101 protein-coding genes, 1 tRNA gene and 1 pseudogene are annotated in these 101,767 nt (G+C 64.2%); 66 read left to right on the top strand and 37 right to left on the bottom strand.

Annotation, left to right across the window (positions count from 1 at the left end):
* From YUA_RS49615 to YUA_RS0141700, 20 genes are all read left to right on the top strand, one after another.
* On the top strand, positions 1–117 hold a 117-nt coding region (locus tag YUA_RS49615; RefSeq protein WP_256375434.1), incomplete at its 5' end, for a flagellin.
* Between the two features lie 305 nt (positions 118–422).
* A complete protein-coding gene (gene fliF / locus YUA_RS0141790; protein ID WP_027535967.1) occupies positions 423–2,048 on the top strand; it encodes a flagellar basal-body MS-ring/collar protein FliF in 1,626 nt (541 codons plus the stop codon).
* Positions 2,045–2,731: a hypothetical protein gene (locus YUA_RS0141785; RefSeq protein WP_027535966.1), complete on the top strand. Its 687-nt coding sequence runs from the start codon at positions 2,045–2,047 to the stop codon at positions 2,729–2,731. The genes fliF and YUA_RS0141785 overlap by 4 nt, the downstream gene beginning before the upstream one ends.
* A gap of 7 nt (positions 2,732–2,738) precedes the next feature.
* Positions 2,739–4,058 carry a MotB family protein gene (locus tag YUA_RS0141780; protein WP_027535965.1) on the top strand — a complete coding sequence of 440 codons (1,320 nt, stop codon included), beginning with the start codon at positions 2,739–2,741 and terminating at the stop codon, positions 4,056–4,058.
* A complete protein-coding gene (locus tag YUA_RS0141775; RefSeq protein WP_027535964.1) occupies positions 4,055–5,239 on the top strand; it encodes a chemotaxis protein in 1,185 nt (394 codons plus the stop codon). Before YUA_RS0141780 ends, YUA_RS0141775 begins: the two co-directional genes overlap by 4 nt.
* Positions 5,236–6,576, top strand: coding sequence for a flagellar hook-length control protein FliK (locus YUA_RS0141770; protein WP_027535963.1), 1,341 nt, complete (start codon positions 5,236–5,238; stop codon positions 6,574–6,576). The genes YUA_RS0141775 and YUA_RS0141770 overlap by 4 nt, the downstream gene beginning before the upstream one ends.
* Positions 6,527–7,111 carry a transglycosylase SLT domain-containing protein gene (locus tag YUA_RS0141765; protein WP_027535962.1) on the top strand — a complete coding sequence of 195 codons (585 nt, stop codon included), beginning with the start codon at positions 6,527–6,529 and terminating at the stop codon, positions 7,109–7,111. The genes YUA_RS0141770 and YUA_RS0141765 overlap by 50 nt, the downstream gene beginning before the upstream one ends.
* Before the next feature lie 115 nt (positions 7,112–7,226).
* Positions 7,227–8,468 (top strand): flagellar hook protein FlgE, encoded by a 1,242-nt coding sequence (locus tag YUA_RS0141760; protein WP_027535961.1) that lies wholly within the window; start codon positions 7,227–7,229, stop codon positions 8,466–8,468.
* Between the two features lie 57 nt (positions 8,469–8,525).
* Positions 8,526–10,001, top strand: coding sequence for a flagellar hook-associated protein FlgK (gene flgK, locus YUA_RS0141755; RefSeq protein WP_027535960.1), 1,476 nt, complete (start codon positions 8,526–8,528; stop codon positions 9,999–10,001).
* 2 nt (positions 10,002–10,003) lie between these two features.
* A complete protein-coding gene (locus YUA_RS0141750) occupies positions 10,004–11,062 on the top strand; it encodes a flagellar hook-associated family protein (protein WP_027535959.1) in 1,059 nt (352 codons plus the stop codon).
* Positions 11,063–11,122: 60 nt separating this feature from the next.
* Positions 11,123–11,467, top strand: a complete 345-nt coding sequence (gene flaF, locus YUA_RS0141745; protein ID WP_027535958.1) for a flagellar biosynthesis regulator FlaF — start codon at positions 11,123–11,125, stop codon at positions 11,465–11,467.
* Positions 11,467–11,877, top strand: a complete 411-nt coding sequence (gene flbT, locus YUA_RS0141740; protein WP_027535957.1) for a flagellar biosynthesis repressor FlbT — start codon at positions 11,467–11,469, stop codon at positions 11,875–11,877. Before flaF ends, flbT begins: the two co-directional genes overlap by 1 nt.
* Before the next feature lie 14 nt (positions 11,878–11,891).
* Entirely contained in the window at positions 11,892–12,302 is a 411-nt protein-coding gene (gene flgD / locus YUA_RS0141735; RefSeq protein WP_027535956.1) for a flagellar hook assembly protein FlgD, read from the top strand.
* Between the two features lie 2 nt (positions 12,303–12,304).
* A complete protein-coding gene (fliQ, locus tag YUA_RS0141730; protein ID WP_027535955.1) occupies positions 12,305–12,571 on the top strand; it encodes a flagellar biosynthesis protein FliQ in 267 nt (88 codons plus the stop codon).
* A 79-nt stretch (positions 12,572–12,650) separates the two neighbouring features.
* Positions 12,651–14,732 (top strand): flagellar biosynthesis protein FlhA, encoded by a 2,082-nt coding sequence (gene flhA, locus YUA_RS0141725; protein WP_027535954.1) that lies wholly within the window; start codon positions 12,651–12,653, stop codon positions 14,730–14,732.
* Positions 14,729–15,481 carry a flagellar biosynthesis protein FliR gene (fliR, locus tag YUA_RS0141720; RefSeq protein WP_027535953.1) on the top strand — a complete coding sequence of 251 codons (753 nt, stop codon included), beginning with the start codon at positions 14,729–14,731 and terminating at the stop codon, positions 15,479–15,481. Before flhA ends, fliR begins: the two co-directional genes overlap by 4 nt.
* A gap of 6 nt (positions 15,482–15,487) precedes the next feature.
* The gene (locus YUA_RS0141715; protein WP_027535952.1) at positions 15,488–15,907 is read left to right on the top strand and encodes a hypothetical protein; all 420 of its coding nucleotides are present in this window, start codon (positions 15,488–15,490) and stop codon (positions 15,905–15,907) included.
* Positions 15,904–16,383, top strand: coding sequence for a rod-binding protein (locus YUA_RS0141710; protein ID WP_027535951.1), 480 nt, complete (start codon positions 15,904–15,906; stop codon positions 16,381–16,383). The genes YUA_RS0141715 and YUA_RS0141710 overlap by 4 nt, the downstream gene beginning before the upstream one ends.
* A 44-nt stretch (positions 16,384–16,427) precedes the next feature.
* Positions 16,428–16,952, top strand: coding sequence for a hypothetical protein (locus YUA_RS0141705; RefSeq protein ID WP_027535950.1), 525 nt, complete (start codon positions 16,428–16,430; stop codon positions 16,950–16,952).
* Positions 16,949–17,407, top strand: a complete 459-nt coding sequence (locus YUA_RS0141700; RefSeq protein WP_027535949.1) for a hypothetical protein — start codon at positions 16,949–16,951, stop codon at positions 17,405–17,407. The genes YUA_RS0141705 and YUA_RS0141700 overlap by 4 nt, the downstream gene beginning before the upstream one ends.
* 118 nt (positions 17,408–17,525) lie before the next feature.
* Here the strand turns inward: YUA_RS0141700 and YUA_RS0141695 are convergent, their stop codons facing one another.
* Positions 17,526–18,296: a response regulator transcription factor gene (locus YUA_RS0141695; RefSeq protein ID WP_027535948.1), complete on the bottom strand. Its 771-nt coding sequence runs from the start codon at positions 18,294–18,296 to the stop codon at positions 17,526–17,528.
* An 819-nt stretch (positions 18,297–19,115) separates the two neighbouring features.
* On the opposite strand from YUA_RS0141695, the gene YUA_RS0141690 reads away from it, so the two are divergent.
* Positions 19,116–20,048, top strand: coding sequence for a hypothetical protein (locus tag YUA_RS0141690; protein WP_027535947.1), 933 nt, complete (start codon positions 19,116–19,118; stop codon positions 20,046–20,048).
* A gap of 13 nt (positions 20,049–20,061) precedes the next feature.
* Here the strand turns inward: YUA_RS0141690 and YUA_RS0141685 are convergent, their stop codons facing one another.
* Entirely contained in the window at positions 20,062–20,640 is a 579-nt protein-coding gene (locus YUA_RS0141685; protein ID WP_027535946.1) for a MarR family winged helix-turn-helix transcriptional regulator, read from the bottom strand.
* A gap of 637 nt (positions 20,641–21,277) precedes the next feature.
* On the opposite strand from YUA_RS0141685, the gene YUA_RS0141680 reads away from it, so the two are divergent.
* Positions 21,278–22,165, top strand: a complete 888-nt coding sequence (locus tag YUA_RS0141680; protein WP_027535945.1) for a dienelactone hydrolase family protein — start codon at positions 21,278–21,280, stop codon at positions 22,163–22,165.
* Between the two features lie 102 nt (positions 22,166–22,267).
* Here the strand turns inward: YUA_RS0141680 and YUA_RS0141675 are convergent, their stop codons facing one another.
* Positions 22,268–23,116 carry an SDR family oxidoreductase gene (locus tag YUA_RS0141675; RefSeq protein WP_027535944.1) on the bottom strand — a complete coding sequence of 283 codons (849 nt, stop codon included), beginning with the start codon at positions 23,114–23,116 and terminating at the stop codon, positions 22,268–22,270.
* A 146-nt stretch (positions 23,117–23,262) separates the two neighbouring features.
* Here YUA_RS0141675 and YUA_RS0141670 point away from each other — a divergent pair, with 146 nt between their 5' ends.
* Positions 23,263–23,994 (top strand): HAD family hydrolase, encoded by a 732-nt coding sequence (locus YUA_RS0141670; protein ID WP_027535943.1) that lies wholly within the window; start codon positions 23,263–23,265, stop codon positions 23,992–23,994.
* 35 nt (positions 23,995–24,029) lie between these two features.
* On the opposite strand, the gene YUA_RS0141665 is transcribed toward YUA_RS0141670, so the two are convergent.
* Both YUA_RS0141665 and YUA_RS0141660 read right to left on the bottom strand, forming a co-directional pair.
* Complete coding sequence (locus YUA_RS0141665; protein ID WP_027535942.1) at positions 24,030–24,437, bottom strand: nuclear transport factor 2 family protein; 408 nt, start codon at positions 24,435–24,437, stop codon at positions 24,030–24,032.
* A gap of 86 nt (positions 24,438–24,523) precedes the next feature.
* Positions 24,524–25,993 (bottom strand): mannitol dehydrogenase family protein, encoded by a 1,470-nt coding sequence (locus tag YUA_RS0141660; RefSeq protein ID WP_027535941.1) that lies wholly within the window; start codon positions 25,991–25,993, stop codon positions 24,524–24,526.
* Between the two features lie 137 nt (positions 25,994–26,130).
* Between YUA_RS0141660 and YUA_RS0141655 the strand changes: the two genes are divergently transcribed.
* The 7 genes from YUA_RS0141655 to YUA_RS0141625 all read left to right on the top strand — a co-directional run bounded on the left by YUA_RS0141655 (position 26,131) and on the right by YUA_RS0141625 (position 33,758).
* Entirely contained in the window at positions 26,131–26,940 is an 810-nt protein-coding gene (locus tag YUA_RS0141655) for a FadR/GntR family transcriptional regulator (RefSeq protein ID WP_027535940.1), read from the top strand.
* A gap of 87 nt (positions 26,941–27,027) precedes the next feature.
* Complete coding sequence (locus tag YUA_RS0141650) at positions 27,028–27,987, top strand: sialic acid TRAP transporter substrate-binding protein SiaP (protein WP_027535939.1); 960 nt, start codon at positions 27,028–27,030, stop codon at positions 27,985–27,987.
* 346 nt (positions 27,988–28,333) lie between these two features.
* Positions 28,334–28,912, top strand: a complete 579-nt coding sequence (locus tag YUA_RS0141645) for a TRAP transporter small permease (RefSeq protein ID WP_027535938.1) — start codon at positions 28,334–28,336, stop codon at positions 28,910–28,912.
* 4 nt (positions 28,913–28,916) lie between these two features.
* A complete protein-coding gene (locus YUA_RS0141640; protein ID WP_027535937.1) occupies positions 28,917–30,323 on the top strand; it encodes a TRAP transporter large permease in 1,407 nt (468 codons plus the stop codon).
* The gene (locus YUA_RS0141635) at positions 30,320–31,369 is read left to right on the top strand and encodes an L-idonate 5-dehydrogenase (RefSeq protein WP_027535936.1); all 1,050 of its coding nucleotides are present in this window, start codon (positions 30,320–30,322) and stop codon (positions 31,367–31,369) included. The genes YUA_RS0141640 and YUA_RS0141635 overlap by 4 nt, the downstream gene beginning before the upstream one ends.
* 12 nt (positions 31,370–31,381) lie before the next feature.
* Positions 31,382–32,572 (top strand): mannonate dehydratase, encoded by a 1,191-nt coding sequence (gene uxuA / locus YUA_RS0141630; RefSeq protein WP_084293230.1) that lies wholly within the window; start codon positions 31,382–31,384, stop codon positions 32,570–32,572.
* Positions 32,573–32,606: 34 nt separating this feature from the next.
* A complete protein-coding gene (locus tag YUA_RS0141625) occupies positions 32,607–33,758 on the top strand; it encodes an alpha-hydroxy acid oxidase (protein ID WP_027535934.1) in 1,152 nt (383 codons plus the stop codon).
* A 289-nt stretch (positions 33,759–34,047) separates the two neighbouring features.
* Here YUA_RS0141625 and YUA_RS0141620 read toward each other — a convergent pair whose 3' ends face one another.
* Positions 34,048–34,698: a TetR/AcrR family transcriptional regulator gene (locus YUA_RS0141620; RefSeq protein ID WP_027535933.1), complete on the bottom strand. Its 651-nt coding sequence runs from the start codon at positions 34,696–34,698 to the stop codon at positions 34,048–34,050.
* 214 nt (positions 34,699–34,912) lie between these two features.
* Here YUA_RS0141620 and YUA_RS0141615 point away from each other — a divergent pair, with 214 nt between their 5' ends.
* From YUA_RS0141615 to YUA_RS0141605, 3 genes are read left to right on the top strand one after another with little or no spacing between them, the layout of a single operon-like run.
* On the top strand, positions 34,913–36,250 hold the full coding sequence (locus YUA_RS0141615; RefSeq protein ID WP_084293229.1) for an MFS transporter: 1,338 nt from the start codon (positions 34,913–34,915) through the stop codon (positions 36,248–36,250).
* Between the two features lie 23 nt (positions 36,251–36,273).
* Complete coding sequence (locus YUA_RS0141610) at positions 36,274–37,782, top strand: carboxylesterase/lipase family protein (protein ID WP_027535931.1); 1,509 nt, start codon at positions 36,274–36,276, stop codon at positions 37,780–37,782.
* A 16-nt stretch (positions 37,783–37,798) separates the two neighbouring features.
* Positions 37,799–38,122: a carboxylesterase family protein gene (locus YUA_RS0141605; RefSeq protein ID WP_027535930.1), complete on the top strand. Its 324-nt coding sequence runs from the start codon at positions 37,799–37,801 to the stop codon at positions 38,120–38,122.
* 57 nt (positions 38,123–38,179) lie between these two features.
* Here YUA_RS0141605 and YUA_RS0141600 read toward each other — a convergent pair whose 3' ends face one another.
* From YUA_RS0141600 to YUA_RS0141585, 4 genes are all read right to left on the bottom strand, one after another.
* On the bottom strand, positions 38,180–39,496 hold the full coding sequence (locus YUA_RS0141600; protein ID WP_035973127.1) for an MFS transporter: 1,317 nt from the start codon (positions 39,494–39,496) through the stop codon (positions 38,180–38,182).
* A 165-nt stretch (positions 39,497–39,661) separates the two neighbouring features.
* Positions 39,662–40,420, bottom strand: coding sequence for an amino acid ABC transporter ATP-binding protein (locus YUA_RS0141595; RefSeq protein ID WP_027535928.1), 759 nt, complete (start codon positions 40,418–40,420; stop codon positions 39,662–39,664).
* Positions 40,417–41,079, bottom strand: a complete 663-nt coding sequence (locus YUA_RS0141590) for an amino acid ABC transporter permease (RefSeq protein ID WP_035973098.1) — start codon at positions 41,077–41,079, stop codon at positions 40,417–40,419. Before YUA_RS0141590 ends, YUA_RS0141595 begins: the two co-directional genes overlap by 4 nt.
* A 6-nt stretch (positions 41,080–41,085) precedes the next feature.
* Positions 41,086–41,922 carry a transporter substrate-binding domain-containing protein gene (locus YUA_RS0141585; RefSeq protein ID WP_027535926.1) on the bottom strand — a complete coding sequence of 279 codons (837 nt, stop codon included), beginning with the start codon at positions 41,920–41,922 and terminating at the stop codon, positions 41,086–41,088.
* Positions 41,923–42,159: 237 nt separating this feature from the next.
* Here YUA_RS0141585 and YUA_RS0141580 point away from each other — a divergent pair, with 237 nt between their 5' ends.
* From YUA_RS0141580 to YUA_RS0141535, 10 genes are all read left to right on the top strand, one after another.
* Entirely contained in the window at positions 42,160–43,077 is a 918-nt protein-coding gene (locus YUA_RS0141580; RefSeq protein ID WP_027535925.1) for an NAD(P)-dependent oxidoreductase, read from the top strand.
* A gap of 17 nt (positions 43,078–43,094) precedes the next feature.
* A complete protein-coding gene (locus tag YUA_RS0141575; RefSeq protein ID WP_027535924.1) occupies positions 43,095–43,448 on the top strand; it encodes a RidA family protein in 354 nt (117 codons plus the stop codon).
* A gap of 10 nt (positions 43,449–43,458) precedes the next feature.
* The gene (locus YUA_RS0141570; protein ID WP_027535923.1) at positions 43,459–44,685 is read left to right on the top strand and encodes a pyridoxal phosphate-dependent aminotransferase; all 1,227 of its coding nucleotides are present in this window, start codon (positions 43,459–43,461) and stop codon (positions 44,683–44,685) included.
* Positions 44,682–46,343, top strand: coding sequence for a thiamine pyrophosphate-binding protein (locus YUA_RS0141565; protein ID WP_027535922.1), 1,662 nt, complete (start codon positions 44,682–44,684; stop codon positions 46,341–46,343). The genes YUA_RS0141570 and YUA_RS0141565 overlap by 4 nt, the downstream gene beginning before the upstream one ends.
* Positions 46,344–46,346: 3 nt before the next feature.
* Entirely contained in the window at positions 46,347–47,612 is a 1,266-nt protein-coding gene (locus tag YUA_RS0141560) for an FAD-binding oxidoreductase (RefSeq protein ID WP_027535921.1), read from the top strand.
* A gap of 9 nt (positions 47,613–47,621) precedes the next feature.
* Positions 47,622–48,365 carry an aspartate/glutamate racemase family protein gene (locus tag YUA_RS0141555; protein WP_027535920.1) on the top strand — a complete coding sequence of 248 codons (744 nt, stop codon included), beginning with the start codon at positions 47,622–47,624 and terminating at the stop codon, positions 48,363–48,365.
* Positions 48,366–48,466: 101 nt separating this feature from the next.
* Positions 48,467–49,171, top strand: a complete 705-nt coding sequence (locus tag YUA_RS0141550; RefSeq protein ID WP_245285397.1) for a GntR family transcriptional regulator — start codon at positions 48,467–48,469, stop codon at positions 49,169–49,171.
* A gap of 326 nt (positions 49,172–49,497) precedes the next feature.
* Complete coding sequence (locus YUA_RS0141545) at positions 49,498–50,040, top strand: thiamine pyrophosphate-binding protein (protein WP_027535918.1); 543 nt, start codon at positions 49,498–49,500, stop codon at positions 50,038–50,040.
* Positions 50,041–50,045: 5 nt separating this feature from the next.
* Entirely contained in the window at positions 50,046–50,636 is a 591-nt protein-coding gene (locus YUA_RS0141540; protein ID WP_027535917.1) for a thiamine pyrophosphate-dependent enzyme, read from the top strand.
* Between the two features lie 57 nt (positions 50,637–50,693).
* Positions 50,694–51,476 carry an SDR family NAD(P)-dependent oxidoreductase gene (locus YUA_RS0141535; RefSeq protein WP_027535916.1) on the top strand — a complete coding sequence of 261 codons (783 nt, stop codon included), beginning with the start codon at positions 50,694–50,696 and terminating at the stop codon, positions 51,474–51,476.
* Between the two features lie 3 nt (positions 51,477–51,479).
* Here YUA_RS0141535 and YUA_RS0141530 read toward each other — a convergent pair whose 3' ends face one another.
* Genes YUA_RS0141530 through YUA_RS0141520 form a run of 3 tightly spaced genes read right to left on the bottom strand, consistent with a single transcriptional unit; the run spans position 51,480 to position 55,249 of the window.
* Positions 51,480–52,274: an IclR family transcriptional regulator gene (locus YUA_RS0141530; RefSeq protein WP_027535915.1), complete on the bottom strand. Its 795-nt coding sequence runs from the start codon at positions 52,272–52,274 to the stop codon at positions 51,480–51,482.
* Between the two features lie 19 nt (positions 52,275–52,293).
* Positions 52,294–54,027 carry an FAD-dependent oxidoreductase gene (locus tag YUA_RS0141525; RefSeq protein ID WP_027535914.1) on the bottom strand — a complete coding sequence of 578 codons (1,734 nt, stop codon included), beginning with the start codon at positions 54,025–54,027 and terminating at the stop codon, positions 52,294–52,296.
* 7 nt (positions 54,028–54,034) lie between these two features.
* Positions 54,035–55,249 carry an ABC transporter substrate-binding protein gene (locus YUA_RS0141520; RefSeq protein WP_027535913.1) on the bottom strand — a complete coding sequence of 405 codons (1,215 nt, stop codon included), beginning with the start codon at positions 55,247–55,249 and terminating at the stop codon, positions 54,035–54,037.
* Positions 55,250–55,464: 215 nt separating this feature from the next.
* On the opposite strand from YUA_RS0141520, the gene YUA_RS0141515 reads away from it, so the two are divergent.
* A complete protein-coding gene (locus YUA_RS0141515; RefSeq protein WP_027535912.1) occupies positions 55,465–56,766 on the top strand; it encodes an MFS transporter in 1,302 nt (433 codons plus the stop codon).
* 6 nt (positions 56,767–56,772) lie between these two features.
* Here the strand turns inward: YUA_RS0141515 and YUA_RS0141510 are convergent, their stop codons facing one another.
* Positions 56,773–58,377 (bottom strand): hypothetical protein, encoded by a 1,605-nt coding sequence (locus YUA_RS0141510; protein WP_245285396.1) that lies wholly within the window; start codon positions 58,375–58,377, stop codon positions 56,773–56,775.
* Positions 58,378–58,422: 45 nt separating this feature from the next.
* On the opposite strand from YUA_RS0141510, the gene YUA_RS0141505 reads away from it, so the two are divergent.
* Together YUA_RS0141505 and YUA_RS0141500 are read left to right on the top strand one after the other, a co-directional pair.
* Positions 58,423–59,223, top strand: a complete 801-nt coding sequence (locus YUA_RS0141505) for a fumarylacetoacetate hydrolase family protein (protein WP_027535910.1) — start codon at positions 58,423–58,425, stop codon at positions 59,221–59,223.
* 364 nt (positions 59,224–59,587) lie between these two features.
* Positions 59,588–59,995, top strand: coding sequence for a hypothetical protein (locus YUA_RS0141500; protein ID WP_027535909.1), 408 nt, complete (start codon positions 59,588–59,590; stop codon positions 59,993–59,995).
* Positions 59,996–60,171: 176 nt separating this feature from the next.
* Here the strand turns inward: YUA_RS0141500 and YUA_RS0141495 are convergent, their stop codons facing one another.
* From YUA_RS0141495 to YUA_RS52455, 3 genes are all read right to left on the bottom strand, one after another.
* A complete protein-coding gene (locus YUA_RS0141495; RefSeq protein ID WP_027535908.1) occupies positions 60,172–60,417 on the bottom strand; it encodes a PilZ domain-containing protein in 246 nt (81 codons plus the stop codon).
* Between the two features lie 397 nt (positions 60,418–60,814).
* A complete protein-coding gene (locus YUA_RS0141490; RefSeq protein ID WP_027535907.1) occupies positions 60,815–62,149 on the bottom strand; it encodes a DUF2235 domain-containing protein in 1,335 nt (444 codons plus the stop codon).
* A 269-nt stretch (positions 62,150–62,418) separates the two neighbouring features.
* Positions 62,419–62,553: a hypothetical protein gene (locus YUA_RS52455; RefSeq protein ID WP_256375430.1), complete on the bottom strand. Its 135-nt coding sequence runs from the start codon at positions 62,551–62,553 to the stop codon at positions 62,419–62,421.
* A 215-nt stretch (positions 62,554–62,768) separates the two neighbouring features.
* Between YUA_RS52455 and YUA_RS0141480 the strand changes: the two genes are divergently transcribed.
* The 3 genes from YUA_RS0141480 (at position 62,769) to YUA_RS0141470 (ending at position 63,865) form a co-directional block, all read left to right on the top strand.
* Positions 62,769–63,035: a hypothetical protein gene (locus tag YUA_RS0141480; protein ID WP_027535906.1), complete on the top strand. Its 267-nt coding sequence runs from the start codon at positions 62,769–62,771 to the stop codon at positions 63,033–63,035.
* Positions 63,028–63,333: a hypothetical protein gene (locus tag YUA_RS0141475; RefSeq protein WP_027535905.1), complete on the top strand. Its 306-nt coding sequence runs from the start codon at positions 63,028–63,030 to the stop codon at positions 63,331–63,333. The genes YUA_RS0141480 and YUA_RS0141475 overlap by 8 nt, the downstream gene beginning before the upstream one ends.
* Before the next feature lie 253 nt (positions 63,334–63,586).
* Positions 63,587–63,865, top strand: coding sequence for a DUF1488 domain-containing protein (locus tag YUA_RS0141470; protein WP_027535904.1), 279 nt, complete (start codon positions 63,587–63,589; stop codon positions 63,863–63,865).
* Between the two features lie 55 nt (positions 63,866–63,920).
* Here YUA_RS0141470 and YUA_RS0141465 read toward each other — a convergent pair whose 3' ends face one another.
* The 3 genes from YUA_RS0141465 to rpmB all read right to left on the bottom strand — a co-directional run bounded on the left by YUA_RS0141465 (position 63,921) and on the right by rpmB (position 67,059).
* A complete protein-coding gene (locus YUA_RS0141465; RefSeq protein WP_027535903.1) occupies positions 63,921–65,384 on the bottom strand; it encodes an ATP-dependent endonuclease in 1,464 nt (487 codons plus the stop codon).
* The gene (locus YUA_RS46700) at positions 65,381–66,508 is read right to left on the bottom strand and encodes a DUF262 domain-containing protein (RefSeq protein ID WP_027535902.1); all 1,128 of its coding nucleotides are present in this window, start codon (positions 66,506–66,508) and stop codon (positions 65,381–65,383) included. Before YUA_RS46700 ends, YUA_RS0141465 begins: the two co-directional genes overlap by 4 nt.
* Positions 66,509–66,747: 239 nt before the next feature.
* A complete protein-coding gene (gene rpmB / locus YUA_RS0141455; protein WP_027535901.1) occupies positions 66,748–67,059 on the bottom strand; it encodes a 50S ribosomal protein L28 in 312 nt (103 codons plus the stop codon).
* A gap of 521 nt (positions 67,060–67,580) precedes the next feature.
* Between rpmB and YUA_RS0141450 the strand changes: the two genes are divergently transcribed.
* The 5 genes and pseudogenes from YUA_RS0141450 (at position 67,581) to YUA_RS49600 (ending at position 74,426) form a co-directional block, all read left to right on the top strand.
* Positions 67,581–68,390, top strand: a complete 810-nt coding sequence (locus tag YUA_RS0141450) for a DUF3108 domain-containing protein (RefSeq protein WP_027535900.1) — start codon at positions 67,581–67,583, stop codon at positions 68,388–68,390.
* Positions 68,391–69,114: 724 nt separating this feature from the next.
* Positions 69,115–72,528: a helicase-related protein gene (locus tag YUA_RS0141445; RefSeq protein WP_027535899.1), complete on the top strand. Its 3,414-nt coding sequence runs from the start codon at positions 69,115–69,117 to the stop codon at positions 72,526–72,528.
* A 10-nt stretch (positions 72,529–72,538) separates the two neighbouring features.
* Positions 72,539–72,808, top strand: a pseudogene (locus tag YUA_RS0141440) (RNA-binding S4 domain-containing protein); the annotation flags it as partial.
* Positions 72,809–72,940: 132 nt separating this feature from the next.
* On the top strand, positions 72,941–73,279 hold the full coding sequence (gene fdxA, locus YUA_RS0141435; RefSeq protein ID WP_027535897.1) for a ferredoxin FdxA: 339 nt from the start codon (positions 72,941–72,943) through the stop codon (positions 73,277–73,279).
* 349 nt (positions 73,280–73,628) lie between these two features.
* The gene (locus YUA_RS49600) at positions 73,629–74,426 is read left to right on the top strand and encodes a CarD family transcriptional regulator (RefSeq protein ID WP_198029599.1); all 798 of its coding nucleotides are present in this window, start codon (positions 73,629–73,631) and stop codon (positions 74,424–74,426) included.
* Positions 74,427–74,581: 155 nt separating this feature from the next.
* Here YUA_RS49600 and YUA_RS0141425 read toward each other — a convergent pair whose 3' ends face one another.
* Genes YUA_RS0141425 through cyoA form a run of 7 tightly spaced genes read right to left on the bottom strand, consistent with a single transcriptional unit; the run spans position 74,582 to position 81,511 of the window.
* Entirely contained in the window at positions 74,582–75,115 is a 534-nt protein-coding gene (locus tag YUA_RS0141425) for a response regulator transcription factor (RefSeq protein ID WP_027535895.1), read from the bottom strand.
* Positions 75,105–76,490 (bottom strand): ATP-binding protein, encoded by a 1,386-nt coding sequence (locus YUA_RS0141420; protein ID WP_027535894.1) that lies wholly within the window; start codon positions 76,488–76,490, stop codon positions 75,105–75,107. Before YUA_RS0141420 ends, YUA_RS0141425 begins: the two co-directional genes overlap by 11 nt.
* On the bottom strand, positions 76,462–77,277 hold the full coding sequence (locus tag YUA_RS0141415; protein ID WP_027535893.1) for an SURF1 family protein: 816 nt from the start codon (positions 77,275–77,277) through the stop codon (positions 76,462–76,464). The genes YUA_RS0141420 and YUA_RS0141415 overlap by 29 nt, the downstream gene beginning before the upstream one ends.
* A 29-nt stretch (positions 77,278–77,306) precedes the next feature.
* A complete protein-coding gene (cyoD, locus tag YUA_RS0141410; protein WP_027535892.1) occupies positions 77,307–77,687 on the bottom strand; it encodes a cytochrome o ubiquinol oxidase subunit IV in 381 nt (126 codons plus the stop codon).
* Complete coding sequence (gene cyoC / locus YUA_RS0141405) at positions 77,684–78,313, bottom strand: cytochrome o ubiquinol oxidase subunit III (RefSeq protein WP_027535891.1); 630 nt, start codon at positions 78,311–78,313, stop codon at positions 77,684–77,686. The genes cyoD and cyoC overlap by 4 nt, the downstream gene beginning before the upstream one ends.
* Positions 78,314–80,311 carry a cytochrome o ubiquinol oxidase subunit I gene (gene cyoB / locus YUA_RS0141400; RefSeq protein WP_027535890.1) on the bottom strand — a complete coding sequence of 666 codons (1,998 nt, stop codon included), beginning with the start codon at positions 80,309–80,311 and terminating at the stop codon, positions 78,314–78,316.
* A gap of 39 nt (positions 80,312–80,350) precedes the next feature.
* Complete coding sequence (cyoA, locus tag YUA_RS0141395; RefSeq protein WP_027535889.1) at positions 80,351–81,511, bottom strand: ubiquinol oxidase subunit II; 1,161 nt, start codon at positions 81,509–81,511, stop codon at positions 80,351–80,353.
* A 181-nt stretch (positions 81,512–81,692) separates the two neighbouring features.
* Between cyoA and YUA_RS0141390 the strand changes: the two genes are divergently transcribed.
* Positions 81,693–83,021 carry an MFS transporter gene (locus YUA_RS0141390; RefSeq protein ID WP_027535888.1) on the top strand — a complete coding sequence of 443 codons (1,329 nt, stop codon included), beginning with the start codon at positions 81,693–81,695 and terminating at the stop codon, positions 83,019–83,021.
* Positions 83,022–83,194: 173 nt separating this feature from the next.
* Here the strand turns inward: YUA_RS0141390 and YUA_RS0141385 are convergent, their stop codons facing one another.
* From YUA_RS0141385 to YUA_RS50785, 3 genes are all read right to left on the bottom strand, one after another.
* Positions 83,195–84,586, bottom strand: a complete 1,392-nt coding sequence (locus YUA_RS0141385) for a M48 family metalloprotease (RefSeq protein ID WP_027535887.1) — start codon at positions 84,584–84,586, stop codon at positions 83,195–83,197.
* A gap of 131 nt (positions 84,587–84,717) precedes the next feature.
* On the bottom strand, positions 84,718–85,569 hold the full coding sequence (locus YUA_RS0141380; RefSeq protein WP_027535886.1) for a thermonuclease family protein: 852 nt from the start codon (positions 85,567–85,569) through the stop codon (positions 84,718–84,720).
* Between the two features lie 24 nt (positions 85,570–85,593).
* Positions 85,594–85,779 (bottom strand): hypothetical protein, encoded by a 186-nt coding sequence (locus YUA_RS50785; protein ID WP_156947621.1) that lies wholly within the window; start codon positions 85,777–85,779, stop codon positions 85,594–85,596.
* On the opposite strand from YUA_RS50785, the gene YUA_RS0141370 reads away from it, so the two are divergent.
* From YUA_RS0141370 to YUA_RS0141360, 3 genes are all read left to right on the top strand, one after another.
* Positions 85,757–86,965, top strand: coding sequence for an ABC transporter substrate-binding protein (locus YUA_RS0141370; RefSeq protein WP_027535885.1), 1,209 nt, complete (start codon positions 85,757–85,759; stop codon positions 86,963–86,965). The two genes, YUA_RS50785 and YUA_RS0141370, sit on opposite strands and share 23 nt — an antisense overlap.
* 163 nt (positions 86,966–87,128) lie before the next feature.
* Positions 87,129–87,917 (top strand): enoyl-CoA hydratase, encoded by a 789-nt coding sequence (locus YUA_RS0141365; RefSeq protein WP_027535884.1) that lies wholly within the window; start codon positions 87,129–87,131, stop codon positions 87,915–87,917.
* A gap of 2 nt (positions 87,918–87,919) precedes the next feature.
* Complete coding sequence (locus YUA_RS0141360) at positions 87,920–88,669, top strand: hypothetical protein (RefSeq protein WP_027535883.1); 750 nt, start codon at positions 87,920–87,922, stop codon at positions 88,667–88,669.
* A 188-nt stretch (positions 88,670–88,857) separates the two neighbouring features.
* On the opposite strand, the gene YUA_RS0141355 is transcribed toward YUA_RS0141360, so the two are convergent.
* From YUA_RS0141355 to YUA_RS0141345, 3 genes are read right to left on the bottom strand one after another with little or no spacing between them, the layout of a single operon-like run.
* Complete coding sequence (locus YUA_RS0141355) at positions 88,858–89,676, bottom strand: enoyl-CoA hydratase/isomerase family protein (RefSeq protein WP_027535882.1); 819 nt, start codon at positions 89,674–89,676, stop codon at positions 88,858–88,860.
* 15 nt (positions 89,677–89,691) lie between these two features.
* The gene (locus tag YUA_RS0141350) at positions 89,692–90,852 is read right to left on the bottom strand and encodes an acyl-CoA dehydrogenase family protein (protein ID WP_027535881.1); all 1,161 of its coding nucleotides are present in this window, start codon (positions 90,850–90,852) and stop codon (positions 89,692–89,694) included.
* Between the two features lie 16 nt (positions 90,853–90,868).
* Positions 90,869–91,933 (bottom strand): acyl-CoA dehydrogenase family protein, encoded by a 1,065-nt coding sequence (locus YUA_RS0141345; protein WP_027535880.1) that lies wholly within the window; start codon positions 91,931–91,933, stop codon positions 90,869–90,871.
* Positions 91,934–92,180: 247 nt separating this feature from the next.
* Between YUA_RS0141345 and YUA_RS0141340 the strand changes: the two genes are divergently transcribed.
* Complete coding sequence (locus tag YUA_RS0141340; protein ID WP_027535879.1) at positions 92,181–92,966, top strand: SDR family NAD(P)-dependent oxidoreductase; 786 nt, start codon at positions 92,181–92,183, stop codon at positions 92,964–92,966.
* 191 nt (positions 92,967–93,157) lie between these two features.
* On the opposite strand, the gene YUA_RS0141335 is transcribed toward YUA_RS0141340, so the two are convergent.
* On the bottom strand, positions 93,158–93,430 hold the full coding sequence (locus tag YUA_RS0141335) for a GlsB/YeaQ/YmgE family stress response membrane protein (protein WP_198029598.1): 273 nt from the start codon (positions 93,428–93,430) through the stop codon (positions 93,158–93,160).
* 28 nt (positions 93,431–93,458) lie between these two features.
* Positions 93,459–94,034 (bottom strand): YidB family protein, encoded by a 576-nt coding sequence (locus YUA_RS0141330; protein WP_027535877.1) that lies wholly within the window; start codon positions 94,032–94,034, stop codon positions 93,459–93,461.
* 139 nt (positions 94,035–94,173) lie between these two features.
* Here YUA_RS0141330 and YUA_RS0141325 point away from each other — a divergent pair, with 139 nt between their 5' ends.
* Together YUA_RS0141325 and YUA_RS0141320 are read left to right on the top strand one after the other, a co-directional pair.
* Entirely contained in the window at positions 94,174–95,181 is a 1,008-nt protein-coding gene (locus YUA_RS0141325) for a 2-dehydropantoate 2-reductase (RefSeq protein WP_027535876.1), read from the top strand.
* A gap of 17 nt (positions 95,182–95,198) precedes the next feature.
* Complete coding sequence (locus YUA_RS0141320) at positions 95,199–95,414, top strand: hypothetical protein (RefSeq protein WP_027535875.1); 216 nt, start codon at positions 95,199–95,201, stop codon at positions 95,412–95,414.
* A gap of 191 nt (positions 95,415–95,605) precedes the next feature.
* Here YUA_RS0141320 and YUA_RS51435 read toward each other — a convergent pair whose 3' ends face one another.
* Positions 95,606–96,220 (bottom strand): hypothetical protein, encoded by a 615-nt coding sequence (locus YUA_RS51435; RefSeq protein ID WP_027535874.1) that lies wholly within the window; start codon positions 96,218–96,220, stop codon positions 95,606–95,608.
* Between the two features lie 209 nt (positions 96,221–96,429).
* On the opposite strand from YUA_RS51435, the gene YUA_RS0141310 reads away from it, so the two are divergent.
* The 4 genes from YUA_RS0141310 (at position 96,430) to YUA_RS0141295 (ending at position 99,929) form a co-directional block, all read left to right on the top strand.
* Complete coding sequence (locus YUA_RS0141310) at positions 96,430–97,458, top strand: alpha/beta hydrolase (protein WP_027535873.1); 1,029 nt, start codon at positions 96,430–96,432, stop codon at positions 97,456–97,458.
* A 111-nt stretch (positions 97,459–97,569) separates the two neighbouring features.
* Entirely contained in the window at positions 97,570–99,087 is a 1,518-nt protein-coding gene (locus YUA_RS0141305) for an AMP-binding protein (RefSeq protein ID WP_027535872.1), read from the top strand.
* A 23-nt stretch (positions 99,088–99,110) separates the two neighbouring features.
* The gene (locus tag YUA_RS0141300) at positions 99,111–99,749 is read left to right on the top strand and encodes an RraA family protein (protein WP_027535871.1); all 639 of its coding nucleotides are present in this window, start codon (positions 99,111–99,113) and stop codon (positions 99,747–99,749) included.
* 103 nt (positions 99,750–99,852) lie between these two features.
* Positions 99,853–99,929 (top strand) — tRNA-Arg (locus tag YUA_RS0141295).
* A 13-nt stretch (positions 99,930–99,942) separates the two neighbouring features.
* Here YUA_RS0141295 and YUA_RS0141290 read toward each other — a convergent pair.
* Positions 99,943–100,935, bottom strand: coding sequence for a GlxA family transcriptional regulator (locus tag YUA_RS0141290; protein ID WP_035973121.1), 993 nt, complete (start codon positions 100,933–100,935; stop codon positions 99,943–99,945).
* 104 nt (positions 100,936–101,039) lie between these two features.
* Between YUA_RS0141290 and YUA_RS0141285 the strand changes: the two genes are divergently transcribed.
* Positions 101,040–101,681, top strand: coding sequence for an HD domain-containing protein (locus tag YUA_RS0141285; RefSeq protein ID WP_027535869.1), 642 nt, complete (start codon positions 101,040–101,042; stop codon positions 101,679–101,681).
* The last annotated feature ends 86 nt before the right edge of the window (positions 101,682–101,767 follow it).

Below are 101,767 nucleotides of genomic sequence, written 5' to 3'. Positions count from 1 at the left end.
GACATGAACGCGGAATCGACCCGCCTCCAGGCGCTGCAGACCCAGCAGCAGCTCGGCGTTCAGGCGCTCTCGATCGCCAACCAGAACAGCCAGAGTATCCTCTCGCTCTTCAAGTAAGCTCCCGCTTCGAAAACGACCGTGCTCCCGACGGAGCACGGTCCCCGCCGTGACCGGCGGAAGTGACGGCACATGATGTGCCCGTAATCGGCCTCCCGACGCCAGGCTTATGCAGTACGGCACCAGTCGATCGCGCGGTAACGCATTCGATCGTCGGCCCGTTGCCATCGACTTGCCTGCGTCGCTCAAAGCTCTTCTAAAATTGCAACGCCTCGCCTGCGAAGCGAAACATTCGCGTGTTCGCGCAACCTTCAGACAAGGTTGACAGCGGAATGTCCTCACCGTTCGCATTGGTACGAGGTCATATGTTCAGTCGCGCGCAGCTACAGCAGCTGCTCAACAATCTGCTGGAACTTGGGCCGCGACGTCTGATGGCCCTGGGACTGATCGGCTTCGCCGTCCTCGTCACCGTCGTCGGGGGCGCCTATTATCTGAGCAGGCCGGAATTCGAGACGCTTTATACCGGCCTCAACCGCGAAGACGTGACACGCATCGGCGCCGCGCTGCGCCAGCAGAGCATCACCTTTGACATCAGCGCGGCCGGCGATGCCGTCTCGGTGCGGCCGAGCCAGACTGCGCAGGCCCGGATGCTGCTGGCCGAGAAGGGGTTGCCGACCAGCGCAAATGCCGGCTACGAGCTGTTCGACAAGATCGGATCGCTCGGATTGACCTCCTTCATGCAGGAGGTCACGAAGCTTCGCGCGCTCGAGGGCGAGATCGCGCGTACCGTTCAGCTGATGAAGGGCGTCAAGGCGGCGCGGGTGCACATCGTGATGCCGGTGCGCGGCTCGTTCCGCGCGACGCAGCAGCCGCCCTCTGCATCAGTCGTGCTGCGCACCGACGGTGCGATCGAGGCGCGCACGGCGCAGTCGATCCGCCACCTCGTCGCGGCCGCCATTCCCGGCATGACGCGCGACAAGGTCACCGTGCTCGACGCCGACGGCTCGATGCTGCTGGCCGAAGAGGACGAGGCCAGCGCCGCGCCGACCAAGATGGCGAGCCTCCAGAAGACGGTCGGCGGAATGGTGCAGGAGAACATCCGCAAGGCGCTGACGCCGTATCTGGGCCTGGACAATTTCGAGGTCAGCGTCGCGCCGCAGCTCTCCACCGACAAGCGCCAGACCAACGAGACGGTTTACGATCCGGAGACCCGCGCCGAGCGTTCCGTCCGCAATGTTCGCGAAAACGAGAAGTCATCGAACGCCGACCGTTCGACGCCGACAACCGTCCAGCAGAACCTTCCGGACCAGCAGGTCAACGCCAGCGGCACCAAGAACTCCAGCGAGGACAAGACGCGACGCGAGGACGTTACCAATTTCGAGGTGTCGTCCAAGACCACGACGACGGTCAGCGACGGTTACTCGGTCAAGAAACTCTTCATTGCCGTGCTGGTCAACCGCACGCGGCTCGTCGCCGACCTCGGCGACAAGACCAACCAGGCCATCGTCGACAGCAAGCTCGCCGAGATCAGCCAGCTCGCAGCGACCGCCGGCGGACTGGACAAGGCGCGCGGTGACCAGATCCAGGTGACCGCCGTCGACTTCGTGGAGGGCTCGCGCGAGCTCGCGCCGGTGCCGCCGATCAGCTTCGTCGAGATGATGAACAAGCAGCTCGGCAGCGTCATCAACGCGGTGACGATCCTGGCCGTCGCCTCGATGCTGGTCTGGTTCGGGCTTCGGCCCGCGGTCAACGGCATCCTGACCCATCGCGCCGCGCAGGAGCAGACCGAGGCGGCAGAGGCCGCCGAGCTCGAGGCTGCCTCTGCCCTTGCCTTGGCCGATAGCCAGGACCCCGAGCTCAACCTCGTCGAGGACCTCGAAGGCAAGATGCAGCGTACGCCGCAGAAGCGGCTGGAGCAGATCGTCCGCCTCGATCAGATGCAGGCGGCGGCAATCCTTAAAGACTGGATGCGACGCGAGGAGGCGGCATGAACGCGGCAATCGGAAAACTCCTGACGCAATTCGACGCGAACGGCCGGGTCAAGTCGCCGCCGCCGCCTCCGCCGCCCAAGATCCAGGACGTTCTGACACGGCAGAAGGACGTCCGGCGCGAGCCTCAATCGCAGCGTCAGGCGCAGCCGCAACTTCAGCCGCCTCCGGCGCCCGCGCCGGAAGCCGCGCCGGTCAATTTGCTCGAAGACGCCTATCGACGCGGCCATACCGCAGGCCTTGCGGAAGGCGAAGCCAAGCTCGCCGAAGAACGTGTCCGCAGCGCGATCCGGCTCGGCGAAGAGCGGGCCAAATGGTCCGACCAGCAGGCGGTCGCGATCGTCAACGGTTTTGACGCGGCCTGCCGCGAGATCGAGAGCAACATTGCAAGCTCGGTCGCGCGGATTTTGCTGCCGTTCCTCGCCGACGCGGTCCGCGACAAGGCGATTGAATCCCTGGTCGAGCAGATCTCGGCGCTGACCTCGAATTCCCCGGTGCCGGCGTTCCGCGTCACCGGACCCAGCGAGCTCATCGACCTCGTCAGGACGCAACTCAAATTGGCCGGCCGCACTGGCGTCGAATACCAGTCCGCCGACGCCGTCGAGGTTCGCGTCCTCGCCGATCAGACCACGATCGAGACGCAGATCTCGACCTGGATGGATCGGCTGAAAGAGGCGCGCCGGTAGTTTCACCATGGAGGAGGTCAAGCACGAGCTCGTCATTATCCGTCGGCGGAGCGCTTTCGAAGACGAGAAGGCGCACGGTGGCGTTTGGAAGATCGCCTACGCGGACTTCATGACCGCGATGATGGCGTTCTTCCTGGTGATGTGGCTGCTCAATGCGCTGAACCAGGACCAGAAGCAGGTGGTCGCGAGCTATTTCAACCCGATCAAGCTCGCGGAGAACGCACCTGCGCCGAAGGGACTGAAGGATCTCACCAAGAAGGAGCCGACGACGTTCGAGGGGCAGGATGGCAAGCGCCAGCCGTCCGGGCCGAACGAGGAGCGCCGCGGCGACTCGCCGACGGCCGAGAAGCCGCCGTTCTACGAAGAGAAGGTTCTGTTCCGCGATCCCTACGCAACGCTCGCCGAAATCGCGGCGAGCTCGAACCAGGCCTCGGGCCAGCGGCGTGCCGGTGCGCTGACGTCGGCCGAAGAAGACGGCCTCAAGGGCGGTGACGCCTATCGCGACCCGTTCGATCCCGGCTATTGGAAGCTCGCACCCGAGGCTTCGAAGGAAGCCGATAGAATTATGGATGGCGAGCCGAAGCCGAATGCTTCTGCGCGCGACAATCCGGCCGGCACAAATCAGGGCGAACCGCGCCGCGGCAGGACCGATGATGCCGGCGGCAGCGTGGCTCCCGATGCGCCGGCGTCGTCCACGATCCAGTCGCCGTTGTTGCCGCCGGGACCGGCGCCATCATCGTCTGCGCGCGACGGCAGCGTTCAGCCGAACACGCAGGCCAACCTTCAGGCCAACGCCGCGCCGCAGGCACGTCCCACCGACGCTCCGAAGGAATCCGAGCCGCGTGACGCGGCCCAGACCCAGCAGCCAACCGTGAAGCAGCTTCAGTCCGCGATCGCCGATGCCCTCTCGGATATCAAGGCCGGCGCCGGGCCGGTGGCCGAGGTTCGTCAGGTCGAGGAGGGATTGCTGGTCAGCCTGACCGACGATGCGAGCTTCGGCATGTTCGCAGTCGGCTCGGCCGAGCCGCGGCCAGAACTCGTTCGCGTCATCGACAAGATCGGCCCACTGATCGCGAAGCGCCGCGGCATGATCATCGTCCGCGGTCATACCGACAATCGGCCCTACAAGTCGGATAACTACGACAATTGGCGGCTGTCTACGGCGCGCGCGCAGATGGCTTACTACATGCTGGTCCGCTCCGGCGTCGATGCGCAGCGGATCGAGCATGTCGAAGGCTATGCCGACCGCCGGCCAAAGCTTCAGAACGATCCGGCCGCAGCACAGAATCGACGGATCGAGATCCTGATCCGGGAGAAGCGCCCTTGACCAGGCCGCTGCTCCGCGCCGTGATGCTGATGGTGCTGTCGCTCGTGGCGACACGCGCATCTGCCGAACCGACAGTGCCGTCCGGCGAGCCGTTTGAGCTCGTCCGCGCGCTGCAGTCGGTGCAGGACGGCATCGCCAATGGCGACACCGCGGCGCACGCCAGCCACATCGCGCTGATCCGGCAGATCGGCGAAAAATTTCTCGCCGCCGATGCGAGTGTCTGGAGCAATCCTCAGAACGGTCAGGCGGTCGTGATCTATCTGCTCAGTGGCGGCGCCCCACAGATCGTCCGCAAGCTGCCGCGCGACAAGATCAATGTGGATTCGCGGCTGTTCGACGGCGCGCTCGCTTATGTCGAAGGCCGGCAGGACGAGGCGAGGGATCTGCTCAAGGACGTCAGGCCGCGCACGATCTCGTCCGGCATGGGCGGGCAGGTCGCACTGGTCCAGGGTGCGCTCTTTGCACGTTCCGAGGGATCGCTGGCGATCGAGCGTCTCGACGACGCGCGCCTGCTGCTGCCCGGCACACTGGTCGAAGAAGCGGCGCTACGGCGCGAGATCCTGCTGGTCGGGCAAGCCGAGGATTTCGACAAGTTCGAGTTCCTGACGCTGGCCTATATCCGCCACTACCGCAACTCGGTCTATGCCGGCGATTTCTGGCAACGCTTCTCCACGGGCCTCACGCAATCGAGTCTTGCGCTGGACGATCGCCGCTTTGCGCGGGTCGCGGCGCTGCTGGAACAGGTCGACCGCGCCAGCCGCCTCAAGCTCTATCTGGTGATCGCACGCGGCGCGCTGGTTCGCGGCAAACTCACCGTGACGCGGCTCGCAGGCGAGCGCGCGCTGACGCTCAGCGCCGATGCCACGCCCGATCGCGAGCGTGCCCATTTCTACCGCGGCGCATCCCGCGTTCTCACCGACGAATATGACGGCGGCTTTGCCGAGCTGAAGGCGATCGACCGGGCGAAGCTGGCGGAGCGCGACGTCCTGCTCCTCAATGCAACCCTCCAGCTCGCGCTCGACGTCCGCAAGCCCATTGCAGGCCCCACTGCTGCCATGTCGGCCGACAAACCGCCGCCCACGCCGGCGCGGATCGATCTGGCGTCGTCGAACGCAATGCTCGCGCGCGCCCAGACGCAGCTGGGCGAACTGGAGCTACTCATCAAGGATCGCCGTCCATGACCAAGCTTAGTGGAACTTCCGGACAGCTTTTCGCAGGCCTCGCCGAAACTCTTACGCGCGGGGTGTCCCGCTCAGTGAAGGGCACGGCGACGACGGGAGCGAAAACGGCAGACGACTCCTCGTTTCACGATCTGCTGCACACCGTCTCGAATATGGCCAAGCGGGCGCTGGACGATCAGGGTGGCGACACCACCGCAAAGGCTGCTTCGGTACGCCCGCGCCTGGCTCAGCTGGCCGAGCCCGACACGCCCAAGGACGAGCCGGCGCACGAGCGCACCGAGGAGCCCAAGTCGTCGACCAAGAAAGACCCGGTCGATCAAACGCCGAAGGCTGACGTCCCGAGCAGATTGGCAGTTCCGACGATCGTGGGGCAGGAACTCGCCGCCGCGCAAGTCGTGACGATTCAGACGCCGCAGCCGTCGAACGACAGGAAGGACACCTCGACCCGCGACGAACGGCCCTCCACAGCGAAGCGTGAGGTTCAAGGCATCACCGACGCAAAGGCGGCGACGACAGATGTCGCTCGATCCGCCGCAGCATCATCGACCGTCGCGCGCTCCACGACCGATGCCTCCGGGCCGCGGCCGCAGCCGGCCGCGGCGACCCTGCAGGCGATGCCGGAGGAAAGCGAGGTTCAACCGAAAGCCATGCCCGCCGCCACATCCGGGTTCGAAGCCGTCACGGCGAATGTCGAGCGCGCCGCGAAGTCCGCAGGCCGCGACGCCTTGCCGGAAACGACCAAGGTCACGGTGGTTCAGCAGGAGACGCATCTGCCTCCCGTGCCGCAGTTCAGCGCGACCCAGCAGGTCGCAAACGCCGTGGTGTCGGAGCTGAAGGGTTCACCTGCGCCGGCCGCACCCGCCGCGGCCGATCTCGTGCGCGGCCAGAACAATACACCGGATCAGCCGCTCAGGATCCTCACCGTCAATCTCGAGCCGCCGGCGCTCGGCAGCGTCACCATGCGCCTTCGTCTCGTCGGCAACGAGGTGTCGGTTCAGCTTGCTGCCCAACGCAAGGACACCAGCACGATGCTGGACCAGCAGCGCGACCAGATTCGCGACCTGATGCAATCGGCGGGCTACGTGGCCGATGTCGCACCGGTGCAGCACGGCTCGCTCGACGGATTCCAGCCTGGATCCGGCCAGTCACAGTCACAGCTCGCGGGCCAGCAACAGCAATCATCCCAGTCGCAAGGCGCGTTCAGCGGCGCGGGCACGTCGTCCGGTCAGTCGGACAGCGGAGCCAGGCAAGCCCGGCAGGATCAGCAGCCCAACCAGGAGGCACGCCATGACCAGGACGTGGCGCCGCATACTCGTCGCGGCCCTGTTTATCTTTAGCGCAGGCGCAGCCGAGGCGGCGGCGACCGGCACTACGCGCCCCTGCGAGCGCGAGATGGCGCGTGCCTCGCAGCAGCACGGGATTCCGCTCGGTATTCTCTATGCCGTAGGCCTCACCGAGACCGGCCGGCGCGGCGCGCTCTATCCTTATGCGCTCGGTGCGGAAGGCCAGACCGTGTTCGCCAAGGACATGGATGATGCGATGGCGAATTTCGAAGCGATGCGTAGCAAAGGCATCAAGCTGATCGATCTCGGCTGCATGCAAATCAACCATTATTTTCACGGCGACAAGTTCACGTCGGTGCGGGCGATGTTCGATCCGGCCAAGAACGTCGACTACGCCGCGCGCTTCCTCAAGGAGTTGAAGCAACGCGAGGGAAGCTGGACCATGGCGGTCGCCCGCTACAATGCCGGTCCCAACAATCAACCGGCGCAGAAGCGCTACGTCTGCCACATCGTCGCGCATCTCGTCTCCAGCGGCTTCGGCGCATGGACCGACAAGGCGCGCTCGTTATGCCAACCCAAAACAACATGAATCAACGACGTGAAACGACGATGCACCGCATGAAGTTGTGCATCGTCTCTGACCATCAGCCCCGCGCAAGCAAGACCCCCCATTGTAACGACAATCTGCCAAAGGAGCCCTATTCATGAGCCTGTATGGTGTTATGCGCACCGGCGTTTCCGGTATGAACGCGCAGTCCAACAAGCTGTCGACGGTCTCGGACAACATCGCGAACGTCAACACGGTTGGCTACAAGCGGGCTTCGACGGAGTTCTCCTCGCTGATCCTGAAGAGCGGCTCCGGCAATTACGATTCCGGCGCGGTCGAGACCACGGTCCGCTACGCCATCACCGATCCCGGCAACCTTCAGTTCACGACCTCGACGACGGACCTTGCGGTCCAGGGCAACGGCTTCTTCGTCGTGCAGGACGCCAACGGCAATAACTTCCTCACCCGTGCCGGCTCGTTCGTGCCCGACAGCACTGGCAACCTCGTCAACACGGCCGGCTTCCAGTTGATGGGCTACAACATCCAGAACGGCGCCGCGCCCAATGTCTCCGCCAACGGCTTCGGCGGCTTGCAGGTCATCAACGTCAATCAGATGGCGCTGCAGGCCTCGCCCTCGACCACGGCGACCGTGGCGGCCAATCTGGATCCGAGCGCGGCACTTGTCGGCACACCGGCCGCTGCGGCCGGTCCCGGCAATTACACGTCGAAGACGTCGATGGTGACTTACGACAACATCGGCAACGCCGTGACACTCGACGTCTATGCGGCAAAAACCGGCGCGAATACGTGGGACGTCGAGGTCTACGATCCGTCCGGAGCCGCGCTGACGAGCGGTCCCTCTGCCGCGACAACGTTCACCTTCGACGTCACTGCGGCCGGCAAGGGCGCGCTGGCTGCAGCGAGCACCAAGTCGCTCACGGTCACCATTCCCGGCGGCTCGGCCTTCAACATCGACATGTCGGCCATGACCCAGGTCGCCTCCGCCTTCGACTTCAAGGCGACCGTCGACGGCAATGCGCCGTCCGCCGTCGAGAAGGTCAACATCGACGCCAAGGGCGTCGTCACCGCGGTGCTCAAGAACGGCACCGAGCTGCCGAGCTTCCAGATCGCGCTCGCCACCGTGCCGAGCCCGGACCATCTGACGCCGGAGGTCGGCAACGTCTATTCGCCGAACCTGGACTCCGGAAACGTACAGGTCGGCCTGGCCGGCCAGGGCGGCCTCGGAACCATCCAGTCTGGTGCACTGGAAGACTCCAACGTCGATCTCGCGGACGAATTGACCTCGATGATCGAGGCGCAGCGCGGCTTCACCGCGAACTCGAAATCGTTCCAGACCGGCGCCGATCTGCTCGACGTCGTCGTCAACCTGAAGCGCTGAGTCCCTCAGCGCCGATCCCGGGCAAGAGAACGTTCAAGAGCACGCCAAGAGCACGCCATGTCCCTTACCTCAGCCCTCGACTCCGCCCGCAATTCGCTCATGGCGTCGGGCGTCCAGTCGTCGACCGTCTCGCGCAACATCGCCGGCGCCAGTTCGACCGGCTATTCGCGCAAGATCACGGTGCTGGACAATCTTCCCGGCGCCGGCGTCTATGTGGCAGCGATCCAGCGCGCCGCCTCTTCAGGTCTGTACAGCAACGTCCTGACGGCGACCTCCGCGGCCGCCACGCAGAGCGCGATCTATGACGGTCTCCAGAAGATTGCGTCTGCCACGGTGGACGATCCGGAGCTCGACCAGTCGCCGACGGCGCAGCTCAATGCGCTGAAGCAGGCGCTTCAGCAATACGCCAATGCCCCTGACAACACCACGCTGGCACAGGCCGCAGTCACATCCGCCAAGGACATGGCGACCGCGCTCAACCAGGCTACCCAGACCGTGCAGTCGGTCCGCGAGGGCGCGGATGCCGACATGAACATTTCGGTCCAGAACATCAACCAGCTGCTCTCCCAGTTCCAGACCGTCAATACGTCGATCGTAAAGGGGACGATCGCCGGCGACGACGTGACCGATTATCTCGACCAGCGCGACAGCATCGTCTCGAAGCTGTCGCAGGAGGTCGGCGTCACGATGTCGATCCGCACCAACGGCGATGCAGCGCTCTACACCGACAGCGGCGTGGTGCTGTTCGACAAGACGGCGCGGGCGGTGAGCTTCGCCCCGACCACCTCCTATTCGGCGAGCATCACGGGAAACGCGGTCTTTATCGACGGCGTGCCCGTGACCGGCGCCAATTCGGTGATGCCGATCAAGTCCGGCAAGCTCGCCGGTCTCGCCCAATTGCGCGACAACGACACGGTCACCTATCAGAGCCAGCTCGACGAAATCGCCCGCGGCCTGATCAATAATTTCAAGGAAAGCGATCAATCGGGCGCGTCGCTGCCCGACGTTCCCGGTCTCTTCACCTATCCGGGCGCGCCGGCGATGCCCGCGAGCGCCACCGTCTCGGCGGGCCTCGCCGGCACGATCTCGGTTGCCGCATCGGTCGATCCGGCGCAGGGCGGCAACCCAAACCTGCTGCGCGACGGCGCGATCAGCGGCAGCGTCGCCTACCAGTATAACACCGCCGGCAGCGGCGGCTATTCGACCCGGCTTCAGCAGCTCATCACCAATATGGATGCGTCGCAGCCGTTCGACGCGACCACGCAGGGCAAGCCGAATGGCAGCCTGATCGACTTCGCGGCGTCGTCGACGAGCTGGATCGAAAACCAGCGCAAGACCGCCAACGACAACTCCCAGTACCAGAGCACGTTGCTCGACCGCAGCACGACGGCGTTGTCGAACGTCAACGGCGTCAACATGGACGACGAGATGTCGTTGATGCTCCAGGTCGAACGTACCTATTCGGCCTCGTCGAAGATCATTTCGACCGTTGACCAGATGTTGCAAGCCTTGCTAGCCGCCGTGGGGAATTAGTCATGATGAGCGCCAACTACATTTCCACCCTGATGTTGTCCTCGTCATTGAGGTACTCGATCACGAACAACCAGGCTGCGCTGAGCAAGGCGTCGACGGAGGCGACCACCGGCCGCTTCGCCGATGTCGGCCTCGAGCTCGGTGCCACGACGGGCGGCGACGTCACCTTGCGGGCGGACATGAGCTTCGCCGACCAGCTGGTCGATACCAACGGGCTGGTCGCGGGACGCCTGGACGTGACCCAGGACCGCATCACCCAGCTCAGCACGACCGCAACGGACTTCCTCAAGGACCTGATCGCGGCCCGCAGCACCGACGGCGGCGGGCGGATCATCCTGCCGCCTGCGTCCTCCAACCTCCAGGATCTGATCGGCGCGCTCAACATCTCCTATAACGGCTCGTACCTGTTCTCGGGCATCAACACGCAGAACCAGCCGATCACGGCTTACGCCGCCGGCTCCGCCAGCAAGAACCAGGTCGATGCGGATTTCGCGGCAGCGCCACCGGCGGGCTTCGGCTTCTCGCAATCCTCGCCCAGCGTGAGCAGCATTACCCCTGCTCAGATGCAGACGTTCCTCAACACCACCTTCGATGCCGAGTTCGCGAGCCCGGCCTGGAACACCAACTGGTCATCGGCCACCGACCAGGTCATGCAAAGCCGCATCTCCACGACCGAGATCGCCGATACCTCCGTCAGCGCCAACCAGATCGGCTTCCGCAAGCTTGCCGAGGCCTATACGATGATGGCCGATCTCGGGAATGCGAACCTGAACCAGTCGACGTTCCAGGTCGTCGTGGACAAGGCCATCGGCCTCGTCGGCAGCGCCATCACCGACCTTGCTGCGCTCGGTGGCAGCGTCGGCACGGTCCAGCAGCGGCTCACCACCGCGACCGACAAGCTCAAGACCCAGAAGGACATTCTGAACAATCAGATCGTCGGCATAGAGAAGGTCGATCCGACGGAGGCATCGGTGCGCGTCAATGCGCTACAGACCCAGATCCAGACGGCGCTCGCGCTCACCTCGCGGCTCCAGAAGATCAGCCTCATCAACTATCTCTGAGTCCGAGCGGCGGTCGCGTTCGCTCCTAGTTTTTGCAATTTTCTGCGCAGAGTTGTCCGGATGACTTTTGAAGCCTACGAAACGGTCGTTGAAGACAGCGGCTACGAGGCGCGGGGGCGCGAGCGCCAGGCGCTCAGCCTCGGCATCGACCGGCTGGAGCAGCTCCAGAACGAGCACCATAGCAGGGAGGATCAAGTTCAGAGCCTGCTCTATGTCCGGCGGCTGTGGACGATCTTCATCGAGGATCTCGCGCATCCGGAGAACGGACTGCCCGAACAGCTGCGCGCCGACATCATCTCGATCGGTCTGTGGGTCGTCAAGGAAGCCGATCGCCTTCGCGAAGAACGATCAAACGACGTGATGCAGCTCGTCGAAATCAACCGCATGATCCGAGACGCGCTGTAATGAAGATTTCCTTGCGGGCGGGCGAACGGGTCTACATCAACGGCGCGGTGCTGCGCGTGGACCGCAAGGTCTCGCTCGAGCTCGTCAACGACGTGATGTTCCTGCTTGAAGGGCAGGTCATGCAGGCCTCCGACGCCACCACGGCGATGCGCCAGCTCTATTTCATCGTCCAGCTCATGCTGATGAACCCGACGGATGTCGGCGCCGCCGCTTCGCTCTATGGGCAGCACCACGCGGCCCTTCTCGCTGTGTGCGAGAACCGCGAGATGCTGGACGGGCTCTCCGCGATCGACGAGATGGTCGGCGGGACCCGCTATTTCGAGGCACTCAAGCGGATCCGGGCGCTGTTTCCCCTGGAGCAGGCGATCCTCGCCGGCGCCACCACCGAATCCCCATTCAAGGCTGCCTGACAGCGGAGAGGCACATGAACGTCCCCAGCGCGACCGATACCACAAGCACCAACTCGACCTCGTCCACCACGTCGACGTCGAGCAACACCGTTGACTACAACACGTTCCTCCAGCTCCTCATCGCCGAGATGAAGAACCAGGATCCGACCAATCCGATGGATACGTCGCAATATATGAGCCAGTTCGCCCAGCTGTCGTCGGTCGAGCAGGCGATGCAGACCAATACGAAGCTGGATTCGCTCTTGTCCTCGCAGGCGCTGTCGCAGGCGGACGGGCTGATCGGGAAGAACGTCAGCTTCACCGACTCGACCGGAGCGACCTTCACCGGCAAGGTTGCGTCGATCTCCATCAACAGCAATGGCTCCGTCGCGACCCTCGACGATGGCACCAAGGTCGCGGTCGGCCCCGGCCTCACGATCAGCTAGCCATGAACGAGCGCGACGCCCTCGACATCGTCCAGGCGGCGATCTGGACCATCCTCGTTGCCTGCGGACCCGCGGTCGGCGCGGGGATGCTGGTCGGCATCGTCATCGCGCTGATCCAGGCCCTGACCCAGATCCAGGAGGCGACATTGACCTTCGTTCCGAAGATCGTCGTCATCCTCGTGGTCGTGGCCGTTTCCGGCTCCTTCATCGGTGCGCACATCTCCACCTTCACCGAGATGGTCTATTCGCGGATCGAGCACGGCTTCTGATCCGCGGAAAGATCCGGCCACCACCCTCGCGTAAGCTTTGCGGGGCAAATTGCAGGGCGGACCCTGCTGCCGGTGACCCATGGCCGATACGTTAGCTGCTAGCCTGCCGAACCCGCGACGCCTCGGCGCGGACGCCTTTTTCGCGGGCGGTATCGTGGCCATGCTCACGATCCTGTTCCTGCCGATACCGCCGATCCTGATCGATCTCGGCCTCGCATTCTCGATCGCACTGTCGGCGCTGATCCTGATGGTCGCGCTATGGATCCAGCGGCCGCTTGATTTCTCCGCCTTCCCGACCGTGCTCCTGATCGCGACGATCCTGCGGCTCGCGCTGAACGTCGCCACCACGCGTCTGATTCTTTCGCGGGGCGGAGAGGGCGAACAGGCCGCGGGCCACGTTGTCGCCGGCTTCTCGAAATTCGTCATGGGCGGCGACTTCGTCATCGGCCTGATCATCTTCGCGATCCTGGTCACGGTGAATTTCGTCGTGATCACAAAGGGTGCGACGCGAATCGCCGAGGTCGGGGCCCGCTTTACCCTGGACGCCATTCCCGGCAAGCAGATGGCGATCGATGCCGATCTGTCCGCGGGCCTGATCGACGACAAGGAAGCGCAGCGCCGGCGCCGCGAGCTCGAGGAGGAGAGCGCGTTCTTCGGCGCAATGGACGGTGCCTCGAAATTCGTCCGCGGCGACGCCATCGCCGGCCTGATCATCACGGCGATCAACATTTTCGGCGGCATCATCATCGGCGTCACCCATCACGGGCTGACCCTGTCGCGCGCCGCCGACGTCTACACCAAGCTCTCGGTCGGCGACGGTCTGGTCACGCAGATGCCGGCACTGATCGTGTCGTTGTCGGCGGGCCTTCTGGTCTCCAAGGGCGGGACAAGGGGTTCGGCGGAGCAGGCGGTGCTGCGGCAGCTCGGCGGCTATCCGCGCGCGGTGTCGGCTGCTTCCTTGATGATGTTCGTGCTGGCTCTGATGCCGGGATTGCCGATGGCGCCGTTCGTGCTCCTGGGCGGCGTCATGGCCTTCGTCGGCTACTCGCTGCCGAAACGGCAGGCGGCCGCGAAGCAGAAGGAGGATGCCCGCAAGGCGGAAGAGCGGGCGCAGAACGACGCCAAGGAATCTGTCAAGGAATCGCTCAAGACCGCCGAGATCGAGCTGTCGCTCGGCAGCCATCTGTCGGTTCACCTGCTCGGCTCGCGCAACGAGCTTGCCCACCGCGTCAGCAAGATCCGCAAGAAGTTTGCCAAGCAGTATGGCTTCGTCATCCCCGAGATCAAGCTGTCGGACAATCTGTCGATCGACCCGAAGGGCTACCAGATCCGGATCCACGATACCCGCGTCGCCCATGGCGAGCTCAGGATCGGCGAGGTGATGGTGCTGGTCGACAAGGACGGCAAGCCCGACGTGCCCGGCGACGAGGTGATCGAACCCGCGTTCGGCATGAAGGCGCTGTGGGTGACGGAAGCGTTCACCGATGAGGTCAAGCGGCAGGGCTGCAAACCGGTCGACAATCTGTCGGTGCTGCTCACGCATCTGAGTGAAGTGCTCAGGGCAAATCTCTCCCAGCTTCTGTCCTACAAGGACATGCGCGGACTGCTCGACCGGCTCGAGCCGGAATACAAGCGCCTTGTGGACGATCTCTGCCCGTCGCAGATCTCCTATTCGGGCCTGCTGGCGATCCTGAAGATCCTGCTGGGTGAGCGGGTGTCGATCCGGAATCTTCATCTGATTCTCGAAGCGATCGCCGAGATCGCGCCTCATGTGCGGCGGTCCGAGCAGGTGGCCGAGCACGTGCGGATGCGCCTGGCTCAGCAGATCTGCGGCGATCTCTCCGACAATGGCGTGCTCAACGTCCTCCGCCTCGGCAACCGCTGGGATCTCGCCTTCCACCAGAGCCTGAAGCGCGACGGCAAGGGCGACGTGGTCGAGTTCGACGCCGACCCGCGGCTGATCGAACAGTTCGCGACCGAAGCCAGTGCTGCGATCCGGAAGTTCACCGAGGACGGAACCAGCGTGGTGCTGGCGGTGACCCCGGAAGCGCGCCCCTACGTCCGCATGATCCTGGAACGGGTGTTCCCGACATTGCCGATCCTGTCGCATGTCGAGGTCGCTCGCAGCGCCGAGATCCGGGCGCTCGGAGCCATCTCGTGATCAGCGGCCTTGCCGACAATGTGCTCGCCACGTTCATCGTGTTCTGCCGCATCGGCTCCTGCCTGATGCTGGTGCCCGGCTATTCCAGCACGAACGTTCCGCCGCAGATCCGCCTGTTCGTCGCGCTCGTCACGACGTTCGCGCTGTCGCCGATTCTGGTCTCGGTCCTGAAGCCGCTCGTGGACGATGCGTCGCCGCTGACGCTCGCGCTGCTGATCGGCACCGAAATCCTGGTCGGCAGCGTCATCGGCCTCGGCGGGCGCGTGTTCTTCCTCGCGCTCCAGACCATGTCCACCGTCATGGCGAGCGCGATCGGGCTCAGCAACATCCCGGGCGTGCCGCTCGGCGACAACGATCCGACGCCGGCCTCGGTGCCGCTGATCATGGCCGCGGTCACCACGCTGTTTTTCCTGACCGACCAGCACTGGCAGGTCCTGCGCGGGTTGATGAACTCCTACGACGTCTGGCATCCCGGCGAGAAGCTGAGTGGCGAGATGGCGCTGAACCAGCTCACGAGCCGCCTCACGGACGCGTTCGTGCTGACGCTGCGGATCACCAGTCCCTTCATCGTCTATTCCGTCATCGTCAATTTTTCGGTCGGTCTCATCAACAAGCTGACGCCGTCGATTGCGGTCTATTTCGTCTCGGTGCCGTTCGTCCTGGTTGGCGGTTTGCTGCTGCTCTACCTCACCAGCGACGAGTTGCTGACGCAGTTCATGCTCGGCATGTCGTCATGGCTGGCGGGATGACGGGCCATGACCTCGCGCGCGGACAAGCTCGGTCGGATCGTCTCGCTGGTGAAGCTCCAGCTCCGGCTGTCCGAATGGCAGCTCGCGCAATTGCGGCAGCAGGAGCAGACCATGCAGGATGAGCAGGCGTGGCTGGTCGGGACTCTGAACGAGGGAAAACCGCCGGCCGGATCCTCGAGCGAGTCGATCGCGCGGCGCCTCAACAGGACGACCGTCGGCGCGCGCGCCGTGCAGGAGCGTGCTGCGATGCAGCTCGACAAGGTCCGCTCGGAGAACCGGCGGGTAAAACAGCTCGAGGAAGTCGCCAAGGTGGCGCTGGCCGAAAAGCTTCGCGACGCCGAGAAGCGCTCGCTTGAGGAAACGACGGGGACACATGCCGCCGTGCGCGATTTGACGCCGTGGCCAGCCAGCCGGAACAAGACATGATCGTGACAGCGACACCCGACCTCGTGCTCGACGTCCTCGACGCCGCCGATCCGGTGGCGCAGCGCACCGCGACCGCGAAGCTCGACGCGCTCAAAACGTCGGACGCCGATTTCGCCGCGACGATGGACGCCGAGGCCAGCAGGGCGGCCGCGGCGGCGGCCGATCAATCCGCCGCAAAGGTGACGGAAGCGCAGTCGGGGGTGGTGAACGGGCCGCCGGTCCAGGTGATCAAGAAGCCCGGCCCGGACGAGGTCTATCGCAAGTTCGAGGCGTTCATCCTGCAGACCTTCGTTGAGACGATGCTGCCGAAGGAGTCGGAGGAGGTGTTCGGCAAGGGCACCGCCGGCGGCGTCTGGAAGTCGATGCTGGCCGAGCAGCTTGGCGCCCAACTCGCGAAGGGCAAGGGGATCGGAATTGCCAAGCAGCTCGCGTCCGCACACCCGGCTGGTCCGGATGTGACGGGCAAGTCGGGCTGATGGATCTGGGACATGGGTGACGGAAGTTGAGGGGTAAATTTGCTATGCAGGTAGAACAAGGCGCGACACTTCCGGTGATGGAGCAACCGGTCGTGGACTCCACGGTGATGACGGAGGCCGCGCCGGGCGATGCTCTGTTGCCCGTGCCCCTGCCGATTGTCGGCGGCAACATTCCATCAGACGACGCTGAAGGGGCAAGGTTGGAGGCGACGCGGTCCGAGGAGGTCAGTGGCCTGCTATCCGCAATTCGCCGGCTCGAGAACATCGTCGAGGAAGAAACCGTCGCGCTCGCGACCGGACAGAAGGTCGATTTCGACGATTTCAGCATGCGCAAGAGCCGGAGCATGCTGGAATTCGTCCGCCTGATGCGGGCGCGGATGCATCTCGGCGGCGAAACCGAGATCACCGACGAGATCCAGCGGCTGCGTGAAAAGCTCGAGCGAAACCGCTCTCTCCTCGAAATGCATTACGACGCCGTGCGCGAGGTCGCGACCATCATCGTCAGGGCGATCAAGGATGCCGAGTCGGACGGCACCTACACCGGTCGCGCAGCGCGGGACGGAAAATGATCAAACTGGTGCTGGCCGGGCTCTGGGTATGCATCCTCACCGCGGGCACGAGCTATGGCGTGGCCTATTGGAAGGAAAACGGCACCCTCTTGCCCGCGAAGGACGAATATCTCGACGGGCTGCAATACCAGAAGACCCGGGCACTGAGCATACCCATGGTCGAGAGCGGCGCCGTGCAGGGCTACATCGTCGCGCGCTTCGTCTACACGGTGGAGGCGCGGACCATGCACCAGCTCGCCGTTCCGCCCGAGCCGTTCGTCGTCGACGAAGCCTTTCGCCGGATCTACGCTGACGACAAGCTCGATTTCAGGAAGCTCGCCCGCTACGACCTCTCCGTCCTCACCGCCGCGATCAAGCAGCGCGTCAACGAGCGGATGCAGGCCGACATCGTCCAGGACGTGCTGGTCGAGGACTTCAACTACGTCTCCAAGGAAGAATTCCAGCAGAAGCCCTGACGCGCCGGGCCGCGAAGCTGCACCGTCGTAACGACGTTTCTGCCGCTGAAAACAAACCGGCCTCTGCGGGGTGTCCCCGCAGAGGCCGGTGGTCGTTTGCGAGCGGCGCTGTGGCGCGTTAGTTGCCGGGCTGGTACGCCGCCGGGGCAGCATGTGCCCGGTTCAGAAGGATGCCGACCTCGTCGAGCTCCTGCATCGGCTCGTCGATGGCCTCGCTGGCAGGGATGTTGAGCCGGTATCCGACGTAGCGCCGTGCCACGATCGCGTCGAAACCGAGCCGGTCACGCAGCTTCTTGCGCAGCTTGCTGACATGGCTCTCGATCACGCTCTCGTCGAACGTGGATTCGAAGATGCCGTAGACCGCGTTGAAGATCTGCGTCTTGGTGATCCACTTGCCGTGATTGCTCACCATATACTCGAGAATGCGCAGCTCGCGGCGGGGCAGGGTGAGGGCGTGGCCCGCGATCTCGGGGTCACGTCCGTTGAAGAAGACCTGGATCCTGGTCTCGCAGGGCCTCGGCAACTCGCCCACCCGGCGGCGGGCAATCGCGGCCGTTCGGGCGAGGATCTCACGCAGGTGAATCGGCACATGAACCACGTCGTCCACGCCGGATTCAAAGAGCTCCAGCGTGTTCTTGAGCATCTTCTGGCCGCTCATGGCGATGATCGGAGCCGTGGACCGCTTACGCATCGCTCGTGGCAGGCTTCCACGGGCATCGCAGTCCCCCAGAAGGAAGGCATCGACCGCTGCCAGGTCCGATTCGTTCGCGGATTGCAGCCAGTCCCAGAATTCTCCGGAGGAGAAGCCGATCGACGATACGCCCTCGCGAACGAGTCCTCCTACGTAGCTGTTCGTGACGCTCTCGCGATCATCAACGATAATATACATCAGTCAGTCGCCCCTGTTTCGCACTTGCAGCGGCCGGGAGGTTATTGTGATGCCCCGGCTCGCAGCCATGCTGTTTGACGATATTTCCCTCCCGCGAACCGTTGTTATGGTTTCGATATTCGCGGGCAGCCCTACGCATTCAGTGCCTGCGTGAGCAGGCCTGTTACTTCGACTCGATACTGAACGCTTACTGCGTGAAGCCCGGCGGGTGTCTTACGGATCACCTTGCGGGGCGGATTGAGAAAGCGACCTGGTACAGTTGCGTCACGTTGCTCATCGCGTCCGAACACTACTGAACTCAGTCGTTCTCCTCACCAACGGGCGAGAATCACTTGGATAGGACCGTAACAATTGCCGATTTCCGATCAAGCGTGCGAAGCAAAGCGTTTGCTACGTGTGCTTGATGCTGTTGATTTGTTTCTGGTTGTTTCTTTGTATGAACAGCATCACCAGTTGATTTAGTTCTCAAACTACTTTTGCACCGCGACGGTTATAAAGTACCGCATGCCCATACAAATACAGCTATTTTGAGCGGTGCCGCAGGACCGTCGCAGGGAGGGATTTTCAACCCCGGATTGACTCTCCTGACCGCGCACCCGCCTGCGACAATTCGACTCATGTATGGCGGCGAGACTCCAGCTTGGCGAAATCTTGGCGAGTGTGTGTCTTTCGAGTCGCACTTTTGCCTCTTGCGTGACGCGTTGGACTCATTCGACGTCGCATTGTTTGTGACGAAGAGATTTTTTGATGCGCACGTTTCAGGCAAGCTTCGCCAGCTAGCTTCGTTCAACAGATCGAAAACGAACGGAGCATTTTCAAATGTTGTCCGATGGAAAAGCGCGCCCCGCCGAAACTGCGGATTTAACTGCAGCGGCGAAGCCGGCTCCGGAAGCGCGCGACACCAAGACCAATCATGCACTGCGCGCGGCCAAGCCCGCGACGGCCGCGAAGCCTGCATCGGCGTCGAGCGACGAAGTTGCGGCCAAAGAAGCGCTCGAGGGATTGAAGCGTATTCGTGCCAAGGCGCGCCTCGATAAGATGGCGATACCAAAGCCTGCGCCGATGGTGATCAAGCCGGCGGTGATCGTGGCCAAGCCGCCGCCGCCGCGTCCGACATGGGTCGCTCCGCTCGCGACATTGGCGGTTGCCGCCATCCTGGTGGTCTGCGCCTGCACCGGCGTCATCGCCTATCTGACCACGCAGCCGAGCCAGACCAATGTCGCGGCCAATGCGGAGATCAGGAATCTGCGCGATACGGTCGCGCAGCTGCGCAAGCAATTGTCCGGCGTGTCCGAGAATCTCGACGGCCTGCGCACCGCGGTCGATCAGTCGAGCAAGGCGACCAGCGATCGTTTCGGCCGGTTCGCCGAAAATCTGGATCGTATCGAGCGGGTGAGCTCGTCGTCGACCGCGAAGCTCGACAGGCTCGCCCAGGCCCAGGTCCAGCCGTCGACTCCCGTTGCTGCGCAGCCGTCGCCGGCGATGCCGATGATGGCTTCGGTCGCAGCACCGGAGACCACGGGCTCGGTGTCTCCGGCCGAACGCAGCTCGGCACCGCGCAAGACGGTCAAGGGCTGGTCGGTCCGCCAGGCTTATGAAGGCATCGCGATCCTGCAGAGTCCCAACGGTGTCGTCGAGGCCGTGCTCGGCCAGCAGGTCCCGAACCTCGGCCGGATCGAGGAGATCAGAAACGAGAACGGCCGCCTTGTGGTGGAAACCAGCGGCGGCGTCATCTATTCGCCGCGAAAGTGATCGGCCGACAATTTTATTGGCGGTGGTGCTCGAAGCTGGTGCATAGCAGGTCGATCTCGGCCTCCGCGATCGGCGCGCGAAACAGCCGGCAGGTGAATTCGACCGTCGTCTTGTTCTCGGAGCTGGTGCGATCCTCCCGGAGGAAGATGCATCGCTTGCAGACGTCGGTATGGTGCCGCTGTTCGGCGGCATCCGCCTGATCGAGCACGTGTCGCAAGGTGTCGCGAAAGCGGATATTGCTGTCGTCATCGAGGACGGCGATGGCCTCGACGAGGCCATTGACGGGATCGCGCGCCAGGAACTTCTTGCCCTGCTGCGTCACGCTCAGCATCACCGAGCGCTTGTCCTTGGCGGAGCGCTTCCGCTCCACATAGCCGAGCCGCTCGAGCTCGCCGATGATGAACGAGGCGGTGCCGCGCGTGGTGCCGACATAGCTCGCCAGCGCCGAAGGCGTCCTTGAGAACCGGTTGGCACGGAAGAGAAAGCGCAGCGCCATCCACTCGCGATCGCGCATTCCGTGCTTGGTTCCTTCGAACCACAGGATCCGCGCCACCTGTCCCAATAATTCAATCGCTTCGCGAGCCAAATTCATTTCGATGCCATATCGGATAAAGCTTGATTCAATTGAGTCGTTGGTAGCGCAATCGCTGCGGGTCAGAATGAAGCTGAAACACGTGCCGCGCTTGGAGACGCTTCTCCGTTCTGGAGATGGAACATTCGGGAGTGGAACTAGAGCGTCACAAAGAAAGTTCGAGTAAATAGTAAGGTTCAACTGATCTGAAAATTTCAGTCAAATGGCGTGGGCTCGCACCCAAATATCTGTCGTTGCGGCCACGATCGGGCCGATTGTTGCGGCGAACCGTTTCGAATTGCGCGAACCCGCACACAATCTGCAACACGTGATGATGTAGCGGGAGCCGGAGAACCCCTTCTTTCGGTTAATGGATGTTGCGACGCAATGCGGTCGCGCGGTTAAATCGGGCACACAATCGCCGAGGACTTCCAGAGTGTCGGCGGGAAACGAGCGAGCCAAGCCTTTCAGCGTCAAACCGTGATCGGCTCGCGATTTGTCGCGATGAGCCTGATGCCGGAGACCGCGCCGGTGAAGCAACATCAAGGCAGGTCCTGAGGCGCAGCGCGCTCGCAGGCTGGTGATTTGCGTTTCGCCGGCAATTATTGGCGAATGCGTCGCCTGAAGATCAGGGCTAGGCATCAGGAAGGATCAACCGATGAGCATTGAAACCACCATGACAGCTGACGTCGTCGGGTTGACGAAAGTCGCCCCGGTCTCGCGTCGCGGATTCATGAGCGCCACCGTGGCCGTTGCCGCCGGCTACACGCTTGCGGCAGGTCCCGTCCGCGCCGAGGTGATCAGGACCGACACCAGCGGCCTTCAGGCCGGCGACGCCAAGATCAAGGTCGGTGCCAAGGAGATGCCGGCCTATTTCGCCCGTCCCGCCGGCAACACCAAGGCGCCGGTGATCATCGTCGCGATGGAAATCTTTGGCCTGCACGAATACATCAAGGACGTGACGCGGCGCCTCGCCAAGCTCGGCGCGTTCGCCGTCGCGCCCGACTATTATTTCCGCAAGGGCACTGACCTCACCAAGGTCACCGACATGAAGGATCTGCTGCCGATCGTCAACGCCAAGCCGGACGCCGAACTGATGTCGGATCTCGATGCGACGGTGGCCTGGGCGGGATCGCAGGGCGGCGACACCGCGAAGCTCGGCATCATCGGCTTCTGCCGCGGTGGCCGCACGGTCTGGGAATATGCCGCCCATAGCGGCACGCTCAAGGCCGGCGTCGCCTTCTACGGTCCGCCGGTTGACGCGCCCAATCCGCTCTGGCCGAAGAGCCCGCTGCAGCTTGCGCCCGAGATGAAGGCGCCGGTGCTCGGCCTCTATGGCGGCGCCGACACCGAAATCCCCGTGGCCCAGGTCGAGCAGCTCAAGGCGGCGCTCGAGCAGAACAAGAAGACGGCCGAATTCAAGATCTATCCGGAGGCGCCGCACGGCTTCCATGCCGACTATCGCGGCAGCTACCGCAAGGACGCGGCGGAAGATGCCTGGAAGCAGGCGCAGGCCTGGTTCAAGAAGTATGGCGTGTTGAGCTAGCGCTGGGCGTTGAAAGGCGGCCGGGGCGTCGGCGTGCCGTTGTCTGGATCGAGCATGCCAACGGTCTTGCAATGCACGCGACGCGCCAGAGATGCCGAACCCCTATCGTCCGTCCCCCGCACGCCACAGCGCATCGAGGCCATGCCGATAAGTCGGATAGGTCAGCGTGACGCCGAGATCGCGCTTCAGTCTCGCATTGGAGACGCGGGCGCTGCTGGAATAGAAGCTGCGCGCCATCGCCGACATCTCGGCAGTTGCGAAGGCTTCTTCGGCCGGCGGAGCGACGCCCATCAGCTGCGCGGCGTAGGTGATCACGTCCTGGGGCGGCGTGGGCTCGTCGTCGCAGACATTCCAGATGCCGCCGCCCCGATGGTGGATTGCGGCCATGATCGCGCTCGCGATATCATCGACATGAATGCGGTTGAAGACCTGGCCGGGCTTGATGATGCGGCGCGCTGTACCGCTGCGCAGCGTCACCAGCGCGTTGCGGCCGGGGCCGTAGATGCCGGCAAGCCGCAGGATCGCGACATCGCCGTTTGCCGTCTCCGTCCAGGCCTGCTCCGCTGCGACCCGCATGCGCGCGCGATCGAGGGCGGACTGTGGCGGCGTGCTCTCGTCTACCCATCCGCCGGCGTGATCGCCGTAGACGCCGATGGTCGAGAGATAGACGACCTTGCGGCGGCCTGCCGCGAGCACGTCGCCGAGCACCATGAGTGCGGGATCTCCGGCGCTGCCCGGCGGGATCGATACGAGGACGACATCGGCCTCGCGGATACGGTCGACCGTCGCGTCAGCCGGTCGGCTGCCGGAAAAGCCATGCAGCTCGATGCCGGCGAGGTCGTCCTGCCTGGCGGGATCGCGGACCGTACCGGCGATATGCGAGAAGCTGCCACCGAACCTGCCGACGAAATGCCGGGCGCTATAGCCGAGGCCGAGGATGAAGAGCCGCATGCGTCTCCCGTGCAGGTCGGAGTTCCCGTTCGCGCCAAGCTGCGCGTCCCCGCTCATAAGAGATTTTTGGGTCCGGCAAAAGATATTGCGATTTTACTTGCCCGCCGGTCCAGACGATGGTCGAGCGGCACAGGGAGGCGTGGACCATGCAGGCGGAAGCAGCCACCATTGCGCCATCCAGCGCAGCAGAGCTGATCCGGAACGCCGCCGCGCTGATCTTCGATGTCGACGGGACGCTAGCCGAGACCGAGGAGCTGCATCGGCGGGCCTTCAACCTCGCCTTTGCCGGTCACGGTCTCGACTGGCATTGGGACCGGGCCGCCTACAAGGACCTGCTACGGGTGACCGGCGGCAAGGAACGCATCCGCGCTTTCCACACCAGGCAGTGGATTGCGTCGCCCTTGTCGGATGCTGATATCGCCGAGCTTCACCGCATCAAGACGGCGCATTTTGCCGAACTGGTCGAGACCGGCTGCTGTCCCTTGCGGCCCGGCGTGGCGGACCTGCTCACAGCGGCAAAGGCGCGCGGCCAGCGGCTTGCGATTGCGACCACGACCTCGCACGGCAACATCGATGCGCTGCTGTCGCGGGCGTTGGGGGCGCGCTGGGCCGCGGATTTTGATGCGATCGTTGCCGGCGATGACGTCAGGCACAAGAAGCCTGCGCCGGATGTCTATCTCGATATCCTGGCGCGATTGAAGCTGGCGCCGTCCGACTGCGTCGCGATCGAGGATTCCGCCAACGGGCTGATAGCGGCTTCGCGAGCCAGCATTCCCGTGCTCATCACCCGCAGCATGTACTTCCGGGACGATGATTTCAGCGCGGCGCGGGTGGTGCTGGACGATCTGTCGGAACTCGACGCCAAACAAAAAAACTGAAAAACAACCCCATGCACAGTAGAAGGCCGCCGCGGTCAGTGCACCCGGTGGCTCGCTCTATCGTCCTCAGCCTGCTCGACAATCTGCGCGATGGGGCTCGATTGGTGGTGCACCAGAAGCCAGTCGTCGCCGACGCGCCGAAAATGGTTGGCGGCGGCCAAGGCGGTGCCGTCGACGATCTCGATGCAGAGCACGCGCGCACTGTCGCCATCGACGATGGCCTGCGGCTCGGCGCAAACGATCTGCGGCCGCTCCGGGTTCTGCAGGATGTCGCGCCAGCTTCCGATCACGGTGGCATGGCCGACGATCGCAGGCCAGCCGGGATGAATGCAGGAAATGGCGTCGTCATCCGCCCACATCCGCCTCATCTCGTCAAAATCGCCCGATGAAAAGGCGGCGTAAAAGGCCGCGTTCGCGGCGATGACCTTGTTGTCCTTTGCCATGCCTCTCGGGTGGGCCAATGGCAGGCAAAAATCAAGCGCGACTTCAGTCCGACTTTGAACGCAGTGCAGCATTGCCCGCTTTGTAGTCACGCGGAGACGTGCGTCTCCACCGCGCGCCGCGCACCTTCCTTATAGAGACGGCCCAGTGCCGCGGTCACGGCCTCGCGCAGGCGCGGCTCGGTGCCGAGCGGCCCAAACACTTTTTCCACGCCGAGCAATTCGGGCGCCAGCCGTTCCGCGACGGGACCGGCCTCGCGCGCCAGGTCCGCGAGCTCGGCGGCGAGGGGATCGCGCACGTCGATGGCACGGCCCTGCTCGTCGCACGCGGTGACGTAGCGCATCCAGCCCGCGACCGCGAGCGCGTGCGTCGCGATCGGCAGGTTCTTGGCGAGGCGATCCTGCATCGCGCCGAGCAGGCGCTGCGGCAGCTTTTGCGAGCCGTCCATCGCGATCTGCCAGGTGCGGTGATGCAGCGCCGGATTGGCAAAGCGCCTGAGCAGCGAGGCGCGGTAGGCGGTGAGATCGGTGCCCGCAGGCATGGTCAGCGTCACCGCGGCCTCTTCCATCACCTGCGCGGCGAGGCGCGCAAAATGCGGATCTTGCATGGTATCCGCGATGGTCTGATAGCCGGCGAGATAGCCGAGATAAGCGAGCGCGGAATGGCTGGCGTTGAGCAGCCGTAGCTTCATCAGCTCGAACGGCTTGACGTCGCTGACGAGCTCGACGCCGGCGGCTGCGAGATCGGGCCTCCCCGCGGCAAAGCGATCCTCGACCACCCACTGCGTGAACGGCTCGGTCATCACCGGCCAGGCGTCACGCATCCCGAGTGCGGTGGCGACCGCAGCACGGTCGGCCTCCAGCGTCTCAGGCACGATGCGGTCGACCATGGTGCAGGGGAAGGTGGTGGTATCGGCGATCCACTTGCCGAGATCCTTCGAGCGCAGTGCTGCGAACTGCGCCACGATCCGCTGCACGGTGTGACCGTTGGCGGCGAGATTGTCGCAGCACAGCACGGTGAAGGGCGGAATGCCCAACGCGCGCCGGCGCGCCAGCGCGGCCACGATGAAGCCGGGCGCCGAGCGCGGCGCGTCAAAATTGTTGAGATCGTGCACGACGTCAGGATGGCGCTCGTCGAGATCGCCGGTCTGCGGCGTATGGCAATAGCCCTTCTCTGTAACGGTGAGCGAAACGATGCGAATGGCGGGATCGGCCATCCGCTCGACCAGCGCTGCCGGCTTCTCGCGCGCGACGACGCTGTCGAGCAGCGCGCCGATGACGCGGTGCTCGGTGCCTTCGGCGGCACGCACGGCGACGGTGTAGAGATGATCCTGCGGGGCGAGGGCGTCTCGCGTGTCCGGGCTGCGCAGGCTCGCGCCGACGATGCCCCACGACGTGGCGCCGATGGCCAGGCAATCGTCGATGACGACGGCCTGATGGGCGCGATGAAAGGCGCCGAGGCCGAGATGCACAATGCCGGGCGTAACGCGCGAGCGGTCATAGCCCGGGCGGCGAGTGGCTGGCGGCAGCCGGTCGAGATTGGCGCGGTCAAGCCGCATGGTCGTCTCTCCCTGTGTTTGGCCGCTGCTTGACATGGCGGCCATCCTCGGTCAATGCTCGGGTCAATTGGTCAGACCAATTTTCCAAAAATTGGCGGGCCGCCGGATGAATCGGCGGTGTCTTTAGGGAGGCCAGCGTGCCGCTGGAAGCTGTGGAGGCGAGACGGCTTTACCGCCAGGTCGCCGATCAATTGCGAAGCCTGATCGACAGCGGCGAGTACGCGGTCGGCAGCCGCTTGCCGACCGAGCGCGAGCTCGCTGAGCAGCTCAAGATTTCGCGGCCAACGGTTCGCGAAGCCATGATCGCGCTCGAGGTGGAAGGCCGCGTCCGCATCCGCGTCGGCTCTGGCATCTATGTGACCGACCCTTCGGACGCTACGGCAGCGCCGTCCGCCGTCATCGAGGGGCCTTTCGAGTTGTTGCGCGCCCGCGAATTCCTGGAAAGCGCGATTGCCGAGCAGGCCGCGCGCGTGGCGACGAAGGACGACATCGCACGCATCGACGCCGCTCTGATCGCGATGGAGAACGTCGCACATCCCGGCGAAGCCTCGATGGTCCACGACCGCGCCTTCCATATCGCGATCGCCGGATGCCTCGGCAACGCCGTGCTGGTGCGCGTGGTCGGCGAGCTGTTCGATCAGCGCCTCAACCCCTATTTTGCGCAGCTTGCGCATTATTTCGAGAATCCGGGCACGTGGCGCACGGCGCTCGACGAGCACCGGGCCGTGCGCGATGCGATTGCGGCGCGCCAGCCCAAGGCGGCCCGCGATGCGATGCGCGATCATCTCGCGCATTCGCAGGAGCGCTTTGCGCAGAATTTTGGTGCCGAGACCGCTGCAGGATCGCCGTCAATGCGCAAGCGCGCGGCGCGATCCGGGCATCAGCCGGCGAAATCGAAACGACCATCGAAGAAGCAGGCCAAAAGCGGCAGCGCGCGGCGGCGATGAGATCGGGCGGCTCGCCTCGGTTTGGGGCGGGTGAACAAGAAGCAGACTTAAGTCAGTGGAGGAAAATCAGTGTTGAAGAAAATCACGATGGTGGTGGCGACGTCGGTCGCCGCAATGCTCGCGACGACCCAGGCCGGCCTGGCGCAGACCAAGCTGAAATGGGCCCATGTCTACGAGACCTCGGAGCCGTTCCACAGCGCTTCGGTCTGGGCCGCGCAGGAGATCGGCAAGCGCACCAACGGGCGCTACCAGATCGATGTCTATCCGGCCTCGCAGCTCGGCAAGGAAGCCGACATCAACCAGGGCCTCTCGCTTGGCTCGGTCGATATCATCATCTCCGGCTCGAGCTTTGCGGCCAAGAGCTTTCCGCCGATTGGCGTGACCTATTATCCCTACACCTTCCGCGACGCCGACCATCTGCTCGCCTACACCAAGAGCGACATCTTCAAGGAGCTCGCCAAGGGCTATGAGGACAAGAGCGGCCACCACATCATCGCGGTGACCTATTACGGCGTGCGCCAGACCTCGTCGAACAAGCCGATCAAGACCTGCGCCGATCTCAAGGGCCTGAAGATGCGCGTGCCCGACGTGCCGGCCTACCTCGCGATGCCGCGCGCCTGCGGCGCCAATACCGCGCCGATCGCCTTCGCCGAAGTCTATCTCGCGCTCCAGAACGGCACCGTCGAGGCGCAGGAGAACCCGCTGACCACGATCGAGGCCAAGAAGTTCTACGAGGTGCAGAAGCACATCGTGCTGACCGGCCACATCGTCGATCACCTCAACACGGTGGTGGCCGGCGCGCTCTGGAAGAAGCTCTCGGACGAGGACAAGAAGATCTTCACCGACGTGGCGCAGGAAGCCGCCGCCAAGGCGACCGAGGAGATCAAGCAGAACGAAGCCAAGCTCGTCGCCTTCTTCAAGGAGAAGGGTCTGACCGTGACCGAGGTCGACAAGAACGAATTCCGCGACATCGTGCTGAAGAATGTCCCGTTCGAGACCTTCGGCTATCGCAAGGCCGACTGGGAACGGATCCAGGCGGTGAAGTGACCGCGACGAAGTGTGAAGACTCTCTCCCCCGTCGTCCCGGCGAAGGCCGGGACCCATACCGCGTGATCAATCGAAAGGGGTGCGGTGCTGGTATCGTGGGAGGTTCGGAACGACGAGCAGGTGCTACAACTGCGGCTTGTGGCTATGGGTCCCGGCCTTCGCCGGGACGACTACGGGGCGAGAGCGGCGCACATCGGCCGCAGCCCCTACGGCGCCAGAGACTGCGTTCTGGGGCTCGCGTAGCGAGAACTACGGTGCGCAATTGCGCACCTGAGAATCTCTAGGTTCAGGGTTCGACGCTGACGCGTCGCTCCGGAACGACGTTCAGGTTTTTAGGAGTACTCACATGTCGACCGCCGAAGTGCACCGGCAGATCACCGGGGACGAGATCGCCCACACCTTCGAGGAGGAGGCGACGCCGAAGGTCGATCTCGGCATCTACGCTTTCGAGGACTGGGTGGCGCTGGTGATCTTCTGGGTGATGGCGCTCGCCGTCTTCCTGCAGTTCTTCACCCGCTACGTCCTCAACGACAGCTATGCCTGGACCGAGGAGATCGCGACCTATTGCCTGATCGGCGTGGTCTTCATCGGCGCTTCGATGTGCGTGCGGCTGTCGCGGCACATCCAGGTGGACCTGATCTACCGCTATTTGCCGCACCTCGCGGCGCGAGCGCTGTCCACAGTGATCGACCTGATCCGGATCGCCTTCTTCGGCTACGCCGTCAAGCTGGTCTGGGTTTACATCCAGATCATCGGCGACGAGTCCATGACCACGATCAACTTTCCCAAGAACTACGTCTATTACGCTGTGCTGCTCGGCTTCGTGCTGATGTTCGTGCGCTCGTTGCAGGTCGCGCTGCAGCATCTGCGACAGGGCTATTCGATCCTCGAACGACCCGGCGCCTACGACGGTTTTGAAGGGTAACGTTATGCTTTTGTTGCTTGGAGGCTTCCTCGTCCTGATGCTGCTCGGCGTTCCCGTGGCGATTGCCATGGCCGCGTCGTCGCTGCTTTACATCCTGGTCAGCGGCGTGACGCCCGACGTCACGCTGGCGCAGCGCATGATCGCCGGCGTCGAGAGCTTTCCGCTGCTCGCCGTTCCCTTCTTCATCCTCGCCGGCAATCTCATGAACATCGCCGGCGTGACCGGCCGCATCTACAAATTCGCGGTCGCGCTAGTCGGCTGGATGCGCGGCGGGCTCGGCCACGTCAACATCATCGGCTCGGTGATCTTCTCCGGCATGTCCGGCACCGCGATCGCGGATGCCGCCGGTCTCGGCACCATCGAGATCAAGGCGATGAAGGACCACGGCTACACCACCGAATTCTCGGTCGGCGTCACCGCGGCTTCGGCGACGCTCGGGCCGATCATCCCGCCGTCGCTGCCTTTCGTGATCTACGGCATGATGGCGAACGTCTCGATCGGCGCGCTGTTCCTGGGCGGCGTCATTCCCGGCGTGGTTCTGACGCTGCTGATGATGGCGACGGTCACCTACTTCGCCTACCGGAATCAATGGGGCAGCGACACGCCATTCTCCTGGCCGCAGCTCGGCTCGGCCGGCCTCGAGATCATCGTCGTGCTCGCTTTTCCGCTCGCGATCTGGCTGATGACGCTGGCCGGCATGTCGACCAATCTGGCCGTCGTCATCGGTCTCGCCGCGCTGCTCGCGATCGACTGGTATTTCGACTTCTCGGCGGTGATGGCGCTGATGGCGCCTGTCATCCTGATCGGCGGCATGACGCTCGGCTGGTTCACGCCGACCGAAGCTGCCGTCGCCGCCGTGATCTGGTCGCTGTTCCTCGGCCTCGTCCGCTACCGCACCATGACCTTGAAGACGGTGGCGAAGGCGACCTTCGACACCATCGAGACCACGGCCTCGGTGTTATTCATCGTCACCGCCGCCTCGATCTTCGCCTGGCTGCTGACGGTGTCGCAGGCCGCTCAGCTGCTCTCGGACTGGATGCTCAGCATCACCCACAATAAATGGGCGTTTCTGGCGCTCGCCAACGTCCTCATCCTGTTCGTCGGCTGCTTCATCGACACCACGGCAGCGATCACGATCCTGGTGCCAATCCTGCTGCCGATCGTGCTCAAGCTCGGCATCGATCCGATCCATTTCGGTCTGATCATGACGCTGAACCTGATGATCGGCCTGTTGCATCCGCCGCTCGGCATGGTGCTGTTCGTGCTCGCGCGCGTGGCAAAGCTCTCGGTCGAGCGCACCACAGTTGCGATCCTGCCCTGGCTGGTGCCGCTGATGCTCGCGTTGATCGCGATCACCTACATTCCCGAATTGACCCTCTGGCTACCGAAATATATGGGACTTTCCAAATGACCTCTACTTCTCTCGCCGCAACCCTGTTCGGCCCCGAAGATCTGCGCATGATCGAGCATCCGCTCGACAAGCTCGCCGACGGCATGGTGCGCATCCGCTTCGGCGCCGGCGGCATCTGCGGTTCCGACATGCACTACTTCCGTCATGCCCGGACCGGCGACTTCGTGGTGAAGTCGCCGCTGGTGCTCGGCCACGAGATCTCGGGCCAGGTCGTGGAGATCGCGGGCTCGGCGGCGAACCTGAAGGTCGGCGACCGCGTCGCCGTCAACCCGTCGCGCTGGTGCGGCCATTGCACTGCCTGTCGCGAGGGCCGTCAAAACCTCTGCGAAAATATCTACTTCATGGGTTCGGCATCGAAGACGCCGCACATGCAGGGCGGTTTTGCCAATTACTTCGACGCGATCCCGGCGCAGTGCGTGAAGATTCCGGATCATGTGTCCTACCAGGCTGCAGCCTTGGCCGAGCCGCTGGCGGTCTGCCTGCACGCGGTTGCGCGCGCCGGCAACATCGATGGCAAGCGCGGCATCATCTTCGGTGCCGGCCCGATCGGGCTTCTGACCATGCTGGCCGCGCACCGCGCGGGCATGGCCGATATCACGGTGGCCGACATCGCGACGGCCCCGCTTGCCTTCGCGACCCGTCTCGGCGCATCGCATGTCGAGAACGTCGCAGACGGTGAAGAGGGCCTGAAGGCGCAAGCCGCCTCGCGTCCCTACGACGTCGCGTTCGAAGTCTCGGGCACGGCCGCGGGCCTTGCCAGCGCCATCGGCATCGTCAGGCGCGGCGGTGTTGTCGTGCAGATCGGCAATCTGCCGAGCGGCCAGATTCCGACGCCGTCGAATGCGGTGATGGCGAAGGAGATCGACCTGCGCGGCTCGTTCCGCTTTGGGCTCGAGTTCATGACCGCGGTGGAACTGATCGGCGCGGGCAGCGTCGATGTGCTGTCGCTGGTCACCGCCGAGCGGCCGCTGTCGACCGCGCCGGACGCATTGCGGCTGGCGCTCGACCGCTCGCAGAGCGTCAAGGTCGTGCTGATCGCGAATTGATAGGAGACGCACATGATGCTCGAGGGATGGCGCTGGTACGGGCCGGATGATCCGGTCTCGCTCGACGATGTCAGGCAGGCCGGGGCGACCGATATCGTCTCGGCGCTGCATCAGGTGCCGATCGGCGAGGCCTGGACGCGCAAGGCGGTCGAGGAGCGCAAGAATTTCATCGAGAACGGTCAGCCCGGCCGGTCGCAATTGACCTGGTCGGTCGTTGAATCGATTCCGATCCCGGACGACGTCAAGCGACTCGGGGCCAAGGCGACGCAGTCGATCGAAGCGTGGATCGCGAGCCTGGAGGCGGTGGCCGCCTCGGGCATCAAGATCATCTGCTACAATTTCATGCCTGTTGTCGATTGGTGCCGAACGGACCTCGAATGGGAGCTGCCGAACGGCGCCCGCGCCATGCGCTTCGACCAGGACCGCTTTGCGGCGTTCGAGCTGCACATTCTCAAGCGGCCCGCCGCCGTGCAGGAGTATTCGCCGGAGCAGCAGGCGCGCGCGAAGAAACTGTTCGATCAGATGAGCCAATCCGACATCGACTATCTCGTCACGGTCATTGCCAGTGCGTTGCCCGGCTCGACCACCGAGTCGATGACGATCCCGCAATTCCGCGACCGGCTGGAGACTTATCGCGACATCACGCCAACGATCCTGCGGCAGCATCTTGCCGAATTCCTTGCGCGTGTCGCGCCGGTCGCCGAGCCGCTCGGCGTCTCACTGACGCTGCATCCGGACGATCCGCCGCGCCCGCTGTTCGGACTGCCGCGGATTGCCTCGACCGCCGACGATTACCAGGCGCTGTTCGACGCCGTGCCGTCCAAGGCGAACGGCATCTGCCTGTGCACGGGCTCGCTCGGCGTGCGCGCCGAGAACAATCTGCCTGAAATCGCCGAACGCTTCGGCCCGCGCATTGCCTTTGCCCATCTGCGCGCGACCAAGCGCGAGGCTGACGGCCTGACGTTCTACGAGTCCGATCATCTCGACGGCGACGTCGACATGGTCGCCGTGCTCAAGGTGCTGTTGAAAGAGAATGCGCGGCGCTCGCCCGACAAGCAAATCGTATTCCGGCCCGACCACGGCCACCGCATGCTCGACGATCTCGCCGCTACCAAGCGCACCAATCCCGGCTATACTGCAATCGGCCGCCTCCGCGGCCTCGCGGAATTGCGTGGCGCGATCCGCGCGATCGAGCATCAATAGGAGATCCGTGGCAGTGTGTGAGCGGCGGTGAAAGATGCGACTGGCACAATGTCATAACTTCCACGACTTCCGGCGGCTGGCGCGTCACCGGCTGCCCGGCCCGATCTTCAACTATATCGACGGCGCCGCCGACGACGAGACGACCCATCGCCGCAACAGCGCCAGCTTCGAGCATTGCGATCTGCTGCCCAACGTGCTGCGCGGCGTGCAGCAGGTCGATCTCTCGGTGACGGTCATGGGCCAGACGCTCGCGCAGCCGTTCTACTGCTCGCCGACCGCCTTGCAGCGGCTGTTCCATCACGACGGCGAGCGCGCCGTCGCCGCGGCGGCTGCGAAATACGGCACCATGTTCGGCGTCTCCTCGCTGGGCACGGTTAGCCTCGAGGAATTGCGCAAGGCCTACGACACACCGCAGGTCTATCAGTTCTACTTCCACAGGGATCGCGGTCTCAACCGCGCCATGATGCAGCGCGCCAAGGAGGCCGGCGTCGAGGTGATGATGCTGACGGTCGACAGCATCACCGGAGGAAATCGCGAGCGCGATCTGCGCACCGGCTTCAGCATTCCCTTCCGCCTGACGCTTGCCGGCATGCTGCAGTTCGCGATCAAGCCGCGATGGGGCATCGAGTATCTCACCCACGAGAAATTCAGGCTGCCGCAACTGGAGGAGCACGTCGACATGAGCGGCGGCGCCATGTCGATCGGCCGCTATTTCACGGAGATGCTGGATCCCGCGATGAACTGGGACGATGTCGCGGAGATGGTGCGGACCTGGAACGGACCGTTCTGCCTGAAAGGGATTATGTCGGTGGAAGACGCGCGTCGCGCAGTTGATATCGGCTGTGCCGGGATCGTCCTGTCCAACCATGGCGGCCGCCAGCTCGACGGCTCCCGCTCAGCCTTCGATCAGCTTGCCGAAATCGTCGATGCCGTGGGTGACGGCATCGATGTGATGATGGATGGCGGCATCCAGCGCGGAACCCATATCCTGAAAGCGTTGTCGCTCGGGGCCAAGGCGGTCGGGCTTGGACGATATTATCTGTATCCGCTCGCCGCCGCCGGCCAGCCCGGTGTCGAACGGGCCCTCGGCCTGCTGCGCGCCGAGCTCGAGCGCGGCATGAAGCTGATGGGGTGCACGTCGATCGGCCAGCTGTCGCGCGCCAATCTGCGCTTCCGGCCCGGGTAGCGCGCCGCGAGAAGGCGCCGCCCTTTGCCCCGTCATTGCGAGCGCAGCGCGGCAATCCAGGCCGTCTACGCGGAAAGATTCTGGATTGCTTCGCTACGCTCGCAATGACAGCGTTGGGTAGCTGCTTGACTGTCTCTCTACTGTCGTCCTGGCGAAAGCCAGGACCCATTATCCAAGGGAGATGTTGTCTTGCGAGCTGGTAACTCCGTGTCTTAGCCAAACGGCATTCGGTGGTTATGGGTCCTGGCGTTCGCCAGGACGACAGCCGGGTTTGTGGCGCGCCGTCGCCTCAAGCCCCCGCCGCCAGCCACGCCAAAATCATCTCCACGATCTGGCTTCTGCTCTTCGCCAGCACCCTGGGCTCGCTGAGATCGCGGTCGAACAGCGCACCAAAGGTGTGGCGGTTGGCGACGCGGAAGAAGCAGTAGGAGGAAATGGCCAGATGCAGGTCGATGGCGTCGACGTCGTTGCGGAAGGCGCCTTCCGCACGGCCGCGCTTGAGAATGCCGTCCAGCGTCGCGATCACGCTGGCATTGAGCTGGCGCAGCTGCAAATTCTGCTTCAGGTGCTTGCCGTGGTGGATGTTCTCGATGCTGACGAGGCGGATGAAGTTCGGATTGCGCTCGTCGTGGTCGAACGTCGCCTCGATCAGCCGGCGCAGGCCCTCGCGCGCGTCGCAGCTTGCGATGTCGAGCTGGTCCTCCAGCGCGCGGATGCTGCGATAGGCTTCTTCCAGCACCGCGAGGTAGAGCTGCTCCTTGCCGCCGAAATAATAATAGATCATCCGCTTCGAAGTGCGGGTCCGCGCCGCGATCGCGTCGACGCGGGCGCCGGAATAGCCCTCCGAGGCGAATTCGGCCATCGCCACTTCGAGGATGTCGCGCTTGGTGCGCTCGGGGTCGTTGGTGCGCTTCGATGGGGGTGGCATGCGCTCGAGCATCACTGTTTCTCCCGCCCGTTTCTATGGATCACCTTGAAGGTGAAGGCAAATTTCGCCCAATCCGACGTCTTTCGGCGTCCTCTTGCATAAACGTACTAGTTCGTACATTATGAATTGAAACCAAGGTTGCGGCAATCAAAAGCAAAAAACTCGCGCACGGCCGGACGGGCATGACGCGAGCCGCGACCGACATCGCACACGGGGAGGAATTTTGATGAGCTCGACCTCAATCGCATCACTGCACGCGCCGTCGAGCGCGGAAATCTCGCAAGGCAAGCTGCCGAAGCGCGCCGCGCTCGTCAGCTTCGTCGGCAGCATGCTCGAATACTACGACTTCTTCATCTACGGCACCGCGGCGGCGCTGATCTTTCCAAAAGTGTTCTTCGCCAATGTCGATCCTGCGACCGGGACGCTGCTCGCGCTACTGTCGTTCGGCATCGGCTATATCGCCCGGCCCGTCGGCGCCGTCATCCTCGGCCATTTCGGCGATCGCATCGGCCGCAAGACGGTGCTGCTGTTTACGCTGGTGGTGATGGGCGCTTCGACGCTGGCGATCGGCCTGTTGCCGGATGCCAAGACCATCGGCAGCGCCGCGCCCATCATCCTGACGCTGCTGCGCCTGTTGCAGGGCCTGTCGGCCGCCGGCGAGCAGAGCGGGGCGAACTCGCTGACGCTGGAGCATTCCGCCAATTCCAACCGCGCCTTCTTCACGAGCTGGACCCTGAGCGGCACCCAGGCCGGCGCGATCCTGGCGACGCTGGTGTTCATTCCTGTCGCCAGCATGCCGGAAGACCAACTGCTGAGCTGGGGCTGGCGCATCCCGTTCCTGCTTTCCGCGCTGGTGCTGCTGGTCGCCTATCTGGTCCGCCGGACCATGCCGGAAACGCCCGTGTTCGAAGACATCAAGGACAAGGCACAAGTTGCGCGCTTCCCCGTCGTCGCGCTGCTGCGCGATTACTGGTCCGACGTGCTGCGCGTGATCGTCTGCGCGCTGATCGCGACCGTCAGCACCATGACCGCGGTGTTTGCGCTCGGCTATGCCACCAGCAAGTTCGGCGTCGCGCGTCCGACCATGCTGTGGGCCGGCGTGCTCGGCAATGTGGTGGCGCTGTTCGCGCAGCCGCTCTGGGCCCTGCTCGCCGACAGGATCGGTCGCAAGCCGGTGTTCATCGGCGGCGTACTCGGCTGCGCCGTGCTGCTGTTCCCCTATTTCATGCTGGTGACGTCTGGCAGCACGCCGGCGATCTTCGCCGCGGCGATTGGCCTGTACATCATCTACTCCGCGCCGAACGCGATCTGGCCGTCGTTCTATGCGGAGATGTTCGAGGCGCGCGTGCGCTATTCCGGCACCGCGATCGGCACCCAGCTCGGCTTCCTTGCCGCCGGCTTCACGCCGCTGGTGAGCGCGAGCCTCGTCGGCGAAGGACCGAACGGCTGGGTCCCGGTTGCGATCTTCGTCGCCGGCTGTTGCGTCGCCTCGGGTGTGGCCGCATCGACCGCGCGCGAAACCCACAAGGTCGACATTGCCGATCTCGGCAAGCGGCGCGCGTGAATGAAAGACAGGGACAGAATCGCATGCTGACCAACGCTGTTCCGACCGAGCACGGCTCCGTCATTGGGGCCGAGCAGAAAGGCGTCCGCGCCTTCAAGGGCGTGCCGTTCGCGACCGCGCGTCGCTTTGCCAAAACGACGCCGCCGCTTGCGTGGACGGAGCCGCGCCAATGCATGGACTACGGTGCCTACGCGCCGCAGCCCGGGCATCTCGATCAGGCAGAAGAATCCTGTCTCAGCCTGAATATCTGGACGCCGGCCGTGGCCGAGCGCCCGCTGCCGGTGCTGTTCTTCATCCATGGCGGCGCCTTCGTCACCGGCGGTGGCGCCGACTATGACGGCGCATTCCTCGCCGCGCACGGCCCGGCCGTCATCGTCAACATCAACTATCGGCTCGGCCCGCTCGGCTTCCTGCAACTGCATCGTCACGGATTGGGTGAGGCCAACAATCTCGCGATCTGCGATGCGCTCGCCGCGCTGGATTGGGTCCACGCCAATATCGCCAATTTCGGCGGCGATCCGAACCAGGTGACGCTGTCGGGCCAGTCGGCCGGCGCGTCCATGGTGATTGCGCTCGCAACCCTATCGCAGGCCAAGGGCAAGTTCGCCCGCGCGCTGGCGCTGAGCGCGCCGGGCCGCAATATCATGAGCGCCGACCATGCCGACCAGGTCGCGCGCCGCGTGCTGGCCGAGCTCGAACTCGAGCACGATCCCGGCGCAATCGCATCCGTGCCGCTGCCAAAGCTGTTTGCGGCCGTCGAGCGTGTCGGCCGCAGGATCGCTGATGAAACTACCGCAGGCACCGTGTTCGGCCCGGTGCTCGACGGCACCGTGATCTCGCGCGAGCCGCGCGATGTCTTCGCCGAGGGAGGCTTGCGCGACATTCCGCTCTGGCTCGGCTCCTGCCGCGACGAGATGGCGATGTTTCTGAAGAGCACGCCGCCGGCCGCGATGATCCGCACCACCGAGCGGAATGTACGCGCCGCCCTTGGCGATGCCGGCTGGGAGCGTCTGCTCGGCTACTACCGCGGCTCGGCGCGCGTCGACGAGGATCCGTACGAGGCGCTGCTGTCGGACGCGTTCTGGCATCGCCCGATGGCCGATCTCGCGCGAAGCCACGCAGCCGCGGGCGGCGCGGTGTGGCTGAGCCGATTCGACCATCGCCCGGCGCTGGAACCGTTCCTGTCGCAAGGACCGACGCACGGCGCCGACAATGCCTGCCTCTGGGCGCATCTGCCCGACTTCATCGACCGTCCGATCCTGAAGCGCAAGGGCGGGCTGATGACGCCAGCCGACATCGACGTCGCGGCGCGGTTTCAAACAGGCCTGCTGCGCTTCGTGACATCAGGCCAGCCTGATGTCGCGGAAGCCTGGCCGCGGTTCGAGCCGGCTAAGCAGCCACTCGCAATCTTCGGGCAGCCGTTTCATATTGTGCCTCTCAACGAAGGCGTGCGCTTCCGCCTGTGGACGGAGCTGAGCGCGAGCTCCAACGATAAAAAGAACATGACGGAGGCTCTATCCGGCGAAGACTGACGGCGAGGCGAAGGCCATGGGCCTGCTTGCGGCGCGCGAGGGGCTGGTCGAGATCGGCACGCGCAACTGGGCCGAGGCTTTCAACAAATTCCGCACCACGCGCAACTGGACCGAGTTCGACCGCGCGCTGTCCGAACGCATGATGGACACACTCGTGGCCTTCGCCCGCGCCGGCAATCCCGCCACGCCGGCCACACCATGGCCGCAATGGAAGCAGGACGCGCAGACCTGTGTCGAGTTCGGCGATGTGTCAGGCGTACGCGAGGAGAACCGAGCGCGGCTCGATTTCCACACGCCGGCCAACGTGACGCCTTCGACGCCCCGGATCTCGCGCGACTAGCGCGGGCTCACGGAGGCCGAGCCAGACGCCGCTCTGTTCTGAGCGCGTTGCGATCCGTCAGGCCACCGGATCCTTGGAGCGGCTTCGGCTATTCGGCGCCAGCGGTGGCGCGCGTCGCAGCGGAGCGTCCTGTCGTGGTGCCGCGTCGCTGCCCGCGGCGTGCTCGACCGGCGCGGAGCCGCTGTCGCGATAGGCGACGATCCAGATCAGAAAGCCCAGGACCGCCAGCCCGGCGCCGACGGGACCAGTGGAGGTCCAGCCGAGCCCTTGGCGAATGGCGAGGCCGCCGAGGAATGGGCCGAGCGCATTGGCGGTGTTGAACGCAGAATGGTTGAGCGCGGCCGCGAGCGCCTGTGCGTCTCCCGCGACGTCCATCAGCCGCGTCTGCAGGATAGCCCCGAGTGCGACGCTGGCGCCGATCGCGAAGATGTCGATCGCAAGCAGCCAGGGATTGCCGGCCGCGAGCGGAAACGCCAGCAGAGCGACGGCTGCAAACAGCAGGATGATGCCCGCCGTCGGCATCAGCGCGCGATCGGCGAAGCGCGGCACGAACAGATTGCCGAGCGTGGCGCCGATGCCGAATATCGCCAGGAAGAACGGAATGACCTCGGTGCCGACCTTGGTGACCTCGATCAAGGTCGTCGCCAGATAAGTGTAGACGGCAAACATGCCGCCGAAGCCGATGGCGCCGATCGCGAGCGTGATCCAGACCCGGCCGCTTCGGAGCGCGCCGAGCTCGCGCAACAGATCCGACCGGCCGGCCTGGTCGCGCGGCGCGAACAGCGCGCACAGCAGCATCGTGAGCAGCGCCAGCACCGACACGAGGCCGAAACTCGCGCGCCAGCCGACCGCCTGGCCAATCAGATTGGCCAGTGGCACGCCGATGATGGTGGCGACGGTCAGGCCCAGCATCACCTGGCCGATCGCCTGCGAGCGGCGATGTTGGGGAACGAGCGAGGCGGCAACCAGCGCGGCGATGCCGAAATAGGCGCCGTGAGGCAGGCCGGAGAGAAAGCGGGCCGCGACCATCGCGCCGAAGCCGGGTGCGAGCGCGGTGAGGGCGTTGCCGAGTGCGAACACGGCCATCAGCACCAGCAGCTGCGTGCGCCGCGCGAACCGCGCGCCGAGCACGGCAATCAGCGGCGCACCCAGCACCACGCCGAGGGCGTAGGCGCTGATCGCGTGTCCGGCGGTCGGCTCGTCGATGTGAAGGTCAGCCGCGAAGAACGGCAGCAGGCTCATCGATGCGAATTCGGTGGTCCCGATCGCAAAGCCGCCCATCGCGAGCGAGAACAGGACGATGGCGAGATGAGGGGGCGCGGAAGCCGAGTTCGATGTCGTGCTTGGCGAGGTCGCGTGAGGCGAGGTCGTCATGTGTCCTGCATTGGTGGCGTCGAGGGGAACCAGCCCGGCAAACGTCGCCACCCCTGCAGTGTTTATCTACTCTACTTAAACCCGCATCAGTCCGCGTCAACACCGGAAGCTCCACGTAAGGCAGGGCGCATATCAGCATCCCGGTTTGCTCAGGGCGCAGACGCCCTAATGCGTCTCGTGAAATCGGCTCAAAAACGCCTTCAGCCGTTCGCTGCGCGGCTGGCGGATGGTCTCGTCCGGCGTGCCGATCTCGGCCATGATGCCGTCGTTCATGAAGCCGACGCGGGTGGAGACGTCGGCAGCGAAGGCCATCTCATGGGTGACCAGCACCATGGTCATGCCTTCTGCGGCAAGGCCGCGGATGACGGAGAGCACTTCGCCAACGAGCTCGGGATCGAGCGCCGAGGTCGGCTCGTCGAACAGCATCACGTCGGGTTTCATCGCGAGCGCACGCGCGATGGCGACGCGCTGCTTCTGGCCGCCGGACAGCCGGCTCGGAAACGCGTCGGCTTTATCGGCGAGGCCGACTTTTGCCAGGAGATCGCGGCCGAGTGCGTCGGCCTCAGACCGCGCCATGCCTTTCACTTGCACGGGGCCCTCGGTGACGTTTGATAGCACCGACATGTGCGGGAACAGGTTAAAATGCTGGAACACCATGCCGACGCTGCGGCGGAGCAGCGCGAGTTGCGCATCGCCCGCGGTGCGGACGCCTTTGCCAAAAGTGAAGGTGTGGGTACCGATCGCAAGCTCACCCTGCTGCGGCATTTCGAGCAGGTTGAGGCAGCGCAGGAAGGTCGACTTGCCGGAGCCGGAGGCGCCGATCAGGGTGACGACCTCGCCGCGCGCGACCGAGAGCGAGACGCCCTTGAGCACCTCATGGTCGCCGAACGCCTTGTGGATGTTGTTTGCGGCCAGGGCGTTCATCGATGCGCTCCCATCTTCAGCTCGACCCGGTCCGCGACCAGCGTCAGCGGGAACAGCACGACGAAATAGAGCACGGCGATCGTGGTGTAGACCTCGAGCGGCTTGTAGCTCGACGCGGTGATGACCGTGCCCTGGTAGAGCAGGTCGCCGACCGCGACCACCGACACCAGCGAGGTGTTCTTGAGTTGCATGATGGTCTGGTTGATGAAGGAGGGGATCATCACCTGGGTCGCCTGCGGCAGCACGATGCGGCGAAAAATCCTGCCGCGCCGCATGCCGATGGCACGGCCGGCCTCCCACTGGCCGGTATCAACGGCCTCGATGCCGCCGCGGAAGATTTCGGCGTAGAATGAGCCGGCATAGAGCGACAGCGCGATGAAGCAGGCCATCGCCGGCGACATGTCGACGCCGATCAGGACGGGCAGGGCGTAGTAGACCCAGATCAGCTGCACCAGCAGCGGCGTACAGCGAAACATCTCGATATAGAGACGCAACGGCACCGTGACCCAACGCGGCGCCGTCGTGCGCAAGATGCCGACGAACAGTCCGATGGCGAGACCCGCGACCACCGTGGTCACCGTGTAGAACAGGGTGACCAGGAGCCCCTGCCAGATCAGGCCCCAATACGGCTTGAGCGCCGCGAAGTCCCAGACATACATGATCGATCAGAACTGAACTTCGGGCGGGAGATCGTCGGCGGTGAGGCCGACCGCTTCGAAGCCTTTGAGCATCCATTCGCGGGTCTGGCCCATCGAGCGGTTGTAGTCGGCCCAGGCGCTGAGGAAGTCCTTGTAGCGGCGGTCGCTCTCGGCGCGGATGCCCATGTTGGTCGGCAGCGTCAGCAGCGGGCGCGGGATCGCGAGATCGCCGAGGCTCGGATTCTTCTTCAGGGTCGAGACCGAGAGCACCGCGAGGGAGACGTTGCAGTCGGCGCGGCCGGTCGCGACCGCAAGGATCGCCTCGTCGCGGTTCTTGAAGCCGAGGATGTTCGCCTTCGGGCAGTAGCGGCGCGCGATGGTCTCATGGGTCGAGCCGATATCGACGGCGATCTTGACCTCGGGCTTGTTGAGATCGGCCCAAATCTGCGGTTTGGCAAAGCCCTTCTTGGTGATGACGGTGAAGGAGTGCACCAGGATCGGCGTCGAGAAGTCGATGACCAGCGCGCGCTCCGGCGTCGGGTTCACGGCGAAGGCGAGGTCGACCTTGTCGGCCTGGAGGTCGAGGATCTGGTTGCCCCAGGTCGATTCCAGCGTCTCGAGCTTGGCGCCGAGCTTGCCGGCGATGTCCTTGGCCATCTCGATGCAGGCGCCCGACCATTCATTGGTGGCGAGATCCTTGTGGAAGTAGGGCTCCTGTCCGACGATGACGGCGACCCGGAGCACGCCATTCTTCTTGATGCGGTCGAGCGTGGAGGTCGGTGCGTCGGCCTTGGCCGAGCCGCTTGCGGCGGCCATCGCGGCGCCCGCGAGCGCGACAGTAGTGAGAGCGTCCCTGCGATTCATGGTCTCTGTCTCCCTGGAATTTGGGTCGGATCGTCTCCGGCCACTGGACTATTTCTGTATTCAGAATAAAATGCAATACGGTATTTCGATTTGCTGACCGTTTGAGCGGCAAGGCAGAAATGAGCCCAATATCTTGGCAGGATTGCGCAAAATTCCTGAAAGCCAAGGATTGCAAATCGCATTCAAAACTGAATACAAGACTGAACGCAATATTGAAGTGTGCTGAAGGAGAGGCCTGTGCGCGCCCTATTCGTCGATGCGAACGAGACCCTGGCGGCGGTGACCGACAAGCTGCTGCGCTCCCAGGGTCTGCCTGTCGACATCAACCGCAATCCCTCGATCAAGCCCGATGAATTGCCCGGCCTGCTCGGCGATGCCGAGATCATGATCGTCGATCACACCGCCGTGCCGAGTGCCATTGCCGCGACGTGCAAGGCGCTGAAGCATGTCGTCTTCCTCGGCACCGGCGCGCGCAGCTACATGAATCCGGAAGAGCTCGCTGAGCGCGGCATCTCCGTGCACACGATCAAGGGTTATGGCGACACCGCCGTGGCCGAATGCGCGATCGCGTTGATGTGGGCCTCCGCCAAGGGTTTTGGCGAGATGGACCGTGGCATGCGCGAGGGCAATTGGTTGCGTCGCGACGCCGTGCAGCTCACCGGCAAGACGCTCGGCCTGATCGGTTTTGGCGGCATCGCTGCGGAAGCCGCGCGCATGGCGGCGGGCTGCGGCATGAAGGTGATTGCCTGGAACAGGACGCCGAAGACGCATCCGGGCGTCGAGTTCGTGTCGCTGGAGAAGCTGCTCGCCGAGAGCCATGTCGTCTCGCTGCATCTCTTGCTCAACGACGAGACCAAGGGTTTCCTGTCGCGCGCGCGCATCGCGCAGATGCGTCCCGGCAGCATTCTGATCAACACCGCGCGCGGTGCTGTCGTCGACGAGGACGCGATGTTAGAGGCGCTCCGCTCGGGCCATATTGCCCATGCCGGCCTCGACGTCTTCACCGTCGAGCCGCTGCCATCAGGTCATGCCCTGACAAAACTGCCGAACGTGACGCTGTCGGCGCACTCGGCGTTCCGCACGCCCGAGGCCAGCGACAACCTCATTGGTGCGGCGCTCGATCACTGCCGCCGCATCATCGCCACCGGCAAGTAAGGACATAAGGACATCCCATGTCGGATATCACCCGCATCGACCAGAACGCTCGCCGCAGCCGCGCTTCCGTGTTCGGCGATCTCGTTTTCCTCGCAGGACAAGTGGCGGACACCAAGACCGCCGACATCAGCCAGCAGACCCGCGAAGCATTGGCGAAAGTCGACGACATGCTGGCGCGCGCCGGCACCGACAAGTCGCGGCTGCTCAGCGTGCAGGTCTGGCTCAAAACCATGGACGATTTCGACGCGATGAACGCGGTCTATGATGCCTGGGTCGTGCCTGATAACACGCCGACCCGCGCCTGTGGCAAGGTCGAACTCGCCGATCCCGCCTTCCGTATCGAAGTGATCGCGATCGCCGCGCGCAAGTAAGGGCTCGGCCGTGACCGTCCAGGCTCCCGCATCGACCTTCCGCCCCGCCCAGCGCATCAGCGCGATCGGCGTCTCCGAGATTTTGAAGATCGGCGCGGTCGCGCAGCGGCTCAAACGCGAAGGGCGGCCGGTGATCGTGCTCGGCGCCGGCGAGCCGGATTTCGACACGCCTGACCATGCCAAGGACGCGGCCGAGCGCGCCATCCGCGCCGGCCAGACCAAATACACCATCCTCGACGGCACGCCGGAATTGAAGGCGGCGATTGCCCAAAAATTCCGGCGCGAAAACGATCTCGTCTATGCCGCCGACGAGATCACTGCCGGCGCCGGCGCCAAGCAGGTAATCCACAACGCCTTCATGGCGACGCTGAGTCCCGGCGACGAGGTCATCCTCGCTGCACCTTATTGGACCAGCTACGCCGACATGGTGCGTATCGCCGACGGCACGCCGGTCGACGTGCTCTGCCGCGAGGACAACGGCTTTCGCCTCGATGCCGCCGATCTCGAACGCGCGATCACGCCGAAGACGCGCTGGCTGCTGCTGAACTCGCCGTCCAATCCGACCGGCGCGGCCTATTCCGCGGCGCAACTGCGCCCGATCCTGGGTGTGCTCAAGCGCCATCCGCACGTCTGGTTGATGGCCGACGATATCTACGAGCACCTGATCTACGACGGCATGCCGTTCGTGACCGCGGCGGCGCTTGAGCCGAGCCTGAAATCGCGCACGCTGACAGTGAATGGCGTCTCCAAGGCCTACGCCATGACCGGCTGGCGCGTCGGTTATGGCGGCGGCCCGCGCGAATTGATCGCGGCGATGGCGGTGGTGCAGAGCCAGAGCACGACCAATCCGTCCTCGGTGAGCCAGGCCGCCGCGATTGCCGCGCTGACCGGACCGCAGGACGTTCTGATCGAGCGCCGCGCCGCGTTCCAGCGCCGCCGCGACATCGTGGTCGACGCGCTCAATGCCATCGACGGCGTTACCTGCCGCCGGCCCGAAGGCGCGTTCTACACCTATGCCAGCTGCGCCGGCCTGATCGGCCGCCGCGCGCCGGATGGCGTCACCATCGACAGCGACGTTACGTTTTGCCGCTTCCTGCTGGAGAGGCATGACGTGGCCGTGGTGCCGGGCAGCTGTTTCGGCCTTGCACCTTATTTCCGCCTGTCCTACGCCACCTCGGAACAAAACTTGCGCGAGGCCATGATGCGCATCGCCAAAGCCTGCAGGGAGCTGTCATGACCATTCGCAACACCCGCACCGGGGGCCAGATCCTGATCGATCAGCTCGTCGCCCAGGGCGTCGAGCGCGTCACCTGCGTGCCCGGCGAGAGCTATCTCGCGGCGCTCGACGCGCTGCATGACAGCCCGATCGACGTCGTGATCTGCCGCGCGGAAGGCGGCGCTGCGATGATGGCGGAAGCCTATGGCAAACTCACCGGACGCCCCGGAATCTGCTTCGTCACCCGCGGCCCCGGCGCGACCAATGCCAGCCACGGTGTCCACATCGCGATGCAGGATTCCACGCCAATGATCCTGTTCGTCGGCCAGGTCGATACCGGCATGCGCGAGCGCGAGGCGTTCCAGGAGCTCGACTACAAGGCGGTGTTCGGCCCCATGGCGAAATGGGCCGTCGAGATCGACCGCCCTGATCGCATTCCGGAGCTGGTCGCGCGCGCCTTTCGCGTCGCCATGCAGGGCCGTCCGGGTCCGGTGGTGATCGCACTGCCGGAGAACATGCTGACCGAGACCGCCGCCGTTGCCGACGCCATGCGCATCGAGCCGGCGGTGAGCTGGCCCGCTCCCGCTGATCTCGAGCAGGTCAGTGCGATGCTTGCCAGCGCCAAGGCGCCGCTGGTCATCCTCGGCGGCTCGCGCTGGACCGATGACGCCACCAAGAGCATCGCGCGCTTCGCCGAACGGTTCGACCTGCCGGTCGCGACCTCGTTCCGCCGTGCGTCGCTGATCGACGCTGATCATTCGCACTATGCCGGCGATCTCGGCATCGGGCCGAGCCCGGGCCTGAAGGCGCGTATCGATAATGCCGATGTCATCCTGCTGATCGGCGGCCGCATGTCGGAGATGCCGTCGTCGTCCTATACGCTGTTCGACATTCCGACGCCGAAGCAGAAGCTGATCCACGTGCATCCGGGCTCGGAAGAGCTTGGTCGCATCTATCAGCCGGCGCTTGCGATCCAGGCGACGCCTGCCGCATTCGCCGCCGCCGTCGAGACGCTGAAGCCTGCCGGCGCTGTCGCTTGGAAGGGCGAGGCCGCCAAAGCGCATGCCGATTATCTCGCGTGGACCGACAAGGCGCGCGAGCTGCCGGGCACGTTCCAGTATGGCCAGGTCATGACCTGGCTGCGCGACCGCCTGCCAAAGGACGCGATCGTCTGCAACGGCGCCGGCAATTATGCCGGCTGGATCCATCGCCATCACCGCTTTCACAGCTTTGCCGCGCAGCTCGCGCCGACCTCGGGCTCGATGGGCTATGGAGTGCCGGCGGGCGTGCTGGCGAAGCGGCAATATCCGGATCGCGTCGTTGTTGCCTTCGCCGGTGACGGCTGCTTCCTGATGAACGGCCAGGAGTTCGCGACCGCCGTGCAGTATGACGCGCCACTGATCGTGATCGTCGTCGACAATTCGCAATACGGCACCATCCGCATGCACCAGGAGCGCGACTATCCCGGTCGCGTCGTCGGCACCCAGCTCAAGAACCCCGACTTCGCGATGTACGCGAAGGCGTTCGGCGGCCATGGCGAGCGCGTCGAGCGCACCGAGGAGTTCGCGCCGGCGTTCGAGCGCGCGTTGGCCTCCGGCAAGCCGTCGATACTCCACTGCATCATCGATTCCAGGGCGATGTCGGTCGGCAAGGACTTTGCCCCAGCGGTGAAGGCGTAAGCGATGTCGGAAGGCCGCCACGTCGCCATCATCGGAGCCGGCGCGGTCGGCGTGATCAGCGCGATCGAGGCGCTGCGCGAGGGTCATCGCGTCACGCTGATCGACGCGGGCGAGCCCGGTGGCGAACAGGCGGCGAGCTACGGCAATGCCGGCTGGCTGTCATCGCATTCGGTGATTCCGCCGGCCGAGCCGGGCATCTGGAAGAAGGTGCCGGGCTATCTGATCGACCCGCTCGGCCCGCTCGCGATCCGCTGGTCGTATCTGCCGAAGGCGCTGCCCTGGCTGATCAAATACCTGCTCTCGGGCTGGACCGAAGCGCGCGTCGAGAAGACGGCTTTCGCGCTGCGCGATCTCCTGAAGGACGCGCCGCTGCTGCACCGGAAGCTCGCGGAAGAAGCGGGCGTGCCTGAGCTGGTCGAGCGCAATGGCGTGATGCATGTGTTCCCGTCGCGCGGCAATTTCGACAATGATCTCGGCTGGCGCCTGCGCAAGAAAGTCGGTGTCGAATGGCTGGAGCTCAGCGCCGACGAAATGCGTCAGCGCGAGCCGGATCTGCATCCGCGCTACACCTTTGGCGTGGTGGTGGAGGAGGCCGGCCGCTGCCGCGATCCCGGCGCCTATGTTGCCGCGCTCGCTCAGCACGCGCTGGCGAACGGTGCCAAGCTCGTGCGCGCCAAAGCGACGGGCCTCAAGCTTTCCGGCAACAAGCTCGTGGCCGTCCTTACCGAGACCGGTGAAATTCCCTGCGATGCAGCGGTGGTTGCGGCCGGCGCGCATTCGAAGCGGCTGACCGCATCGGTCGGTGATCCGCTGCCGCTCGAGACCGAGCGCGGCTATCACGTCATGATCGAGAACCCGGAATCAGGTCCGCGCGGCTCGATGATGGCGTCTGACGCGAAGATGGTGGTGAACTGGACCGACAAGGGCCTGCGCGCCGCCGGTACCGTCGAAATCGCCGGCCTCGAGGCCGAGCCGAACTGGAAGCGCGCCGAGATCCTGCGCAACAACCTTCTCAGCATGTTCCCAAAGCTGCCGAGGGACATCCCGGCCTCGCGCATCAAAACCTGGTTTGGCCATCGGCCGAGCATGCCTGATGGACGGCCCTGCATCGGCTATTCGCGCGCCTCGCGCGATATCGTCTACGCTTTCGGCCACGGCCATATCGGTCTGGTCAGCTCGGCCCGCACCGGCCGCCTCGTCGCGCAGCTCCTGAGCGGCAAGCAGCCGGAAATACCGCTCGCCCCGTTCGCGCCCACTCGCTTCCTCTGAGATCGCATCATGACCACTGCAGCCAGCTCGTCCTCCCGTATTGCCCGCGGCGGCAAGGCCATCTACGGCGCGCCGCTCGGCATTCTGATGCTGGAAGCGCGCTTTCCCCGCATTCCCGGCGACATGGGCAATGGCACGACCTGGCCATTCCCCGTGCTCTATCGCGTGGTGAGCGGCGCTTCGCCGGAGAAGGTGGTGCTGAAGGGCGCGGCCGGCCTGCTGCCTGACTTCATCGATGCGGCCAAGGATCTGGTGCGGCTCGGCGCCGAGGCCATCACCACCAATTGCGGCTTCCTCTCGCTGTTCCAGAAGGAGATCGCGGCGGCCGTCGGCGTTCCCGTTGCGACCTCGTCGCTGATGCAGGTGCCGTGGGTGCAGGCGACCTTGCCGCCAGGCAAGCGCGTCGGTCTCGTGACGGTATCGGGCTCGACCCTGACGCCGGCCCATCTCGAAGGCGCCGGCGTGCCGCTCGATACGCCGCTGGTCGGCACCGAGCACGGCAAGGAGTTTTTTCGCGTCCTGATCAAGGCCGAGAAGGACGACATGGACGTGGCGCAAGCCGAGCGCGACGTGGTCGAGGCCGGCAAGCAGCTGGTGGCTGAGAACCCTGACGTCGGCGCCATCGTGCTCGAATGCACCAACATGCCGCCCTATGCGGCTGCGTTGCAGGCCGAGGTCGGATTGCCGGTGTATGACATCTATTCCATGATCACCTGGTTTCATGCTGGGCTGCGTCCGCGCGTCTTCGCCTGATTCCGGCTGTTGCGAGGTCTTCACAGCCCTGCCCTCGTTTGGATTGCAATCGCTCCCGCAGGCCCGGTATATTCGGCTGTGTTCGGTTATGAATGCAGTTGATGATGAGCAACGTGGAACTGGCCTCCGATAGTATCGTCGATCGCGTCTATGAACAGCTCAAGGCGATGGCCGTGAGCTATGAGTTCAAGCCGGGCGAACGGCTCAACGAGGGCGAGCTGGCCAAGCGGCTTGGCGTCAGCCGCACGCCGCTGCGCGAAGCGCTTAACCGTCTCAACACCGAGGGCTTTCTGCGCTTCACGCCGGGCAAGGGCTTTTTCTGCCGCGAGCTCGACGCGCACGAGATCTTCGATCTCTACGAGCTGCGCAAATCGATCGAGATCGCCTCGGTCCGCCTCGCCATCAAGCGCGCCAGGGACGAGGACATCGACGCGCTCTTGAAATTCCTCGAAGCCACCGGCCCCGATCCTGGAGATCGCTCATCGGTGGAGCTCGTCGAGCTCGACGAGACCTTCCATGAGCGGCTGATGGGCATGTCGAACAATGCCGAGATGCTGCGCGTCTTGCGCAACGTCAACGCCCGCATCCGCTTTGTGCGCTGGATCGACATGGACAGCATCAACCGTTCCAACACCCAGGCCGAGCACCGTGCGGTCGTCGAAGGGTTGAAGGCGCGTAATGAAGAGGCCTGCGTCTCGGTGCTGGAGAAGCATATCGACCGCCGCCTCGATCGCATCACGTCGGCGATCAAGGAAGGCTACGCGCAGATCTATATGCCGGCGGCGGCAAGGTCTGCGGCGAACTAGCTTTCGAGCTGCAGTGACGGTGCGTTCCCTTCTCCCCTTGCGGGAGAAGGTGGCGCGAAGCGCCGGATGAGGGGTATCTCTCGGCGCGCAAAACTTCGCGTGAGCGCGCGGAGCGATACCCCTCACCCAAGTGAGTTTGTATCAGCGTGCGGTGATGCCCTCTCCCGCAGGGGGAGAGGGCGCAGCAATGCGCATCGTTCTTCGGTCCCACGAGGGACAGCGAAAAGCCAGCTATACAATCCTTCAATACCTGCTTATGCCAGACGGTCAGAGCCTTCGTCCCCGAACATCGCTAGCGTGTCGCTCGTAGTTCACGGAGACACGCGGTGCATAGCCCCCAACCCAATCCCGACACGCGCGGCAGTGATGACTGGCCGTCCGAGCTCTATCGCGTCCTGAAAGCCGCAGATGTGCGGCAAATGTCGTACGTGCCGGATGCCGGCCACAGCCAGCTGATCCGCCTGTTTTCGGCCGACCCCGACGTCACCACCAGCGTGCTGACGACGGAAGAGGAGGGCATCGCGATTGCCGCGGGCGCCTGGCTCGGTGGCCAGCGCAGCGTGCTGCTGATGCAGTCGAGCGGGGTCGGCAATTGCATCAACATGCTGTCGCTGTCGGCGATCGGCCGCTTTCCGCTCTTGATGCTGGTGACGATGCGCGGCGAATGGGCCGAGTTCAATCCCTGGCAGGTGCCGATGAGCCGGGCGACGCAGCCTTCGCTGGAGGCGATCGGTCTGAAAGTGATGCGGGCAGAGACGGCGGAGGACCTGGTCGAGACCGTCGAATCCGCAGCCTCGCTCGCCTACGAGTCCGACCAGCAGATCGCGGTTCTGATCGGGCAGCGCCTGATCGGCAAGAAGAAGTGGTGATGTCGATGTCCGTTCCCTCCCAACTCGATCGCCGTGCTGCCGTTGCGGCGCTCCTGAAGAATCGCGGGGATACGCTGGTCGTCTCCGGTCTGGGCTCGCCGACCTACGATCTGCATGCGACCGGCGACCGCGATGACAACTTTTATCTCTGGGGCGCCATGGGCGGCGCCGCGTTGATCGGCCTTGGCCTCGCGCAGGCGCAGCCTTCCAAGCGCATCCTCGCGCTGACCGGCGACGGTGAGCAGTTGATGGGTCTCGGCGGCATCGCCACCATCGGCGTCGCGCGACCGCGCAATCTCGACATCGTCGTGATCGACAACCAGCATTTTGGCGAGACCGGGATGCAGGCGAGCCACACCGGCCGCGGCGTCGACCTCACCGCGATCGCTGTTGCCTGCGGCTTTACTGCAACCGGAACCTTGCGGACGCTCGAGGACGTGCAGCGCCTTGCGGCGCAGATCGCCGAGCGGGCCGATGGCCCGCGGCTTTTTGTCATCAAGGTTTTGGCCGAGAATCCGCCGCGCTCGCTGCCCTCGCGCGATGCCGTCTTTATCAAGAACCGGTTCCGTGCTCATCTCGGCTTTGCGGCGGCCTGATCCGGAGTTCTCGCTCCAAGACAGTCTGCCGCGAGCAGCTATTCTGGAGTGAGCCCCATGAAACTATCCGGCAAGGTTGCCGTCATCACCGGCGCAGCGCGTGGCATCGGCAAGGCCTGCGCAAAGCGCTTCCTCGACGATGGCGTCAAGGTAGTCATCTCTGACGTCGACACCGATGAGCTCGAGAAGACCGTCAACGAGCTGGGGCGGCCCAACGAGCTCTACGCCGTGCCGTGCCACGTCGCACGGCGCGCGGACGTCGATCGTGCGGTTGCGACTGCGGTTCGCGAATTTGGCCGGCTTGACATCATGGTCAACAATGCCGGCGTTGCCCGCAACCGGGACATCCTCGAGATCTCCGAAGAGGAATTCGACGAAATCATCGGCATCAATCTGAAGGGCGCGTTCTTCGGCGTGCAGGCGGCCGCGAAGCAGATGATCGCGCAAGGCAGCGGCGGCGGGGTGATCATCAACATGTCCTCGGTCAACGCGCTGCTGGCGATCCCGTCGCTTGCGACTTACGCGATGTCCAAGGGCGGCATGAAGCAGCTGACTTCCGTCGCGGCCGTCGCGCTCGCCTCGCACAACATCCGCGTCGTCGCGGTCGGGCCGGGCACGATTTTGACCGACATGGTGGCGTCCTCCATCTATACATCCGAGGATGCCCGCAAGACCGTGATGTCGCGCACGCCGGCCGGCCGCGGCGGCGAGCCGAGCGAGGTCGCCTCGGTCGTGGCGTTCCTTGCGAGCGACGATGCGTCCTACATCACGGGGCAGACGATCTATCCGGATGGCGGTCGGTTAATCCTGAACTACACGGTGCCGGTGAAGGACAAGTAGCCTTCACTCCGCCGCGATCGTCATACCGTAGCCGAGCCGCTTCGAGATGCCGGCTGCGCAGTCGCGCAAGGCGTGGGCGATGGGGCTGTCCCAGCGCGCATCAAAAGTGCCCTCCGGCCCCATCGCGGTGATGACCAGCGCGACATGGCCGGCATGATCGAACACCGGCGCGGAGAACGCGTTCACGCCGGGCAGGGGATCGCCGAGCGCGCGGGCGAGGCCGTGCTTGCGGACCTCGGCGAGCATCTCGGCGACTTTCGCGCCTTTCACGGTGCGCTTCGGATTGTAGCCGACGCCGTGGCGGTCGAGGCCGCTTTCAAGCGCGGCGTTGATCGTCTTTTCCGGCAGGAACGCCGCGAAGGCGCGCCCCGTGGCGGTCTCCAGCAGCGCCATCACCGAGCCTGCGCGCATCACGATGTGAACGGGCTGGCCCGGCTCCTCGAGCTGCACCACGGTCGGTCCATGTGTGCCCCAGACCGCGAGCGAGACGGCATGCCCGATCTGGCTCGCGAGCGCCGCGATCTTCGGCTGGGCGATGCGGACGCCGGAGAGGCGGCGCAGGCTGATCAGGCCGAGTTCCAGCGCGAGCGCGCCGATCTCGTAGCGGCCGGTGGTCTCGTCCTGCTCGATCAGCCCGATGCGGGAGAAGCTGGCGAGATAAGGATGCGCCTTGGCCGGTGTCATGCCGGCTTCGCGCGCGAGATCGCGCAACATCATCGGCTCGCCGCTTTTGGCGAGCGCACGGAGCAATTCTCCGCCGACCTCGATCGACTGGATGCCGCGGCTTTCTCTCTTCATGCGCCTCCGATGCGCTCACTTACGCCGCGTCGTGCTTGGCGGCGCGGTCAGCGAGATGACGGCCGGCAATGTAGCCGAAGGTCAGCGCCGGCCCAAGCGTGATGCCGGCGCCGGGATAATTGCCGCCCATGATGCTCGCCATGTCGTTGCCGGCGGCATAGAGCCCGGGAATCACCCGGCCCTCGGCGTCGAGCGCACGCGCGTTCTCGTCGGTGACGATGCCGGCATAGGTACCGAGATCGCCGATCACCATCTTGATGGCGTAGAACGGCCCGCTCCCGATCGGCGCGATGCAGGGATTCGGGCCGTGCATCGAATCGCCCTGGTAGCGGTTATAGGCTTTTGAACCTTTGCCGAAGGCGGCGTCGTGGCCCTGCGGCGCGGTCGCATTGAACTGCTTGACGGTTTCGGCGAACGCCTTCGCCTCGATGCCGGCTTTTGCGGCGAGCGCTTCGAGCGTCTCGCCGCGCATGAGATAGCCAGTATTCAAGTGGTGGCCCAGCGGCATCGGGAACGGCGGCACGCAGCCGAGCCCGTATTTGCGCAATGTCTGGTGATCGCAGACGAGATAGGCCGCGATCTCCTCGCCGGGCTTTGCGGCCTTGATCATGGCCTGGACGAAGTCGTGATAGGAATTGCCTTCATTGGCAAAGCGCTTGCCGTCGCGCATCACCGCGATCACGCCGGGCTTGGCGCGGTCGATGAAATGCGGCATCACGCCCTTCGACCCGTCCTTGCGCGTGGTGAGCGACACCGGCACCCAGGCCGCCGCGTTTGGCAGGCGGTCCTCGACATGCCCGCCGGCGCTTTCGGCAAGGCGCAGGCCGTCGCCGGTGTTGCCGGTGGGGCCAGGCGAAAAATGCTCGGTGCCGGTTGGTGCATGCGGAAACATCTTTTTGCGCCGCTCGACATCGTGCGGAAAGCCGCCGCAGGCGAGCACGACGCCCTGCCGCGCGCGAACGCGCACGTCCCGCCCTTCACGCGAGACGATCGCACCAGTGACAGTGCCGTTCTCGACCGTCAGCTCGCGCACCAGCGAGGACAGCCACATCGGAATCTTCAAATCCTGCGCGGACTTCGCGAGGCGGCCGGCGAGGGCATTGCCGTTGGTCAACGTCATGCCGCGGCCGTAGCGCAGCACGTCCATCAGATGCCGCGACAGGCGTTTTGCGACGTAGACCGCGGATGTCAGCGATTTCGTCACGCGCATGAAGTGGATGATCTCCTTGCCGGAGCCGAGCATCATGCCGAACACGGTGAGCTCGGGCAGCGGCATGCCGAGCGTCTTGATCTGCTCGCCGAGCCCGCGGCCGTCGAATGGCCGCGTCACCATGGAGCGGCCGCCCTGCGTGCCGCCGGGCGCTTCGGCGTGGTAGTCAGGGAATACCAGCGGCATGTCGAAGCGCAGCGCTGTCTTGGTGGTAAAGAAATCGACCGCTTCCGGGCCCGCGCTCAGAAACGCATCGACGCGCGCGGCGTCAAAATTGTTGCCGGCTTCGTGCCGCAGATAGGTGCGCGCCTGCTCCGGCGTCTCCTCGATGCCATAGGCCTTCGCCAGCGACGTGCCCGGAATCCACAGCCAGCCGCCCGAGCGGGCCGTGGTGCCGCCGAAGCGGGGCTCCTTCTCGACGATCAGCACGTCGAGGCCGCGGTAGCGCGCGGTGACAGCCGCCGACATGCCGGAGGCACCCGATCCGGCCACGAGCACATCGCACTCGTATGTTTCGCTTGCGTTGCGCTCGTTGCCGGTCATCTGGTCCTCACTTCTTCAGCAGCGGACATTTGGATTCGGAGACCGGGCGATAGGCGTCCTCGCCCTTCACGGTCTTGATGATCTCCAGGTAATCCCAGGGCTCCTTGGACTGCTCGGGCGACTTCACCCTGGCCAGATACATGTCGCGGATGACGCGGCCGTCCTCGCGCAGCTTGCCGCCATGGACGAAAGTATCCTCGATCGGCAGTTCGCGCATCTTGGCCATCACCTTGGCCGGATCGTCCGTGCCGGCGGCCTTGATCCCTTTCAGATAATGCAGCACCGAGCCGTAGACGCCAGTGTGGATCATGGTCGGCATGACATTGGTGCGGGCAAAGAATTTCCTGGACCAGGCACGCGTCGCCTCATCCATGTTCCAGTACGACGCCGTGGTCATATAGGTGCCCTGCGCGGACTTGAGCCCGATTGCGTGCACGTCGGTGTCGAACATCAGGAGGCCAACGAGCTTCTGGCCGCCCTGAACCAGGCCGAACTCGCCGGATTGCTTGATGGCGTTATCGGTGTCCTGGCCGGCATTGGCGAAGGCGACGACGTCAGCCTTGGAGCTCTGTGCCTGCAGCGCGAAGGAGGAGAAATCCGCGGTGTTGGTCGGATGCTTGACGCCGCCGAGCACGTTGCCGCCCATTTCGTTGATGAAGCGCGTGGCGTCCTTTTCGAGCTGCTGGCCGAAGGCGTAGTCCGCAGTGATGAAGTACCAGGATTTGCCGCCTTCCTTGATCACGGCGGAGGCCGTCACCTTGGACAGCGCGTAGGTGTCGTAAGTGAAGTGCACGGTATTCGGGCTGCACAGCTCGTCGGTGAGCGAACTCGCGCCGGGACCGGAGAGCAGGGCGATCTTGTTGCGCTCGCGCACCATGTTGTGCACGGCGATCGCAATGCCGGAATTGGGAATGTCGACGACAGCGTCGACCTTGCCGTTGTCGAACCAGCCGCGCACGATATTGACGCCGACGTCGGTCTTCATCTGGTGGTCGGCGCTGATGATCTCGATCGGCTTGCCGAGCACGGTCGGGCCGAATTCCTCCACCGCCATCTTGGCCGCCTCGACCGAGCCCGGTCCGCTGTTGTCACGTCCCCAACTCGACAGATCCGTCAGCACGCCGATCCGCACCACGTCGTCGGAGACTTGCGCGTTCGCAACGGTGGTCATGGCAGCCGAAACCATGGCCGCGAACATGGCGCAGGCCAAAAGCCCTCTCATCGTCGTTCCCTCTCTTTAGGGGCCGCTTGGCGCGGCCGATCGTTCTGGTGACAAATTAGATATTAACGAACTAATCTGTCAATGGCGAATAAGAGGGTTGATGCAGTCGCGCTAAAATCTCGCATCGCGATCCTGTGCAGAGCGAACACCTCCGCAAGTTGCAACCCTCTGCGCGATTGGCCATGATGCCCGCTGGAATCTTGGGGCACGTGGCAATGACGGCAGCAATGGGGGTCTCCGGCGCGGCGGAGAGGTCGACGACGGCGCATGTGGTGTGGGCGAGTGCGCTCGGCACCGCGATCGAATGGTACGACTTTCTGATCTACGGCACGGCTGCCGCACTCGTGCTCAACAAGCTGTTCTTCCCGAGCTTCGATCCCTTCGTCGGCACGCTGGCGGCATTCTCGACCTACGCGGTTGGCTTCGTGGCGCGGCCGATCGGCGGCGCCATCATCGGGCATTTTGGCGACCGGCTTGGACGCAAGAAGATGCTGGTCGCGACCATGATCGCGATGGGGCTCGGCACCTTCCTTATCGGTTGCCTGCCGACCTATAGCCAGATCGGTGTCTGGGCGCCGATTTTCCTCGTCATCCTGCGCTTCATCCAGGGCATCGGTCTCGGCGGCGAATGGAGCGGCGCGGTCGTCATGGTGGTCGAGCATGCCGGCAATCGCCGCGGCTTCTATGGCAGCCTGGTACAGATCGGCTTTCCCGTCGGCGTCGCCGCGTCCACCGGCATTTTCGGGCTGATGACACAATTGCCCGAGGCGGATTTTTTGAGCTGGGGCTGGCGCGTGCCGTTTCTGATCAGCATTTTGCTCGTCGGTGTCGGCTTCATCGTGCGACTCAAGCTTGCGGAGACGCCGCACTTCAAGGAGGTCGTGGAGCGCAAGGAAGTGCTGGCGCAGCCTGTGATGGAGCTGCTGCGGCGCGACTGGCGCAGCTTTCTGCTGGCGATCGGCATCACGGTCTCGGAAGTCGGGCTCGCCTATCTCCTCACCGTTTTCACTGTTGTCTATGCCACGACAAAGCTCGGCCTGCCGCGTCAGGTGATCCTGAATGCGGTGGTCTATGCCGCGCTTGTCGAGTTCGCGACGCTGCCGCTCGCTGGCTGGCTGTCGGACATCTTTGGCCGCAAGGCGCTGTATCTCGCCGGCGGTGTGTTTTCGGTGGCGCTGGCGTTTCCGCTGTTCTGGTTCCTCGACACCAAAGATCCGGTGCTGATCACGCTCGCGCTCGTGGTCACGATGACGCTGACACATGCGCTGTTGTTCGGGCCGAAGGCCGCGTTCATGCCGGAACTGTTCCGCACCCAGGTGCGCTACAGCGGCGCTTCGCTGGGCGCCAACGTCGCGGCTGCGCTCAGCGGCGGCTTTTCGCCGCTGATTGCGACTGCACTGCTGGCATGGGCAGGCTCGTATTGGGCGGTGTCGGTCTACATCATCGCGCTGTCGATCATCACGATCATCGCAACGCTGATGGCGCCGGAGACGGCGCGCGACGGCCTGAAAAATTAACGCCACTCAACGGCAGGCGGCCACGTTCTGCATCACCAGAAAGGTGATGCTGGCGGGCGGCAGGCGGATCTGACCTGCCGGTGCAGTTCGCGGCGGAAGGCGGGGTAGATTGTCGCTGTCGGTCAAAGCAAGCGTCGTGCCGTTCAATTGCACGCTCGCGCTCTGCAGGCGGCGCGCCCGAAGCGTGTAGCGGTCAGCGCGCACCGCCAGCGTCACGGCGCGCGATCGATGTTGGGACGTGTTGATGAGGAGCGCGGACGCCGCGCCTTTCGTCGCGGGGTGACAATGCGCATAGGCGTGAATGGCCCGCGTCGAGGCCATGCGCGGGTCGAGCACGGTCGTTCCCATCAGGCGATGCCAGAGCAGCGCTGCCCAATAGTTTGGCCGTGGTCGAAACGTCCTCTCGTCGAGCATGCCGTAGTCGCTTCCTGCGAGCGTGTTGTGCATCACGACCTGCGCGCCGGCTCTGGCCAGGCGACCGAGCTGATCGAGATAGCGAAAGGTGTCGAGAAAGGTCGCGTCCCAGGGATTGCCGCCGCAGGCGGCATCCGCGGTCTCCGTCAACCAGATCGGCTTGCCCGGCTCGAACTCGTCGCGCAAACCGCGGTAGACGGCAAGCGCGACGTCGGTCCGCGAAAACCAGTCCCCGGATAACGCCCGGGCCGGATCGTCGTGCATGCCGCAGCGGGGCGAGAGCGTGTTGTAGTGATGATAGGAGATGCGATCGAGTCCCGGGCCTGATGCAGCGAGCAGATCGCGAGTGTGGATGCCGGTGGCCGAGGGCGGGGCGGCGTCGCCGACGGAGCCCGGCCCGGCGATCAACGTCTCGGGAGACGCGCGCTTCATCCAGGCGCGAAAGAGTTTGAAGTCGCGGCCGTATGCGTTTGCGTCATATCCAACCGGCGCGCCATTGTTCGCTGCCAGCGTCGGCTCGTTCATGAACTCGGCGGCGGCGATGCGGCTGCCCAGCGACCGCGTAAAGTCGACGAGGCGCTGCGCCTGGTCCGGCGTCCAGGCGCCGTCGCTGTCGCGGCTGCCAGGACTGACGGCGAAAGACGTCACGATTTCCGCATCGGCCGCGCGCGCGAAATCAAGGACGCCGCGCCATTGCGTGCGGCCGAGGACGGTGTTGAAGCCGGCGGGCGGTGCGGCCGGCGTGCTGTCCGTGTCGGCGAAGAAAGTCGCATTCGCCCAGGTGCCGCTCACGCGCAAATAGGCCGGCCCTAGCGCTGCGGCGAGCTTGCGCAGGCGCGCGTTGGCGAGATCGAGCGGCGGTCGATAAGCGTAGCGATCGCGGCGCCCGTCTCCCTGCGCGTAGGGTTTCCAGAACCGGCCGCCAGTCACCTCGACCATTTCGACATTGTAGGACTGGAAGCGGGTGTCGATCGTGCCGAGCGCTCTCATCTTCTTGGGAGCGATGATCTCCGCGCCCCCGCCGGGCCTCGGCGTGGCCGCGATGACGAGCAGCGCGACGCCGACAGCACGGATGGCGTGCGCAGCCGCATTCCGAATGCTCCTCCCGGTCGCCTGCATGACCAATCCTAGCGCACCATCCGCAAGATGCGCTGCGATATCGAGGCCAAAGACGTTGCTCGGACTCGCCTGATCCACTATCGGTCGGTCCGACGCATATGACCGTCCCCGGGAGTATAAGACATGAAAAAGACCTCCTCACCCACGCGACGCGATCTGCTCGCAAGCGCCGCCGCGGTGACCGCAGCCACGATCGCCGACGCAACGCCGGCCGCAGCACAGGCCGGCCCGAAGCCTATCTTCCCGGTGCCGATGGTCACGATCCCGATCGTCGGCGAGACCCAAGTGTTCCAGGTCCGCCGCATCTACTGTATCGGCCGCAACTATGCCGCGCACGCGATCGAGCGCGGCTCGGATCCGAACCGCGAGCCGCCATTCTTCTTCCAGAAACCGACGGACGCTATTCAGAATGTTGCAGTCGGTCAGGTTGCCGATCATCCCTATCCGTCGCTGACCAAGAATTACCATCACGAGGTCGAACTCGTCGCTGCGCTGAAATCCGGCGGCACCAACATCCCGGCCGATAAGGCGCTCGACCATGTCTATGGTTACGCTCTCGGCCTCGACATGACCCGGCGCGATCTCCAGAATGGCATGGCCGCGGAGAAGAAGCCCTGGGAGATCGGCAAGAGCTTCGACCACGCTGCGGTGATCGGCCCGATCCACCCGGCCAGCAAGACCGGCCATTTCGACAGGGGCGCGATTTCGCTCGCGATCAACGGCACCGTGAAGCAGAGCTCGGATCTCGGCAAGATGATCTGGAGCGTCGCCGAGCAGATCGCAAAGCTCTCGGAAGCGTTCGAGCTGAAGGCCGGCGACATCATCTATTCCGGCACGCCGGAGAATGTCGGCCCCGTCGTGAAGGGCGACGTGCTGCTGTGCAAGCTCGAAGGCTTGCCGGACATGTCGATCAAGATCGTGTAGTGGCGGCAGCTTTCTCCGCCTCTCCCCCGCTTGAGCAGGGCAATCGCATATGAAAACTTGTCCCTGCGGCCATCCTTCGAGACGCCCGCTTTGGGCGGGCTCCTCAGGATGAGGGCGGAGTATGCGGCAGCAGTTTCAAAGGGNCACTGACGCTGGTTAGCCTCATCCTGAGGAGGCGCGTAAGCGCCGTCTCGAAGGACGAGGCGTGCGCACAGGTCGCCGCAACGAGTCATATGCGATTGCCCTGCCGCATGCGGGGAGAGGTGGTAAAGATCCACCTCACGCATCCGTAACCCTCCTCACCTTCCGCCCGTCGCAAAACTGGCCTAACCTCCGCCGATCCGGGGCATCACGGAGGTCCGCCATGCGGTTTCGTGTTCGCAAGACTGCCCACGTGTTCGAGCGCCTGGGCCTCGCGATGGCGGGCGCGGCGTGCGGGTTGTTCGTCGGCGCCTATGTCGGATCGGCGATCGCCTCGCTCACCACGCAAGGCTTCCTGCTGCTGATGATGCTGCTCGGCGTCATCGGCTTCTACCTCGGCATCGACACGCCGCAGCAGCCTTTTGATGAGGCGCACAGCCAGATCGACGCCGCGGAATTTTTGAGCTCCGCCGGCACGCTTTGTGCCACGCTCGCCTCGCTTGCGTCAGTCGCCGTCATCGTGCTCCGGCTCGAGCCGCACGACGCGCTGACCTGGCTGGTGCTGGTCGGATGGATCGCCGGCGTGGCGATGCAGATCGTCGCGGGGGCAAAGGCGCGAATGCGGGTGTAGCTTTCTCACCCTCCCCTGGAGGGGGAGGGTCGATCGCGCGAAGCGCGAGCGGGGCGGGGTGATCTCTCCACGCGGGCAGTGTTCATCGGTGAGAGACTGTCACCCCACCCCGTCTCATATTTCGCTGCGCTCATACGAGCCGACCCTCCCCCTCCAGGGGAGGGTAAGCAAGAATCCTAAAACACCACGCCCACCTTCGTCCCCCGCTTCCACGCCACGCGGCAGCGTTTCTTGGTGTTGACATGCAGCAGCTCGAACCGGTCGGGGATCTTCACCTGCCCGCCGAGATCGACGCAGGCCCCGCCCGGCGAATAGTCGATCAGCGTGCAGACGATGACCGGCGCGCGCGGGTCGGTGATGATCTTGGCCTGGCGGGACACCAGGCCGGCGGGTTTGACACGGGCATGTCGGCGCGGATGCATTGGCACTCTCCTCCAATACCGCGGCGGCATGATCCGGAAAAGTGCGAAGCGGTTTTCCGATAAGATCATGCCCAGACAAGGCGCGGTGGGCTTGGGCGGGGATGATGGCGGAAGAGTTGATGCGATCAGGCTAAGGCGGGCTTGAGAATTTTAATGAAAAGTAGCGGCGATTGGAGAAAACGGCGGTAGTGGGGTGGGCTGGCGGTGCACCGCTGCGGCCCCAAACTCCGCTGTCGTCCCGGCGAAGGCCGGGACCCATACCGCGTGATCCCTCGGCTGTGGGAAGCAGAAGTACCAAACGACCAGTCTTCGCCAAACATCTCCCTGGGGGTATGGGTCCCGGCCTTCGCCGGGACGACATCGATGATGTGGCGCGATGCTGCCTCCACGCCCACCATCACCCCGTCACGATCTCCTCCGCCTCGACCCCAGCCCCCACCCCCACCGGCATCGGCACGGTCACAAATTCCTTCGGCAGATTCACCGGCCGATAATCCGGCTCCACCGCCATCCTCCGCACGACGCTCTCATGCACATGCGCGCCTTCGGGGATCAGGCGCGGTTCGCAATCGGGGATGTAGCGGCCCAGAAACACTTTTCGCTCCGGCCATTCCTTGTACGTCGCGCTCTTCGGCAAGAATTCCAGCACGCGCCAGGCCGCGCTCATCGAATTGTGCAGCATGCCCGCCTTGCCGGTGAAGGCGGGCGCGACATAGCTGAACGGCGAGGCCTTGCGCTGCACGCCCCAGGCGAGCTGGTTCACGGTGCGCGGGTTGAAGTTCAGCCCCGCCTTCGTCGCCTCCTCGATCATCCAGATCAGCGGATATTTCGATTCCGCGCTCTCGGCCTCCGGATAGCCGCCGCCGACGTCGCAATGCACGCCGGCGAACCACACCTGCAGAACGTCCTGCGGCACTTTCTTCTCGTCGGGAACGTAGCGGTTGCGCCAGAACTCCTGCGGCTCGTCGTACGCCTTGAGGCGGAACATGCAGCGCCGCTCGTCGATCGCGATCGCCTGGCGGAAGATGTTGACGCTCGGATTGCGCAGCGTGAAGGCGAGCTCCTCCAGGCTGAACACGAGGAAGAAAACGTCGCGCCGCGGCACGATCACGCTCGCCACGGTGTCCCAGACGCCGACGAAGTGGATGGTCGGCCAGCGCGTGGAGGTGATGCGCGCGAACTGGGCGGCGAGGTCGAATTCGTCCTTCGGCAGCGGCCCCTGGTCATCGACAGCGATATTCTTGAGGTCCTCGATGTCGTTGCCGCGCCCGGTCCCGGAATATTGCTTGTAGGCGATGAGGCCTGAGCCCGCGAGGTTCGCCTGCTCCGGCGAGATCAGGCCGACCTTGTGGATCAGCCCCGCCAGCACCCGCACGGTATAAGCGCCGCGCGAGAAGCCGAACAGATAGATCTTGTCGCCCGGCGCATAATGCTCGACCAGGAAGCAATAGGCTGACAGCACATTGTCATCGAGCCCGTAGCCGGTGGCGAGGCCCAGCACCAGCCTGATGTTGGCCTTCCACCTGTTCCACGTCGACGGCTCCGTCACCGTGCCGACGCCGGGATCGTAGAACACCATCTGCCGCGGCTGCGTCTTCTCGGTCTTGCGCAGGCAGCGATACAGCTTCAGGACGTTGGAGATGTTCTCCGAGATCTCGTTGCCGGTGCCGTCACAGCAGATGACGAGGTTCTTCGGCTCGGTCTTGAATTCGCTTTTGCGCTCGTGCTCCACGATACGCCCCTCCCGGTGATGCTACCGGAGCGAGTATAGCGGAAAAGCGTGATGGAGAAGAGACACGTGCGCTCTTCTTACCCTCCCCTGGAGGGGGAGGGTCGATCGCGCGAAGCGCGAGCGGGGTGGGGTGATCTCTCAACACGGGCACTGTTCAACGCGGAGAGACCGTCATCCCACCCCGGCTCGCATTTTCGCTGCGCTCAATGCGAGCCGACCCTCCCCCTCCAGGGGAGGGTAAGCGTCTCCGACGCTCCGTCGCAGCCGTCCTACTTCTTCTTCCCCTGACCGATCTCTGGCTGCCAGGCTGCGTCCTTGCGGCTCGGGGCCGCGGCGATCACCTTGGCTTTGTCCTTCTTCGGCTTCTTGACTTCGCGGTTGCTGCGTTGCTGTCCCTTGGCCATGTCGCCGGTCTCCTGCGGTAGCGAAACTTGCCGTGATGCTGGCGAGCGAGCGTACGCCCGCATCAGACCGATGGCGAGGATTAAAACGCGTGTGCGCTGCGGCCCCGGCGCGCGCCGTCCGCGACAACGATAGTGCTGGCTATTGCAAAGCGGGAAGCGCATGGTCGCGATCGCTGGCGTCGGTTGGGGCCGCTCTCGCAGGAAGGCAGGCGCGCATGACCACCCGCTCGCGGCACGAGACCGTGACATTCAAGCATCCGTTCCACATCCGCGGCATCGCGCGCGAATTGCCGGCCGGCGCCTATGACGTCGTCACCGACGAGGAGACGATCGACGGCCTGTCGTTTGCGGTCTGGCGCCGCGTCGCCACCATGATCACGGTTCCGGTCGAAGGCATGCGCGGCGCCACCGAGCTTCTGTCGATCGGCTCGGTCGATCTTGCGGATGCGCGGGCCGCCGACGCGAGCGCCGCCCATGACTGACATCCCGGTCGATCTCGACAAGCATCGCGGCATGGCCGCGCAGAAGGCGACCGATCTGCGCCGCGCGCTGGCCGAGGTCGAGACCCATGTCAGGGAGCTGCGCGAGCGCGAGGCCGATCTCGAAAACCGCATGATGTCGGTGCCCGCCGCCTCGTGGGCGGAGGCCGCGGTGAAGGCGCGCCACCTGCTCAACCTCTATGCCGCCAGCCTGCCCACCGAAGACACCCGCCACCGCGCGCTGGTGGCCGCTTTGTTCGACGATTTCGCAAGGCTCGGCGGAGAAGGCCGGGACGAATGACGGTTGCGCGCGTCCTCCAGGCACGGCCGAGAACAAAGAGGTTAACCGCACCGCTCTTCGCCTGCACATCGGTGTCGTCCCGGCGAACGCCGGGACCCATAACCACCGAAGTGAGTTGTTTCGGATGCTTGTGCCACAGCGTGCTTCGACAACGCTGACCGGGTAATGGTTCCCGGCCCCCCCCTGGCGCAATTGCGCACGAGGCCGGGACGACGGCGTTGGAGCTAGTTGCGCACCGCAACAGGAGTAAGCCATGACACTGACCAGCGGCCGCTACATCGGCCACGAACAGGACCGCGGGATCGTCCAGTTCTCGATGCAGGACGGAGGCAAGGAGATCGCCTGCGCGGTCTCGACCTCCGCGATGGACTATCTCGAACGCGGCCCGCAGGCCCGCCCCGACCAGCGCGAAGCCCAGTTCACCCGCCTCCGCGACCGCATCGAAGCCTGCGCGGCAAGCAAGTACCGCGCGACGGAGTTCGAGGGCACCCCGCCGGGAATCGTGCTGCGGAGCATTGATTTTCGGGGGTAGGGGGCGGGCCCAGTATATGATGTAAGGCTAGCAAGCTCAGTTCGGATCTGGAATTCTACTCCGCAGGGGGCGGCTTCTTGGCTGCTTGTTGGGCGATTAGCGCAATGAGATATTGCAACATTTCAAGTGCGCTTTCATTGTTGCCGGGCTGTCTCTCCCACAGTTGGAATAGCATCGGAAACAGTTGAGCTTTTGACAGGCCCAAGTGGTCGCTAAGTTTCGAATACCAGTCGTGCTGTTCAGCGCCCTGGAGGCCAAAAAGAATTGGCCCAATGTCCTGTGAACCGCTTACGGCTTCCAGTGCTTTGGGATCTCCTTGCACGATTTCACGAAAGACGCGCTCGATTGGCTTATCTCCGGGAAGAAACGTCGACACTGCTTCAAGTCCTTCGGGAAGCTTACCTCGCAAATCGCCATCAAACAGGCCGACAATCTTGACAGCGGAAAACGGGGTGCCGATGCGTTCAAGCAGCTTGATAATATTTCCGTCGCCGTTTCTCACGCTTGTTTCGATACGGCGAGAAAGCCCCGGCTTATGCCTCTCGAGAATTTGGCGGACAAACCATTCAGCCGCCAAATCTTCCACCAGAACTACGATATCGACCTGAGGCTCGATCCCGAGCATCGAGAGCAAAACTGGAGGAGGGGTCGATTCGATAACCCGAACATTTGCACCCTCACGAAAAAGAAAGACGTGGTGCTCTTCACCGTAGCTATTGATGACCTTTGGAGAATGACTAGTCACTATTACACTAAGATGCTTCTCGACTGTGGCTCCGAGCAGAAAGTAGCTAAACGTTTCTTGCGATGCCGCCGAGAGGTTGGTTTCTGGCTCCTCAATCAGTAGTAGGGTGTTCTCCGAAACGCGATCGATTGTCCACCAAAGGTATAGTATTGCGAGCTCGCCTGCTCCCATCGTCCGGCTGTCGTAGCGATTGTTCCCGTATGAGACTTCGAAGAATGGGATGATCCCGCTATCACTTTCGATCTCGTACACCTTTATCTCGCGATAGTCGCGCCGACTGATGTAGTTGATCTCGACAAGTGTTTTTTCGTCGACGGTGCGTGAGCCGACACCGTTGATGATGTCGTTTACGTCCTGAAAGCTTGCGAACTCTTTTTGATGAATCTTCGTTTCTGCGGCAGCATCGATGTGAACTACATCGACCTCCAGAGGGCTTGCTGCTGACGATGAACTGGCACCAAATGTTACTTCGCAAGTCTGATCGGAATCTTTGCTTCGATAGGCCAGGATTGCGCGACCCGCACTCAATTTGAGGCTGGTCGGGGCGTCTTGAATCACCTGTGTCGGCGCCGCTGCGGCCCATACCGAGCGAAGTATGGTTGTTTTGCCAACTCCGTTGGGGCCCGCAATTATTACCAAAGGCAAGGTCAGCGGAATTTCGCCACTGCCGAGCGTCGGGATTTCCTCGAAAGAGAACCGCCGCAATTGCAAGGGCCATTGCGATGCCCGCTCGCGTATGCGCCGCTTATAGTCCGCTACACGTGCAGCCCTCATGGTAGCTTGCTCCAGCGCTCAAGATTCAAACGCTGGCTAAGCGAATATTCGAATGTAACGTCGTCCTTCGAGAGTAAATCGCCTCGAATCGCGTCAAGAGTAGATCTGTCGACACTGCTAGGGAGTAGTCGGTCACCGGAAAACAAATAAACAAACCAAAGCGAAGCGTCACGATAGACGACAGAGGACACGTCAGTCACACGAAGACTCGCTCGGTTCTGAAAAACCGCATATGCTTCTGGGACGAAGTTGCGTGCCGATGTACTTGATGCGGACTGTACGAAGTAAGTCATATAATCAAGATTCGGTTCGACTCTGTCGAAGCGAGCGAAGAATAGCAGCCAGCTAAGGGTGCTTGCTTTGTTAAGGCGGACGGCGGTGGCTCTGTCCCGCGAGTGAGAGAAGAAGTTTATGCTTTTTCCGGCTCGCTCCAGAATGTCAGGCGAAAATCCTGATCTTTCCTTGAAGCGCTGCGAGACTAAGGCTTCTGTGCTCTTAGTCGCAAACGTCTTTGCCTCCAGAAATATCAAGAGACGCGCGACTATGTCGTCGTAGGCGAGCCGCGCATTTGAGAAGCCGATCGTCTTTTTGTTGTTGTCGCCCTCTTCGAACCGCTTGACTAGGTCCTTCAGCTCTTCTCGTGCTGGACCATAAAAGGCGTTGCGCTGTTCACCGGCCGTTAACATGCTTGGCTGGTTCAGCCGATAAAATAGTTCGCTTGGCTCATCGGGCAGGTAGTCGGTAATTCGAAAGCATCGCAGCGTATATTGATCCAACAGCCTTTTATCGGCGGGGCTCAATCTCCTGTAGTAAGCTCCATCCAAGGACTGGATGCGAGAATCCGGAGGCGTGATATTTCCGTCCACGGAGAAATCATTGCGAACAAAGTCTCTGAGAGCTGCGAGGCGCTGTTGGCCATCCAGCACTTCCATTCGCCCATCCTTTGTCACGACGAGGAAAACGGGGGGGATGGACCATCCTCTGAGGACGGTATCGATCAGGCGCCGCTTCTTTGCGGGCGACCAGATTTCTTGGCGTTGAAAATCGGGTTGAAGATCGATGTCCCCGCTCTCGATTCTTTCGACGACTGTTTTTAGATCTGGCTCCCAAGGGGTCAATTTCATCTAAAGCTCTCTACCTCTGCGGGAACGATATCAGCTCATGATTCGACGGCTAGTCCGCATTTAGGAGCATCCCACACAAACGGATCAAGATTTGCGCTGCCTATTTCGACCATCAAGCTGCGTGCGCGTCCCCAAAAACAAAAACGGCCGGATCTTTCGATCCGGCCGCAACGCAAACTCTACTTGGCTAAGCCTACGCCACGCGACGCAACCTAGCCCCGCCCAATTCCAAAATTCGCTTAGCTGGCCTTCTTGACCGGCGCGGCGGTCGGGCCGACCTTCTTCTGGATGGCGCGCTTCAGCTCGAGGGCGCGCGGCGACAGCACGTCGGCCTTGGCCTTGAGCAGGAAGGCGTCGAGGCCGCCATTGTGGTCGACGCTCTTGACCGCATTGGTCGAGACGCGCAGGCGCACGTTGCGCTCCAGGGCTTCGCTGATGAAGGTCACGTTGACCAGGTTCGGCAGGAAGCGGCGCTTGGTCTTGATGTTGGAGTGGCTGACCTTGTGGCCGACGAGGGGGCCCTTGGCCGTCAGTTCGCAGCGGCGAGACATGTCACAAATCCTTCGGTCTGAGCCCCAACGAGTTGCGGCCGCCATTCGGGGCGCCACGGGGGCTAATTCTCTGTCCTTGCAGGGAGCGGGCGGACGTATAGGGGGGAAGGGGCGGGTAGTCAAGGATTTGGCGCCGCGCGGATGGTGCGCTCCCTCCCCCGCTCGCGGGGGAGGGCTGGGGAGAGGGTGCCTCCGCGGCGGGGCAGTTATTATGACTGTTGGTGCCCCCCAGAGGAGAGAGCCCTCACCCGCGCTGCGCGCGACCTCTCCCGCAAGCGGGAGAGGTATTCGAGCCCGCGGCGCCCGATCACCAAAACGGCAATGTTTAAAGCGCCTTACCAACACATAAAGGGCGTATTCACCGCCGAAAGAGTCCACTGAGTTCCCGGCTCTCAGCGCCCGGATGCATTGCTTACGGCCGTAACAGGCTTAAGTAACAACCACTCGCTTCCCGATTGGATCGTCTCGTGCACACGTCACCCCTCTTTCCGCCCCGGCTGCGCTCAGCTGGCCGGCTGGCGCTGGCCGCTCTTGGCGGGCTGGTTGCGGCATGGGCGGCGGAGCCGGCAGCGGCGCAGGGCAAGCTCGAGGCGCAATATGAGGCGACGCTATCGGGCATTCCCGTCGGCCGCGGCGCCTGGAACATCGATATCCAGGACGACGTGTTCTCGGCGGCGGCTAGCGGCGGCACCACCGGCATTCTGAAGTCGTTTGCGGGCGGGTCCGGTACCGGCGCCTCGCAGGGCCGCGTGGTCAACGGCGCGCTGGTCGCGACCGCCTACCAGGCCTCCACCACCACCTCGAAGAAGACCGAAGAGATCCGCATCACGCTGGACAAGGGCAATGTGAAGGAGTTCGGCATCATTCCGGAGCCGCCGGTCGATGCCGACCGCATCGTCGTCACCGAGGCGCATCGCCGCGGCGTCTGGGATCCGATGACGGCCTCATTGGTGCGCGTATCAGGCACCGGCGAGGTGCTGTCGCCGGAGGCCTGTCACGGCAGCGCGCCGGTGTTCGATGGCCGCATGCGCTACGAGCTCAAGCTCGATTTCAAGCGCATGGAGACGGTGAAGGCGGAGAAGGGCTATCACGGCCCCGTCGTGGTCTGCGCGCTGTATTTCGTGCCTGTCGCCGGCTACATCCCCGACCGCCCCGTGATCAAATACCTCGCCGCCCAGCGCAACATCGAGATCGCGTTCGCTCCCGTAGCCGGCACGCGCATCCTGGTCCCGTTCTGGCTGAAAGTGCCGACACCGCTCGGGCCCGCGATGCTGGAAGCGACCAGCTTCATCACCACAGCCCAGCCGCCAAGGGTGGCAAAGACGCAGTGAGCCCATCCTCAGTCGTCATTCCGGGGCGCGCCCCTTGGCGCGAGCCCGGAATCCATCGGCCCACGGAGACCGTCTCACGATGGATTCCGGGCCCGCGCCTGCCGGCGCGTCCCGGAATGACGCAGGAGAGAGTTTTGGCTCACCGCATCAACACCTTACGCCCCGCCACCGCGCCATTCCCCAGCTACCTGTTTCTACTGTGCATGGGGTTGTTTTCGCGAAAATGAGTTTCGCAGCCCTCATCCGGGGAATCCATTTGACTCTACCCCGATTCTGATTCGACTCCGCGCCATCCCCAACTTAACGAAATCCGTCACCCAATCGTCGCTTGTGCGACAGCCCAAAACTCCATCTAGTGCGATGGAAACAAGAGTCCCGCGACATGTTGCGTGAACGTAACAGGACTCACCAGGGAGTGAGCGATTCGGCCGCGATTCGTTCTAGAGTCGTTCCGAAGCTTAAAGCGGACAAGGAAAAGCGTCGCAAAGTGAGACAGTTGCGCGAGATTTGGGGAAGCGTCACCGCATTCTCCGCTGTCATGCCCCGGCTTGACCGGGGCATCCGGTACGCCGAGGCCTCTCGGCTTAGCCGCAGTCGCCGCGGCGTACTGGATCGCCCGGTCAAGCCGGGCGATGACAGTTGTGCGTGTGGCGGACGCTCTACAACGTCCCGCCCCAAACAGCACTGACATTCGCCCCAATCGCCATTACCTAATCATTCAGACATGGCATTTCCTCCCTCCCCCTTCGCTTCCGAGCGCGCGCTTTCCGATCGCGTGCCTGGCGCTGGCGTCACTGCGGTGCTCGGGCCGACCAACACCGGCAAGACCCATCTCGCCATCGAACGGATGCTCGCGCATTCCTCGGGCATGATCGGCCTGCCGCTGCGGCTGTTGGCGCGCGAGGTCTATAACAAGATCGTCGGTCGGGTCGGCGCCGATGCCGTGGCGCTGATCACGGGCGAGGAGAAGATCAAGCCGAAGAACCCGCGTTACTGGGTCTCGACGGTCGAGGCGATGCCGCGCGACCTCGACGTCTCCTTCCTCGCCGTCGACGAGATCCAGATCGCCTCCGATCTGGAACGCGGCCATGTCTTCACCGACCGCATCCTCAACCGCCGCGGCCGCGACGAGACGCTGCTGCTGGGGGCGGCGACGATGCGCCCGATCATCGAACGACTGCTGCCCGGCGTCTCCATGATCACCCGTCCCAGGCTGTCGCAGCTGGAATTCGCCGGCGACCGCAAGATCACGCGCCAGCCGCGCCGGACGGCGATTGTCGCGTTCTCCGCCGACGAGGTCTACGCCATCGCCGAGCTGATCAAGCGCCAGCATGGCGGCGCCGCCGTGGTGCTCGGATCGCTGTCGCCGCGCACACGGAACGCACAGGTCGAGATGTTCCAGAACGGCGACGTCGACTACCTCGTCGCCACCGACGCCGTCGGCATGGGCCTCAATCTCGACGTCGACCACGTCGCCTTCGCCTCCGACCGCAAGTTCGACGGTTACCAGTTCCGCAGGCTCACGCCGGCCGAATTCGCGCAGATCGCCGGCCGCGCCGGCCGCGCCACGCGCAATGGCACGTTCGGGACGACAGGCCGCTGCGGCCCGTTCGAGCCCGAGCTGGTCAACGCGCTCCAGAACCACATCTTCGACCCCGTGAAGATGCTGCAATGGCGCAATTCGAAGCTGGATTTCTCCTCCCTCGGCGCGCTCCAGGTCTCGCTGAACCTGTCGCCCGGCCATGAGACGCTGACGCGGGCGCCGATCGCCGAAGACATGCGCGTGCTCGACCATGCCGCCCGCGACGTCGAGGTGCGCGATATCGCGCATGGCAAGGCCGCCGTGGAGCGTCTCTGGGAGGCCTGCCAGGTCCCGGACTACCGAAAGCTGTCGCCGGCGGCCCATGCCGAGCTCGTCACCACGCTTTACGGCTTCCTGATGCAGAAGGGCTGCATCCCCGATTCCTGGTTCGGCGCCCAGGTCGACCAGGCCGACCGCATCGACGGCGACATCGACACGCTGTCGGCCCGGATTGCTCAGATTCGCACCTGGACCTTCGTCGCCAACCGCCCGGATTGGCTGAAAGACCCCGAACGCTGGCAGGGGATCGCGCGGGAGGTCGAAAATAAATTATCGGATGCGCTCCATGAACGCTTGACTGAGCGTTTCGTTGATCGCCGGACCAGTGTATTGATGCGCCGCCTGCGGGAGAACACGAGCTTGAATACGGAAATCGGCAAGACCGGCGAAGTCATCGTCGAAGGCCATGTCATCGGCCGCCTCGATGGCTTCACCTTTGCACCGGATGCGGCGGAAGCCGGCTCCGATGCGAAAGCCTTGCAGGCTGCCGCGCAAGCGGTGCTCGCCGGCGAGATCAACGCGCGGGCCGAGAAGCTGGGCGCTGCGCCCGACGATCAGTTCGTGCTGACTTCGGACGGCACCATCCGCTGGACCGGCGATGCGGTGGCGCGACTGACCGCCGCAGAGGAGGCGCTGCATCCGCGCATCCGCATCATCTCGGATGAGCGGCTGACCGGTAGCCCCCGCGAGAAGGTGCAGGCGCGGCTCGACCTCTGGCTCAAGACGCATATCGAAAAGCTGCTCGGGCCGATGTTCGAGCTGTCGAAAGCCGAGGACGTCACCGGCATTGCCCGCGGCATCGCCTATCAGCTCGTCGAGGCGCTCGGCGTGCTGGAACGGCCGAAGATCGCCAACGAGCTGAAGGATCTCGACCAGCCCTCGCGCGCCGTGTTGCGCAAATACGGCGTTCGCTTCGGCGCCTATCACATCTATTTCCCCGGCATTCTGAAGCCCGCCGCGCGTGCGCTGGCCGCGCTGCTGTGGGCGCTGAAGCAGGACAATGTCGATCTCTCGGCGCTGTCGGGCGCGCAGCATCTGGCATCTTCGGGCCGCACCTCGTTCCCGGTCGACAAGAGCCTGCCGCGCGATGCCTATCGCGTGCTCGGCTACAAGCAGGCCGGCGAACGCGCCGTCCGCGTCGACATTCTGGAGCGCTTGGCCGACCTGATCCGCCCGGCGTTGGCCTGGCGCGATAACTCGCCCGGCGACAAGCCCGCCGGCGCGTTCGACGGCCGCGGCTTTGTGGTGACGCAGGCGATGACCTCGCTCACCGGCTCCGCCGGCGAGGACTTTGCCTCGGTGCTGCGCGCGCTTGGCTATCGCATGGAGAAGCGTGCGCCTTTGCCGCCGAAGCAGGCGGCGGCTCCTGCGGAGACGCCGGCGGCTGAAGTTTCGGTCGAGACGCCTGCGACCGAGGAGGCCGCAGTCGCTCCGGACACTGCAATTGAAGCTGCCGCCGAACCGGTCACCGTCGAAGACGCGCCCGGCATGGAGCAGCACGACGAGCCCGCGCATGAAGAGCCGGCGCTCGAAGCCTCGCCTGAAGCGCCCGTCACGCCGGAAGATGCGCCCGGCATCGCGCCGCCGGCGGAAGAGATTGCTGCGCCTGCCGAGCCTGCTGCTGAAGCCGCTCCCGCCGAGACCGCCGCGACGGAAGCCGCCGCATCGCCCGATGCCGCCGCGCCCGTCGAGGCCGCACCCGCTGAAGCTGCGGCGACACCCGCCGAGCCCGAGCTTGTCGAGGTCTGGCGTCCTGGCGGCCGTCACGAGGATCGCAAGCCGCGCCACGAGCGCCATCGCCACCAGCGCCACAACAACCAGCGGCCGCAGGCCGGCGCTGTAGCAGCTGCCGCGCCCGCTGAGGGCGAAGCGGCGCAAGCCGCTGACGGCGAGAAGCGCGGCGAGCGTCATCGTCATGGCGGTGGTCATCGTCGCGATGGCGGCAGAGATTTCCGCAAGCCGCGCGAAGGTGGTGCCGAAGGCGCACCGCGCCAGGAAGGGCGCGACGACCGGAATCGCAGCTTTCAGGGCAAGGACCGCGACAACAAGGATCGTGATCGCAACCGCGACAACAAGAAGTTCGGCGGCGATCGCGACAAGGGCCGTGACAATCGTGGCCGTGACCGCGACAAGGGGCGCGACCGCCAGGGCGGCCCGTCGCTGCGTCCCTACGCGTCAAGCGCGAACCCGCGCGAGCGCGATCGTCCAGCCGATCCGAATTCGCCCTTCGCCAAGCTCGCCGCGCTGAAGGAGCAGCTCTCCGGTCGCAAGGAGTAATCCCACGACCGAGCGGCAGCGCCTCGATAAATGGCTGTGGCACGCGCGGGTGGTGAAGGCGCGTACCTCCGCGGCTGAACTCGTCGAGTCCGGACACGTTCGCCTCAACGGCACGCGCGAGAAATCGCCGGGCCATGCGGTCAAGATCGGCGACGTGATCACCGTCGCGCTCGATCGCACCGTGCGGGTGTTGAAAGTGACCGGCTTCAACGAGCGTCGCGGCGATGCGGCTTCTGTGCGCGAGCTCTACGAGGAGCTGAGTGAATCAAAGCGCAATTAATTGCGCTTCGAATTCATTTCTTGGTCGATCAACAACATAAAGCCGTCATGATCGGGGCTTCCCGACCTTGCAGCGCCGGGCCATCCGCGCTACGCAAGCCGCGAGTTTTGAATAAGCTTTTCGGAGCGTTGGATGACTTACGTCGTCACTGAAGCCTGCATCAAGTGCAAGTACACCGACTGCGTCGAGGTCTGTCCGGTCGACTGTTTCTACGAGGGCGAGAACATGCTCGTCATCCATCCGGACGAGTGCATCGACTGCGGCGTGTGCGAGCCGGAATGCCCCGCTGACGCCATCAAGCCGGACACGGAACCCGGCCTGGAAAAGTGGCTCCAGGTCAACGCCGACTACGCCAAGAGCTGGCCGAACATCACCCAGAAGAAAGAATCACCTGCCGACGCAAAGGAATTCGACGGTCAGGAAGGCAAGTTCGACAAGTATTTTTCGCCGAACCCGGGCTCCGGAGACTAAATTCCGGCGTAAACTTAACCCTAATACCTTCGTTAGGGCTGAAAACCAGCCCTCAAGACCCCTAAATCATTGATTTTTGCGGGAAATGTGCTATATTGGGCACATTAAGCTGAACCCCCGTCAGCCCAGTTGGCCCCGTTGGGTTCCCGTGAAACCAAATGTCGAACAGGGGCGTGGCAGTTTCCGCGCGCAGGCTGTGTCACAGAAAACGCGTAAAAAGAGTACTTCAGCGAGGGCTTCCCATAAGGAGGCCAAAAAAGTCGCCGCGGCCAGCCGTAGCGCATCCAAGGGTCGGGCCGCTGCGAAGGCGCCGCCGGCTGCAAAGTCCTCGAAGAACAAAAGAAGCGCAATGCCTAACAAGACTGCCAAACCGGCCGCGAAAGCGACCGTTGCCAAGCCTGCTGCTGCCAAGGCTCCCGCTCACAAGCCCGTTGCTCCGAAGGCTCCCGTTGCTGCCGCCCCTGCCAAGGCTCCCGTTGCTGCTGCCAAGCCGGCCGTGAAGGCCGCTGCACCCGCGCCGAAGGTCGAGGAAAAGAAGGTCGTGACCCAGCGTCAGGGTTTCAAGGCCAATGAATTCGTCGTCTACCCCGCTCACGGCGTCGGCCAGATCCTGGCCATCGAGGAGCAGGAGATCGCCGGTGCGAAGCTCGAGCTGTTCGTCATCAATTTCATCAAGGACAAGATGACGCTGCGCGTTCCGACTGCGAAGGTCGCCAACGTCGGCATGCGCAAGCTGTCCGAGCCGGCGCTGGTGAAGAAGGCGCTGGAGACCCTCAAGGGCCGCGCCCGCGTCAAGCGCACCATGTGGTCGCGCCGCGCCCAGGAATACGAAGCGAAGATCAATTCGGGCGACATCGTCGCGATCGCGGAAGTCGTGCGCGACCTCTATCGCTCGGAGTCGCAGCCCGAGCAGTCCTACAGCGAACGTCAGCTCTATGAAGCGGCGCTCGATCGTCTGTCCCGCGAGATCGCGGTGGTGCAGCACTCGACCGAGACCGAAGCGGTCAAGGAGATCGAGGCCCAGCTCGCCAAGAGCCCGCGCCGTACCAATGCCAAGGCGGAAGCCGCCGACGGCGAAGGCGAGGCGGATGCCGAGGGTGACACCGACGATACCGACGGCACGACCGTCGCCGACGAGGCCGCGTAAGCGTCTCGCGTCGATCGCAATCAATCAAAAGCCCGGCCGGTTGGCCGGGCTTTTTGCTTTTGGTCGATTGTCAACCGCAATGCTCAACCGAACTCAGCGCAGGCGCCACTCCATTTCAGTTCCTGCTCGTGTAGACGCATGCGGGCGAGAGCAGCCTACTTCACCGGCCGCTTCTCGAGCTTCCTGGCTAACGTCCGCCGGTGCATGCCCAGCCGCCTTGCCGCTTCCGAGATGTTGAAATCCGTCTCGATCAGGGTCTGGTGAATGCGCTCCCATTCCAGGGTCTTGATCGAGGTCGGCCGCACGTCCAGCGCGACGTCGGCGTTGCCTTCGGCCTTGTTGAAGGCGGCTTCGATGTCGTCGGTGTTGGAGGGCTTGGCGAGGTAGTGGCAGGCGCCGAGCTTGATGGCCTCGACAGCGGTCGAAATGCTGGCAAAGCCCGTCAGCACCACGATCAGCATTTCTTCGTCGTGGGTGTGTAACACCTCGACACAGGCAAGGCCCGAGGCGCCGCCGAGCTTGAGGTCGACCACGGCGTAGCCGAAGGATCGTCCTTCCAGGACTTTCCGGACCTCCTCGATCGAGGCGGCGAGCACGACCTCGTAGCCGCGGCGCTCGAACGAGCGCTTCAGCGTGCGCGCAAAGCCTTCATCGTCCTCGACGACGATGAGCGAACGGTCAGACGTCAAAGCTGCCTCCGATCGCGAGCGTGGCGAGCGGCAAGGTCAGGCGGACGGTGGCGCCGCGCTTCCTGTGATTCTCGGCGGTCACGCCGCCCCCTAGCTTGCGCACCACGTTCACCACCAGGAACAGGCCGAGCCCGCCGCCGGCGCGGCCCTTGCTCGATTGATAGGGCTTTCCGAGCTGCGCCAGCATTTCCGGCGCGAAGCCCGGGCCACGGTCGCTGATCGAGAGCACCAGATTGTCGCCCTCGCGTTCGGCGAGCAGCTCCACCCAATCGCGCGAGACCTCGTAGGCGTTGTCGAGGACGTTGAAGATCACCTGCTTCAGTGCGATGTCGGAGACGATCGCGACATCCTCGCCAAAGGTATTGACGAAGTACAGCGTCCGCGCCGAGCGCGCGTCGCGCCATTCCTCGACCAGCGCGGTGACGAAGGCCGTCACCGTCGTCGGCGACGATCCTTCGCCGCGGGCCTCGCCGGCCGACACCAGAATGCCCGTCACGATGGTCTTGCAGCGTTGCAGCGAGGTTTCCATCTCCGTGAGGTCCTCGGCGAGCTCCTGATCGGCTGCGAGATCCGGCATGCGGCGCCAGTCGCTGAGGATGACGGAGAGCGAGGCGAGCGGCGTGCCGAGCTCGTGCGCGGCGCCGGAGGCGAGCAGGCCCATGCGGACGATGTGATCCTGCTCGGCGGCGTGCTGGCGCAACGCCGCCAGATGCGCGTCACGCTCGCGCAAATTCCTGTTGATGCGGGTGACGAACACGACGAGCAGCACGGCGTTGAGGATGAAGCCGAGCAGCATCCCGGTGACGGTGAGCGTATAGGTTTCGCTCAGCGGATTCGGCGGCAGGTCGAGCGGCCGGTAGGCCATCGTCAGCCACACGAAGCTCGCGCAGCTCAGCGCCACCAGCGACCAGGTCGAGCGGGCATCGAGCAGCACCGCACCGAGCGTGACCTGAAGCAGGAACAGCGAGGTGAAGGGATTGGTGGCACCGCCGCTGAGGTAGAGCTGCGCGGTCAGCGCCGCGACATCCAGCATTAGCGCGACCAGCAGCTCATTGTTGGTGATCGCGGCGCGATGGCGCACCCAGACCAGGCTCGAGACATTGAGCAGTACCAGCGCGCCGATCACCGCGCCCATGCGGGTCAGCGGCAAGGGAATGCCGAGCCAGAAATGCACCCCGCCGATCGTCACGATCTGGCCGACCACCGCGGTCCAGCGCAGCTGGATCAGCAGAGCCATGTTCTTGCGGTTGGTCTCGTCGTCGGTCGGGGCAGCGCCAATCAGCTCGCTGCGCGCGTCCGCCTGCGACTGCAGCGTGACCGCCAGCTCGCCGTAAGTGTTCCCGTCGTCAGGTCGGTTCGACGATCGTTCCAACATCTGATCCCGTCCTGCGGGCGGAGGCATCCGAGCCGCCGGCCGGTTCGTGGACGAAGCGCGTGCGGCGGAACAGCCCGCCGCGGAATGTGACGAAAAGTCTACCGGCCAGCATGAAAGCCAGGGCAAACCACGTCAGTGCGTAGACCAGGTGGTTATTGGGAAAGCGGACCACGGTCAATCCGCCGATGGGACCGTTGCCGGATTGTGATCCGGCATCGGCATCGACGAAGAAGGGCGCGGCGTTTTGGAGGTCGCGAGCCGCCGCGATCGCGGTCACATCTCGCGAATACCAGCGGTTGTGCTGGGGCGCGTTGTCCCTGAGAAAACCGCCCTTTGGCTCGGTGATGCGCAAAAGGCCGGTGATCTCGACCTGGCCGTCCGGATTGCCGCCCTGGCGCGTCGATGGGTCGCGCCGCTCGGACGGCACGAAGCCGCGGTTGACCAGGATAAGCGTGCCGTCGGCACGCTGCAGCGGCGTCAGCACCCAATAGCCGGGACCTGCTTCGGTAACGGCCTGAACCAGGGTCTCGCGGTCGTGCAGGAAGCGGCCGGAGGCGCTGACATGCCGGTATTCGTCGCTTGCAGCGGTGATCGCCGGCCACGAAGCCCGCGAGGGAATGGGCTGCGCCGGGGCATGAACGCGCTGCTCGACGCGGTCGATCAAGGCGAGCTTCCAGGCGCGGCGCTCGACCTGCCAGACGCCGAGGGCCATCAGCACAACGAAGGCGGTGAGCGAGAGAACCGTGAGCCACAAGGACGGACGCGCAGCCCTTGCGGGGCCGCGCATGTCGTGTTCGTCGTGGCTCACGAGATCGCTCACTTCATTCCCGTCATCTCGTGGATCGGCATCATGTTGCTGTTGAGGTGGTTCATTACCCACAGCGAACCGGACAGCGCGATCACCACCATGACGATGGTGAAGATCAGCGCCATCATGCTCCAGCCGTTCTCGGACTTGGGGCTCATGTGCAGGAAGTAGATCATGTGCACGACGATCTGCACGACCGCGAAGACCATGATGACCAGCGCGGTGATCTGCTTGCTCGGCAGCGTGCCGCTCATCACCAGCCAGAACGGGATCGCGGTGAGCACCACCGAGAGCACGAAGCCGAGCATGTAGGTCGAGAACGTGCCGTGGGCGTGGCCGTCGTCGTGGTGATGATCGTCCGCGTGGGCGGCGTGGGTGTCGGTGTTCATCGCAGAACTCCCAGGAGATAGACGAAAGTAAAGACGCCGATCCAGACCACATCGAGGAAGTGCCAGAACATCGACAGGCACATCAGGCGACGGCGGTTGGCCTCGATCAGGCCGAAACGCCAGACCTGCACCATCAGGGTCACCAGCCAGATCAGGCCGCAGGAGACGTGCAGGCCGTGGGTGCCGACCAGAGTGAAGAAGGCGGACAGGAAGGCGCTGCGCTGGGGCGTGGCGCCCTCATGGATCATGTGGGCGAACTCGGTGAGCTCGATGCCGATGAAGGCGGCGCCGAACAGGCCGGTGATCAGGAGCCACATCTGCGTCTGGGCGATCTTGTTCTGCTGCATCGTCAGCATCGCAAAACCATAGGTGATCGACGACAGCAGCAGCATCGAGGTGTTCACCGCGACCAGCGACAGGTCGAACAGATCCTTCGGCGCGGGACCGGCGGCGTAATTGGCGCCGAGCACGCCGAAGGTGGCGAACAGGATCGCAAAGATGAGGCAGTCGCTCATCAGGTAGATCCAGAAGCCGAGCGAGGTGCTGTAGCCTTCCGGATGCGGGTGTTCGTCGGCGAGGTAGAAGACCGGCTCGCCGGTCTGGACAGGATTGACAGCGATAGTCATTTACTTGGCTCCGGCGAGCAGTTTGGTGCGCGCGTCCTCAGCCCGGATGACATCGTCGGCCGGTATGTCGAAGTCGCGGTGATAGTTGAAGGTGTGACCGATCCCGACGGCGAGCATCGCGATGAAGCTGGCAGCCGCCAGCCACCAGATGTACCAGATCAGGCCGAACCCCATCGCGGTGGCGAAGCCGGCGAGAATGATGCCGGTGCCGGTGCTGCTCGGCATATGGATTGGCTTGAACCCGGTGAGCGGACGCTGGTAGCCGCGCTTCTTCATGTCCCACCATGCGTCATTGTCGTGAACGACGGGGGTGAAGGCGAAGTTGTAGTCCGGCGGGGGCGAGGAGGTCGCCCATTCCAGCGTGCGTGCGTCCCAGGGATCGCCGGTAACATCCTTGAGCTGCTCGCGCTTGAGGAAGCTGACGGCGAACTGCATCAGCATGCTGAGGATGCCGAGGAAGACGAGGCCGGCGCCGATCGCGGCGATGACGAACCAGATCTGGAGGCTGGGATCGTCAAACACGCGCAGGCGGCGGGTCACGCCCATCAGGCCGAGCACATAGAGCGGCATGAAGGCCATGTAGAAGCCGGTGACCCAGAACCAGAACGACAGCTTGCCCCAGAACGGATCGAGCTTGAAGCCGAATGCCTTCGGGAACCAGTAGTTGATGCCGGCGAACGCGCCGAACACCACGCCGCCGATGATCACGTTGTGGAAGTGCGCGATCAGGAACAGGCTGTTGTGCAGGACGAAGTCGGCCGGCGGCACAGCGAGCAGCACGCCGGTCATGCCGCCGAGCACGAAGGTCAGCATGAAGGCAATGGTCCACAGCATCGGCAGCTCGTAGCGGATACGGCCGCGATACATCGTGAACAGCCAGTTGAACATCTTCGCGCCCGTCGGGATCGAGATGATCATCGTGGTGATGCCGAAGAACGAGTTGACGCTGGCGCCCGAGCCCATCGTGAAGAAGTGGTGCAGCCAGACCAGGTACGACAGGATCGTGATGACCACGGTCGCGTAGACCATCGAGGTGTACCCGAACAGGCGCTTGCCGGAGAAGGTCGAGGTCACTTCCGAGAAGATGCCGAAGGCGGGGAGAACCAGGATGTAGACCTCGGGATGGCCCCAGATCCAGATCAGGTTCACGTACATCATCGGGCTGCCGCCGAAATCGTTCGTGAAGAAGTTGGTGCCGACGTAGCGGTCGAGCGTGAGCAGCGCGAGCACGACGGTCAGAACCGGGAAGGAGGCGACGATCAGGACGTTGGTGCAGAGCGAGGTCCAGGTGAAGACCGGCATCCGCATCATGGTCATGCCGGGGCAGCGCAGCTTCACGATGGTGCAGATCAGGTTGATGCCGGATAACGTCGTTCCGACGCCGGCGACCTGCAATCCCCATATGTAATAGTCGACGCCGACGTCTGGACTGTAGCCGATGTTGGACAACGGCGGATAAGCCAGCCAGCCGGTGCGGGCGAACTCGCCGATGAACAGCGAGGCCATCACCAACACCGCGCCGCCGACCGTCATCCAGAAGCTGAAATTGTTCAGGAACGGGAACGACACGTCACGCGCGCCGATCTGCAGCGGCACGACGAAGTTCATCAGGCCTGTCACCAGCGGCATCGCCACGAAGAAGATCATGATCACGCCGTGGGCGGTGAAGACCTGGTCGTAGTGATGGGAGGGGAGGAAGCCTTCGGAGCCGCCGAATGCGAGCGCCTGTTGCGCGCGCATCATGAGGGCGTCGGCGAAGCCGCGCAGCAGCATCACGATGCCGAGGATCATGTACATGACGCCGATGCGCTTGTGGTCCACGCTGGTGAACCACTCGCGCCAGAGATAGCCCCAGAGGCGGAAATAGGTGAGGCCGCCGAGCAGCGTGGTGCCGCCGAGCGCGACCACCGCGAAGGTGCCGACGAGGATCGGCTCGTGCAGCGGCAGCGAATCGATGCTGAGACGGCCGAAGATGAGCTTGAGAAGATCAGGAGACATGCGAGCTCTCTTTAGGAGTCTGACTTCAGGAGTCTGACCTCAGGAGTTTGACTTGGGACGTTGTCCGAGGAAGAAGGACGAGGACTTCAACGGCGCGAAAGTCGGCCGCTTCAGGCCGGCACCCAGGAGCGGCGCTGTGTCGAGCGGCGCCTTGATCGCGGCCGTCGTCTGGCCTTGCGGCGCATCCGGCGTGCAGGTGCCGGCGACGAAGGTCGGCTCGGGCCCAAGGGCGGTGCCGCGGCGGGCATATTTGTCGTAGGCCAGCGGCAGGGTGTTGTTCAGGCCCTCATGGCCGAGACCGCCCTTGGCGTCGATCGCCATCATCTCGCTCTGGCACATCTTGCCGGTCTCGACGCACATGTTGAGGATCAGGCGGTAGAGATCGGCATCGACCGCGCCGTAGCGGCGCACCGGCTCGTTCTCGCTCGGTTTCTCGAGTTGGAGATAATCGGCGCGGCCGAGCGAGCCGCCGGCGGATTTGGCCTGCGCGACCCAGGCGTCAAAACCCTTGTCGTCGAGGCCCTGGAAGTTGAAGTGCATGCCGGAGAAGCCGGCACCGCTATAGTTCGCCGAAAAACCCTTGTAGGTGCCGGCGTGATTCACGACCGCGTGGAGCTTCGTCTCCATGCCCGGCATCGCGTAGATCTGGCCGGCCAGCGCGGGGATGTAGAACGAGTTCATCACTGAGGACGCGGTGATGCGGAAATTGATCGGACGATCGACCGGCGCCGCCAGGTCGTTGACGGTGGCGATGCCGTAGTCCGGATAGATGAAGAGCCATTTCCAGTCGAGCGCGACGACGTCGACCTCGAGCGGGGCCTTGGACTGATCCACGGCGCGGTCGGCATGGATGCGGCCGAGCGTGCGATAGGGGTCAAGCAGATGCGTGCCCATCCAGGTCAGCGCGCCCAGGCAGACGATGATCAGCAGCGGCGCCGACCAGATCACGAGTTCAAGGCTGGTCGAGTGGTCCCATTCCGGCTCGTAGCGGGCCGAGGTGTTGGACTGGCGGTAGCGCCAGGCGAACAGCACCGTCAGCGCCATCACGGGGACGACGATCAGGAGCATCAGGACGGTGGAGATGATGACGAGGTCGCGCTGTTGCGCGGCGATATCGCCGGCTGGCGCCAGCACGACGTAGTTGCAGCCACTGAGCGCAACTGCCAGGGGTAGCAGCGCCAGGATCTTGAGACGGGACACGGGCCGAGCCTTTGAGAATGAGTTTCCTATGCGGGGCCAAGGGGTAGCTGCGGCGCAGCAATCCGGACATTGGACAATTTGTCCAATGTTGCAGTGCGAGATGTTGAGCCAAACAGGGTCGGATTGCCTGGCGCCCCGCCGGGCGGTCGGCTTTGGTTTTCAGGACGTTAAGGGCGCACGCATGGCGACGGCACAGACCCCCGACATGACAGACCTCCACTCGGGCGAGCACGGCCACGACCAGGCCAGTCCCAGCGAGATCGCCATCGGCGTCATCATCGGCCGCACCTCGGAGTTCTTCGACTTCTTCGTCTACGCGATCGCCTCGGTGATCGTGTTTCCGCGCCTGGTGTTCCCGTTCACGAGCGAACTGACCGGCACGCTCTATTCCTTCATGATCTTCGCGCTGGCCTTCATCGCCCGGCCGATCGGGACCGTCATTTTCATGACGGTGGACCGCGAGTACGGCAAGACGGCCAAGCTGGTCTCGGCGTTGTTCCTGCTCGGCACCGCCACCGTGGCGCTGGCGTTCCTGCCCGGCTACCACGACATCGGCGTCGCCGCGATCTGGCTGTTGGCGCTGGCGCGCATCGCGCAAGGTCTGGCCTGGGGCGGCGCCTGGGACGGTATGGCTTCGCTGCTGGCGCTGAACGCGCCGCCGTCCGAGCGCGGCTGGTACGCGATGGTCCCGCAGCTCGGCGCGCCGCTCGGGCTGATCGTGGCGAGCGCGCTGTTCGCCTATTTCGCCGGCAACCTCTCGGCCGATGATTTCTTCGACTGGGGCTGGCGCTATCCATTCTTCGTCGCGTTCGCCATCAACGTCGTGGCGCTGTTCGCGCGCCTGCGCATGGTGACGACCGAGGAATATGCCTCCTTGTTCGAGACCCGCGAATTGCAGCCGTCGCGCATCTCAGAGACTGTCGCGCGCGAAGGCCAGAACATCATGCTCGGTGCGTTCGCGCCGCTCGCAAGCTTCGCGCTGTTCCACATGGTCACGGTGTTTCCGCTGTCGTGGGTGTTCCTGTTCACCCGCGAAAGCCCGGTGCGCTTCCTGATCATCGAGATCGTCGCCGCTGTGTTCGGCGTCGCCGCGATCGTGGCCTCCGGCGTCATCGCCGACCGCGTCGGCCGCAAATCGCTGCTGATGGGATCGGCGATCGCGATCGCGATCTACAGCGGCTTCGCCCCGCAGTTGCTCGACGCCGGAGAGTTTGGCCAGACCATTTACATGGTGATCGGCTTCATCTTGCTTGGCCTCGCCTTCGGCCAGTCCTCGGGCGCGATCGCCTCGAACTTCAAGCAGGCTTATCGCTATACCGCTTCGGCACTGACCTCGGACATGGCCTGGCTGTTCGGCGCCGGCTTCGCTCCGCTCGTGGCGCTTCTGCTCGCCACCAATCTCGGCGTCATCGCCTCGGGCGCCTATCTGCTCTCCGGCGCGTTCTGGACCCTGCTCGCGCTCTGGCTCAGCGGCCAGCGCGAGGCGGGCGACATGGACGCGGGCGCCTAAGGCTCAGGCAGTCGCTCCAAAACACGTGTCGTCCCGGCGAAGGCCGGGACCCATACCGCGTGATGTCGCGATGGCGCTCGGTGCAAATCCCGAACGACCAGTCTTCGTCAAACCCAATCCTGTGGTTATGGGTCCCGGCCTCCGCCGGGACGACGGCGTGGAGTTACCGCAGCTCAATCCGTCACGATCTTCACGCGGTCACGCACCTTCACCTGCGCGGTGCGATCCAGCCCATTCAGCACGCGAAAACGTTCGGCGGGATGATCGACGCCGGCCATGCGGTGAGACAGCGATTCCACGGTGTCGCCGGGCTGTACGGTGATGACCTTGATACGCAGCGGTCGCGCGGCCTGGATCTCCTCGAGGGTCAGGCGGCGGAATGAATTGACGGTCTCGCGCGCATTGCGCTCGCTCTCGGTCGACTTCTGCCGTGTCGCGAAGATGAAGCGGTAGACGTCGCTGCCGAAGCGCAGCGCATAGACCTTGAACTGCCACTGGTCGCCCTTGGCGGTGACAGACGCGGCCGGAAAACCGTTGATGGTGACGTCTTCAGTGGACGCCTTCTCGACGCCCTCCATCCAGCCGGAATTGAGGTAGTCGCCGAGCGACTGCTCGGCTGGTACACGCACGACGTCGAAGCGCATCGCCTGCGAGCCGCCCTCGCGCACGCCGATCACCGCCTGCGCGGTGTTGTCGAGCGTGAAATTATCCGGCGCCTGGAAGGTGAAGCCGAGTTTTGGGTGCAGGAAACGCCGGCCGCGGACAAAGCCTTCGCTGGGGTCCTCGCCATAGACGAGGTTGTCGATCGCGGCGAGATAGCTCTCGCGGTCGCGCTCGCCGCCTTCCGGGGCAACGTATTGCCGCGCGATGGTCTGCGCATTCTGCACGCGCTCGGGCGTGGCCGGATGCGACGAGGTGAAATCCTGCGCGCGCGGATCGAGCGAGCCCTTGCCGGCCTTCAACTCCGCATTACGCTCCATCGCTGAGAGGAAGCGCGCCGCGCCGTAGGGGTCGAAATGTGCCTTGGCGGAAATGCCGACGCCGATGCCGTCAGCCTCGAACTCCTGATTGCGCGAAAAGCTCGCCATGGTGAGCTTGGTCTTGGCGAGCGCGAGCGCGGTGAGATCGGGATCGGTGCTCATGTCGGTGACGACACGGGTGACGATCGCGGCCTGGCGCGCCTGGTCCTCGCGCATCGCGGCGTGCTTGGACAGCACATGCGCCATCTCGTGGCTGAGCACGGAGGACAATTCCGAGGTGTCGCTGGCCAGCGCAAGAAGTCCGCGGGTGACATAGAGCTGGCCGTTCGGCAGCGCGAAGGCGTTCACCGCGCCGGAGTTGAGGATGGTGACCTTGTAGCCCTGGTCAGGGCGGTCGGAGGCGGCAACGAGCCGGTCGACCGTCTTGCTGACCAGTGATTCGAGCCGGGGGTCGTCATAGGTGCCCCCATAGCTCGCCAGGATGCGCTCGTGCTCTTTCTCGGTGGCGGGAGTCTGGGCGACGGCCGGCTTCGGCTTAGGCAGGGCGACGGTCGGCGGGGCCGCTGCGGTCTGGAACCGGCCCATATCGCCGCAACCTGCGAGCGCTGTGCCCAGCACGAGGCAAAGCGCAGCCGGCGCTGCCCGCAGGCGGCGGCATTCACCCCTTTTGTGCCGTTCTAGCACCCCGATCACGTCGTCTAACCCGTGCCTGGCCCTTAAGGCCGCTCCCCATTAGGCTCGTTTGCGCCCAGCAATTCAACCTGTCCCAAGAGACGCACATCGATACGCGGCCCTGCAGTCCCCTCGACCCAGCCCCGGACGCGAATACGCCGATTTTCCAGGGATTTAAGGGTCATTCCGGCGCTTTCGAACGCCGGCAGCGTGCGCTTTGAAATAGTCACCGCAAAGCCGCGTGTCCAGTTCCATCCGAAGTTGAGGTAGGTCATTGCCCCAGCTTGCCGGACCGACAGGACTTTGCCCTCGACCACCAGAAAGCGCCCGATCCCGGCCAAAATATCGTCCGGACTTTCCGCGTTTTTTATGGCCGACGGGTCAGCCCAATTGCCCTTTTTTTGGCGCCGCGCTTCAGCTTCGGCCGACATCAAGGCGGTCGCGCAATCCTTGTCCGCGATCTCGGCCGAGACGAGGGCATCGCCCTGGGCGAGCAGCATGGCCTGCACGGAGGTGTCGCTCATGCCGATAAAGAGCAGCGCGCTTTGGCGGCCGTAGCGGTCGGGCGTGTCGTCAGTGCCGCGCAGCGTCACGTCGCGGCCGACGAGCAGTGAGGTCAGTGCCTGCTTCGTTGTCGCGGTCGCTTCGATCCCGGTGAGACGGATCTCGCGGCCGTCGTCGAGACGCACGCTACGTGCATCGACGATGGCCGCGACGCGGCCTTCGCCCTGTGCCTCGAATTGGCACGGTGCGGCGAACGCCGTGTGACTGGCGATGAGAAGAAATGCGACGATGAGGTGATGCCGCTGCGTCACGTTGACCGGAGAGGTTGCGTTACGCTTCAACTTTAACTCATGCACGGTGGGTCGCGAAGGGGCTTCCTCAGACTCCGTCATTGCGTGGAAGCATCTTGCTGCATCTCACCATTCCGCTTTGCGGAAAACATGCGCGGCAATCATGCTCTCGTAACGCACCTGCGCTTGCTGCGCTCTTGCGCATGCGGCATGATTGCGGGAATAGCGATTGCCAAGAGCAATAATCAAGCCGCCATTCAGAGTCAGGCAATCAAGGGAGGTCTTTTCGATGAAGCATATTTTGTCGGGCATTTTTGCCGCAGCGTTTGCCCTGAGTGCGAGCGCCGCCGCGCAGGCCCAGGACAAGCCACCCCTGAAGATCGGCGGCATCCTCGACATGTCGAGCCTCTACGCCGACATCACCGGCCCCGGCAGCGAGACCGCGGCGAAGATGGCCGCGGAAGATTTCGGCGGCGAGGTGCTGGGGCGCAAGATCCAGGTGATCGCGGCCGACCATCTCAACAAGGCTGACCTGTCCGCGAACATCGCCCGCGACATGCTCGACAACCAGGGCGTCGAGATGATCTACGACGTCGCGGCCTCCGCGACCGCGCTTGCCGCCGGCGAGATCGCGAAAGCGCGCAACAAGATCATCATCTTCAACGGCCCGGGCTCGATTCGTCTCACCAACGAGGCCTGTGGTCCCTACACCATCCACTACGTGTTCGACACCTACGGCCAGGCCAACGTGACCGGCCTTGCGGCCGTGAAGTCGGGCCTCGACACCTGGTTCTTCCTCACCGCCGACTATGCCTTCGGCCAGGATCTGGAGAAAGACACCAGCGCCGTCGTGACCAAGACCGGCGGCAAGGTGCTCGGCGCCGTCCGCCATCCGCTCAACACGTCTGACTTCTCGTCGTTCCTGCTTCAGGCCCAGGCGTCCAAGGCCAAGGTGATCGGACTCGCGAACGCCGGCGGCGACACCGTCAATGCCATCAAGCAGGCGGCCGAGTTCGGCATCACCAAGGGCGGCCAGAAGGTCTCGCCACTGCTTGCCTTCGTTACCGATATTGATTCGATCGGGCTGGAGACCGCGCAGGGCCTGCTGCTGGCCGAGGCGTTCTACTGGGACATGAACGACGAGACGCGCGCATTCTCGAAGCGCTTCATGGAGCGGATGAAGCGGCCGCCGACCTCGGCCCAGGCCGGTGTCTATTCCTCTGTCATGCACTATCTGAAGGCGGTGAAGACGGCCGGCACGACCGACTCGGCTGCGGTCATCAAGGTGATGAAGGAGACGCCGATCAACGATTTCTTCGCACATAACGGCAAGATCCGCGAGGACGGTCGCATGATCCACGACATGTACCTGTTCGAGGTGAAGAAGCCGTCGGAATCCAAGGGCCGCTGGGACGATTACAAGCTGCTTGCCACCGTGCCCGGCAACGAGGCATTCCAGTCGCTGGAGCAGTCGCGTTGCCCGCTGGTGAAGAAATGACGCGAAGCGTCATTCCGGGGCGCGCGTGAGCGCGAGCTATGATGCGCAATTGCGCATCTGAGGATCCATCGGGCGGCAGTGACTGTCTAGAAATGGATACCGGGTTCGCGTCAAGGGCGCGCCCCGGAATGACGAAACAAACAAACAACAAGGGAGACGTCCCATGAACGACATGGTCCTGCAAAAGCTCGAAGGCGCGCTGCTCACCATCACGATGAACCGTCCCGAGCGAAAGAACGCGCTCAACCCGGAGATGGTCGCAGGATTAGTCGAGGCGGCGCGGCGCGCGGCCGACGATCCCGAGGTGCGCGCGGTGCTGTTCAAGGGCGCCGGCGGCTCGTTCTGCGTCGGCGGCGACGTCAAGTCGATGGCAGCCGGCCGCGCGCCGCTGCCTTTCGAAGTGAAGATGGCGAACCTCCGCCGCGGCATGGAGGTCTCGCGCATCCTGCATCAGATGCCGAAGCCTGTGGTGGCGCAGCTCGATGGCGCCGCGGCCGGTGCCGGCCTCTCGATGGCGCTGTCGTGCGACCTCCGCATCGCCTCCGAATCCTGCAAGATCACGACCGCCTTCGCCAAGGTCGGCTTCTCCGGCGATTATGGCGGCACCTATTTTCTCACCCAGCTGCTCGGCAGCGCGCGGGCGCGCGAGCCGTATCTGATGTCGCCGGTGCTCACCGCCAAGGAAGCACATGCGATCGGCATGGTGACGAAGGTCGTGCCCGATGCCGAGATCGATGCCGCCGCGCACGAGCTGGCGCTATCGCTGGCGCAGGGGCCGTCGATCGCGCTCGGCTACATCAAGCGTAACATCAACAATGCCGAGCACCTGCCGCTGGAAGATTGCTTCGACGGTGAAGCCATCCACCACACCCGTTGCAGCGACACCGAGGATCACAAGGAGGCCGCGAAGGCCTTCGTCGAGAAGCGCAAGCCGGCCTTCATGGGCGCATGACGATGGCGCCCTATATGCGGCTGCGGCAGATTTGTCTGGTCGCGCCGCAGCTTCCGCCTGTCATCTCCGATATCGCCGAGATCATGGGCCTCGTTGTCTGCTACCGCGACGGCAATGTCGCGAAATACGGCCTGGAGAACGCGCTGCTCCCGGTCGACACGATCATGCTCGAGGTCGTCGCACCCTTCAAGGACGGCACCACGGCCGGCCGCTTCATCGAGAAGACCGGCGGTCGCGGCGGCTATATGGCGATCTTCTGCTGCAACGACCCGGACGAGCGCGGCCGCAACGCCAATGCGCTGGGCGTGCGCACCGCCAACGTGATCGACCACGCGCCCTATCATGGCGTCCAGCTTCATCCCCGCGATTGCCGCGCCGCCTTCATCGAGTTCAACCACACCGAAGGCAGCGACGATATTTTGGGTCCGTATCCGCCCGCAGGTCCTGACTGGCAGAAATTCATCCGCAAGGATGTGACGCAGGCGCTGACGGCTGTGGAGATGCAGAGCCCGGACCCGCAAGGATTGGCGGAGCACTGGGGTAAGATCATCGGAGTCGCGGCTGATGGCTCTGAGCTGAAGCTGCCCAACGCGACTTTCCGCTTCGTGAAGGGCGCCAGCGAGATCATGAGCGCGCTGGAGTTTCGGGTGGCCGATGCCGCGCATGTGCTGCATGTCGCGAGGTCAAAGGGGCTCGCGGTTGCGGGGAACGAGTTTCTGCTGGGCGGGGTGACGTTTCGGCTTTCTGCCTAAGCTGTTGCCGCAAACACCACTGTCGTCCCGGCGAAGGCCGGGACCCATAGCCACAGGAAGCAATTTGACGATGACTCTTGGTTACCTGTTTGCGTCAGAACTTCTCCCTGGGGTTATGGGTCCCGGCCTTCGCCGGGACGACAAGGGAAGTTGTGGAGCTGCCTGAGCGATACGACGAGAAGAGCGAACTACCGCCCCCTGAAATTCGCCGCGCGCCGCTCTTCGGTGGCCTTCACGCCTTCCTTGAAATCTTCCGTGGCGCGCAGTCGGGTCTGCTCGGCGAGCTCGTGATTGGTCGCCGCCATCACGCGATCGGCGAGGCCGGCGCGCATCGTGGCGCGGGTGGAGAGCAGGCCGAGCGGGGAGCATTCGGCGATCTCGGCAGCGAGCTTCATCGCGCCCGCCTTGACCTGATCCTGCGGCACCAGCACGTTGGCGAGGCCCCACTTCACCGCCTCTTCGCCGGTGACGCGGCGGCTGGTGTAGAACATCAGCTCGGCGTTGTTCTTGCCGATTAACTCGGGCAGCGTTGTCGTCAGGCCGAAGCCGGGATGGAAGCCGAGTTTTGTGAAATTCGCGGAGAAGCGTGCCTCGGGGCAAGTGACGCGGAAATCCGCCGACACGGCAAGCCCGAGGCCGCCACCGATGGCGGCGCCCTGCACGGCGGCCACGATCGGCTTCTTGGCGCGGAAGATGCGCACGGCCTGGATATAGAGATGGTTGATCGCGCCGAGGCTGTCGGCCGGATCGCCCTTGGCCGTTTTTTCGGCCTCGCGTGCTTCCTGCGCCTGCCGGGCCGGATCGCCGAAATTGGCGCCGGCGCAGAACGCCTTGCCCTGCGCCGAGAGAACCGAGGCGCGAATCTCGATGTCGCGGTCGAATTCGTCGAGCGCGTCTGCGATCTGGTTGATCAGCGAGATGTCGAAGAAGTTGAGCGGCGGCCTGCGGATCTCGATCGTGCCGACGTGTCCGACCTTCTCGACGCCGATATCCTTGTAAGTGCTCATGATGTCCTCGAAAACTTAGCGCAAGCCCAATCCGCGCGCGATGATGCCGCGCAGCACCTCGGTGGTGCCGCCCTGGATGGTGAGTTTCGGTGCGGTCTTGATGGCGAAGTCGAGCTGCCGCTCCAGCGTCTCGCGGTTGGTCGCGGTCTCCTCGACGAAGGCCGCGAGATCGCGCACGCGGTGCGGAAGCTGCTGCTCCCAGACCGTGCCGATGTCCTTGACGATGGAGGCCTCCACCACGGGTTCCTTGCCGGCCTGCAGCATGCCGGCAACCGAGACTGACATGCGCCGCATGGTGTGAAGCTGCGCCACGAGTCGCCCGATGCCCTCGGCGCTACGCGTGTCCGGATTGGGACCGACCGCGCGGACCAGCTCGGTCAGCACGTAATAAGTCTCGAGGAAGCGCTCGGGACCAGAACGCTCATAGGCGAGTTCCGATGTCGCCTGCTTCCACGCGCCGTCGACTTCGCCGAGCACGTGATCCTCTGGCACGAAGAAGTCGGTGAAGACCACCTCGTTGAACTCGTACTGGCCGGTGATCTGGCCGATCGGGTTCACCTTGATGCCCGGCTGCTTCATCTTGACCAGAAATTGCGTCAGGCCGTGACGGCGGTTCTCCTTGGTCGGCGGCGAGGTCCGGAAGATTGCGATCATGTAGTCGGCGATATGCGCCGACGAGGTCCAGATCTTGGTGCCGTTGATGAGATAGCCGCCGTCGGTCTTGGTCGCGCGCGTCTTCGCGGCGAACAGGTCCGAGCCGGAGTTAGGCTCGCTCATGCCAATGGCGAAGCAGATCTCGCCGCGGCAGATGCGCGGCAGGATGTCCATCTTGATGTTTTCAGGGGCGTATTTCAGCAGCACCGGACCGCTCTGGCGGTCGGCGACGAAGAAGCGCCGCGTCGGAGCGTTGGCGACGCGCATCTCCTCGGTCACGACGTAACGCTCGAGGAAGGAGCGCTCCTGGCCGCCATATTTCTTCGGCCAGGTCATGCCGAGCCAGCCCTTGGCGCCAACTTTGCGAGAAAATTCCGGCACGTCGGTGTCTTCGCGGTTGGGCTTGAATGGACTGAAGGTGCCTGCGGCAATTTCTTCGGCGAGGAAGGCGCGTACTTCCTTGCGCAATTGTTCGCACTCGGGCGGCAGACGGATCGGATCGAAACGGAGGGCTGCGGTCATGTGTTTCGTCTCCCGATCAGCGCGAAGCCACGAGCGGCCACAATTCGTCGGCGCCGCGCCTGGCGACGAGCTTGCCGAGCTCGACCGCCCAATAGCTTTCCGAACCGAAATCGTCGCGCCAGGCCAGCGCCCGCAGCGAATAGCGGTGCAGGATGTGCTCGATCGTGAAGCCGATCGCGCCGTGAACCTGGTGTGCGATGGCGCCGCCTTTTTCCGCGGCTTCCGCGCAGCGGATCTTTGCCGAGGCGGCTTCGAGGTAGACCTCGTCATTGAACGACGTGGCGTTCGCGATGGCATCGGCGGCCGACGTCGCGGCCGCAAGTGCTGCGGCAGACTCGCCGGCGAGGCGCGCGAGATTGTGCTGCACCGCCTGGAATTTCGAGATCTTCTTCTCGAAGGCGACGCGCTCGTTGGAGTAACGCACGGAGATGTCGAGCATGGATTCCAGCGCGCCGGCGATCTGCAGGCTGCGCGTGACGCCGCCCATCAGCATCAGCGTGGTCTGGTCAACGCCCTTGGGCGCGGCCTTGATGGTGTTGGGCTGAACCTTGTCGAGCGTCACGGTATCGCTGTGGTCGTAGCCGACATTGAGCCCGGATTCGATCCGGCCCTTGCTCGCGTCGACCAGCGCGATCGAGACGCCGTCCTTGCCGTGCGCCAGCACCGAAAAGTGCTTCGCCGCTTTGGCAAAGGGCACGCCGCGGCAGCGGCCCGAGAGCGCGCCGTCGGCATCAAGCGTGATGCGATCCTTTGGCGAGGCCGGCAGCATCGTCATCTCGCCTTCGGGCGAAGCGATCTTCGCCTGCGCCAGCAGCCAACCCGCGAGCATGGTCTCGGCCAGGGGAACCGCGACCGCGAAACGGCCGGCAGCATTCAGCAAGGCAAAACCGTCGGCAAGGCTCGCACCGGAGCCGCCGAGATCGTCGAGCACCCAGGACAAGGGCAAGCCGGCTTCGCTCAGCGCCTGCCACAGCGGCGCCTGCCACGAATTCTTCTTGTCATTGTTGATGGTCTGCGGATCGGCGAGATCGGCGAAGATCTTCTCCGCGGTCTCGACGACGATATTGTCACTCTCCGCCACAGCGTTCCCCGTGTTTTTCCATTGGCGCGTCCTGCCTGGTCGGTGCGGCGCGCGGTCTCTTCTTGCGCCCGATGATCGGAAAAAGCCATGGCCCTGACAAGCGTTGATCGCAGGCCTATCTGCGACACCGGCATGGGGGTAAGACCCGGTCTGGGCTAATTCCGCTTAGCGGAGTTTGTTCGATTTGCAGCGCGCGGCAAACTCGCTAAACAGGGCGACACATTCAATCACGGGGAAGGAAATCCGGATGGCCAAGGACAGTTTGTGCGCAATCGTGACGGGGTCCGCATCCGGCCTTGGTGCTGCGACCGCGGAAATTCTCGCACGGAGCGGGGCGCGACTCGTCATCAACTATTCGTCGAGCCAGAAGGAAGCCGAGGCCACGGCAGAGCTCTGCCGCAAGGCGGGCGCGGCGGAAGTGCTGGTCGCGCAGGGCGACGTCTCGAAGGACGACGATTGCCGCAAGATCGTTGCGGCCGCGACCGGCTGGGGCCGGCTCGACATCCTCGTCAACAATGCCGGCACCACCAAGCACGTCGCTCACGCCGATCTCGACGGATTGTCGGCTGAAGATTTCCAGCGTCTCTACGGCGTGAACACGATCGGCCCGTTCCAGATGGTGCGCGCCGCGCGCAGCCTACTGGAAGCCGGATCGAAGGCAACTGGGCGTGCGTCCGCCGTCGTCAACATTTCCTCCGTCGCCGGCATCAGCGGCGTCGGTTCGTCGATCGCCTATGCCGCGAGCAAGGGCGCGCTCAACACCATGACGCTGTCGCTGTCGCGCGCGCTGGCGCCGCTGATCCGCGTCAACACGGTGTGCCCCGGCTATATCGATACGCCCTGGTTCACCAAGGGCCGCGGCGAGGCCGGCGCCAAGCAGGTGCGCGACAGCGTGGTGGCGAAGGTGCCGCTCAAGGTCGCCTCATCCGCCGATGACATCGCGCAGCTCGTCTGCTTCCTGGCGATGCCTGCCTCCAGCAACATGACCGGCGAGGTCGTGCGCATGGATGCGGGGATGCATTTGATTACGTGAGATCGCGTTCCTTGCGTCAAACGCTGCCGTCGTCCCGGCGTAGGCCGGGACCCATAACCACGACTGACTGTTGGGAACTCAAGACTGACAACTCCGAGTCTTCGCCAAATCAAATTCGGTGGCTATGGGTCCCGGCCTTCGCCGGGACGACACTGAATTTGTTGACAGGCCATACCGCAGAACAACCGCCGTCACCCCTTGATCACGCCGCTCGCGACCAGCCGGTGCCAGATGAATAGCACCACCACGGCACCGATCGTGGCCATGATGAAGCCGGCGCCCTGGTCCGGACCGTAGTGTCCGATGGCCTGGCCGATAAAGGTGGCCAGGAACGCGCCGACGATGCCGAGGATGGTGGTGAGGATGAAGCCGCTCGGGTTGTTCGGCCCCGGCGCCAGGAAACGCGCGATGAGGCCGGCGACGAAACCGACGACGATGATCCACAACAGGCCGCCCATGCTCATGTCAGTGCTCCCCTCGTTTTGACTAAAATCAGATCCTGCCCGAGATCTCGTTCTCGGTCGGCAACCGTCCATCCGGCGTCAGATGGTCGATCACCTGCGGCAGATACTGGCTGAGGCCGGAGAGCAGCTCATCGCGCGACAGCCCGCTCTGGGCGGACAGGCTCTGGATCTGGTCGGCGCCGAGCGCGTTGGCGAGATCGCCGGGCGCGATCGCCTTGTTCTCGCCCTTGCCGACCCAGGTGCTCGCGGTGTCGCCGTGGCCGCCCTGCTGGAGCTGGTTGAGGAGATCGCCGAGCCCGCCGCTCAGCACGCTGCCGGCCGCGCCGCCCGCGAGCAGGCCGCCGAGGCCGCCCTTCAGCAGGTCACCGAGGCCGCCGCCGGCGCCCGCATTCACCGGCGGGGGCAGGTGCGTCGGTGTCGGGGACGGCTGCGGCGCCGCGCCGGGTTGGCCTGCCGTCAAATGCTTGAATGTCTTCCAGGCGAGCAAGCCCAGGATCGCCATGGTCATGGGCGACATGCCGCCGCTGGAGGAGGATTGTGAGCTCGGCGTGCTCGGGCCGCGCGGGCCGTTCTGCATGCCGTTGAGGACGTCGAGTAGACCCATGGCGCTCTCCTGCCGGTAAAAAGCCCCGTCTCAAAACATATGAGGCTCTCATGACGGTTACAAGGCGATTGCGCCGCAACCGCGATGGGCAGCCAGCTTCGGTTCTGCTATCGAGGCGGTTGTTCAGGGAGCAAGTCAGTTGGCGACGGATCGATCGATCGTGGTGGCCGGTGCGGGCGCCATCGGCTGTTTTATCGGAGGCCAGCTGGCGGCCGCCGACCGGCGTGTCGCACTGCTGGTGCGGCCGCGGGTGAAGACCGAGATCGAGCGGTTCGGCCTGCGGCTCACGGATTTCGACGGCGCTGAGAAGAAGCTGGATGCGGGCCGGCTCGCGCTGTCGGAAGATCCCGCAATCTTCCACAGCGCTGGAATCGTGCTGGTCACGGTCAAGAGTGCCGACACGGCAGATGTCGCGGACCAGATCGCGCAGCACGCGCCGCAGGATGCCGTCATCGTGTCGTTGCAGAACGGTGTCGGCAATGTCGCCGTGCTGCAAGAGCGGCTCGGCAGCCGACGCGTGCTCGCCGGTATGGTGCCGTTCAATGTGGTCGCAATGGGCGAGGGGCGCTTCCACCGTTCGACCTCCGGCGACATCCATGTCGGCGAAGACGCTGACAACACGGCGGCGGCGCTCTCGGTGCCGGGACTTTACCTGCGCGCCAGTCGCGACATCGCCGGCGTGCAATGGGGCAAGCTGATCATCAACCTGAACAACGCACTCAGCGCATTGTCCGACATGCCGCTCGCCGCCCAATTGGCGAACCGCAACTGGCGAAGACTATTCGCCGACCAGATGGCGGAGGGTCTGGCCGCGCTGAAGGCCGCCGGCATCACGCCAGCCTCGGCAACGCCGATCCCGCCGAACTGGACGCCGACCCTGCTGAGATTGCCCGACATGATCTTCAACGCAATCCTGGGGCGGACGATGAAGATCGATCCCGAGGCGCGCTCCTCGATGTGGCAGGATCTGAAGCAGGGCCGCAAGACCGAGATCGACTATCTCCAGGGCGCGGTCATTGCGCTCGCCGAGCAGAACAATGTCGATGTGCCGCTGATGCGCCGCATTGTTGCGCTGATCAAGCAGGCCGAGGCGGCCGGCAAGGGCCCGCCGGGGCTTTTGCCACAGCAAATTCGTGGCGTGGCTTGAGCTCGATGGAGGAGCCGATGAGGCGTTGTCTAATGATCGGGCTCGCGCTCGCCGCTCTCTGCGGCGGTTCGACGCTCGCCTATGCCAGGCCCCCGACCGTCATGAACTCTCCCGGCTATGACGCGCGATTGCAGGAGAGCCGCAAGGCGTTGGGCAACTCGCCGACGCCAGCGGCGCCCGTGAATCCGACAGTACCGGGACCCAAGCACAGCAAGAAGAAGCATCCGAACTGATGCCACGCCCTCCGCTGTCGTCCCGGACAAGCGTAAGCGCAGATCCGGGACCCATAGCCACAGGGAGAAGTTTGGCGAAGAATCGTAGTTGGCAGCTCGCACCATAACCACTCCCTGGGGTTATGGGTCCCGGATCAGCGCTCCGCTTCGCTATGCTTGTCCGGGACGACAGCGGAGTTTGCGGTCGCAGCTCACCCCTTCTTCGCAGGCTTGCTCGGCGTCGGGCTGAACAGCCTCTTCAGATCGCTCAGGCTCTCCGACAGCCGCGGCCATTCGCAAGAGAATGAGCCCTTGGTGCAGGGCGCGCCCTTCCGCTGGCCCGCGGCCTGCTGCACCTTCGGCCGTTCCACCGGCACGGGCACACGCTCGACGTCGGTTCGCATCGCGACCTGCTGAAGTTGCTGCGCTTCCTGCTGCTCGCGCTGCTGCCGCGCGGCGGCCTGGGCCGCTTCATTGCTGCGGCGCTGATTGGCGAGATAGGCGGTGTAGGATTCGTCGATTTTCCTCTGCTCTTCCGGCGTCGGGTTCGGCCCGGCGATGTCGAAGGTGCGATCCTGCAGGAAGTCGTAATAGGTGTAGCCGCCGCCCGCCTTGCGCCGGCCGGCGAATTTGGCGTTGCAGTCCGCTAGCGCTGCGGTCTTTTCAGCCTTGTTCGAGGATTTTTCGGCAGCGTCAGCGCATTCCTCGAAATCGACCGGCGCGCGCTTCCACCATTGCGCGTGGGCATGCGACAACGTCAGCAGAAAAACTCCTGCTGCGGCAATGAGAAGCGGCGCCGCACGACGCGATGCAAACACGGTCGACATTCTACGAGAGCATTCCCTGCAAAACTCAACTCGAACTGAGTCGGGCCTGATTTTTGCTCCATTATGGCCAACTTGTCACCCGTGGAACCCGGGAATTTCATGGCTGGTGTGCTGACATTTTTTGCTTGACGTGGCGCGGGAGTCACAGCCGCGCGCCACATGATGCGTTTAGAGTTTTATCGGTTCGAATGTGAGGGGGAATATTCATCATGAGAGCGCTGAGGTGTTTCGCCGCAATCGCGTTGGCGCTGGTTTGCGGCCGCGCGCTCGCCGCAGAGGACGATGCCCCCAACAACAAGCCGGTGAAGATCGTGGCTGATGCGCGGCTGTCGGTCAGCAGCCACGGACTATTGCCGCTCTATCTCTCAAGCGACTGGTCGATGCCGCTGCCGGCGATCTCGCGCGCCATCATCGTGCTGCACGGACGCCTGCGCAATGCCGACGAATATTACATTTCAGCCCACACCGCGCAGGTCGCAGCCGGCGACGACGGCAAGGGCGCGCTCATGATCGTGCCGCAGTTCCTGGCAGAGGTCGACGTGGAAGCACACAAGCTGCCCGCGGACACGCTGCGCTGGTCGTTGGAAGGATGGGAGGGCGGCGAGGCCGCGCTTGCGCCGAACCCCGTCTCCTCCTTCGAGGCGCTCGATGCGATCCTCGCAAAACTCTCCGATCGCCGCGTCTTCCCGAACCTGAAGCAAGTCGTGGTCGCCGGTCATTCCGGCGGCGGCCAGGTCGCGCAGCGCTACGCCATCGCGGGCAAGGGCGAGGCGATGCTGTCGCGCCAGCACATCGAAATTCGCTATGTCGTCGCCAATCCCTCGTCCTATGCATATTTCAGCAATGAGCGTCCAGTGTCGGCGATTGCGGCGTCCTGCCCGGGCTACAACAATTGGAAATATGGCATGGACAAGCGGCCGCCTTATCTTGCGGACGCAACGCCGGCCGCGCTCGAGCAGCGCTATGTCGAACGCGAGGTGATCTATTTGCTCGGCACGCTCGACACCAATCCAGAGCATCCTGCGCTCGACAAGAGCTGCATGGCGAAGGCGCAAGGCCCCTATCGCTACGCGCGCGGCCACGCCTATGCGGACGCGATGGCGAAGCGCAATCGTGGTACGCCCAATCACCGGGTGTGGGACGTCGCCGGCGTCGGCCATGACGGCGACAAGATGCTGACTTCGAAATGCGGCCTAGCAGCGCTGTTCGATAGCCCGGGCTGCGGCGGGGAGCGCTGATGCCAGCGCTTTCAAGGCTTGCGCCTTGAAGGTCCAGCTCCGGCTGTTACACTTCGTCCCGCGGGCGCCTTATCCTGAGGCGACGCCAAGAAGACGAAGTGGAAACACCTGATGCTACTGCCCCTGTCCGATGTGCCGCGCTGGTACGCTCAACGCAAACCCGAAGGCACCATCGCCGTCCAGCATGGGCAGGATAGACTGACCTGGGACCAGCTCGAGCGCGGCGCCAATCGGCGCGCACGGGCGTTTGCGGCGAAGGGCGTCAGGCCCGGCGATTTCGTCGCGATCGGATTGCCCAACGGCAATGCGTTCTTCGAGACCACGTTTGCGGTGTGGAAATGCGGCGCGACGCCGACCTCGCTGTCATGGCGGCTGCCGCGCGGTGAAGCCGCAGCCGTGCTCGAGATTCTCAAGCCGGCGCTGGTGGTCGGCGGCGAGGCCGACTGGAATGCGCCGAACCGGCTGCCGGCGGATTTCGTGCCGGAAGGGTTTTCCGACGAGCAGATCCATCCGCCGGTGGCGCGCTACTGGAAGGCCATGACCAGCGGCGGCTCGACCGGCCGTCCAAAGGTGATCCTCGATCACAATCCCGCAGTCGTCGACACCGTCACGCCACCGCCGCTCAACATGCCCTTTGGCGCCTCGCTGCTGAATCCGGGACCGCTCTATCACAATGCGCCGTTCATCGTGTCGCACTATGCGCTGTTCGGCGGCGGCAAGCTCACCGGCCTCGTCAAGTTCGACGCCGAAGAGACGCTGCGGCAGATCGAGCGCGAGCGCGTGCAATGGGTCAATTTCGTGCCGACCATGATGCATCGGATCTGGGCGCTGCCGGAGAACGTGCGCAATGCTTACGATGTGTCGAGCCTGCAGACCGTCTTCCACATGGCCGCTCCGATGCCGCCATGGCTCAAGGAGAACTGGATCGCCTGGCTCGGGCCGGAGCGGGTCTGGGAGCTCTATGGCGGCACCGAGCGGCAGGGCGCCTGCATCATCTCCGGCACGGAGTGGCTGGCGCACAAGGGCTCGGTCGGCAAGATCGGCGAGACGGCGAAGCTCCGCATCATCGGGGAGGACGGCAACGACGTCGCGCCGGGCGAGACCGGCGAAATCTACTTCCTCAACAATGACGGCAAGGACGCCACCTATCACTATCTCGGCGCCGAGCCGAAGCGTTGCGCCGACGGCTGGGAATCGCTCGGCGATATCGGCAGGCTGGATGCCGAAGGCTATCTCTATCTCGGCGACCGCCTCGCCGACATGGTGCTGCGCGGCGGCGCCAACATCTATCCGGCCGAGGTCGAAGCCGCCGTCTCCGAGTGCCCCGGGGTGCGGTCCTGCGTGGTGGTGGGCTTGCCAGATCCGGAACTGGGCCAGCGTGTGCACGCCATCATCGAACCAGAGGTGAATGCGGAGGGCCAGGCGATCGCAGATGGCATGGCGGACTTCTTGAAAGACAGACTCAGCCGCTACAAGCATCCCGAGAGTTTCGAGATCGTCAGCACGCCGCCGCGCGATGATTCCGGAAAGGTTCGCCGGACGTTGCTGCGCGACGAGCGTGCGGCGTGGATGAAAGAAGGACGCGCGTTTCGCATCACGCCTGCGAAGGCGCGGGCGCACGCCGAATAAGACATAGAGAGGGACTGAATTCCATGACCATCACCATTGCAGCGAACAGCGTGCCGAAACCGCCCGCCGATATCATCGAGGGCTTCAGGAATGCACCGACCTCGATCATATCGGACAATCTCAGCCGGCTGCCGGGAGCGGTCGGGCTCAAGCCCTATCACCGCAGCGGCAGGCTGATCGGTACGGCCTTCACGGTGCGTACCCGGCCCGGCGACAATCTCGCCATCCACCGTGCGCTCGAGCTGGTCGGTCCCGGCGATGTCATCGTGGTCGATGGCGGCGGCGACGAAACCCGGGCGCTGGTCGGCGAAATCATGAAAAACATCGCGCAGTGGCGCAAGGCGGAAGGTTACGTGATCGACGGCGCCATCCGCGATGTCGCGGCCTTCGCCGCCGACGACTTCCCCTGCTTCGCCCGCGCAGTGATTCATCGCGGCCCTTACAAGAACGGTCCCGGTGAGATCAACGTGCCTGTGACGATCGGCGGCAGCGTGGTCTCGCCTGGCGACATCGTGGTCGGTGACGAGGACGGCGTCGTGTCGTTTCCCGCCGCGGGTGCCGCGGCGCTGCTGGAGGCAGTCCGTGTCCAGATCAGGCGCGAGGATGAGACGCTGAAGGCGATCCGCGAGGGCCGCTATCAGGGCGCCTACGGCAAATCCTGATCGGGTAGCTGGCCTCCTCATTTGGTGAGGCAGAGGGCTTCCGATTCCGCCCTCGCTTTGATATGTACACCTCCAGGCAACCCGCCCTACCTGCGGGTTCCGCGGTCCCGTAGCTCAGCCGGATAGAGCGGCGGTTTCCTAAACCGTAGGTCGCATGTTCGAGTCATGCCGGGATCGCCATTCTCGTATTCTTTCAGATCGCTGTCGCTGAGATTCGCGCAAAGCGCTTGCGATATTCGGCAGGTGTCACGCCGACATGGCGGGCGAAAGCTCGGCGCAACGTATCCGCGTCGGCAAAGCCGCAATGGATGGCTACTTGCTTGGGAGCTTCGTTTCCGAGCTCCAGCAGGCGCCGGGCAGCATTCACGCGGGCTTCTTCGACCCAGGTCGCAGGCGTAATTCCGACTTCGGCGCGAAACAGCCGCGCAAAGTGACGCGGGCTGATGTCCATGCGCGCTGCAAGGCTCGCGACGCTGTGGTCGAATCCCGGATTGGCGGCGACCCAGCGCTGCAGCTCCTGCAGCGCGGCGCGGCCGGTGGGGACGGTCTCGCCCTTGCGGGTGAACTGCATTTGTCCGCCCGGGCGCTTGAAGAACATCACGAGCTGGCTCGCAACCTTCATCGCCGTCTCGCGTCCGAGATCTTCCTCGACGAGCGCGAGCGCGAGATCGAGCCCCGCGGTCACGCCGGCGGCCGTGCGCAGCTTGCCGTCGGTGACGTAGATTGCGTCCTTGTCGACGCTGACCGACGGGAATTTTTCGGCGAGCCGGTCGGCGACCGCCCAATGCGTCGTGACCCGTCTGCCGTCGAGGAGCCCCGCCGCTGCAAGGAAGAAGGCGCCTGAGCACACCGATCCGAAGCGTCGGGTCCTGGAGGCACGTCGGCGGAGCCAATCGATCACCACGCTGTCTGCCGGCACGTCTGCGGCGTTCGGGCATCCAGCGATCAACAAGGTGTCGATGTTGTCCTGGAAGCCGCGATCGATGACGCGGTCGGGCATCAGCCGCACGCCTGAGGAACTGCGGATCGGACCCGCCTCCGCCGCCGCCACCAGCAGCGCATAGGCCTCGTGGCCGGCCTGCACGTTCGCCTCGGCAAACACGTCGAGAGGTCCGGCAACGTCGAGAAGCTGCGCCCCTGCCAGCGCAAGGATCACGATCGTCCTCGGTTTCGGCCTCGTGCCCATGTCCGCCTCGGTCCGCATTTGTCCGTTTTAGACGTATTACATCAATTGAGGACAAGTTAGCCTGGACCTAGCTTGGCGGCCACCGGAGATTTCAGGAGGACGTCATGCAAGAGATTACCGAAGCCGCCGCGATTCCCGACAGCAGACTGGCGCGCGCGATTACCGACTACATCCGCGATACCGAGACGGATTTGCTCTTCAACCATTCCAGTCGCGTCTATCATTTCGGCGCGCTGGCCGGCATTCGCCGCGGGCTCAAATTCGATCGCGAACTGCTCTATGCCGGCGCCATGTTTCACGACCTCGGCCTGATGCCTGGCTATGGCAGCAAGCACGAACGGTTCGAAGTCGACGGCGCGCATGCCGCGCGCGATTTCCTGCGCAGCCACGGCATCTCGGAGCAGGATGCCTACACGGTCTGGACCGCGATCGCGCTGCACACCACGCCGGGCGTGCCGCAGCATATGCATCCGGTCGTCGCTCTGGTGACTGCGGGTGTCGAGATGGACGTCCTCGGACTGACCTACAAGGACTATTCCGACGCGGAACGCGAGGCCGTCGTGAAGGCGTTTCCGCGAACGCCGCACTTCAAGGAGGACATCATCCAGGCCTTCTACGATGGCATCAAGCACAGGCCGGATACCACGTTCGGCAACGTCAAGGCCGACGTCATCGCCGACAAGGAGCCGCATTTCCATCGCGGCAATTTCTGCAGCGTCATCCGCGGTTCGCATTGGCACGGCTGAGGGGTCTCTCGCCTGGGTCTTCCTGGGATTGATAGTTTGTCATGGGTCATCGTCTCCGTTTGCCAAGCTCTCCGGCGCAAAAGTTG

Origin of the sequence: Bradyrhizobium sp. WSM3983 (genome assembly GCF_000473045.1) — a bacterium.
Classification (GTDB): Bacteria; Pseudomonadota; Alphaproteobacteria; order Rhizobiales; family Xanthobacteraceae; genus Bradyrhizobium.
This window is presented reverse-complemented; position numbering and strand designations above follow the sequence as displayed.

Excerpts from the sequence above, each read along its gene's own strand:
- YUA_RS0141480 (WP_027535906.1), top strand. The coding sequence starts at position 62,769 with ATGACCACCCGCTCGCGGCACGAGACCGTGACATTCAAGCATCCGTTC.
- YUA_RS0141370 (WP_027535885.1), top strand. The coding sequence starts at position 85,757 with ATGAAGCATATTTTGTCGGGCATTTTTGCCGCAGCGTTTGCCCTGAGT.
- YUA_RS0141415 (WP_027535893.1), bottom strand. The coding sequence starts at position 77,277 with ATGCGCGGCCCCGCAAGGGCTGCGCGTCCGTCCTTGTGGCTCACGGTT.
- YUA_RS0141705 (WP_027535950.1), top strand. The coding sequence starts at position 16,428 with ATGCAGGTAGAACAAGGCGCGACACTTCCGGTGATGGAGCAACCGGTC.
- YUA_RS0141380 (WP_027535886.1), bottom strand. The coding sequence starts at position 85,569 with ATGACGGAGTCTGAGGAAGCCCCTTCGCGACCCACCGTGCATGAGTTA.
- uxuA (WP_084293230.1), top strand. The coding sequence starts at position 31,382 with ATGATGCTCGAGGGATGGCGCTGGTACGGGCCGGATGATCCGGTCTCG.
- YUA_RS0141695 (WP_027535948.1), bottom strand. The coding sequence starts at position 18,296 with ATGTATATTATCGTTGATGATCGCGAGAGCGTCACGAACAGCTACGTA.
- YUA_RS0141625 (WP_027535934.1), top strand. The coding sequence starts at position 32,607 with ATGCGACTGGCACAATGTCATAACTTCCACGACTTCCGGCGGCTGGCG.
- cyoB (WP_027535890.1), bottom strand. The coding sequence starts at position 80,311 with ATGTCTCCTGATCTTCTCAAGCTCATCTTCGGCCGTCTCAGCATCGAT.
- YUA_RS0141780 (WP_027535965.1), top strand. The coding sequence starts at position 2,739 with ATGGAGGAGGTCAAGCACGAGCTCGTCATTATCCGTCGGCGGAGCGCT.
- YUA_RS0141515 (WP_027535912.1), top strand. The coding sequence starts at position 55,465 with ATGACGGCAGCAATGGGGGTCTCCGGCGCGGCGGAGAGGTCGACGACG.
- YUA_RS0141365 (WP_027535884.1), top strand. The coding sequence starts at position 87,129 with ATGAACGACATGGTCCTGCAAAAGCTCGAAGGCGCGCTGCTCACCATC.
- fdxA (WP_027535897.1), top strand. The coding sequence starts at position 72,941 with ATGACTTACGTCGTCACTGAAGCCTGCATCAAGTGCAAGTACACCGAC.
- YUA_RS0141585 (WP_027535926.1), bottom strand. The coding sequence starts at position 41,922 with ATGAATCGCAGGGACGCTCTCACTACTGTCGCGCTCGCGGGCGCCGCG.
- YUA_RS0141540 (WP_027535917.1), top strand. The coding sequence starts at position 50,046 with ATGTCCGTTCCCTCCCAACTCGATCGCCGTGCTGCCGTTGCGGCGCTC.
- YUA_RS0141320 (WP_027535875.1), top strand. The coding sequence starts at position 95,199 with ATGAGGCGTTGTCTAATGATCGGGCTCGCGCTCGCCGCTCTCTGCGGC.
- YUA_RS0141330 (WP_027535877.1), bottom strand. The coding sequence starts at position 94,034 with ATGGGTCTACTCGACGTCCTCAACGGCATGCAGAACGGCCCGCGCGGC.
- YUA_RS0141785 (WP_027535966.1), top strand. The coding sequence starts at position 2,045 with ATGAACGCGGCAATCGGAAAACTCCTGACGCAATTCGACGCGAACGGC.
- YUA_RS0141665 (WP_027535942.1), bottom strand. The coding sequence starts at position 24,437 with ATGGCAAAGGACAACAAGGTCATCGCCGCGAACGCGGCCTTTTACGCC.
- YUA_RS0141420 (WP_027535894.1), bottom strand. The coding sequence starts at position 76,490 with ATGTTGGAACGATCGTCGAACCGACCTGACGACGGGAACACTTACGGC.
- YUA_RS0141335 (WP_198029598.1), bottom strand. The coding sequence starts at position 93,430 with ATGAGCATGGGCGGCCTGTTGTGGATCATCGTCGTCGGTTTCGTCGCC.
- YUA_RS0141385 (WP_027535887.1), bottom strand. The coding sequence starts at position 84,586 with ATGGGCCGGTTCCAGACCGCAGCGGCCCCGCCGACCGTCGCCCTGCCT.
- YUA_RS0141650 (WP_027535939.1), top strand. The coding sequence starts at position 27,028 with ATGGTGGTGGCGACGTCGGTCGCCGCAATGCTCGCGACGACCCAGGCC.
- YUA_RS0141300 (WP_027535871.1), top strand. The coding sequence starts at position 99,111 with ATGACCATCACCATTGCAGCGAACAGCGTGCCGAAACCGCCCGCCGAT.
- YUA_RS0141535 (WP_027535916.1), top strand. The coding sequence starts at position 50,694 with ATGAAACTATCCGGCAAGGTTGCCGTCATCACCGGCGCAGCGCGTGGC.
- YUA_RS0141715 (WP_027535952.1), top strand. The coding sequence starts at position 15,488 with ATGACCTCGCGCGCGGACAAGCTCGGTCGGATCGTCTCGCTGGTGAAG.
- YUA_RS0141700 (WP_027535949.1), top strand. The coding sequence starts at position 16,949 with ATGATCAAACTGGTGCTGGCCGGGCTCTGGGTATGCATCCTCACCGCG.
- YUA_RS0141495 (WP_027535908.1), bottom strand. The coding sequence starts at position 60,417 with ATGCATCCGCGCCGACATGCCCGTGTCAAACCCGCCGGCCTGGTGTCC.
- YUA_RS0141640 (WP_027535937.1), top strand. The coding sequence starts at position 28,917 with ATGCTTTTGTTGCTTGGAGGCTTCCTCGTCCTGATGCTGCTCGGCGTT.
- YUA_RS0141675 (WP_027535944.1), bottom strand. The coding sequence starts at position 23,116 with ATGCGGCTCTTCATCCTCGGCCTCGGCTATAGCGCCCGGCATTTCGTC.
- cyoD (WP_027535892.1), bottom strand. The coding sequence starts at position 77,687 with ATGAACACCGACACCCACGCCGCCCACGCGGACGATCATCACCACGAC.
- YUA_RS0141615 (WP_084293229.1), top strand. The coding sequence starts at position 34,913 with ATGAGCTCGACCTCAATCGCATCACTGCACGCGCCGTCGAGCGCGGAA.
- YUA_RS0141590 (WP_035973098.1), bottom strand. The coding sequence starts at position 41,079 with ATGTATGTCTGGGACTTCGCGGCGCTCAAGCCGTATTGGGGCCTGATC.
- YUA_RS50785 (WP_156947621.1), bottom strand. The coding sequence starts at position 85,779 with ATGCCCGACAAAATATGCTTCATCGAAAAGACCTCCCTTGATTGCCTG.
- YUA_RS0141600 (WP_035973127.1), bottom strand. The coding sequence starts at position 39,496 with ATGACGACCTCGCCTCACGCGACCTCGCCAAGCACGACATCGAACTCG.
- YUA_RS0141465 (WP_027535903.1), bottom strand. The coding sequence starts at position 65,384 with ATGAGGGCTGCACGTGTAGCGGACTATAAGCGGCGCATACGCGAGCGG.
- flhA (WP_027535954.1), top strand. The coding sequence starts at position 12,651 with ATGGCCGATACGTTAGCTGCTAGCCTGCCGAACCCGCGACGCCTCGGC.
- flbT (WP_027535957.1), top strand. The coding sequence starts at position 11,467 with ATGAAGATTTCCTTGCGGGCGGGCGAACGGGTCTACATCAACGGCGCG.
- YUA_RS0141605 (WP_027535930.1), top strand. The coding sequence starts at position 37,799 with ATGGGCCTGCTTGCGGCGCGCGAGGGGCTGGTCGAGATCGGCACGCGC.
- YUA_RS0141680 (WP_027535945.1), top strand. The coding sequence starts at position 21,278 with ATGAGCATTGAAACCACCATGACAGCTGACGTCGTCGGGTTGACGAAA.
- YUA_RS0141470 (WP_027535904.1), top strand. The coding sequence starts at position 63,587 with ATGACACTGACCAGCGGCCGCTACATCGGCCACGAACAGGACCGCGGG.
- fliF (WP_027535967.1), top strand. The coding sequence starts at position 423 with ATGTTCAGTCGCGCGCAGCTACAGCAGCTGCTCAACAATCTGCTGGAA.
- rpmB (WP_027535901.1), bottom strand. The coding sequence starts at position 67,059 with ATGTCTCGCCGCTGCGAACTGACGGCCAAGGGCCCCCTCGTCGGCCAC.
- YUA_RS52455 (WP_256375430.1), bottom strand. The coding sequence starts at position 62,553 with ATGGCCAAGGGACAGCAACGCAGCAACCGCGAAGTCAAGAAGCCGAAG.
- YUA_RS0141770 (WP_027535963.1), top strand. The coding sequence starts at position 5,236 with ATGACCAAGCTTAGTGGAACTTCCGGACAGCTTTTCGCAGGCCTCGCC.
- YUA_RS0141555 (WP_027535920.1), top strand. The coding sequence starts at position 47,622 with ATGACCACTGCAGCCAGCTCGTCCTCCCGTATTGCCCGCGGCGGCAAG.
- YUA_RS0141475 (WP_027535905.1), top strand. The coding sequence starts at position 63,028 with ATGACTGACATCCCGGTCGATCTCGACAAGCATCGCGGCATGGCCGCG.
- flgD (WP_027535956.1), top strand. The coding sequence starts at position 11,892 with ATGAACGTCCCCAGCGCGACCGATACCACAAGCACCAACTCGACCTCG.
- YUA_RS0141620 (WP_027535933.1), bottom strand. The coding sequence starts at position 34,698 with ATGCTCGAGCGCATGCCACCCCCATCGAAGCGCACCAACGACCCCGAG.
- YUA_RS0141305 (WP_027535872.1), top strand. The coding sequence starts at position 97,570 with ATGCTACTGCCCCTGTCCGATGTGCCGCGCTGGTACGCTCAACGCAAA.
- YUA_RS0141635 (WP_027535936.1), top strand. The coding sequence starts at position 30,320 with ATGACCTCTACTTCTCTCGCCGCAACCCTGTTCGGCCCCGAAGATCTG.
- YUA_RS0141645 (WP_027535938.1), top strand. The coding sequence starts at position 28,334 with ATGTCGACCGCCGAAGTGCACCGGCAGATCACCGGGGACGAGATCGCC.
- YUA_RS0141285 (WP_027535869.1), top strand. The coding sequence starts at position 101,040 with ATGCAAGAGATTACCGAAGCCGCCGCGATTCCCGACAGCAGACTGGCG.
- cyoC (WP_027535891.1), bottom strand. The coding sequence starts at position 78,313 with ATGACTATCGCTGTCAATCCTGTCCAGACCGGCGAGCCGGTCTTCTAC.
- YUA_RS49600 (WP_198029599.1), top strand. The coding sequence starts at position 73,629 with ATGCCTAACAAGACTGCCAAACCGGCCGCGAAAGCGACCGTTGCCAAG.
- YUA_RS0141500 (WP_027535909.1), top strand. The coding sequence starts at position 59,588 with ATGCGGTTTCGTGTTCGCAAGACTGCCCACGTGTTCGAGCGCCTGGGC.
- YUA_RS0141445 (WP_027535899.1), top strand. The coding sequence starts at position 69,115 with ATGGCATTTCCTCCCTCCCCCTTCGCTTCCGAGCGCGCGCTTTCCGAT.
- flaF (WP_027535958.1), top strand. The coding sequence starts at position 11,123 with ATGACTTTTGAAGCCTACGAAACGGTCGTTGAAGACAGCGGCTACGAG.
- flgK (WP_027535960.1), top strand. The coding sequence starts at position 8,526 with ATGTCCCTTACCTCAGCCCTCGACTCCGCCCGCAATTCGCTCATGGCG.
- YUA_RS46700 (WP_027535902.1), bottom strand. The coding sequence starts at position 66,508 with ATGAAATTGACCCCTTGGGAGCCAGATCTAAAAACAGTCGTCGAAAGA.
- YUA_RS0141660 (WP_027535941.1), bottom strand. The coding sequence starts at position 25,993 with ATGCGGCTTGACCGCGCCAATCTCGACCGGCTGCCGCCAGCCACTCGC.
- YUA_RS0141340 (WP_027535879.1), top strand. The coding sequence starts at position 92,181 with ATGGCCAAGGACAGTTTGTGCGCAATCGTGACGGGGTCCGCATCCGGC.
- YUA_RS0141610 (WP_027535931.1), top strand. The coding sequence starts at position 36,274 with ATGCTGACCAACGCTGTTCCGACCGAGCACGGCTCCGTCATTGGGGCC.
- YUA_RS0141690 (WP_027535947.1), top strand. The coding sequence starts at position 19,116 with ATGTTGTCCGATGGAAAAGCGCGCCCCGCCGAAACTGCGGATTTAACT.
- YUA_RS0141760 (WP_027535961.1), top strand. The coding sequence starts at position 7,227 with ATGAGCCTGTATGGTGTTATGCGCACCGGCGTTTCCGGTATGAACGCG.
- YUA_RS0141670 (WP_027535943.1), top strand. The coding sequence starts at position 23,263 with ATGCAGGCGGAAGCAGCCACCATTGCGCCATCCAGCGCAGCAGAGCTG.
- YUA_RS51435 (WP_027535874.1), bottom strand. The coding sequence starts at position 96,220 with ATGTCGACCGTGTTTGCATCGCGTCGTGCGGCGCCGCTTCTCATTGCC.
- YUA_RS0141565 (WP_027535922.1), top strand. The coding sequence starts at position 44,682 with ATGACCATTCGCAACACCCGCACCGGGGGCCAGATCCTGATCGATCAG.
- YUA_RS0141525 (WP_027535914.1), bottom strand. The coding sequence starts at position 54,027 with ATGACCGGCAACGAGCGCAACGCAAGCGAAACATACGAGTGCGATGTG.
- YUA_RS0141290 (WP_035973121.1), bottom strand. The coding sequence starts at position 100,935 with ATGGGCACGAGGCCGAAACCGAGGACGATCGTGATCCTTGCGCTGGCA.
- YUA_RS0141575 (WP_027535924.1), top strand. The coding sequence starts at position 43,095 with ATGTCGGATATCACCCGCATCGACCAGAACGCTCGCCGCAGCCGCGCT.
- YUA_RS0141360 (WP_027535883.1), top strand. The coding sequence starts at position 87,920 with ATGGCGCCCTATATGCGGCTGCGGCAGATTTGTCTGGTCGCGCCGCAG.
- YUA_RS0141595 (WP_027535928.1), bottom strand. The coding sequence starts at position 40,420 with ATGAACGCCCTGGCCGCAAACAACATCCACAAGGCGTTCGGCGACCAT.
- fliQ (WP_027535955.1), top strand. The coding sequence starts at position 12,305 with ATGAACGAGCGCGACGCCCTCGACATCGTCCAGGCGGCGATCTGGACC.
- YUA_RS0141355 (WP_027535882.1), bottom strand. The coding sequence starts at position 89,676 with ATGAGCACTTACAAGGATATCGGCGTCGAGAAGGTCGGACACGTCGGC.
- YUA_RS0141765 (WP_027535962.1), top strand. The coding sequence starts at position 6,527 with ATGACCAGGACGTGGCGCCGCATACTCGTCGCGGCCCTGTTTATCTTT.
- YUA_RS0141530 (WP_027535915.1), bottom strand. The coding sequence starts at position 52,274 with ATGAAGAGAGAAAGCCGCGGCATCCAGTCGATCGAGGTCGGCGGAGAA.
- YUA_RS0141560 (WP_027535921.1), top strand. The coding sequence starts at position 46,347 with ATGTCGGAAGGCCGCCACGTCGCCATCATCGGAGCCGGCGCGGTCGGC.
- YUA_RS0141505 (WP_027535910.1), top strand. The coding sequence starts at position 58,423 with ATGAAAAAGACCTCCTCACCCACGCGACGCGATCTGCTCGCAAGCGCC.
- YUA_RS0141685 (WP_027535946.1), bottom strand. The coding sequence starts at position 20,640 with ATGAATTTGGCTCGCGAAGCGATTGAATTATTGGGACAGGTGGCGCGG.
- YUA_RS0141310 (WP_027535873.1), top strand. The coding sequence starts at position 96,430 with ATGAGAGCGCTGAGGTGTTTCGCCGCAATCGCGTTGGCGCTGGTTTGC.
- YUA_RS0141550 (WP_245285397.1), top strand. The coding sequence starts at position 48,467 with ATGATGAGCAACGTGGAACTGGCCTCCGATAGTATCGTCGATCGCGTC.
- YUA_RS0141520 (WP_027535913.1), bottom strand. The coding sequence starts at position 55,249 with ATGAGAGGGCTTTTGGCCTGCGCCATGTTCGCGGCCATGGTTTCGGCT.
- YUA_RS0141350 (WP_027535881.1), bottom strand. The coding sequence starts at position 90,852 with ATGACCGCAGCCCTCCGTTTCGATCCGATCCGTCTGCCGCCCGAGTGC.
- YUA_RS0141390 (WP_027535888.1), top strand. The coding sequence starts at position 81,693 with ATGGCGACGGCACAGACCCCCGACATGACAGACCTCCACTCGGGCGAG.
- YUA_RS0141750 (WP_027535959.1), top strand. The coding sequence starts at position 10,004 with ATGATGAGCGCCAACTACATTTCCACCCTGATGTTGTCCTCGTCATTG.
- YUA_RS0141710 (WP_027535951.1), top strand. The coding sequence starts at position 15,904 with ATGATCGTGACAGCGACACCCGACCTCGTGCTCGACGTCCTCGACGCC.